We start from the raw sequence: 115,343 nt of genomic DNA, 5'->3' as shown, positions 1-115,343 counted from the left end.
CGCAGAGACCACCGGCAATCGCCGAGCCCAGCAGGGCCTGTCGTTGGCTGATAAAGCGCGGAATGGCGAAGACGCCGACCAGGTAGCCCACCACCATAAACGCCATGGTGTAGGAGGTCAGCGACGCAAAGTTGGCCAGCCCAAGCCGCTCGCCGTAGAGGCCGATGGTATCGCCGGCGATCACCTCGACGCCCATGTAGGCAAACAGCGCCAGAGCGCCCAACACCAGCTGCGGAAACTGCCAAATCCCGGACTTGGGTTCTCCGTCCACCGGCGCTTCGTCTTCGATATCCGGCAACCGGGAAAATTTCACCAGCCCCACCAGCAGAAACAGCAGTACCGCCATAGCGGTATAGGGCGCAACCAGCCGGTTGGCCACCTCTTCCATTTTTGCCGTGCGATCGACTTCCGCCAGTTGCGCGACCGCCTCGGCGTTGAATTCCGTAAGACCAGACAATACCAGGGCGGTGAATACCAACGGCGCCAGCACGCCGGCACTCTTGTTGATAATTCCCATCACGGCAATGCGGGTGGCCGCACTCTCCGTTGGACCGACTTTCACCACATAGGGGTTTGCCGCAGTCTGCAGTATCGTCAGACCGGCCCCCAGACCGAACAGGCCCAACAGGAAAATCGCATAGCTGCCGGTCTGCGCCGCGGGAATAAACACCAGCGCCGCCACCGCCATGATGGCGAGACCTATGGCCATGCCATCACGGTAGCCGGTGCGGCGCAGGATAAAGGACATGGGCAGCGCCATAACCGTGTAGGCGATATAAAAGACAAAGGTCACGAAGAGCGCCTGGAAGTCGTTCAGGTCGCAGAGGATTTTCAGGAATGGAATCAGCGAACCATTCAGCCAGGTGACAAAGCCGAAGATAAAGAACAGCAGGCCGATAATCGCCATCGGCAGGAGGCTGTCCTTCGACTCGCTGGAGATATTTTCGAGAGAAACAGGGGTACTCATTGGCGCTCCCGCCTATATTTTTTTTGTAACCAGCCCCGGCTGCCGGAAAAGAATACAAAAGCCGGACGCGAAGGCCCCGATGGCGCGGGAAGTATGCGGCATATTTTACGGCCACGGATGTATTCACAGCGTGTCCCGCAAACTTCCAGCGTTAGCAGGGGTGCCCGGGCCTCCCTTACGGGCGCAGGGGGCGAAAAGTGCCCCATTTCAAGGGGCTTCTGATAGTCCCGGCGGCCCGGGACCTGAATCAGAAATTAGCGCTTACACCCAGGTTGACCAGGCGCCCGTAGCGCGCCAGGTGGCTGACCTGATCCGGGCGCAGTATGTAGCCCCAGTTGCGCTCATTGGTGATGTTGTTCACGCTGAGACTCACGTTGATGCTGTCGGTCCAGTCGTAGTCGGTGCTAAAGTCGAACTGGCCGTAGTCCGCATCCCAACTGGGGCCACCCCAGGCGTCGGGATTGGTCATCACCTTGCCGCGCCAGTTGTAGGCCAGCCGCGCCTGGAGGGCGTCGCCCTCGTAGTAGATTACGGCGTTGTAGGAGTTTTTCGGCATGCCCCGGAAAGGCAGGCCCGCGGCGCGGCGCTCGCGGTCATCGTACTCGCTGTCCACATAGGTGTAGTTCAGCTGTGTGCCGAAGCCGCCGAAAACACCCGGCAGAATGCCGGCGAAGGACTGTTGATAGGCCAGCTCGGTACCGCGTATCTCCGCGCCCTCTTCTCCGTTGATGGCGCTGTAGACGGCGAAGTTGCGGCCGTCGATGGTGCGTGTACCGTTGCGTCCCGACTCGATAAAAGACTCGATATCCTTGAGGAAGAAGGTACCGGTCACCGCGCCGTAGTCGGAGAAATACCATTCGAGGCCGGTATCGAACTGTGTCGCGCGCATCGGCTCCAGCCCGGGGTTGGAGCTGTACAGCTCGAACTCGCGCAGGTTCAAATAGCTGTAGGCCGTGAGGGAATCTATCTGCGGCCGGGTGATCACCTTGGCCGCGCTGAAACGGTAGATCAGGTTGTCGCGCAGGTTCCACTTGAAGTTCAGGCTCGGCAGCACATCCGTATAGGAATCCTCAAAGTCCTTCTGGCGCTGGTAATCGGAGACATCACCGACATACTGCAGCTCGCCGGGTTCATCCCCCGCCTCGAAGCGCACCGCGTCCACGTCCAGCGAGTAGCCGGAGCTGGTCACTGTGGTCTCTATGGCCCGCAGTCCCAGGTTCAGGGTGAAGGGTCGCTGCAACAGCTCGCTCTGCAGGTCGGCCTGCACATAGGCCGCCAGGGTGGATTCGCCTACGGTGAAGGAATCGTTGGGGCGGAACTGGGCCTTGACCAGATCGTTGGCGGCATCGGCGCTGATCGACTCATAGAAGGCGAACAGTTTATCGTAATCAAAGCTGGCCCAGGGCGCCGGGTGAGAGCCAGCTTCACCGTCGAGGAAATTGTCGAAACGCGGGGCCACCAGAACATCCGCCGGCAGGCGGAACAGATCGAAGCCGGCGATATTCTCCGCCGCCGACATATCCGGAGAATACTGCGGGTAGTTTTCGAACTGCTCGCCGGCATTGCTGAAGATGGATGCATTGACCGAACTGTAGGAATCCCGTTCCTTGGCCTGGTCGCCATAGTTGATGCCGAACTGCACCGAGGAGACGATGGAGTCCAGCGGCGCCCAGTCGCCGTCGAACTTGAACTCGGTCACCTTGTCCCGGATCTCGTTGCCGTAGTTGTAGCTGTAGTGGGCACCGAACGGAGAGTTGTGAGACAGGGCCGGGGTCATGGTGATATCCGGCAGCAGGTTGCCGCCGGACTGGTCGATGCGGATCTCGTCCACGAAGCCGCGCGCGACTACATAGCGGTTGTCGCCGTTGTTGGTGTTCGCCGATTCAGAGTGGGAGACATCCACGGCCAGGGTCAGGTTATCGCGGACATGCCAGGCCACATTGTTGCCGATCTGGAAGGTTTCGGTCCTGCGCGGGACCGAGGTATTCAGCAGCTCGGCCATGGCACCGTCGCTCAGGGTCAGCGCATTAACCAGGCCATCATCATCGAAGCCCAGGTCGGTGACATTGGGAATGCCCGGCGTCCAGCTCTCGTCATAGGTGACGAAGGAGATTTCGTACTGCTCGCCGTTGGTGTCGTAGGCGGAGTAGATACTGTCGAAAATCACTTCGACATCGCCCCGCGGTTGCCACTGCAATGCCAGGCTGGCGCCGATCCGCTCGCGGGTATCCTGCCAGTTGGTGTAGCGCACATAGCCGGGAATAATGGAGCCGTATTCGTTGTCCACCGCCGGATCGAATTCGCCGTTGCCGTCCACATCCTGGCGCACGGTGATCGAGTCCTCGCTGCCCCGGTTGTAGAAACCCTGGCCCTGGTAGGCGTCGGTGCGCAATGTGCGCTCCGAGTAGACCGCAGTCAGCAGCGCACCGAAGGTGCCGTCGGCAAAGGTGTTGCTAACCAGGAAGGAAGCCTGGGGATTCATCTCCTGGGTGCGATCTTCGTAGATGCCCTTGACCGACCCGGACACGGTCAGGCCGGAGAAATCCAGCGGGCGCCGGGTCTGGATATTGACCACTGAACCGATGCCGCCCTCCTGGGTTTTGGCCATCGGCGACTTGTATACCTCGACACCTTTCAAGAGTTCTGCGGCGATCAGGTCGTAGTTGAAATCGCGGCTGCTGTGCTCGGAGGCCATGCGGCGGCCGTTGATGGTAGTCACGTTGTAGTCGCCGCCCAGGCCGCGCACGGTGATATTCTGCCCCTCGCCGGCATTGCGGGTGATAGTGACACCGCTCATGCGCTGCAGCGCCTCGGCGATATTCTGGTCCGGGAACTTGCCGATATCCTCGGCCATAATGGCGTCCACCACATTGACCGAGTTTTTCTTGATATCCAGCGACGATTTGATGCTGCTGCGGATACCGTAGACCTGTACCTCTTCCACCACTTTATCCGATACCGGCTTCAGGTCGTCGGTTGTCAGCTCCGCTTCCGCCTCCTGCGCCATACCCTGCGATGCCAAGCCCAGAGCGCCGATTGCCAGGCTGAGGACGTGCTTTTTACTTTTAATCATGGTTCACCTTCCCTTTTATAGTTTTTAGGCGTGGTTTGGAAACTCGGCGGCCTTGTACGACCTGATGCATCGGGCGGGCGTGGGGCCCGCCGCGGTCAGCTGACAACGCCCAGCGGTATTCCCGTTTTCCAGGCGCCACGGGTAAAGTCAGGGAAGTCCACGCTGTCGCCGCGGTTTTTCACTGAGGCCTCGGACAGCGGGGTCACCGCGGACCAGGCGGCCGCATCGTAGACATCCTGGTCCAGAGGCAGGCCGTTGCGCAGGCAGTAGACCAGTCGCCAGAACATCAGGAAGTCCATGCCGCCGTGGCCGCCGTTGCGCTCGGCCACCTCACCCATACGGCGCCACAGCGGGTGGTCGTAGCGCTGGTACCAGTAATCCATGTCGTAGTCCCACTCGTGGAAGCTCTTGCGACCGCCCTCCTCCAAGGCGATGCGGTTGGGGAAGCCGGCAAAGACGCCGTTGGTACCCTGGATATGGTTGTGGCGGCTGTAGGGCCGCGGCGTGGTGGTGTCGTGCTGGACCATGATGGTCCTGCCCTTCACCGTCTTGATCAGACTGGTATTGATGTCACCGGCGATATAGTTGAGCCGGTTGCGCTGGTGATCCGCGGGAAACTCGCGCTCGGCATAGGCGGCGCGCCCCAGCGCCGGGCTGCTCATGGAGTTCATGTAATCGAAGCGGTCGCCGCGGTTGATGTTCATGTACTGGGCGATGGGCCCCAGGCCGTGGGTCGGATAGAGGTTGGCGTTGCGCAGTGCATGCCAGCGGGTGCGCCAGGAGCCGGTCTTGCGGTCGATCTCCTTCATCTGCCAACGCAGCTCGTGGATATAGGCGGCCTCGCCGTGCAGCAGGTCTCCGAGCAGGCCCTTGCGCACCATATTCAGGGCCATCAGCTCGTCGCGGCCGTAGCAGACATTCTCCAGCATCATGCAGTTTTTCTGGGTCTGCTCGGCGGTGTCTACCAGTAGCCAGGCCTCGTCGATGGTCAGCGCCGCCGGCACCTCCACCATGGCGTGCTTGCCGGCCAGCATGGTTTCCACGGCCATCGGCGTGTGCCAGCGCCAGGGGGTGGAGATGATGACGATATCGATATCGTCGCGTTCCAGCAGATCGCGGTAGGCGTGCTCATTCTCCCCGTAGGCCGCCGGGCGCGGCATTCCCCTGGCCGTGACTATATTGACGGCGCGATCCAGCACCTGCTGGTCGATATCACAGATACCCCTAATCTCAACTCCGTCGAGATTGCAGAAGTGCTTGACCGCACCGACGCCGCGCTGGCCAACGCCGATAAAACCGACCCGGACTGTCTCCATCGGCGGCACCACCAACCCCATCACCGACTTCTGGCCGGTCAGCGGAGACCCACCTATCACCCCTCCTCTATTAGTAGTAGTTGCGCAGCCGGCGGTGGCAGCGACGGTGGCCGCTGCCAGGCTCGCCTTGAGGAATTTGCGACGATCGATCGAACTCATTTTTATATTCACCCTTTGTCCAGACAGTCGGAATTCGCAGGCTTCCGACAATAACCAAGCGAAATCCGCCGTTCAACCAAAAAGTGCTTCAAAAACTTTCACTTTGCAGCTGAAAGAAATTAATCCGACACCTAAATTTTCTTGTAACTTCTTGAATAATAGTTATTTTCAAGAAATGAAAGTATCTGAAAAATAAAATGTAATTGAAAGAAAACAAAAGTTTCGTAGAATAACGACAGATTCCCCGTGAGAAAGAGCCGTGCCCACGAACACGATTGAGAGAAGACTCGACATCATCCAGACCGCCGCCGATGCCGGGCGCGTGCAGGTCTCGGAACTGGTAGAGAAGTACAGCGTCTCCGCGGTGACCATCCGCGGCGACCTCAACTACCTGCACAAGAAGGGACTGCTGGTGCGTACCCACGGCGGCGCCGTGGCCAGCAATCGGGTCACCCAGGAGCTGTCGGTGCAGGAAAAGGTCACCGAGCACCTGGACATCAAGCGCCGGCTGGCCGCGGCCGCGGCCAAGGAGATCCGCGAGCAGGACACCATCATCCTGGACTCGGGCACCACCACTGCCGAAATAGCCCGGCAACTGCGGGGTTTCGAGCGCCTGCTGGTCATGACCAATGGCCTCAATGTGGCCCAGCAGCTGCTCGACGCCGAGGGGATAGAGGTGCTGATGACCGGCGGCACCCTGCGCAAGAAGTCCCTCTCTTTCTACGGCCGCCCGGCCGAGGAGATGCTGCGCTGCTACCACTTCGACAAGGTATTTCTGGGAGTCGACGGCATCGACTTCCAGGGCGGCATCACCACCCACTTCGAGTACGAGGCCAACCTGAACCGGCTGATGTGCAAGGTGGCCCGCCAGGTAATCGCGGTCACCGACTCCTCCAAGTTCAACCGCTCCGGCGTGCACAAGATCTGCGATTTTGCCGACATCGACATACTGATCACCGACGCCGGCATACCCGACGCCTTTCACCAGGCAATCTCCGAGGCCGGTGTGAAGGTGGTGATGGCCGACTGAGTGCATTCAGAAAAAGTAACAACAAGGGATTCCCATGCTGCAAGATTTGATCACCGCCAATCTCAGCGGACAGCCGCGGGGCATCTACTCCGTCTGCTCCGCCCACGGCCTGGTGCTGGAGGCGGCCATGGAGCAGGCACTGGCGGACGACACGCCCCTACTGATCGAAGCCACCGCCAACCAGGTGAACCAGTTCGGCGGCTATACCGGCATGCGGCCGATGGACTTCTTCGACTATGTGATGACGCTGGCCGACGGGGTCGGGCTGGATTCTGCACGGCTACTGCTCGGCGGCGATCACCTGGGGCCCGTGTGCTGGCAGTCTGAGCCCGCCGGGACGGCCATGCAGAAGGCCCGCGACCTGATCGACGCCTATGTGGCCGCCGGCTTCAGCAAGATTCACCTGGACTGCAGCATGCCCTGCGCCGACGACCAGCTGCCGCTGGCGGACAAGCTTATCGCCGCCCGCGCCGCCGACCTGTGCCGCGTCGCCGAAGAGGCTGCCAGGCGCCGCGGCGACAAGAGCGAAATCGTCTATATCATCGGCACCGAAGTGCCGCCGCCCGGTGGCGCCAAAGAGGCCATTGTCGAGCTGGAAGTGACGGCCCCGTCCCAGGCGCGCAACACCATAGCGCTGCACCGCGCCGCCTTCGAAAAGCTGGAGCTGACGGAAGCCTGGCAGCGCGTGGTCGGTCTTGTGGTGCAGCCGGGGGTGGAGTTCGATCACACATCCGTCGTCGACTACCAGCCGGCCAGGGCGGAAAAGCTCAAGGCGCTGGCCGAAGAGGCGGGCGGCATCGCCTTCGAGGCCCACTCCACCGACTACCAGACCCTGCAAAGCTACCGGCAACTGGTGCGCGACCACTTCGCGATACTGAAAGTGGGCCCCCAACTGACTTTCGCCCTGCGCGAAGCCCTGTTTGCCCTCAGCCATATCGAGGAGGAGCTGCCCGGCATCGCGCAGAAATCCAACCTGCGCCATGTCTGCGAACAGCGTATGCGGGACCAACCCAAATACTGGCAGGCCTTCTACGAAGTGGCAGCGGAGCAGTTGCCGCTATACCGCCGCTACAGTTACAGCGACCGCATTCGCTATTACTGGCCCGACGAAGAAGTACAGCAAGCCAGCGCCCGACTGCTCCACAACCTGTCGGACAAACCGATTCCACTGCCGCTGGCCAGCCAGTACTTCCCGGAGGAATACCGGGAGATTCGCGAGGGCCGGCTCTCTAACGAACCGCGCGCGCTGGTGAAAGCGCGCATCCGCAAGGTCACCGCCACTTACGCCGAAGCCTGCTGGAAGCAGTAACAAAGGACCCGGACGATGTACGAGAATTTAGCGATCAACAAGGCCAAACTGCGCACACAAAACGGCGAGCACACAGCGCGGGAAATTGCTCAGCAACCGGATGTGTGGCTGGGCACGGCGGAACTGGTTCAGCAGCAGCGGGGGCAACTCGACAGCTGGCTCAAGCCCCTGCTCGAGCGGCGCGACCTGCGCATTATCCTTACCGGTGCGGGCACTTCCGCCTATGTGGGCGAAACCCTGGCGCCCTACCTGACCCGGGTTATGGAGCGCCGCGTCGAGGCGATCAGCACCACTGACCTGGTCAGCAACCCGCAGGGCTACCTGCTGCGGCAGCAGCCCACATTGCTGATCTCCTACGCCCGCTCCGGCAACAGCCCGGAGAGTGTCGGCGCCTACGACCTGGCCGATCGGTGTGTCGACGAATGCTATCACCTGGTCATCACCTGCAACCGCGACGGCAAGCTCGCCGCGCGCGCGCGCAGCGGACACAACAGCTATTCGCTGATGATGCTCGCAGAGACGCTCGACCAGAGTTTCGCCATGACCAGCAGTTTTACCGCCATGCTGGTCGGCACACTGGAAGTATTTGCTCCCGGCACGGGACAGGTGGAAACCCTGGCCGGAAACACCCGCACGCTTCTCGAAACCCGGCTCGACATGGTGCGCACACTGGCACAGCGGGACTTCCGGCGCGTGGTATTCCTCGGTTCCGGCGGCCTGAAGGGCATAGCAACGGAGGCCGCACTGAAGATGCTGGAACTGACGGCGGGCCAGGTGGACTGCAACGCGGAGAGCCCGCTCGGCTTCCGCCACGGCCCCAAGTCGATGCTCAACGAATCCACCCTGGTGCTGCTGCTGCAGAGCAACGACAGCTACTGCCGCGGCTACGACGACGACCTGCTCGAAGAACTGCGCCGCGATGGCACTACCGAGTGGATTTCCTGCCCGGCGGACCTGGTCGACACCCGCGGCCTCGAGGACGCTTGGCTGGCCCTCTACTACATCGTCTTCGCGCAGCTGCTGGCCTTCTACAAATCTCTCGCGCTGGGCATCACGCCGGACAACCCCTGCCCCACCGGCGAGGTCAACCGGGTAGTCCAGGGCGTAACCATATATCCATTTACCACGGGGAATAGGCGTTGATTTACGGCGTAGATATCGGCGGCACCAAGATAGAGTTTGCCTGCTTCGACGCAGACCTGAACAAACTCGAAAGCGAGCGGCTGGCCACACCTGTCGATGACTACGAGATGTTTATCGACACACTCGCCGGGCTGGTGGAGAACGCGGATCGCCGCCACCGCTGCAAGGGCAAAGTCGGCATCGGCATGCCGGGCCTGATCGACGCCGAGGGGCGCTCGCTGTCCGCCAATATCGCCTGCGCCAATGGCAAAAAAGTGGCGGAATCGCTGGCGGCGCGACTCGGGCACACGATAGTCATAGAGAACGACTGCCGCCTGTTCGCCCTGTCCGAATCCCGCGGCGGCGCGGGCCAGGGTTCCCGCCATGTGTACGGCGCCGTGCTCGGCACCGGCGCCGCCGGAGGCCTGGTGATCGAAGGCAGACTTTACCGAGGCCGCCAGGGTATCGCCGGCGAATACGGACACCATCCACTGCCGGCCGACCTGCGGAAAAAGTACCAGCTGCCGCTGCTTCGCTGCGGCTGCGGGTTGCTTGGATGTCTGGAAACCTATATCACCGGCCCGGGCCTGGCGACGCTGCACCGGCAGCTGTGGGGCGAGGAAATCGAAATACCGGCGCTGGTGCAGCGCTGGCGCGACGGAGATCCGCGGGCGCTGAATACCAAAGCTGTGCACCTGGACCTGTTGGGCGCGGCCTTCGCCAATCTGGTAATGGCGCACGACCCGGATATCTTCGTTCTCGGCGGCGGCCTGTCCCGCATACAGGAATTCTACCGGGATCTGCCCGGCGCCATAGAAAATCAACTCTTCCCCGGCTTCAGCGCCCCGCCAGTGGTGCCGCCTAAATTCGGTGATGCCAGCGGCGCCCGCGGCGCGGCCCTGCTCGCCCTTACCAGTGCTCCAGAACAAAAAATAGCTACGGATGAAAACTGACAACTTTTACCTCAGGGCCGCGCGCGCAATCACCGAGTCAGAGGACCTGGCCGATCACTGCCTGCGCATAGAGGACGGCCGTATCGCCGACATTACCGACACGCCCGGCGGCGAACTGCCGTTAATAGAACTGCCGGGCGCGACCCTGGCTCCCGGCATGATCGACCTGCATATCCACGGCCGCGAGGGCTGCGATGTGATGGATGCGGCTCCGGAAGCGCTGGATAGCATCTCCCGCTCCCTGGCCCGCCACGGCGTCACTGGCTTTCTCGCCACCACCGTGACCAGCAGCTGGGAAGAGACCCTGGCCGCGATGGACAACCTGGGCCGCGCCGCACTCACCACCCAGCCCGGTGCCCAGGTACTGGGCGGCTACAGTGAAGGCCTTTTCTTTGCCCCCAAACACAAGGGCGCACACAACGAGCACTACTTCCTAACCCCAAGCCGCGAGCGTATCGACACGCTGCTGAAGGCCGCCCACGGACAACTGAAAGTGCTGGCCCTGGCGCCCGAAGTCGAAGGGGCCATAGAGATAATCCCCTACCTGACAGAAAAAGGCGTAAAGGTGATGCTGGGCCACACAGACGCAGATTACGAGCAGACCGCCGCGGCACTGAGCACCGGCGCCTGCGGCGGCGTGCACGTATTCAACGGTATGCGCGGCATCCACCACCGCGACCCAGGATGCACCGGCGCCGTGCTGATGGAAGATGTCAATGTGGAGGTGATCGCCGACGGTGTGCACCTGCACCCGGCGATACTGCAGATGATCTGCAAATTAAAGGAACCGGGGAAAATCACTCTGATCAGCGACTGTATCAATGCCGGTGGCCTGGCAGACGGGCGTTACATGTTGGGGAAAATGGAGGTGGATCTGAAACAGGGTATCGCCAGGACCGACAGCGGCTCACTGGCCGGCAGCACCCTGACCCTGGAGAGGGCGGTGGCCAACCTGCACAGGCTGGCGGGTATCGACTTTCGCGATGCGGTGCATATGGCTAGCCTGTCACCGGCAAAGTTTCTGGGTATTGACGACCGCACCGGATCGATTGCCCGCGGTAAGGATGCGGATATCGCCGTGCTCGACAGTAACGGGAATGTGCGGGCGACGCTATATCGTGGCGAATTGATCTATGGCGACGAAAATATGCGAGGCCGGTTTACCAATCGGTTAAATACCCTGTAGGAGCGGCCCTTGGCCGGGATCGATGTCCGGGATATCGCTATTCAAGATCTCAGTGGCACCAGCGACGAATATCAGTGCCTGCACTGGGGTCATCTGGATTCCGTTGAAAAATTACTGACCAGGAAGACGCGGAGATTCCCAGCACCGCTTTCGGCGCCGATGGCAGTTGCCGCCAGAAAGCCTGGAGCGGCGACCGGACCCAGCAGCAGCTAGAAGATCTGCTCGCCGCACAGGGCCTCACCGCCCGACGCGACTAGGCCAGCCATGAGCATTTGGACAGAAGCGGCCTGACCCGTATGAGCGGGCGAATCTACGACCCAGCCCTGGGAAGGGTCCTGAGTCCGGACCCGATTGTGCAAGCGCTTACATACAAGCAGAGCTGGAGCTATGTTCTCGCGGGGATCTATGTTCGAGCGATGCACCAGTCAGCCCTCGGGCTGGTTTTTAGGCTGCGAAGAAATAGCTGTCTTCAAAGAGTATTTCCGCGTGTATACAGTTGGTACCAACGAGGAAGGCTTGGGCTTCAGTCATTAATTAGCGATGTCGGCTTCCCTTCAGGAATGACTTCACGCCGACGACATCGGCAGCAGAATTGAATCCACGGGGCTACGTGTCCCCGCCCGGCGCTGGCCGACCACGTGAGTGTATATCTCTGTAGTACGAAGATCGGCGTGTCCGAGTAACTCCTGTACTGTCCGGATATCACTGCCACTTTGCAGCAGGTTGGTGGCAAACGAATGCCCGAAAGTATGGGCTGTGACCCGCTTGGCTATTTGACTGGTGCCTACGGCGCGCCGCAGCTGCTTGGCGTAGGCAGTCCCGTGCAGGTGATGCCGGTAGACGTAACCATCCACCGGGTGGACGCAGCGTGTGCTGGAGGGGAACAAATACTGCCCGGCGAAATCTTTTAGAGCGCGGCCGTACTTCCGATTAAGCGCACTGTCCACGGAGGACCGGCCATAGCCTTCAGCAAGGTCTGCATCATGGCTGTCACGAACGACTGCAATCTGATTGCGCAATGGGGCAACCAATGAGGCAGGTAATAGCGTATAGCGGTCCTTACCACCTTTGCCCCGGAAGATGAAAATGGCGCGGTTCGCAAGGTCGATATCCTTGACCCTGGGCGTCAGTGCTTCCTGGATTCGAAAACCACACCCATACAACAGGGCAGTGAGTAGCCAATACTTTCCGCTAAGCTGTGCGAGAATCGCTTGTATCTCCTCAGGCGACAATACCGTGGGGAGATTTCTGGGCCGGCGCGCCTATCCGAACTTCAAGCCCTCAATCTCCCGCCCGATCACGTTACGGTACATGAAGACCAGGGTACAGAGAGCTTGGTTTTGCGTTGACGAACTTACCTCTCGGATGACGGCCAGGTGCGACAGAAAACGCTCGATTTCTGTATTGTGAAGGGTGTCAGGGTGCTGTTTGTCGTGAAAGTAAATGAACTGGCGAATCCAGTAGAGGTAGGTTTTTTCGGTTAGCAGACTGTAGTGGCGCGAGCGAAGCTCACAGCGGACTGACTCAAGAAATGGAGATCGGGACACGAGTTCATCTCATTGAATACTGTATTTATAGCCAGTTATAACGCAAGTTAACGCCATATCCCAGTAGCGGGTCTCATGAATACCGATATACCCGAGGCTCGAAAAGCCCGATTTATATTGGCTATCTGACTGATTTTATAGGATATTTGCAGAGATAACGGATGCTATAGAAGACCCCCCGGAGGTTTCATGAGTACCGAGGCTTGCTATTCGCGGCAGGCCGCGGCCACTACCAAGGTGTAACCTTATGATTTTTATAGGTTTTTCATTCGAGCAACACCGGCGAACTGGACGGTATAGACGGAATTCCGCCCAATAAACTGTTAACTGTCATGAGAATCATGAGCAATAGATCACTAATAATAATTCTTACATGTTTTATGTTGGCCGGTTGTCCTCCTGCATCCTGGCATATTCAGTCAGACGCTGATCCAACCTTTGCAGTATCGGATACCTGCATTAGGTCGGCCACTAATTTTGAAGGCGTAATGGGTATCGTAAAACTAGATTTTGATCGAGCTGATGATAACTTTGAGCGGTTTCTCATAGAGACCGAATATGGCGTTGCAAATCTCGATCTCGAATTCAAGAACAATGGCATTCCAGTTGTACACTTATACCTTCATGGCGGTGGTGTTAATCCACGCTCAAAAGCACAAGAAGGTGGCAAACAATTTCTAAACAAACTAATTCAACATATACAGCAGTCATGCGCGAGTCACAGTTAACAAGGCCAAGCAGCATCGCCCCTTCGGGGCTGGACAGCTTTTCCGCAGCTTCGCTGCTCCAAATCTGCCGCTGTTTGCGGCGTTAGAGCAACTATGAAGTTTGTCGCACTGTTCATAATTACAATGCTGCCAGGAATATCAATGGCACTGTCTATTGCCAGTCCATGTACCAAACACTGGCCGAAAGATACGCCTACAGGAAAGATTCAGTTGAAATACAGAATCTCTGAATCCTGTGAGCCAAAGGATGTAAAGTTTATTGTAAGTGAGCCCAATGGTGAGTTTAATGACTTCGCCATGTGCCATATAAAAAGAGTGTTTCCATATTGGGACCCTAGTGAGCTGATGGAAACTATCACCATGGAAGAGTATGAGAAACGTATCGAAGAGGCACGGCGTGCAGAGCCCGACAAATACCATCATAGAACTATTCATGTAGTAGATTCCTCGGGAAGCCAAGTCGCTTTAACCTGTTACTTTAACAAAGAGTGGTCGGTTACCGGTCATTCCGCCAGGTATGGAGAAACTGTAAAGTCAGTAAATTCTAATTATGTCGAGTCATTGCCAGAGCAAAGTTTTGAATCTACTTTCGAGTCCGAGCTCTAACAAGTCAATCAATGTCGCCCCTACGGGGCTGGACCTCCGCACTGCGTGCTCCAGCCCATTATTGAGGCGTTAGGCATTTAGAGGAGATCACAGCATCAAGCTAATAATCATCATCGCTCTAGTTCTTTTAACTTCTTGCTCTTCGACTCTGATACAGCATGACTACCAGTCTACGGACGATGTAGATAGAGACGCTTATCTTCAAGAATCGAAAGAAAAAGGTGTCGTATTAGTATCGACAAGCGGTAGTCGTGCGTGGGGCTGCGGAACTTATGAGAATGCAGAACTACGGAGCATAGGATTCGATCTAGAACCATCGTCCAAAGCTGAGGGTAGCCCTCCGGACTTAGTAATAAATAGCACGCCAGATGAGCATTTAAACTATGCCTTTCTATTAGAGCCTGGTACGTATGGTTTAAGTTACATCAGCATTAAAGCAGCGCGCTCCATATCTGACGTAGGTTATATCAACGCCAAGAGATCTGAACTCATGGATGGTCCTAATTCCAAGGGTGGTACATTCACTGTAAACGCAGGCGAATCTGTATATATTGGCCACTTTGCCCTTGATTGTGCCTACGGCCCAACATTATGGCGCTTCTATCTCGAAGACAAAGAATCTTTCGAGAGCTATGTAAGCGAGTATGAAGCGGCTTATCCATACCTGGATCTAGATAATGCTGAGCATCGTCTTTTTACAACCAAGGAATTTGGGCATGATTTTACGCTACCGTAAGCAATACCTAACAAGGCGCTCAAGCGGGACAAAGTGCTGCGCACTTCGCCCCTTAGCTGAGCGTTAACTGTCATGAGAATCATGAGCAATAGATCACTAATAATAATTCTTACATGTTTTATGTTGGCCGGTTGTCCTCCTGCATCCTGGCATATTCAGTCAGACGCTGATCCAACCTTTGCAGTATCGGATACCTGCATTAGGTCGGCCACTAATTTTGAAGGCGTAATGGGTATCGTAAAACTAGATTTTGATCGAGCTGATGATAACTTTGAGCGGTTTCTCATAGAGACCGAATATGGCGTTGCAAATCTCGATCTCGAATTCAAGAACAATGGCATTCCAGTTGTACACTTATACCTTCATGGCGGTGGTGTTAATCCACGCTCAAAAGCACAAGAAGGTGGCAAACAATTTCTAAACAAACTAATTCAACATATACAGCAGTCATGCGCGAGTCACAGTTAACAAGGTCAAGCAGCATCGCCCCTTCGGGGCTGGACAGCTTTTCCGCAGCTTCGCTGCTCCAAATCTGCCGCTGTTTGCGGCGTTATGAGCACTAGCATGGCAAGACGAATAAAACTTTCAGCGCTAATGACACTACTCGCAATAGTGTTAAGTGGTTGCCCTCGAATAGCAGAGATAGATATCTATAACAATACTGGTGTATCAATATCTTTAAATAGCGGGGGAAGTATCACTCATATTTCCCCTGGCGAAGTAAAAGTTATTTCATTTGCCTCAAATAGTTTGGTTGTTAGTTCCGAAATCGGAGAATGGAAATACAGCCGAGATTTGATTCCCTATGGCGGCGAAGATGGCGAGTACTTCGACGGCACTGTATATTTGCAAATCAATGAAAGTGGCCAAGTCTTTGCTACTAGAGAACAAGATAAAAGGCCACAATCTGAATTTGGGGCACAGCCAGAGGGTTTTCCAATTGAACCAAGCTCATAACAAGAAAAGGCAGCATCGCCCTACGGGCTCGACGCGCTAACGCGCGCCGCTGCTTTGGGCGTTATGCGTAGGACTAATGGAACGACTAGATAAACCGTCAAGTTTCTTTGGGTGGACTGCAATTCTCGTTGGTGTATTGTTTCTATCATTGAGTATTTATTAGCTGGCGGATTTTCCTTCATCTCGCTGGCAGTCGGTTTGAAATCACTGTTAAGCACCTGAATCTTCAGACACGATACGTGCCAACTTTTGAGTTTCCCCCTCATTAAACGTAACGTAACCAACAGGAATATCTGTGTCTAGTTGTGAAATTATGTACTCTGCACTTTCTGAACCAAAACCACCACAAAGCTCAATGACCTGCATACCACGCTCAATCATTCCTCTAGCAGCTAAAACAGCGTCATCATCATTGCTTACACCGATAATTTCTGTGAAAAAATCTGCTGTATCCATAACCGTTTTGGGGTGATGATAATCATAGCTTTTAGCCTTGACAATGAACCCGTACTGTCTAATCACGATACCTCCCGATAAACCAGCCCTTGTTTGATATTGATCGCCCACAACGAGGAAAGGGACCGGACTTTAGCAGCAAAGCCGCGGAGCGAAGACCCTGCTCCCAGAGGCGCCTTTGCATGTACTGTTACAAGACTGTTAATTTTCATGCCAACCAACAAAGAATAGCAACACCACAAAGCCCAATCCAACCAGGATGCCTGGCTTTGGTTGCTATAAAAACCAGCAAACCCGAAGCGAACATTGATGCTGAAATATACTGAACAAACAGTGCTGAGCCCGAAAAATCGTTGTTTGCGATACTGATAAGCATGGCGCCAGCAACCCATCCAAAAATGCTTGCAATATGCCACGTGGCCCACAATATACGAATATTTCCTTCACCAAGTAGTCCGCTTGTGACAGCGGGAACAATGCCCCCATCTCTGACTTTTTTGAAAATTAGAAGCTCACCAAAAATTGAATGGATTAGGCCTACGAAAATGGAAAGCAACCCTGCTGCAAGCAACAGTATATTCACACAGCTCTCTCCGTGATACACAGTATTTATCTAGTAATCAGCATTATCCCAGTTACCACTTTCAGAACAATACTGCGTCAACTTGTGACTATCCTTATTAAGCCATGCAGCTACCCGTTTTGGGCACATATCAGTAAGGCAGGAGGGGGCATTCTTTCCTTCCGACCCGCTATTAATACACAAGCTTTCCACTTGCCAAGCAAATAAAAATAAGACGCGTTACCATCTGGCAATTGCCGCTCGCTCAGCCCCCACCAACAGCAGTAAATCAACTACGCTGAACATCGGAAGCCAATATCCGGGCACTGGTGCAGTATCTCCATAACTCCCTGAGGGATTGTCATTCAAGTCTCGATACAAATGGAGTCTGTACAATCGCCGGAGACCCAATTGGCTCCCCCCATTTCCGCAGACGAGGCCTTGAACCAATGAATCGATATGCAAGCAAAATCCCCCGGCGCAAATTCTTAAAGCTCACCGGTTGCTCCCTGGCCCTGCTCCCAGTCGCCATTATCGCCAGCAGCCGCGACACGCTCGCGCAGGGCAAGGCCAGTAAAGAGGCAGTGCAGTACCAGGAAACTCCCAAAAACGGGCAAAAATGCAAAGACTGCCAGTTCTGGACAGAGCCGAATGGCTGTCAGGTGGTCGAGGGTGAAATCTCCCCGGAGGGCTGGTGCAGTTTGTTTGTGGTCAAACAGGGGTGACTGTCACCATAATCCTCCGATCCAGGACTACACGCGGATTGGGCCACGCCAGGGCGGGTTGCAGCTCTGAGGTGTTCGCAATGGCCACCGCCGGGGAGAAGACCCCAGTTGGATGTAGTGCGGCAACTTATTCAGCTGCCCAATTAAGAGCGGCTACTTCAGCGGCTCAGCAGGAGTCTCCGGCGGTAGCTCCACCACTTCCGCGTAGGTATAGCCCTGCATGCACCATTCGCCATTGTCCAGTTGATAGCAAATGGCGTCAGCCAGGGCGTCGCAGTCAGCAAAATCCACTGCCAGTATGTCGCTGCCAATACACTGGCGTGGAAATGCCGGCTGCAATTCCCAAGGCAGATCGCGGTTGCTGTAGGTGTAGTATTGGGGCGTACCGCGAATGTCGTCCCAAACGCCGTCAGGACCTGCGCACCCCGCCACTGCGACCGCAGCCGTCAACAGTCGCAGACAGCTGGCCCTACTCTGCATAGATAATGCACCGGCGGCCACCGGACACCTCGAAGCACTGGGCAGTCGGCGGACAAATAGAACCCGGTGCCAGCTCTTCCGCATTACTGGGGCAGCCGGCGGCACTGCTTCGCCCTCCCCGGGTCGACTGTACCCGGGGTGGTGGCGGTGCCTCATTGCGATAGCTGGCACTGCGCGGCAGCGGCTTGCTGTAAGGATAAATCACATCATCGCGGGTATCTGCCACGCCGCAACCGGCCAGAATTATCGCGGTCGCCAATGCGGCAGCTATCGGTATCAATTTCAACATCTTGCACCTGTCGCCGTATCGTGGAGAAGTATCAGTAAAAACGGATTACCGGGAAAAACCAGCAGGGTCCACTTTTGCCGGGCGCCACCCCAGCGGGGCAGTGGCGCTCTGACGAAGCTGCCAGACCTTGCGCCTGCCGGTAATAACCGGCCTCGACAAAATTTGCATTCGGTGCGGCCTGGTCTGGATTAAAGAAAAAAGGGTCATTGTCATCGTCGTTGTCGACGGGAAGGAGGATACACCCCTGCAGTGCCGCTGCGGCAGCGATGGGCACCGCAAGTTTCCCTGTACGCCTCATATCCGAATACCTCCGACTGTCAGAGTCGCACCTGCTCTGGTCACCTCCTCAGTGTAGCTGGCGGCAGTTTTCACCGCCGGGTCAGCGAGCCAGATATGCGCCTAAATCAACATAACCGTAATAGCACCCAGATCAACGCCCTTATGGAAGAACCCACAAGGCAGTAGTCATACCTCACAAAGAACACAGTGGTTAGGGCCAGCTGGCACCAACTGAATTGACCATGCCGTGACAGGAAAAGCGCCAATAGAAGCACAAGGAGAGTGGTTTGATTGTTTCAGGTAAACGACGGGCAACGAATAGTACCGCCTTTTTCGCCACAACCCGAAGGGCTGCTATACACTCGTTGGGCGTAAAAATACCCGGGCAGAATAATGGCCACAGGAACAGGGTCGGGGAAAAAGAGAGGGAAGGACGACCAGCGCTGAGACTGGCCGCCCCCGGGTTACAGCATCAGTCTGCGCACGTCGCTCAGCACTGTCACCAGATAAGTCATGAAGCGGCCGGCATCCCCGCCGTTCACTGCGCGGTGGTCGTAGGACAAAGCCAGCGGCAGCATCTGCCGCGGCACGAATTCCTCGCCGTTCCACACTGGTCGCACACTCAGTCTGGAAACCCCCAGGATGCCGACCTCGGGTGAATTGACAATGGGCGTGAAGCCAGTGCCACCAATAGCGCCCAGGCTGGAAATGGAAAAGCAGGCACCCTGCATATCCCGGGGCTTGAGCTTGCCTTCGCGGGCGGCGGTCGCCATGGCTGTGGCCTCTTCCGCCAATGTGTACAAACCCTTTTTATCCACATCGCGAATCACCGGCACCATCAGGCCCTTGGGCGTATCCACCGCCATGCCCACATGCACATAGTCCTTGCGCACCAGGTGCTCGCCGTCGTTGTGCAGGGACACATTGAAGCTGGGCTCGGCGCGCAGGGCAGCCGCCACCGCCTTGAGCAGGAAGGGCACAGGGGTGAGCTTTACACCGCGCTTTTCCGCCTCCGCCTTCATGGACTTGCGGAATTTCTCCAGCTCAGTGATATCCGCATCGTCGAACTGGGTGACATGGGGCACATTGAGCCAGTTGCGCGACATATTGGCGGCGGTGATTTTGTGGATCTTGCTCATGGGCTCCACATTCACCGGGCCGAACTGGCTGAAGTCGATATCCGGCATCTTGGCGATACCGAGACCGCCGCCGACGGCACCACTCTCGGCTCTCTTCACCTGCTCGCGAATATAGAGGTGCAGGTCATCCTTGGTCACGCGGTTGCGCGGACCGGTAGGCTTCACCTTGTTCAGGGTGACACCCAATTCCCGCGCCAGCTTGCGCACTGCAGGGCCGGCGTACACCTGGGCGGCTGCGGTGAGATCCCGCTCCAAATGGTGATCTTTCTGTGGCGCTTCCGGCGGTTCAACGGATTGGGGTACCGGTTGCACTTCGCTTTGGACCGGTGCCGGGGTTGCCGGCGCCGCCGCTGGAGCTGCGGCATCAGATTCAGCAACCACGTTCAAAACACCCAGTGTGTCGCCGGTGGAAACCTTGTCGCCCTCTTTGACGGCGATGGAAACCACAGTGCCCGCGCTGGGGGAAGGTACATCCATAGACGCCTTGTCACCCTCCACCACAATCAGCGAGTCGCCCTCGGCCACAGTATCGCCGGGCTGCACGCTGATCTCGATCACATCGACCGCATCGGCACCGCCCAGGTCCGGGACCTGTACAGTTTCCTCCTTGGGCTCTGCACCAGCCGCCGCAGGAGCTTCGGTAATGGCTTCAGGAGCCGGGGCAGCTTCCTCCGGGGCAGCTTCCTCCGGGGCAGCTTCTTCCGGGGCAGCTTCTTCCGGGGCAGGAGTTTCAGCAGGCTGCTCCGCAGAGGCTTGCGCCGCATCGGTTTCCATTTCCCCGATCACATCCCCTTCCGAAACTTTGTCCCCCTCCTTCACCGCAATGCTGAGGATTTTACCCGCCACCGGGGCCGGCACGTCCATGGAGGCCTTGTCGCCCTCCACCACGATCAGTGAATCCTCCTGCGCGACGGTATCACCGACCGCAACGGTGATTTCGATCACATCAACCTGATCGGCACCACCGAGGTCAGGCACTTTAATGACTTGTTTTGCCATAGGAATTCTGCCTTCTCCTAGCTGATGCGCGGGTTAACTTTGTCGGCATCGATATTGAGCTTCACAATAGCCTCGGAAACTTCCTGGGCGTCGATGACACCCTGTCTGGCCAGGCCGTTGAGGGCGGCAATGACCACATAGTTGCGGTCCACCTCAAAGAAGCGGCGCAGCTGTTCACGGCTGTCACTGCGACCAAAACCATCGGTACCCAGGGTGGTGAGTTCACCGTCAATAAACTCGCGCAACGGCTCCACATAAGAGCGGATATAGTCTGTGGAGGCAATAACCGGGGAACTATTGCCTTCAAACTGCTGGGTGATCCAGGCTTTGCGCGGTTCGGCTTGCGGGTGCAACATATTCCAGCGCGCCACATCCTGGCCCTCCCGCGCTGCTTCCACAGCGGAGGTGAGGCTCCAGATATCGGAGGTCACGCCAAACTGGTCGGCGAGAATATCCGCCGCCGCCAGCACCTCCCGCAGAATGGTACCGCCGCCGATCAGCTGCACATGTTTCTTCGCAGCCTTGCCCTTGGCGCCCTTCTTAGCATTGGACCTGAGCTTGTAGATACCGCGGATGATGCCCTCTTCAACGCCCCGAGGCATTTCCGGCTGGATGTAGTTTTCGTTCTCGATGGTGATGTAGTAGAAGAGATTCTTCTGCTCCTGGTACATCTCCACGAGGCCGCGCTGGATTATCACCGCCAGCTCGTAGCCGTAAGCCGGATCGTAGCTGCGGCAGTTGGGGATGGTGGAGGACAGCACATGGCTGTGGCCGTCCTGGTGCTGCAAGCCCTCCCCGTTCAAAGTGGTGCGGCCGGCAGTGGCGCCGATCAGGAAACCCCGTGCCTGCATGTCGCCGGCGGCCCAGGCCAGGTCGCCCACGCGCTGGAAACCGAACATGGAGTAGTAGATATAGAAAGGCACCATGGCCAGGCCGTGGTTGCTGTAGGCGGTCGCCAGCGCCATCCAGGCGGACATGGCGCCAGCCTCGTTGATACCCTCTTCCAGTACCTGGCCTTTCTTGTCTTCCTTGTAATACATGATCTGGCCGTGATCCACCGGGGTGTAGCGCTGCCCCTGGGAGGAGTAGATGCCCAGCTGGCGGAAGAGCCCCTCCATACCAAAGGTGCGCGCTTCGTCCGGCACTATCGGCGCTATGTTCTTGCCGATGTGCTTGTCTTTCACCAGTGCGGCGATGGCGCGTACAAACGCCATTGTGGTGGAAATCTCCCGCTCGCCGGAGCCCTTGGTCAATGCGCTTAAAGCGTCCAGGCCCGGCACTTCCAGTTTGGGGCACTCAATGGGACGGCGCGGCACCGGGCCACCCAGGGCCCTGCGGCGCTCGGCCATGTATTTCATTTCCGGACTGTCCGGGGCCGGGCGGTAGTAGGGTACCTCCTCCAGCTCCTTGTCGGACAGGGGTATGGCAAAACGGTCGCGGAAGCGCTTGAGGGCGTCCAGGTCCAGCTTCTTCACCGAGTGGGTATCCATCGCCGCTTCTCCGGCGGCACCCAGGCCATAACCCTTGACGGTCTGGGCCAGGATCACGGTGGGCTGGCCCTTGTTGGCCATGGCTGCGGCATAAGCCGCATACACCTTATAGGGATCGTGGCCGCCGCGATTCAACTTCATAATCTCGTCGTCGGTCATATCCTTGACCAGCTCCAGCAGCTCCGGGTACTTGCCGAAGAAATGCTCACGGGTATAGGCGCCGCCATTGGCCTTGAAGTTCTGCATCTCTCCATCGACCACTTCGTCCATGACCTTCTGCAGCAGGCCCTTGTCGTCCTTTTCCAGCAGCGGGTCCCACAGGCGCCCCCACAAAACCTTGATCACGTTCCAGCCGGCACCGCGGAAAACCCCTTCCAGCTCCTGCACGATTTTGCCATTGCCGCGCACCGGACCGTCCAGGCGCTGCAGGTTGCAGTTGACCACGAACACCAGATTCTCCAGCTGCTCGCGCCCCGCCAGGGAAATCGCACCCAGGGTTTCCGGCTCGTCGCACTCGCCATCCCCCAGAAAGGCCCATACCTTGCGGTCGCCACGGGGGGACAGGCCGCGGGCGGACAGGTAACGCATAATATGCGCCTGGTAGATGGCCTGGATGGGCCCGAGCCCCATGGAAACAGTGGGAAACTGCCAGTAGTCCGGCATCAGCCAGGGATGCGGATAGGAGGACAGGCCGTTGCCGTTCACTTCGCGGCGGAAGTTGTCCAGCTGTTCTTCGTCGAAACGCCCCTCCAGATAAGAGCGGGCATAGATACCCGGGGCGCTGTGGCCCTGGAAGAAAATCAGGTCACCGCGCTCCTCGCCTTCATTGCCGCGAAAGAAATAGTTAAAACCCACGTCGTAGAGAGTCGCCGCGGAGGAGAAACTGGAAATATGACCACCCAGGCCATCATGGTTCTGGTTAGCGCGCACCACCATCGCCAGGGCATTCCAGCGGATCAGGGAGCGGATGCGGCGCTCCATGAACAGGTCCCCCGGCATACGCTTTTCCGCATTGGTGGGAATGGTGTTGCGATAGGGGGTGGTAATGGCGGCGGGAAGCTTTACGCCAACATCCGTGGCGCGGTCGGAGAGCTGTTTCAGCAGGAAGGCGGCGCGTTCCTTGCCACTGTGGCGGATTACCGCCTGCAGCGCATCCAGCCACTCCTGTGTTTCCAGGTTGTCAGTTTCTTCGTGCATCAAGTACTCCTCGGCGAATCCTGCGACCCGAACCGGATCTGATTGATCCGGCCCGTCCATACCCACCCGGCGCGGCGCGCCGGGCACTCTGCTCCGCCTGTCGCGAATTGGAGGCGACGCCTGTGGCTGGCTGTTGGGCAAAATACAGTGCGGGCAGAAAATGTCTTCCCGAATTATCCCGGCCGCGCCAATTCACCCCTTCACATGGCAGAAATGCAAAGTGAGCAGCCTCCCGGTGTTACCGGAAGGCCAGTGGAGCAATCGCTCCCCCCTGCCAGGTCTATCTGTATAAAAAATGGCTGGCGGCCGGCCTGAGAGAGCAGTTGCGTTGGCACCATCCTCTCCCGAATCCCGGGCGGAGGCGATTGTAGTATTACTACAGCGTATTTTCCAGGCGACACCTTTGGTAACAACTAAAACCATTTTCAAAGACAAAAATCTTTATGAAACTCCAATTCATAAAATTTGCTACCGCAAACGGGGGAAATACAGCTACAAACTGCAATCGGAGATAGCTGTTCTGGTCACAGTCTCATTCCGCCCGGGGCTTCTGCTATTCAGCCTAGCCCAGGTAATGCCAATTCCTCCCGGCTCGGCGGGCGAAAGGAGGGACGGCCAATTCAGGGAAGAGGGGTACAGCCGCCAGTCTTTTTCCCGGGACTGGGAAGGCGCAGCGGCTGTCCCTACCCATGGGAGGGCCGGCTAGAAAGAGATTAGCGTCCTGCTTCCTGTGACCTCGATTACACTGCAAGCTCAGCCCGGACCCAAAACCGGACTGAATACCCGGTGCCCTGTTGTTCCATTCCGATGCCACTGCCGCTCCGCTCTGTGTAAACGCCAGACATGCAGATGCAGGGCGGGGAGAGCGCACGCGCTGCGACAAAAACTCCGCTCAAAAGCGTGCCCAGCCCTCTTATTTATACTGTTTTCGTCTCTCCCATATGGTCTAAACCGTATCATTTTGGAGATATTTGCTATTACCGCTCAGTGAATGGGGGAATTCCTAGCAGGTTGTTGAGGAAGCCCTCCCCGGCTTTCCTCAACCCGGGTTTGCGGCGTATATCCGCAAACCTTCCACGACAAATCCAGCGGTTACATGCTTGATTTGCGGCCCGAACATCCCTGTTCGAGACAGCAGGCTGCTGAAAAACACTTTTTCAACAGCCTGCTAGTGACCGGGCCTTTAGTTAAGGTATCCAAAAGAAGAGCTCTTACCCATTAAACTGCCACCCATAAAAAACCTGTGCTATGACATGGAATCGCCAGCCCCCAAGTGACTGTGCCAAGCTCCGCCCGACGGCGTTACACCCTGGTGACACATCAACAATAAGTGCCTTTTCGTTCTCATTACCCTGAAGCAACGCTGTCTCAGCTATGGACAGACACTGTTGATACCAGAAATAAAATCTCAGGATATAAAAGAAGCCTGAAGACTCTATAGACGTTAATTCCTGGCTAGCTTGCTATTCAGCACTTTGTATTCTGCTTCTCATCCTATTGCAGTTGCACCCCGTATGGTCCCCTTGCGCAAAGTTTCTCCACACTGGATCTTTTCAGTGCCCGTGTAATAGCGTGTCATTGACCGTTTTTGCCTGATGATGATAAAAAAGGCGCCATATTGCGATCTGGTTTTATTAAAAGAGATAGAAGCTGATGATGCAGTTTGCTGACTCGAAAAGTGCCCACTTCGAAACACCTCGAGCCCATCCATTTTATTAACACGGCACTTTTGCTTTTTTGGAAAGGGCCTTGAGCCCGCGATTGAAAATCAATAATTATAAAAACAGTGTATGCAGCCTTGTTGTCCACCCGCAGCTTTGTGTTTTTTCAGCCATCTACCAAATGCTACCAATAGTCCAGTTGAGGCAGGGCCGGTAGTCGTGTCTGCAATGTTCTAATTTCGGGAGCAGTTTCGATGTTCGATGAAGGCCACCTGTCCGCCAAGCCCGGGGGCGACGACTGGACAACACCGCATGCGGAGCCGACGATGCCGGGGTCCGGGGCAGGGCTGAGAGATATCACGGAAAACTTCTCGGTCGGCCCGTCGACGGGGCTTGGGTCCTCCAGCATTGACATAGCGGCAAGCCGGGGGCGTTCCGGGATTGATCCGTCGCTCAGCCTTTCCTACAGCAGCGGCAGCGGCAACAGTCCCTTCGGGCTTGGCTGGTCACTGAATCTCGCACAAATAAGCCGCAAGACTTCCAGCGGTGTGCCGCGTTACGCGGACAGTTTCGACACCTTTGTGCTGGGGGGAGAGGACCTGGTGCCGCTGGCAGCGCTGGATGATGACGGCGAACCGTTGCGCGATGATTCCGGTGATCTTCTTGCTGAGGAGGTTGTGATCGATGAATTTCGCGTGCGTCGCTACCGGCAGAGACTGGAAGGGGCCTTTGCAAGAATTGAACGCTGGACCCGTATAGAGGATGCCTCCGATACTCACTGGCGTTTGCTCACGCCAGACAATGTTCTCAGTATCTTCGGCCCAAACCCGGAATCGCGCATCGCCGATCCGGCCAATCCGCACCGCGCTGCCACTTGGTTGCTGCGCGAGGTGCGCGATCCGCTGGGTAATCTCACACTGTACCGCTACAAGGCGGAGGACGGCGCGGGTGTGGATATCGCCTGCCCGGAAGAGCGCAACCGCGGCCCTCGCAATGACACTAGGCGCACCGCCGCACGCTACCTCAAACGTGTGCACTACGGCAATCAATCGAGTTATCTCGACCCCCAGGGAGAACGGCCCCGCTTTCTTGACGAGGCCCTGCTTGCACAGCGCCTGGAAGCGGGCGATTTTCTCTTCGAGCTGGTCTTCGACTATGGAGAGCACGACGATGCTGGGCCGCTTCCGGCAGAGGCGCGTGACTGGTCCCTGAGGTCCGACCCATTTTCGTCACACACCTTTGGTTTCGAGGTGCGGACCTGCCGCCTGTGTCGGCGGGTATTGATGTTTCACCATTTCCCCGACGAACCTGGCATCGGTGCAAACTGCCTCGTTTCTTCCACTAACTTCACTCACTCCGCAATGGGCCATGCGGGGCTTTCCGGCCTCACCGGCGTGTGGCAGCAGGGGTACATCCGCGAGGGAATTGGCTATACCAGCGAAGCCACGCCGACAGCTCTGTTTCATTACAGTGAGGCCGAGATAGATGTCGAACTGAGAACACTCGATGAGCGGAGCAGTGAACATCTGCCCACTGGATTTCGCGATGGCAGGTTGATCTGGCAGGACTTGCATGGCACAGGCCTGCCCGGTGCGTTACTTGTCGAAGAGGGGGCATGGCGTTACAAGGCGAACCGCAGCCCGCTGGCCGAAGATGGTGCGGAGCTGGCGCCGGCAGAATTGGTCCAGATGCGCCCCAACCCCCGCCTTCTCAGCACGGATGGTGCCCTGTTGGACATCGCGGCTTCCGGTGCACCGGATGTCCTGGCCCTGGATGCGTCCACCCCGGGTATTTTTTCCCAATCGGAGGACGGGGCCTGGGAAGCGTTCGCGCCTTTTCAACTGGCCCCGACCGAGCGCCTCGACAGAGCACCCATGCGGCTTTTCGACGTGGATGGTGACGGGGTGATGGACGGGCTGGTCCTGACCGGCGATGCAGTTCTCTACTGGAGATTCGATCGCCAAAAGAAAGGGTTTGACGATCCGGTGCGAGTGCCACTGCCACAGGACGAGGAGGCGGGGCCGCGGGCGGTCTTTACGGATAGGACACGGGCAATTTTTCTCGCCGATATGTGTGGTGATGGCCTGACCGACATTGTCCGCATCCAGAACGGCGAAGTGTGTTACTGGCCAAATCTGGGGCACGGTCAGTTCGGGCGGCGGGTAGTGATGGGCGATTCGCCACAGTTCGACAGTCCGGGATTGTTCGATCCTGCACGTGTCCGGCTCGGCGATATCGATGGCACAGGTACCACAGACCTTGTCTATTTGCACCGCGAAGGCGTACAGCTGCACCTCAATTGCAGTGGTAATCACTTCGCACCGGCCCGGCTGATCGACATAGTGCCTCAAATCGACAGCCTTGCGGATGTGCAGATTGTGGATCTGTTGGGCACGGGGCTTGCGTGTCTCGTTTGGTCCAGTGCAGGCCGCGCAAAAGCGGGGGGCGCGCTGCGCTATCTGCGCCTCATGGGCACCACCAAGCCGCACCTGATGGTACGGACCGAGAATGGTATCGGTGCCGAAACCCGGGTCAGTTACACACCCTCGACCCAGCTCTATCTGCGTGACCTCGAAGCCGGACGGCCATGGAAGTCGCGTCTCCCATTTCCCGTCCATGTGGTTACCAGGGTCGAACATTTCGACCACATTTCCCGCCACCGTTCGGCGATGTTGTTCGATTACCGGCACGGCTGCTACGACCCGAAAGAGCGGTCGTTTCGCGGCTTCGGGATGGTCGAGCAGCGCGACTGCGAAGAATTTGGGCTCTACGCGGAAGCGATCGGTGATTTTGGCGGGCATCAGGAAACAGATCCCGAGTTGTTGCAACCGCCGGTCACCACACGTACCTGGTATCACCTCGGGGTCCCTCTTCTCGAAAACCCTGTAACCCACCCCTTTGAGGAGGAGTTTTATACGGGGCATTCTCTGCTCGCATCGAGCACGATCCCGGAGGGGCTTTCGGTGCGGGAGTGGGAGCAAACCGCGCAGGCGCTCAAGGGCCGTGTGATCCGCCAGGAGCTATACAGCTTCGACGGCAGTGATAGTGAGGCGGTACCTTATTCTGTCGCGGAACGACGCTATGAAGTGCGCAGGCTTCAGCCCGCTGGTGTGCACTGCCCAGCAGTGCTGGTTGCATTCGATACCGAGACGCTGACAGCGAGCTACGACCGTGTTGCGGAGGACCCGCGCATAAGCCACAGTCTGGCACTCGAAGTGGGGCCATACGGCGAGACCGCGCGTGTGGCGAATGTGGTTTACGGGCGCAGTTTCGATGACCCGGATTTACCGGAAACCGTGCAATCGGCTCAGCGGCGGCGCTCCATCACTATTGCCCGTCACCGCCATACGACCATAGTCGGCGATGCGACCGGTGCCGATCACTATCGCCTGCCCATACCCTGGGAGATGGAAGAAGCCGAGCTGACCGGGGTCACTCCCTCCGGTGATTTTTTTACCCCGGCGGAACTGCGCACCGCCGACGATGCCGCCGGCAGCCTGCCATTTACCGCCGAGCCGAGTGGCGGCGCGCCCGAGCGAAGGCTGCTCGGCAGGTCGCAAATACAGTTCCGGGGTGCGGATTTGCAGCCGCTGCCCTTTGGCCAACAGGGCTGGCGCGGCCTGGCGTACCGCAGCTTTCGCCTCGCCTTTACAGATGATGTGCTGGCGCGCTTCGATGGCGAGGTGAGCATTGCGGACCTCACCGCGGCCGGCTATGTGCAGCTCGCCGGGGAGGATGGCTGGTGGGCGCCCTCGGGGCTGGCGGTTTATCCCGTCGACCCGCGTGCGCACTTCTATATCCGACAGGGAAACCTGGATGCTTTCGGGTTGGAGAACCGGGTCAAGCGCGACCCTTACAATTTATTGGTGACCGAGGTTTCTGTTCCATCGGCAGACTGGACCCGATCCACCAGTGTCAATGATTACCGCATCCTCGGCGCGGTGGAAACCACTGACCCCAACGGCAACCGAGCCGCCACCGCCTTTGATGCGCTGGGCCGGGTAGTGCGAACCGCGGTGATGGGCAAACAGGGTGATAGCGATGGCGACACGCTCGACGATCCCACGGCGACAGTAAGTTACGACAGTTTCGCCTGGCAAGACCGGCAAGAGCCTACACACACTGTAAGCCGAACCCGCGAGCAGCACGGCGACCCGCAAGCCCGCTGGCAGGAGAGCCACAGCTATTTCGACGGCTCCGGGCGCACCGTATTGACAAAATCCCAGGCCCCCGCGGGTCCAGCTCTGCACTTGGGCGCAGATGGCGCGGTCGCCGAAATTCATGCCGATCCGCGCTGGATCGGGACCGGGCGCGTGGTCCTCAATAACAAGGGAATGCCGGTGCGCGGCTATGAACCCTATTTCTCGACCACCGAGGCGTACGAGGACGAGAGAGCCTTGCGTGAGCGGGGCGCGCCGACTACCACTTTTTACGACCCCATCGGCCGCGCGCTGCGCGCTGTAGCTGCGGATGGCACCTTGTCGCGAACCGAATACGGTGCCTGGCGGACACGGACCTTCGACGCCAATGACACCGTGCTTGAAAGCGAATGGTATCAGGAGCGCGGCCAGCCGGACCCGGCTGGAACAGAGCCTGCCGATCCCGATGCGCGCGCTGCCTTTCTCGCCGCGCGCCACGCCGAAACGCCAACGGTGCGCCACTTTGACAGCCATGGCGGCGCGGCCATGCTCCGTGCCGATCTCGGCGGCGGCACCACTGCAGATGTGGTGACCGAGGCCGATATCACACACCGGGTTACCCGGATTCGCGACCAGTTGGACCGGGTAACGGTAGAAGCGGAACTGGGCCTGGGCGGCCAGCCCATCAGGGGCTGGAGTGCCGAGCGGGGATGGCGGTTCACCTTTTCCGATGCGCTCGGTCGCCTGGTGCGAACCTGGGATGAGCAGGGCCGGGTGTACCGGCCACTCTACGACTCTCTGCGCCGGATGACCGGTGTTCGCGTCAGCGATGGGACTGGGCCGGAGACGCTGTTGAGTTTTGTCGTCTACGGTGACCGGCTGCCCGACGCACGCGCGCGTAACCTGCTCGGTGTGCCCTGCCAGATTTATGACCAGTCGGGCCGGGTACGGGTTGAGCAGGCAGACTTCAAAGCCCGCACTCTCAATGGCGAACGCCGCCTTGCAGCCGGTACCCCGGGCGAGGTGGACTGGAGCCCCCTGGCAGCGGCCACAACGGTCGCCGACCTGGAGGCCGCGGCCGAACCACTGCTCGACCCCGAGGTTTTTACCACTGCGGCGCAGCAGGATGCCCTCGGCCGGATGACTTCCATGACCCTGGCGGACGGCACTGTCATTACACAAACCTACGACGAGGCGAACTCGATAGACACTCTGGCGGCACAGTTGGCAGGTGCCGGTGTGCCAGTCGAAATTCTGCGCGGACAAACCTACGATGCCCTGGGGCGACGACTGACCGCACGGCATGGCAATGGCTGTATTACGCGCCACAGTTACGATCCGCACTCGCTGCGCCCGACGCGCCTGCTGACTGAACGCGAAGCCGGTGGTGCAGGGCCAATGCAGGACCTCCGCTATCACTATGATGCCATTGGCAACGTCACCACCATTCGCGATCTGGCTCAACAGGACCTTTTTTTCGCCAATGCCGTGGTGAGCGCACAGCAGGATTTCGAATACGATGCCCTCTATCAATTGATCCGCGCTGAAGGCCGGGAGCACGCCAACACGGCCACCGGCACTGTGGCGGGTTCCGGAGAAGGTCCACCGATGGTGGGACTGCCCCACCCCAACGACGCCAGTGCCGTGCGCCGATACCGGCAGAGTTACACCTACGACCTCGCCGGTAACCTGATCAACCTCAATCACCGGTTCCTCACCGGCCCGGGAGCGGGCAGTGGATGGAACAGGGGCTACCGCTACGCCCGCGATACCGACCCCGCCGACCGCACCAATCGCCTGGTGGCCACCAATGGTCCCGGGGACCTGGAGGGTGCGCCACCGTCCGACCCCTACAGTTACGATGTCAGGGGCAATATGGTTTCAATGCCACACCTGCAATCGCTCACCTGGGATCGGATGGACCGCCTGCAGGTGGTGGACCTGGGGGGCGGTGGTGAGGCCCGTTACGCCTACGGTGCGGACGGCCAGCGTATTCGCAAGGTGATCGACCGCCTTGGCAATACCCGCGAAGAATGGATTTGGCTCGGACCGCTGATGATCTACCGCCGCAGGCGCCGCGATACCGGTGAACTGCGATTCGAGCGGCGCACGCTGACCATCGGCGATCCCGCCGGCGGGGTAGCGGCGGAGATCTACATCAAGACTGTGGATGAGGACGACGCAGATACCGATAACGCCATCGGTGTTCCCCTAGTGACCTTTCAGTACACCGATGCCAAGGGATCGGCCACCTTCGAAACCGACCGCACGGGTGCAATCCTGAGTAGCGAGAACTTTCACCCCTTCGGCACTACCGCTTACCGGGTGCGAGCGCCGAACCGCGATCTCAGCCTTAAACGACTGCGTTTTGCGGGCAAGGAAAGGGATGATGAGACGGGGCTACAACCGATGGGCGCCCGGTTTTACGCACCCTGGCTCGGGCGCTGGATCAGCGCTGATCCGGCCGGCCTAGCTGGTGGCCTCAACCTGTTCCAGTACTGCGCCAACAACCCGGTGATGCATAAAGACCCGAATGGCACCGAGTGGGAACCGGTGGGTGCGGGCAACCCCAGCCCGCCCGATGCCGCCTATACGGATGATGAAACAGATGATGGCACGGCTGCACGGGCCCATTACCTCCGCCACGGGCTGCACACCACCGTGACCTTCCGCAATACCGAAACCGGGCAGGTCATCACCCTCGGTGTGCATATCAAATTAGCCTCAGTGGAGATGTCACGACAAACACAGGTCGGAGGCCCCCATAAAGGTCAGCAGTTCTGGCAGATAACCTCATTCGAGGAGGAAAGCCGCAGCTATTACCCGCTTGAAGAGGCGACTGAAGAAGGTGCCGGGGGCGCTGCAGCAGCCGCGCCAGAGGAGGAAGCAACTGCAGAAGCGGCACCGCCGGAGAGCGGTGGCGGTAATGGCGGAGCGACTGAAGGTGGGGGCGAAAGCGGCTCCACCCCAAGCGATGCACTTAGAAATGGCGGCACAGCGGCCGCGGGTGCAGGGCCCGGACTGGAACGCGGTATCTGGAATCGCAGTTTTCGCGACCGCGGCTTCACCCTGGAACACCTTTATAACGACAACCTTGTGGACGCCTGGCGCGCCACTGGCGACAACCGTCCCCATTACGACGTGGAAACGGATACCCACGTCCAACAGATCAAATCCACCAACGCCCAGCCCAAAGGGGTCAAAGCGCATGCCAGCAAGGCGACCCGAGACGCCGCCAAAGCGATCAGGAGGAATCCTGGAATGCGCGGCAAAAGCCCCCAGGCCGTCATTATCACACCCACCGATGGCCGCGCTTCCATGGCTGCGGAAATTGAGGCGGGGTACCAGGGGATCCGCAAACCACCAGCCAATGCGGTGCCCCCGGAACATGTCCGCGGCTTGCCGGGACGTCTTGGCACCGTCACGCGCGGACTGACGGTGGCGGGGGCGGGTCTTTCCGGCCTGGCGCTCGGAGCAGATTTAGCCGCCGAGGACTATACCATGGCGGCCGCCGACGCCATCTCGACCGCCGGTGGCAGCCTGGAGGTCTATGCGCTGGCGTCTCCCGGCGCAACTGTAGCGGGGGTCAGTGCCATGACTGCGGGCCTGGCCGTCGGCGGTGTCGGGATTATGGCCGGGTCCGCCATTTCCGGCTATCGGGCCTATCAGAGTGATGACTATGTGGGCGTCGGCCTGGGTGCCGCCGGCTTCCTTGCCGGCGCGGCTATTTTAGCTGGCGTGATCTTTAGCGCCCCGGCCTGGATTATTGGCGGACTCGTTGCCGCCGCAGTTGTCGGCCTCGCCCACCTCGGGCGCTGGCTGTTCCAGTAAATCAATTTCAGTGTGCTCTCAAGAGGCGAGCTATGATCAAGAATTTCAATTTTCCCGCCCGTTTGGAGACTGACCTCCCGGCGCTTCCGGCTCACGGCAAGCTGATCGGTGAAATCCAGTATCGGCTTGTGCAACTCGGATATGAGATTTCAGCGAGTGACCGCGCGCGCAAGGAACTGGCCGAGTCGACAGCCAAGGCACTGGGCACTTTTATCGACGAGACGCGAACTCCCGTTGAGAAAGGGGATGCCGCAATGATCGTCAGCAGCGTCGATGCCGAATTCATCGATCATTTTGTCAGGCAAAGTAAAAAACGCACACGCATAGTGCAGGATCTGATCACCGCCACCGGATGGGAAAAGATTGCAGACGAAGAGCGTGCGTCGGGCCAGTTTGGCCCCACAACCGAAAATGCCTGGGTAGAGTTCATCCGTTCAGTCGATCAGATCGAAGATCATAAGATTTCGCGCGAGCGTTTCGAGCTATTGCGGGAACGTGTCAGGGAACAATGGCTGGCAACGCCCGCCGGCATCCGCAGGATGCATAAGATACTGATCCAGGCATTGCGGGTGGCCGGACTGTCCGACCATCGCATTGCCGATGAGGAGTTGCGTGGTGCCAAGATCGGATCGACCACGGGTGAGGTCCTGAACGCTTTTCAAAAAAAGTACAATCTTGTCGCCGACGGCAAGCCGAACCTGGTGACTTTGGAGCGGCTTGAAACGGTCGCGGTCAGCACCGGTAAGCCTGCAAAAACGCTGAAGTCACAAACAGCGGGGGAACTCGCGCCCGTCCGCCGCACGGTCCGACTCAACATGCAGGGTGCGGCGGTAGTACCGGTGCAGCGGGCGCTGGCCTATTTTGGTTACAGCATCGCATCCACCGAGGCCGCCGCGGCCAGCTTCGGCAAGACTACGCAGGCGGCGGTGCGGGCCTTCCAGGCAGACCGCGGGCTCGAGGTTTCGGGTCACCTGGATACAGCCTCGCGAAAAGTGCTCAACGCCGAGCTGCTGGCTCAGGAATCCGGTGATCGCAAGCTGGTGCGTCACCGGGTGCGCGGCAGTGTCCGCGATGATGTCTGGGTCGGAATGGCCGATGCGACGGTGCGCCTGTCACACCAGGTTGCCGGGCGGAATCCACAACTTTTGGCTGAGAAACCGACCGGCAAGAACGGTTTCTTTGACCTGCCCTATACACCGCCCCAGGATAAAAGCTCGGGGCGGGCAATTCGTCCCTTTCACCTCCTCGTAGAAGCCCTCGATAGCAGCGGCAAAGAAATCGGCCGCACTACCATCTTCAATCCCCTGCCGATTGTCTGGGCCAACTTCACTGCCGGCGACCGACCCTATCGCGGCCCTTCGGGCTACGAAATACTGGCCAAGGCGATGCAGGCTGCCCTTGGCATTGGCGCCACTATTGCGAGTCTGCGGGAAACCGATGACGACGCTCAAATCAGCCGTGCAGCCGAGACTGCCGGAGTGGCACCGGAGCAGGCAATGCGGATGGTTCTGGCCCACCTTGTCGCCACCCAGATCGGCGACGGGCAGATCACCCCTCCGGTGGTCTTCGCCCTGCTGGGTGTTGGCCAGCCCACGGTCCTGCCGAGCGACTTGCTCACCAGTACCGATGGGTGGGAGCTCATCGATCAACTGGTGCTGACCGCGGCCAACGGCCTGATTTTCACGGAAGCCGACGTGATTGCCGAGGCACTGGATGACGCCACTGAGGCACATCTGTTTCCTATTGGCGACCAGCGCCGCAAGGCGGAGATCCTTGAGGCCTTCGAAGCACTCCGCACAAGCCGCGTCCGCACTGAACCACTGCTGTCCGGCAACGCCTCGCTGGAAATGCTGATGGCGGTGGCCGACCTGTCTGAGAGCGCCCGGCAAATCCTCGCGGAGTTTTACCTGCAACACGGCAGCTTCGAACCCGAATTCTGGACTGCCGCGCAGGAGCGCGTGGATGATATCGGCGGCGCTGAGGCGTTAAACCGATTTCGCACCATCGTTTTGTTTGGAGAGGTTACCCGCAACTTCCGCCCTTTGATCCAGCAGCTACTGACAATCCTTAACAATAGTGCCGACAACACTCTGACGAAGCCGTCGGATGTGGCGAAATTGACGCGGGGAGACTGGCGCGACTTGCTGGTGACGCTGGGGTCCCTGCCCCAAAATGCCGATGGTGAAACCGAGTCTGAACGACGCGAAACCTATGCGCTGTCTCTTTTTAACAATTCCCACACCGTCTTTCCCGAGCAGGCGCTTTTTGCGGAGCTGCAGGCGGAGCCCAACACCGGGCTCAAGCGGATTGGCGACGTGGCCCAGGTGTTCGATAGTGCTCCCGGTGTTACGCTGGCTTCCGACAACCTCGAACTCGCCTTTAAGCGGGAAGGGGTTTCGGTGGAAGACGCCGTGTTGATCGAAGCGAAGGTAATTCAGCGGGTCCACCGTATCGCATCCAAAGCCCCGGCAGCGCGATTGCTGCTCACCAATCGCCTCCATGATTCCGCGCAAATCGTCGGTCTCGGCAAGCAGCGTTTTATTGAGCTGCTGACTGCCGACGAGTCGATGGATGCCCGTGAGGCGAGGGTGATATTTGCCCGCGCTGAATGGCAGCACGCCAAAGTGTTGCAAACATTGAGTGAATATCACCCCGGCTTCCACCGTTTCTGGCCCTCGGCCATGCCGAGCCAGGAAATTGCGGCGACCGAACTACCCCCCGAAACCGAAGGACTTGCCAATCTCGATACACTTTTTGGTTCTCTCGACTTCTGTGCCTGCCACCATTGTCGCAGCGTCTATGGCCCGGCCGCTTACCTTGCCGATGTTTTTCGCTACCTTGGTGCCCAAAAAAGTACAACACCGGACCAGTCTGTGCTGGACCTGCTGATCGGGCGTGACGGCGGACCGGTCGGGCGGCGACCGGACTTAGCGCGGATAAAGCTCGACTGCGACAACGCCGAAACGCCGCTGCCCTATATCGACCTGGTGCTGGAGGTACTTGAGTCCCGCGTGGATGCTCCCGACCAGGACATCGCTTTCACACACCAAACAACCTGGCGCGCGGAGGTGCTTCTCGCTGCACAGGAGCACCAGCGCTCTGCGGCCTACGAACGCTTGCGGGAGGTGGTATTTCCTTTTTACCGGAGTCTCGACCTCTGGAACGCGGAGGTCCGGACCTTCCTCGCTCATTTTGGCGTATCCCGGCCCGAACTGATCGAAGTGGTCCATGCACCGCTCGACGCAGGCGCAATGGGCGGGCAGGCGCAAACGGATTATGCCGCCGAGATTTGGGGGCTGCCCCCCCACGAATACGACCTCATTATCTCGAGTGACGAATCCAGTGCGCGGCAGAGCGAAATCTGGGGTTTTGACGGCGCACCCCCAGCGGAGCTTTCCGTAGCGGAGTTTATGCGCCGTGCAGACTTAACCTACGATGAAGTACTCACTCTGCTGGCGACAGCCTGGCCCGGTGAAGCCGGCACCGGCGCAGGTATAGAACTCGTGCGCCCGGAGGGTACCTGCGACCTCAACAGCCAGCGCCTGATAAACTTCACCAGTGCCCGTTACGATCGCCTGCACCGCTTTCTGCGGTTTGCGAAAAAGACGAAACTATCTCTACACGATGTCGACCGCATGATCCGCCACCCGGGGTTGGGTGCCGGGGTACTCGACGCGGCGGCGCTGAGCAATTTCGCCGCCGGCGCGCGGCTGATGCACCGGTTGGATATTGGCATCGACGAAATCCTGCTATTTTTCGCACCGCTCGATACAGAGGCTCCCGTTAATCTCCGTGAGCCCGATGAGCCGGAGTTGTCCCCTTACGCCAAGCTTTTCCTCAATCCGGAGAGCCTGGCGGCGATAAACCCGGCCTTCGAGCTGGACGCTCTGGGTGTCGAGCCGGTGGCACAACACAAGGCGTCACTGGCCGCGGCCCTGGCCATCAGCGTCGACGATGTCAGTCTGATAACCGCGATACTGGATGATGCCACACTCAATTTGGACAGCATTTCGGAGATTGCCCGCCATGCCGTCCTCGCCCGGGCGCTGGATCGGGGAGTCGGGGAACTCCTGAATTTGATGACTGCGACGGGAACCGTTGATCCTTTTGCCTCTCCCCGGGCATTAGGCCGTTTCATCCAGAAGGTAGATGCAATAAAAACCAGCCGTTTCGATATCGATACGCTGTCCTACCTGATCTCCGGCGATGAATCCTCCGTGCTCGCCCTGCGTGACGAAACCATTGCCGATCGGTTGCGCTTGCTGCGCGAGGCCCTGATCGGTACTGCGCCCGAAAACCTGGAAGAGACGGTGGTGGCCTGGGCTGCTTCTGCCTTCGGAATCGCGGCGGAGGCTGTGCGCCCGCTACTGCAGACCCTGGAGCAAGCCGGAACCCCCTACGCCGACCACCTGCGCACCGACGCGCTGACAGCCCGGGGGGCGGATGGTATTTTCGTCAACGAGATCACGCCGGAATCAATGGCGGACCTCTTTACGGTGGCAGCCCGGTTGCACCGGATCAGTCTCTACACCGATCATTTTTATCTGTCGTCCACTGAACTCACCTGGCTCGCAACGGGCGACGGCACGGAGGAACTCTTGCGGCCGCAGGATGTGGCTGCGCCCAATGACCCGGACACTGTCTTCACCCGCTGGCACGCGCTGACCAAATGGAAGCTGTTTGCCGACAGCTACCCCGCGCCGGAGGAAACCTCGCTACCGGGTATCTTTGCCCTGGCGTCGACCGCAGCTACTCCCGAAGGGGAGATCCACGCAGCTATCGCACAGCTCACCCAGTGGCCGCTCGAAACAGTCGCTGCACTGGCACAAACCCTGGGCGCCAGCCACAGCAGTGACTCCGACTATCTTCGCACGGAGACCTACCTGCGCATGGATACACTGTACGGCCTCGCCCGACGTATCGGTGTTGAAATTGATGTGGCCGGCAATCTCACCACCCGCGAATCGGGCCAGGAGCGGGTCAACTCCGAGTCGCTGCGCCAGGCATTGCGCGGTAAATACGATGAACCTGTCTGGCTGCAGAAACTGGCGGGTCTTGAAGACGAGCTGCGTCATACCAAACGGGATGCACTGTTGGCCTACCTGATCGCCCGCTCCCAGCGCGACGAGGATCCGGACATGGAAGTCGCGGGTGAGCGGTACCGCAATCCGGCCTATTGGCGCGATGCCGGTGATGCCCTGGGCTATTTGCTGATTGATGTCGAGATGAGCGCATGCCAGCTTACCTCGCGACTCAAGCAGGCCACCAGTTCCGTTCAAATGTACGTCCAGCGCTGTCTGCTAGGACTCGAAGAACCCTTTGTCGAGGTGGGCCGCGAGGAGCTCGAAGATGAAGTCTCAGATAACAGTTGGCGCCAGTGGCGCTGGATGCAAAGCTACCGCGTCTGGGAGGCTAACCGGAAAATATTCCTCTATCCCGAGAACTGGATAGAGCCGGAGCTGAGGGACGACAAATCCCCGTTTTTTGAGGAATTCGAGCGGGATATCCTGCAGACGGAGCTGACCGAGGAAACAGCAGAAGCCGGTCTGCGTCGTTATCTCGAACGAGTTGAGGAGGTCGCCGACCTCGAGGTGGTGGGCGAGTTTCGCGAACTGGATAACACCCGGCCGGAGGATGGGCTGCCAGCCGACGTGAGCCTGGTGCATGTTGTCGCGCGTACTCGCGAGCAGCCGCATCGATACTTCTACCGCGCTTTCGACCAAAACCTGTTGGTTTGGTCCGCCTGGGAGCGGATTGACGCGGAGATCGAAGGCGATCAGGCGGTGCCGGTTGTCTATAACCGCAGGCTCCACCTGTTGTGGCTCAGTATCGAGCAGAAACCGATCAAGCAGGCCAAGCTGCCGGCGGCGAAACCAACCGATCAGCCAAGCGATGCCCCGGAACTGCCCGAGCAGCTGGAAATTCGCTTGGCTTGGAGTGTACGAACCAAGGATGGTTGGAGCGCCAAGCGGCAATCGGCGCAAAAACTGATTCACCCCTGGCCCCGCCCGCGCCACGCCTACACCATCAAGCCGCGCTACCGTTCGCAGCTTAACGAATTGTGGGTCGACCTGTTTATCACCCAGTCACCGGAGTTTAACAGCAGCCGGTTCTGGGATTCCTTTACGAGCAAGCAGAGTTTTATGACCAGCCGGGTGCCCTATTCCGCAACTGCCTGGCCCTGGCATTCATCCAGCTTCGTCTTTGATGGTTCCGTCAAGGATGTGCGGCTAAAGCCCCTGCGGGGGGCCTACCGCCTGTTGCGGCAGGATGAGGTGGGCGGCTACAAACTGACCGCGACCAACTCGCATTACTATCTGCAACGGAATTTTGGTGAAGAAGGCCGGGAGATACAGTCCCTTGATCAGGCCGATATGGTGGCGCCGCGCATGCCGGTGCCCCAGGGCATGCACTTTCGCAACGGGCGTCTGCGCAACCGCGGTCGCGCAGGGGCGCGCGGTTCCGTGAACGTGCTCGAAAACCGCGCCACACACACTTTGATGTACGGCGGCATCAGCCCCTTTGAAGTGGTGGGCTCACTGCACCAGACCGCCTTCGATACTGCCCGGTTTGGCCCGGTGCCCTTCTTTTACCAGGACCCCAAAAGGGCTTTTTTCGTGCGGCCTCTCTGGCGTTCGCGCCAACTTGGCTACAACCACTATATACAGACGTATCAATATGATTTTTACCCTTTCTACCACCCCTATGCGTCACTGTTCCTGCGCGAGCTGGACCGGGATGGGGTACGCGGCCTTCTGCAACACCGTATCCAGACGGTGCCGCAACTCTACCATCCGCAGAACAACTACGAATTCGAACAGTACAGTCCGAGCAGCCGCAGTCAGCCACACCAGACCGCTGCCGAGGACCGGCTCGATTTTACCCGCGAGGGCGCCTATTCGATTTACAACTGGGAAACCTTTGTTCACATTCCTTTTACAGTCGCCTGCCGGCTGAGTGAGAACCAGCGGTTCGAAGAGGCGATGCGGTGGTTCCACACCATATTCGATCCCACCGGCATAGGACCGGGGACAGTTCCACAACGCTATTGGGTATCGAAGCCCTTCCACGAAATGGGCGCGGATGAGTATCGAAAGCAGCGCATCACTAACCTGCTGGAAGATATCGAGCAACATGTAGGTGAGCTTCGCGCATGGAAAAACGACCCGTTCAAACCCTACGTCATTGCCCGTTTCCGCCCAGTCGCCTTGCAAAAGGCGATCGTGATGAAGTATCTCGACAATCTCATTGCCTGGGCCGACCAGCTATTTCGGCGCGACAGTATCGAATCGATCAACCAGGCGACGACACTCTATCTGCTCGCCCACGAAATTCTCGGCCGCAAGCCGGAGGAAACTCCCCACATCGGCCGCACGGAGCGGACCTGGCTCGAACTCACCGAGGCTGGCGAATTGGACCCATTCGGCAATGCCAAAGTGGAAACCTTGCTGGAAAATCTCGCGGGTTCGCCGGCACCGGAACTGCGACCCCGCGGTGAGGCGGAACCCTTACCGCTGATGGACACCTTCTATTTCTGTATTCCAAATAACGATCGGCTGGCACGTTATTGGGCCCTGGTAGAAGACCGGCTGTGGAAAATCAGGCACTGCCAGAATATAGAGGGCGTCACCCGGCAACTGACACTTTTCCAGCCGCCCATCGACCCCGCACTGCTTGTCAAGGCCAGCGCGGCGGGCATCGATCTCTCGGCATTGGCGGCGCCTTCGGCCGCTGCGCTCGGCCCCTACCGCTTTCGGGCACTTCTGGCTGTCGCCGAACGATTTATAGGATCGGTCAACGCTCTTGGTACCGCACTCCTGAATGCGCTCGAGCGACGGGACGCCGAGGAACTGAGTGTGTTGCGTGCCGTGCACGAAACGCAGCTTCGCGATGCCATGCACGATATTCGCAAATTGGCCATCGACGAGTCGGAAGCGCAGCTAAAAGTACTCGACAAGCGCCTGGACGCCGCCGAGCACCGCAAGACTTATTATCAAGAGCGCTCATTTATGAATATTTGGGAGGGGACGGCAATGACCCTTTCAGGTTTTTCCGCTGTAGCCGAGAGCAGTATTGCCCTTGGCTATACACTTGCCGGGGGCCTATCGGTGATTCCGGGTTTTGTGGCGGGCGCTTCCGGGTTTGGCGGCTCGCCACACACTGTGGTCGAAACACCGGCTGGCGAGGCGCTGGCAAAAGCGGCGGAAAGTGCCGTCGCCACAATTCAGGCTTATGCGCGATCCTTCGACAAACTCGCCGCACTCGCATCCACCATGGGCAGCTACCAGCGTCGCAAGGAAGAATGGGATTTCCAGGCCGGGCAGTCCGGCCGCGAAGCGGATCGTTTGGAAGTGGAAATTGCCGCAGCACAAATCCGCCGGGCAATGGCAGAGGAGGAGCTGCGGATCAACGATCGCGAGCGGGAACAGGCGGCACAGGCGGAGGAGTACTTTAAGGTTAAGTACACCAACGCTCAGCTTTACGACTGGATGCTCGCTCAAGTCTCCACCACCTATTTCCAGGCCTACCAGCTCGCCTTCGACATAGCCAAGTCCGCAGAGATGGCGTTACAACAGGAACTCTGTGAACCCACCGCGTCCTTTGTCCAGTTCGGCCATTGGGACACGCTCCGCAAGGGACTGCTCTCAGGCGAACGATTGGGGCAGGACCTGCGGCGTATGGAAGCGCATTACCTGACCTTGAACCGGCGCGAGTTGGAGATTCAGAAGCACATTTCCCTCGCCGAATTGGCACCGCTCAAACTACTCGAACTCAAGACCAGCGGTTCCTGTACCTTTGCATTGCCGGAGTGGCTATTCGATATGGACTATCCCGGTCACTACCGGCGTCGTCTAAAAGCAGTGAGTGTCACCGTACCGGCAGTGGTTGGGCCCTACACCAATGTCAACGCAACGCTGACTCTCGTCCGCAACAGCATCCGGGTCAGCAGTGATGTTGCAGGTGGTTACGGCGATGCGCTGGTCGGAGGGGATGAGCGGTTTCTTGCACGCCCCGTGGCGCAAAGTGCCATCGCCACCAGCCATGGTCGCAGTGATTCCGGCATGTTTATATTCGATTTCACCGGCGATCGATTCCTGCCATTCGAAGGCGCTGGCGCTGTGAGTGAGTGGACTTTGGAGTTGCCGCAGGCGAATAACCGGTTCGATATGGCGACTGTGTCGGATATCGTATTACACCTCCATTACACGGCGCAGCGGAGCGGCGAAACCGCGCTGGCGGACGCTGCCCGAGCCAATATCGAGGCGTCATTGCCCCAGGCGGGAGTACAACTTCTGGATTTGCACAGCAGCTTCGGTTCCGCCTGGCGGCGATTCCTGGTGTCCAACGGTGATGAAGATCAGGAATTATTGCTCGATATCACCGAGGCACACCTGCCGTACTTCCTGGCCCGCCGCGGCGAGGTGGCAATCAGTGGACTCGATCTTGTACTCGACACGCCGCATTCGGAAAACTTTATTGTGGAGGTGACGCCACCCGGCGGTGCACCATCCGAGCAGGTGGCTGCGCCTGAGGCAGATTTTGAAGGGCGGCCACACATGGCCGTGTCTGATTTCGCCCCCGGTACCGCGGCCACTGGCACCTGGCGATTCCGTATCCGGCGCAGTGCCACAACCGACTTCCATTCATTGACCGAAGGAGACCTGAAAGGTGCCTATCTTGTGCTGGGATTGGGACTTGCATGAGCGTACCGCGTTTTATCCAGAAGGTGGCCGGTCGGATCAGGGAAAGGACTGATCCCGACCTGATTGTACTGTTCGGCTCCTATGCGAAGGGGGAAGCCAATATCAGGTCCGATGTGGACCTGCTGATTCTGGGCCGCTTCCCTTCGCAGGGCCGTCGTGAGGATGAATTAACGGGTATTGCCTACGGGTTTCCGGTCGGGTTCGATTTCCACTGTGTAACCGAAAAAGAGATTGCCCGGGACTTACGTGACCCCGGCACTTTTTATCATTCAGTATTTAGCGCTGGAATCGTACTTTTTTGTAAATCCGGTTTGACATTTCCCATAAATTGAGAGACTATAACGGCGTTGAAGATACTTAAAGTTGCAGTATTAGGGTTGAAGAGTCTCAAAGAGAAAAGCAGCGACAAAAAAGGTTTTCGGCAAATAACAGGTCACCCTCGGCTACCCAGTACCCGAGGGTTTCTCTTTTTTGGGATACAGTGATCTATCCGTTGCAATCACCTTATTGAAATAGTCTGTTATTACTTCACGCATTCTTTTGCGGCAAAAGGCTGCGGGGCCTGAATCCGCGCCCCCGTATAACCGTTTTGCGCACTTGCCTGAAACCATCCTGTAGCTGATAAAAGCTAAAGCTCGATAGGCTCAGCCTTAAACGCACAAACTCCAGCGATAAAGAGCCGAAACCCTGCATTTCCTGCCTAACTTGACATTCCGGGAATAGACTTCAAGTGTCAAAAGTAGCGGCTAATACCGTAACAGACACCCGCGGTGAAGCTTTTAGTCCCGATAGTGCCTTTTAACCCCTCCAGATATACGTCATATGCTCCAAACAACTGACACCCATAGGCCAGCGGAGTAGCAGTCTTTGGCTCAGTTCCAGGCAGATCATTGGAGACGCATCAAAACACAAGTGTCATTCATTACAGGGGTGATGCGTCCCCCGGCCAAGCCGGCGGAGGCCAGTCGTAAAAAGCGCAGGCCATGCCTGCGCTGACCGTGGAATATAAACCACTAAACTCTGTCAGTCACACGCCGGTGCGGACCAGAAGGATGCCTGGGTAAAACCCGTCGCAGTGGCACTCGAAGCGGGAAGCACCGAGGAGGTGCAGCCATACCCCATCAAACTGAAAGTGGCACTGCTGGTTGCATCGATATTGTCACAGTTCAGGGTGTTATAGGCGGAGCCGATAACCACATTGGTAAACGAAGCATTAGTGCCCTCCTTCAATTTAAACGGTACATCAGGCAGTGAGCTGGAGCCCACATAACTGATACTGACGTTGGTCACAGTACCGGAGGCTTGTGGCAAAGCAGCGGGATTGTTGGGGTTGCTGGCCAGTTCAAAGGCGTGATCAGCACCGAGACCCGCCCCGCCGTCATCCTGAACGAGATTGATGTCGGTGAGGGAACCCCGATAACCCTCATCCCAATCCACGCTGTCGTCCTCATTGCAGGTCAGCCAAAGCCGGTTCACCCCAACATTTCCGCCAAAGAACTCGACACCGTCGTCCTGGTTGTTGTGCACATGAATATTATTGACGGTGGTGGCACTGCTGACCGCATAGAAGGTAATGCCATTGATCTCACTGTCGGGCGCCACCGTACTGCCACCTTCAGCCACCACCACATATTCCAGAGTGCCACTGCTGGCGGTATTCAGGAATTTGCCACCGCCATAGTAGAAATTGGCATTCACGCCTTCCTGGACACAAGTGTCCTGGCCAGCGGCACTGGGGCACTGGTTACTCTCGGCGAAACCGGCCAGGACCAGGCCGCCCCATTCACCGGAGCCATTGAAATTATTATCCAGGGAGGAAAATACAATTGGATCAGAAGCAGTGCCCTGCGCCCTGATGGTGGACCCACGAGAGATAACCAGTGCCGATTGGCTTACCACCGCACCGGCAATTTGGGTGCCCGCCTCGATACTCAGCTCCGTATTGTCCACAGTGGCTGGATCGGAATTTTGCGCATTGCCATTGCCCACCTCTACAATGCCCGGCAGGGTCCAGACAATAGGAAGCCCCAGGGTTGCGCTGTTCTTTGCCAGCACTACTGTGTCGTTGACGGCGATGGGCGTGGGCAGGTCACACCGGACATAAGTGCCGCCATTAAATGCCACCAAGCCAAGAAAGGTGCCATTGGAATTACAGTCTGCATCCAGACCAAGGGTAGTGACCGCCTGGGTACCGGAAGACATGATGGCCATGCCAATGGCTAATACAAGCTTTTTCATTAGATTGAATCTCCGTTGAAAAAATAACAGGCAAACTATTTTTATTTGCCCTGACAGGATAAATTTACCGCGTTTTGTCCGGCCTTTTATGCCTGGACAAAATCAGGATAAGGATGTCATATGTCAGTATGTTTGCGCATAGATAATCTTTGCATATAACAGCAGAGGAAAAACAAAAAAGCCGGCAATATGCCGGCTTACATCCAAATGAATAGACTTAATCAGCTCTTATTTCGCCACCGGAATCGGTAACAATAAAGTAATCCAGGGCTCCAAAATAATCGCTGTTGACAAAAAATTGATTACCCTGATCCTGGGAGCCGGAAACCTGCATAACCGCTTTACCAAGATTAATCAGGTCCGGACTGGGATAGGGCAAACCCTCCCATTGTTTGAAAACCTCTAATTGGTCAATGCTATTGTGATCGTTTAACTTACCTCGACCCACCACCCAGTCAAAATTGTAGATTTCCGCATCGGCCAAACTGGGGTTAGCAATGGTTGAACGATTACTCACAGTACCTGGCACATTGGCAAGCGTTTTGGCAACAAAGGCACTGTTAATGGCCCGGTTTACCGCGGTGTTACCAGACAGAGATTTGCATCCGAAGGCAACCTGGTCGAAAACAATGGCCTCACCCAACAGTGGCAGCACAGTGCTATCCGCCCGAATACACCGGTCTGCAATGGTATTGCCAAAAAACGGGGAATCATCCGCCTTGGCGGAACCGACAATGCTATTGTACAGGTAGAGACCAGAGCCCCGTGATAATTCTATGGCAGTACTCTCCACTTCCGGCCGACTGGAATTGAAGTCCCGGCCATCCGCCGCATAGAGAGTAAGATTGGCCAGGGTGGGGGCAGAGCGCGGCAGAGCATCCTCAGAGCCAACCTCACCATTGCTCCCGCGAATTACCGGATAATACTGCCAGTTGCCGCTCTCATCCCGATAGAGCGTATCGAAGAAGCTGGGGTCGGTACTGCTAAAAGCCCCGACTAAAGGGAGACCATTAATATGCACAGTCTGCATACTGCCGCGGTAGCCGTGGTTCCAGCGAATGGCACTGCCCGCCCCCACCTTGGCGATGTTGACGTTGCGCAGGTTCACGCTGCCCCCCTGGATATCGATCGCCGCACGGCCATTGTTGTCGGCACCCCAGGCATCCAGCCCCAATCTTACAGTTCTACCAAGGCTGAAGTAGAAGTTTTCCAGCCGCCCCCCCTGGCCAACACTGTTCAATCGCAGGGAACCTCTCTGCATATGCAGGTTTTCAATCCAAAGGTTGTTATGCGCATCGTCGTAGCCGCCGTAGAAACCAAATTCCCCCTCTATATTGCACACGCCATTGGCTGGACCTGTGGTGGCGTCCGGGCACTGGTTGTTGCGAGCGAAGCCGTCCACAATCAGGCCAACCCAATTGGCCACGTCGAGCCTCAGTGGCTCCCCAGTGTCAAAAATAGGCTGATTACTGACTAATTGACCCACCAGATTTACCGGGCCTGCAGCGTCGTCATCCTCCGGGTTCGCCAGGCTCCTGTCACCCATAATCACCAGTGCGCCCCCGCGGGTAATATGCAGGCCTGCACCCTCGGAGGCCATTATGATAGTGGAGGCCTCGATACCGAGAGTTACCGGATTAGCCTTCATGGCCTCCACCTGGGCGCTCTCGGTGAGCGGGAAATGCCCCTCGCCAATCCGCACCAGTCCGTTCAGTAGCCACAGGGTCAGGGCCGGGTCCCGCTCTACGGTATAGCCCGGATACAGCTCTTCAACCACCTTGCTACCACTGGCGATCGCTTCCGCATCCACGCCGGTATAGGCAGTCAGCAGGAAATCCTCGGTAATAGTGCCGCGCAGCCCGCATACCTTGTATTTGGAAAAATAAGTTTGGTTGCCGACGGTTACGCCCGGCACAGTTCGGTTGCGGTACACATAATCGTCTTCCAAAACGCCTTTGAAATCGCATTCTTCCGCCAACAGGACACCCACAGAATCGCTCCAACCCAGATACCAGTCGTCCCTGGAGTCCACCACCGCGCCCATATACAGGGGCGATTTATCCAGGTAAGCGGCAGTGCTCCCCGCGAGAGTGAAATCAATCGGTGAGGAAATTCCAGGTATACCCGCGCCACTGGGCACGAAGCTGCTATCCAGCACCGCCGAAACCTGATAGACACCGCTGAGATCCCGCGTTTTTTCCGCGAAATCACCACCAGTGGAAGACTCCTCGTCGGAAGTTACTGTGGCATCGCAGTCGAGTACCACATTGTCAAAATAAATCTGCAGCGGGTCCGAATACTGAAGATTGTTGGTGGACAGGTCATCAATATCCAGGCAGTTGCTGAAATCGGTCACCACCGAGTTGTATAACAGCAGTCCGGAACCCTGCTCCAACAGGATAGCGCTGGCCGCTGCTTCGGCGCCCTTGATGGTGACATTGGCCAGCACCGGGCGGGAGCGGGGATTAGCGTCGTGGTCCGTCGCATCGTTGCGCCCCAGCAGTGCGTGTCCCCTGCCCCGCTCCCCGGTGTTTAAAATCGCATACTGTAGGCTTCCCCGATAACCGTCGCTCCACTGTACCTGGTTGCCGGCCACATTGGAGACCAGCAAGTGCTTTATATTGACCACGCCGCCGATCAACTCCAGTCCGTCGCTGTCCGAATCGGAAATATCCAGGTAATCGACCTGCCCGGCTTCGCTAACCTCCCGCATCGCCAGTGCTGGTTGATCCCCGCCCACCCCCAACAAGCGCAGGTAGCTGATGTCCACAAACTGTTCTCGGGCCAGACGGCACAGATCCTGACCACTGCAGTTTTGCGCCAGGCCCTGAATCGCCACCCCTCCCCAGCTACCCCGGTGCTCCTGCGGCTCCAGTTGCACCGGTGACTCGGGGGTACCCTGCACACGCAACACCACATCGGGGCTGAACGCCAGGGAGGACTGTTCCCCCAGCAGCAGCTTGGAATTTCCATCCAGAACCACCTGCTGTGGCTGCATTAATGCCGCCTGCTGCTGCTGCTGATCAAGAAGGCCAAAGTCACTGCCGAACGTGAGCCTTCCCACTATGCGCCAGGCCACCAATTCATCGTTAATATCGTCGTCAAAGTAAAAATTGTCGTTTACCCTGCCGCTCAACTCACAGACGCTGTAGCTGGAGGTGCCGATGTTCAGGGTATCCCCGGTCTGGGTCCCCACACCGTAGCAGGGCGCATAATAGAGCCCCAACTCATAACCAGATTGGAACTCCAGGGCAGTATTGAGAACTATGGACGCAACACCGATGATAGCGGGGTTTCCAAAACCCAGGGTGGGCGTCAGATCCGGATTCAACTGGTAGACATTGGTCCCGCTGGCGAGCACCTGATCGGCGAAGTCAACGCCCCCCCCGCTCTCTTCAGTGGGGGAGGCGCAATAGAAGACGCTGTTTGTGGTCTTCAGCTGCGTACTGGCGTCGTCCACTTTGAGACAGTGACCAAAGCCCTGCACCGCCACATTGTTCATTGAGACGCTGCCGCCCCCGGAAAACTCTATGGCTCCGCCACCGGTCAAAGCCTTGTCCACCAACACCAGTCTATCCAGGACAACCCCCTCCTGCCCCTCCGATTCGCCGACCGCTGCGGCGCTGTTCTCTCCCCTAAGGGCGGCGGTCTCGGCCTGATGGTAAATCAGTGAATTCCTCACGAAACCGCCAAAACCCCCCAGCCAGTGGATGGCATGCCCCCTATTGCCCATGGCATAGGTGCCTATTTCCATAGCACCACCGCGCAACTGCAGCCCTCCCCTGCCGCTATAAAAAACACCGCTGGGAGCTGGATTCTGGCCCAGGTGCGGCGCATTGACTGTTATCGCCGCTTCCAACTGCGGACCCTGGATAGTTTCACCCCCGGCTTCGGCTATCCAGCCGGTAAAGCCGGTGACGCTGGGGTTGGAAAACGCACTGGAGTCTTTCAACAGTATGTCTGCCTCCCTGGACTCCTGCAGCGACAGGCCGCCGAAAAACCCCCAGTCGCCCTCCACATTGCAGAAGTTATCCGCGCTCACGCCTGAGCCACAGTCCGGATGGTAGCCGATACCATTGACCACCAATCCCCCCCACTCCCCACCCCCGATGTTGTCGTCATCGATGGATACGATATTCGCTCTCAACAGGCCATTCCGGTGCACCACCACCAGGCTGCCGGCGCGAGCGTACAACTTGTCCTTAGTTTGCGGCATCTCCAGCTCGTGCAGATCATCCCCCTGCAGTTCCGCCAAGGTCCGGTAGGGCTTGCTGGTTCCCACCTCATAGACACCATCCAGCACCCACACCAGCGGTGCGTAGTTGTGGGAATTCTTCAGCTTGACCCTGGTGAGCCGGCTCAACTCTGTACTCAGCAGACACGCCTGTGTCATCACACCATCCACAAGAACAGGCTCCAGCGGAGTTCCCACCATACCGCCGTGTACCACTTCGCACTGGGCCAAAGCCACATCCAGTGGCTCCTCCTGCGCCAACTCGTCGGACCTGTCCGCGGAGCAGGCGGCCAGCACCAGGGTCAACCCTGACAGCAACAGACTTCGCGCCACCCAGTTTGACATGGCGGAACAGTAATTTTTTTGCGCTATTGGTAAAATTCGCCGTAGCAGCTTCATATTCTTACCCCGGTAGTCTTGCGTTAAAGGAGCGCCGTTATCAAACGGACCAGCAGTGGCCGCGCTGGAAAATACACTAACCACATCTAAACTGCTGGATTCAGTTCCAGCCTGTTTGGTATTTCAAACTCAACTTTCAGCCGTGCCTGCCCAGCACCCGGCAAGCTCTGTACCTGCCTGCGTCCAGGTATACTGGAACACCGGGCCGGCAAGCCGGTGAAAACGATTAAAAATCGTAACCTGCCTGAAGTTTAAGGCTACGACCGGAAGCGTAATTCAGGTATGGGGTATCGTAATTCTCATACCGGAGGTCATGCTCCTCGTCGAGAATATTTCCCAGAGAGGCAGAAAGGGACAGGCCATTAAAAAATTTTTTCTTATAAATCAGTTTCAGGTCATCGTAAGGCTGGGCGTAAACGTCGGATGGAATCGATACCAGACCGGGGTTCGCCACCGCCAGTTCTCTGCCCCTTGAGTTCAGTACCAGGGTCAATTCCTGGCCGCTATCGATATGGTCATACCCCAGCTGCAGGTTGCCGACATAATCCGGCTGCCCCTGCAGCGGTCTTTCCAACTCCCGCGCAAAAACACCGCTTCCCTCGACAACCTTTACCGAAGAGGTGATGTCCGCATAATTGAATTGCACAAAAATCGCGTGATCATCGTTGTGGCCAAAAACAAACTCCCGACGCACATCCAGCTCTGCGCCATAAACCTCCGCCGTCTCTGCATTGTCAAAGGTATAGTAGTCAAACTTATCGCCAATCCTGTCAAACCGGTTTTCGATGGCGTTGAACAGTTCTTTGGAAAATATTGCGAAAGTGACAGATTCTGTTTCCGAGGGGTACCATTCGATACGCACGTCGTAGTTTTTGATCCGCGTCGGCTTGAGCAGAGGATTTCCCGTATAGCGTTCAAGCGTTTCAATATCTGTAAATGTCCTGGGCACCATCTCGTAGATCTCCGGCCAGCTGACGGTTTCAGACCAGGCCGCCCTGAGTTGCAGATTATCGCTGATGCTATAGGTCAGGTTGGTGGAGGGTAGTTCATAGCTTTCATCCAGCAGCGGTGTCATCGGCTCTATGGTGTAGGCATACTGCTCCGCAGCCAGGTCAAAGGTTTCCTTTCTGATTCCGAGGTTGACCCTGAACTTGTCGAATATCTCCAGATCCGCGAGCAGATAGCTGGCACTTAAGTCCTGCCGCACTATATAGCTGTTCCCAGAGAGTCCCTCATCCCGCGTCGGCAACAATTCGCCCACACTCAAATAGAATCCATCCAGCCCCGGTCTGCCGAGGATATATTCCGGCAGATAGATTTCCCTGGGATCCACATTCTGTTGATTGGACCCCGAAGCAAAGCCCTTTAACCTGTAGTAATAGTAGTAGCCGTCTCGGTCTCGGCGCAGCTCATGCAGACCGCCCTGCAGCTGCCCGGAAATTCCGTACAGATCTGTAAACGGGAAACCGATATCCAGACGGTGACCGTTGTTTTTCTCCTGCATTTCCTCCCACAAGTGGTAGTCGTGGGCACCACTGTAGCTGTCATCCGGACCCTGGCTTTTGTAGGCGTACTGGGTGGCATTGGGGCGGAGGTATTCCGTATTGGCCTTCATCAACTGCCAGTCGATATCCACCGAATCCAGATAGGCCAGTGGCTCCAATACCCCAACCTCAAAACTGTGGTTTCCCCACAGCTGGTGGCTAAGCAGCTCTTCCTCTATCCAGTCCACCCGCTGATACTTGAATCGCTGTATATCCTCCGCCTTTACCGCTTCAATATCTTCGCCCAATGCCAATATTAATTCTCTCCTTTCAGCTCTATCGGGCAAGTCGTAACTGGTTTCGATCTCAGCGGAGTTGGTGGTATGACGGAGTAAGACATTGTTGATGCCAAAGCTGTGACGCTCGCCAGGATCCCACTGGAGGTTGAGCATGGCGCTTGCATCGATCACATTGTTGCTATCGTCCGTTTCACCCACCCGCTCCAGAGACAACCCCTTTTCTCCCGTTCTATCCAGTTGGAAACTGGAATAGCGAAAGTTGGTCTTTCTATTGCTGCTCCACTTATTGGAATAGCGCAGGGCGCCGATAAGGCCGAGGCGTTGCTCTGACAGGTCCCAGGAACGGCCTCCATTGAGACTGATGGCCGAATCCATCGGTGCGCGGCCCGAATAGATGGCGTTATGTTGCAGGCTTTGTCCCATGGCCTTGATCGCTTCCTGGTCGAAACCGCCGTAACCCTGTTCGCCATCCTCGATATTGATCCAGTCCCCCAGGGTGAGTTGCAGGGCGTCCGGCAATGCCCGGCTGCCATCGTCCATTCCCAACCAGTCTTTATCCCCCTCGGTGGCAGACATCTGCATTTCCTGGCCATGCATCTCACTCCTGCTGGCGGAATAGGACACTTTCAGAAAGGGTTCATCGGGAATTTCCCGCGTGCGCATACTGATATGACCGGCAGTGGCGCTGGCGGGAATATCGGCTGTGGCACTTTTCTGCAGGTTCAGGCTGCGAAGAATTCCGGCGGGGAAAATATCCAGCGGGAGATCCCGCCGCGCCGGGTCCGTGCTGGGAAGTGTGGCACCGTCGAAATCAGTTGATTGGTAGCGGCTTTTCATGCCCCTGACTACGGCATAGCGGTCGTCCTGCAGGGAGACGCCCACAACGCGCTTTATAGCGCTGCTGACCATAGAATCATCAAAGCGGGAAATCTGTGAGAAATCTATGCCATCCGTCACCGCTGAAGCGTTGCGCTCAAGTTCGATAGGATTGTCCCGCTGGTAGCGGCCAACCACCTGAACCTCCTCGATGGCCTGGACGCCGGATTCGTTGAGGTCATCCACCGGGTCCATTTCGACATCGGTCAGAAGGTTGAGTTTTGCCAATACTTGCAGGCTGGCCAGGCGCAATGTGCGGTAGTCCGGGTGCGTCACCTCCAGTTGGTAAACCCCCGCCGGCAGCTCCAGGCGGAAGCTTCCGTCCCGGTCTGTTACCGTCTCCTGACTTCCGCCCAATACCTGCAGGGTTACATTCCGCAAGGGGCGGCCAGTGTCCGAGGACACCACGGCGCCCTCAATGCTACCATTGTTGAATTCAGCGCCTCCGGCACCCTGTTTCAGTGTGCCATCTCCGTCCAGCTCAGCTAAATCCACTTTGCGGATTGACTTAATGGCGCGCCCGCTGCGGGAATCCATATGCACGGTAACAAAGGCCGCCTGCTGGTCCAGAACTGAAAACTCATAGGGCACCCACAACTCCGATATCCCGACCCGCAGACGATAGCGTCCTGCATCAATATCCGGCAGAAATAGGCTGGCTTCGGCCTCTCCCATCTCCACTGCGGAGCCATTGATTTGCACTGTGGGCCGCTCCGCCGGCGCGCCGTCCAGGTAAACATCCAACCTGAGTGCTGCGGACTCTGCTTTACAGGCAATCGCCATAGTCACAGCAACACACAAACACGACCGGGAAAATTTGTCTTTGACGCGATTTTTCATAAAGTGAACCTTCCCCTTTGGAAAATGACACGAATTAAGACAACTTATGAGATCACAACCGGTTGCGACATTACCTGGCGGTGGCCACTGACGGATAGGAGGAATTATCGAAATACTGAAAAGCCGCTCCTGAGCAACTCGTCAGCAGAAAATCAAGTCGTCTGATTGGGAGTATTGAAGTTGATGAGGGTTAAACTTTTATGAAGAACCCATTGCAGCAAAACAAATTTTAAAGAGAATAGTGCGCCAATGGATATTTGGCCTTTATTGTTATAAGAGAAAATTTAACTTTAATGGAATTAATTTTATCGTCGCAATAATCCACAGCATTGGTTAATATTTTTATTATGGCGCAAATTACAACTTTAACCGGAAATCAATTTAATGCTTATTTTCTGTGCAACTATAGACGTTTGTATCACCATGCCCTCTATAAAGGGGGATTCGGCGGGCATGAATTCGACTTACCAGCCGCCAACAGCCAAGACGATAAAACTCGATAACACCTATTATTAACCTGACACTTCAACCGATACTCAGCCATCAGCGGAAGGCAAGAATGATCCAGGGACGAATTCCACCGACCTGCCTAGGGCCCTTACGGTTAGCGCTTCTGGTAATTTTTCTGTCAACACTTAGTAGCTGTTCCGGGGTCCAGTTGGCCTACAACCAGTTGGATCACTGGATAGGCTGGCAGCTGGATGATTATGTCGATCTGTCCCGCGACCAGAAAGAAAACCTGAAAACCACATTGGCACGCTTCCACCACTGGCATCGACAGACTCAGTTACCCCACTATGCCGAGTATTTAACCCAGCTTGCGATCGGATTGGAGGCCGACAATACGCAGCAAATATCCCTACCGGCTGTGGAAACAAAGGCGCTGGAATTCTGGCGACAAACTTGGGATCGGCTCTGCGATGACCTGTTGCCTCTGATTGCCAGCCTCAATGATGATCAGATCGAGCAACTGGATCGAGAGCTGGGCAGGCAACGGGAAAAATGGCTGAAAAGGTGGCGAAAGCCCCCGGAGGAAATGGTGCTTTACCGCGACCGCCAGGTGCGCAAGCAGAGCAAGCGCTGGCTGGGACCGTTGAACCACGGGCAGGAGGCATCGATAGCAATCTGGGCAGAGGTCTCATACGAGCCTTTACACCATTATCGTCAGCGACAGTTGTGGCAAAACCGGTTTGTAGAACTTTTACGCGACAAACCCAAAGGCTATCAACAGCAACTAAGGGCGATGATGATGAACCCCGCACAGCTTTGGCCGCAGGAGTACCGTCTCCGACAGGAACAACGCCGTATCAGTACGCGCCGCCTGGCTGAAGCGATCCTCGCCGATACCAGCCCCCGGCAGCGCCGGTATCTGGCAGACAAACTGCGGGATTACGCGGAGGATTTCCGCGCTCTTTCCGCACAATGACAACGATCACAGGTCATTGCGCCACTTGGCACAAGTTCCTTCACAACGGATGACGCCACCGGGCACGACTGCTAAGCTCCGGGCTTTCGGGGGCCGAGGGAGAAATAGTGTGTATATCGACTCCGCCAGTCGTGAACAACTCGTGGAATGGGAAGAAGCTCTGAGCGCGCAGTATCGCCGTGTCTGTGACCACCAACTCAGCCTGGACCTCACCCGGGGCAAACCCTCGGCGGCTCAGCTGCACCTGGCCGACAGTCTCGACGGTATTCTGAATGATGACTACCGGGCATCTGACGGCACGGATACCCGCAACTATGGTGGTCTGACCGGGTTGGCCTGCGCGCGCGAACTGGGCGCAGATATTCTCCAGGTGCCCAGTGCAGAGGTCATAGCTGCGGGCAACAGCTCACTCACTCTGATGTATCACGCCGTTCTGACCGGCTACCTGTTCGGTTTTGCCGGCCACACACCCTGGCGCAAATTGACGGCACCCAAGTTTTTGTGTCCGGTACCCGGCTATGACCGCCACTTCGCTATTTGTGCACAACTCGGGATCGGCATGGTGACTATCCCGATGACAGCCACAGGGCCGGACATGGCTGCCGTTGAGGCTGCCATCAAAGACGACCGGGAAATCGTCGGTATCTGGTGTGTGCCCAAGTTTTCCAACCCCACCGGCGTCACTTACAGTATGGAGACGGTAGAGCGCATGGCCCGCCTGGGGCAGTCCAGCCACCCCGGCTTCCGGATTTTCTGGGACAATGCCTACGCCATCCACGACCTGGGGCGCCAGGTCAACCTGCCCAACATCCGCACAGCAGCACTGGAGTACGATACTCTCGATTCAGTGCTGCAGTTCGCCTCCACCTCCAAAATCACTCATGCGGGTTCAGGGGTGGCGTTTGTCAGCGCCAGTCCCGCCAATCTCGCTTCCCTTAAAAAACAGATGGAAGTGATGACCATTGGGCCGGACAAGGTAAACCAGTTGCGCCACTCGCGCCTGTTCCCGGAATTCACCCGCTTGAAAGAGCATATGAAGAGGCATGCGGAAATACTGAAGCCCAAGTTTGAGTGTGTGCTGCAGCAACTCGAAAGCCATCTGGGCGATTCGGATCTGGGGGCATGGGAAGCGCCCGAGGGCGGCTACTTCGTTTCTTTTAACACCCGGCCCGGCTGTGCCGCCGCTGTGGTGGAGCTGGCCGCCGACGCCGGGGTAAAACTGACCCCGGCCGGAGCCACTTTCCCCTATGGCGAAGACCCCCAAGACCGCAATATCCGCATAGCCCCCAGCTTCCCGCCCCTGGAGGAACTGGATACCGCCATGTCCGTACTGGTGTTGTGCATCAAGCTTGCCAGTGTGCGCCGCCAGCTCACGGCATCCGGATGACCGCGGGACGTCAACCCGACAGGTAGCGCCGGGCAAATTTGAGCTCTGCCTGCTCCAGATCCACCACCAGACCACCGACCGCGTAGCAAGAGGATAGCACCGCCTCACTGCCAAAATAGTCCGGCTTTGCCAAAGCAATTCCCAGCATATGGAATGGAAGAAAAGACCTCTGTCGAATTTGCGAGTAATTACAGACACACTCTCTATCAAGCCACATCAACAGAGTGCTCGATGCTCAGACGCCGGAGTGGAGGATAAGGCTCTATCGCAACAATATTTATCCGGCAACTTGCTTAGTTGCCGGATAAATCGGCATAGATTGTTCTCTTTTACGGCCTCCCTGCCTGCGAAAAATTACAGGCAATTACTAGATGCCGATCAAGCCTGTAACTACTTTATTTATCGCTAAGGATTTCTGGGTTTAGACCGCAAACCCGAACAGAGAAAAGCCAGGCGATGCTGTCCGCTACACTGCCAGCCAGCGATCGGCAGGTGAAAATCGTGCGTAAATTTACAAAAGTCCCCGGTGAATCACCGGTTTGATCTCGGTATTGGGGCCCCAAAAGGGGTATGGCTATGGCCTACTCTGTGTCCGCCGGGGGCCTCATGGGCGCTGGGAACGGGAACTGCGCCACCTTCTCACCCTTTACCTCGACAATCTTGCCGGTGCCCTCTTTCTCCACCTCATCGATACGCACAATACTGTGCATGGGGATATAGGAACGCGTGACCGAGGCGAACTCGGTTTTGAGTTTCTCCTCGCTGGGGTCCACCACCAACTGGGACTTCTCCCCAAACACAAACTCCTCCACCTCGATAAATCCATACATATCACTTTGATAGATGGCACGGGCGTAGAGTTCATACACCTGATTCTGATTGTGAAAAATCACTTTGTAGATTGGGTTCGCCATAGATGTCTCTGTTGAGGGCCTGCCCCTGGGAATACTAGCCTCTGCGCAGCGATTCTGGCCAATGCAGGAAAAAGCGCGCAAGAATAGCACAGGATAGCGGGTGCTAACTACAGTTGCCCTGAACACCGTCTAGGCAGCCTGCTGGCGGGTCGCTATAATGCCGCCCCTCTCCAACTGAACAGTTTTTAGCCAGGCCAGACATGTCCGAATCAGCGCCCCGCGACCGGGTGAAAAAGCTCTATATCAAGACCCACGGCTGTCAGATGAACGAGTATGACTCGGGGCGCATGCGCGACCTGCTGGGCGAGTCGCACGCCATGGTAGCCACAGACGATCCGGACGAGGCGGACGTACTGCTGATCAACACCTGTTCTATCCGTGAAAAGGCACAGGAAAAATTATTCCACCAACTGGGCCGCTGGAAGCACCTGAAGGAAAAGAATCCGCACCTGATCATCGGCGTCGGTGGCTGTGTCGCCAGCCAGGAAGGCGAGGCCATCTCCAAGCGCGCCCCCTATGTGGACCTGATCTTTGGCCCCCAAACCCTGCACCGCCTGCCGGAAATGATGGAGACCCGGGAGCACAACAGTGGCGCGGTAGTGGTGGATGTATCCTTCCCCGAAATCGAGAAGTTTGACCGCCTGCCGCAACCGGAAGCCGACGGTGCCACCGCGTTTGTCTCGATTATGGAAGGCTGCTCCAAGTACTGTACCTTCTGCGTGGTCCCCTATACCCGGGGGGAGGAAGTCAGCCGCCCTCTCGCAGATGTCCTGGAGGAGATCGCCCACCTGGCCGCTCAGGGTGTCCGCGAGGTGAACCTGCTGGGACAGAATGTCAACGCTTACCGGGCACCGGGCGAAGATGGACAAGTGGTCGACTTTGCCGAACTGATCACCTATGTGGCCGCCATCGACGGTGTCGACCGCATCCGCTACACCACCTCCCACCCGGTGGAGTTCTCCGATGCACTCATCGACGTCTATGCCGAAGTACCGGAACTGGTGAGCCATCTGCACCTGCCGGTTCAGAGCGGCTCTGACCCGATTCTTATGGCCATGAAGCGCGGCCATACAGCCCTTGAATACAAGTCCAAGATCCGCCGCCTGCGGAAGATACGCCCGGACATCTGCCTGTCCTCCGACTTTATCGTCGGTTTTCCGGGGGAGACCGAAAAAGATTTCGCGGCCACATTGAATCTGATCCGGGAAATGGACTTCGACATTTCCTTCAGCTTTATCTATTCGCCACGCCCGGGCACCCCGGCAGCGGATTTGCCCGACGATACGCCGGGGGAAGTCAAGAAACAGCGCCTGCAGCAGTTGCAGGGCCTTATCAACCGGCAGGCTGCGGCCATTGCCCGGCGCATGGTAGGCAATAAAGAGCGCGTACTGGTTACCGGCGTGTCGAAAAAGGATCCCGGCCAACTGCAGGGCCGGACCGAAAACAACCGTGTGGTCAACTTCCGCTGCGACAACCTGGCACTGATCGGTAACTTTGCGGATCTGCTGATCGAAGAGGCGCTGCCAAACTCGCTGCGCGGTACCCTGGTGACCTCTGAACTGGATGGCCCACTGTTCTGAGTGGGCATCCCACAAGGGGTCCAGAGGCGGTGAAATCTATATTAATAGCAAAATATTATATAAAAATTCCTTTCTATACCCTATTTGTCAGAGGCAAAGCTTTCCCCTGGCCGGAAAATCGGTATACCCTAGAGACTAAATGTCAGATAAAGGTGCACGGAAACCAATTTGGAAACACATACTCTCGCTCACAGTATCACCCTTGAACCCAACGATGCCCGCCGCCTGGCCAATCTCTGTGGCCAATTCGATCAGCACCTGCGCCAGATTGAACACCGTCTCGATGTGGAAATCCGCAACCGCGGCAACCGGTTTGCCTTTTATGGCGAACCCAGCTCGGCCCGCGCCGCCGGAGAGCTATTGAGCTTCCTCTATGCAGAAACCGGCGAGCGCGATGTCCTCACCCCGGACGAGATCCACCTGGCACTGCAGCAGTCGGGGGTTGAAGAACTGCTGGAACAGGAGAGCCCGGAGGGTAAGCCGGAAGACGGGCAGGTGGTGTTGATCCGCACCAAGAAGTGTTCGGTGCGGCCCCGCGGTGTCAATCAGCGCAAGTATGTGCACGCGGTGCAGACCAATGACATCAATTTTGGAATCGGTCCAGCCGGGACTGGCAAGACTTACCTGGCGGTGGCCTGTGCCGTAGAGGCACTGCTCAAGGATGAGGTGGAGCGCATCCTGCTGGTCCGCCCGGCAGTGGAGGCCGGCGAGAAGCTGGGCTTCCTGCCCGGGGACCTGAGTCAGAAAGTAGACCCCTACCTGCGACCTCTATACGACGCCCTGTATGAAATGCTGGGCTTCGAAACCGTTGGCAAACTGATCGAACGCAATGTGATCGAGGTGGCACCGCTGGCTTACATGCGGGGCCGCACGCTCAACAATGCCTTCGTGATTCTCGACGAAAGCCAGAACACCACCCGCGAGCAGATGAAAATGTTCCTGACCCGCATTGGTTTTGGCTCCACTGCGGTGATCACTGGCGATCCCAGCCAGATAGACCTGCCCCGCGGCCAGGCCTCGGGCCTGCGCCACGCCGCCGAGGTCCTGCGCCGGGTCAACGACATCAGCTTTACCCACTTCGGGGCCAAGGATGTGGTTCGCCACCCCCTGGTACAGCGCATTGTGGAAGCCTACGATTTCCACGAAGCCGCGCAGGAAGCCCCTGCCGGCCGGCAGGACGAAGACGCGGCCTGAAGCCGCGACCCCAGCCGATCGCCATGAACCAAGTGCACCTCGACGTACAGCGAGCCAGCCAGTCCCCCGGCCTGCCCAGCGATGACCAGCTTCGCACCTGGGCCACCGCTGCGCTGGCCAATACCCGCGGAGACGCCGAACTCACGGTGCGCATTGTCGATGAAGAAGAGAGCCGGCAACTGAACCGTCGGTACCGGCAACGGGACAAACCCACCAATGTCCTGTCCTTTCCGGCGGCGTTGCCCGAGGACCTGGACCTGCCACTGCTGGGCGATCTCGTTATCTGCGCCCCGGTGGTCGCCCGGGAGGCCCGGCAGCAGCAGAAGCCGCTGTCTGCGCACTGGGCTCACATGGTAGTCCATGGCACACTCCACCTGCTGGGTTACGACCATATCGAGGACACCGACGCAGAGATCATGGAGAGCCTGGAGACCCGCCTGCTGGCCGGACTCGACATCCCCGACCCTTACTGCGGCGACTCTGCCGCAAACCACACCGGCACCGGCGGCCGGTGACAAACTAGACTAGCAACGAGAGAATACGGAGCATGGCAACTTCCATGACCACCGACGAACCCCCAAGTAGTCACTCTTCCAGCAAGCCCCGGTCCGGGGAGAAAAACTGGCTGGAAAAACTCTTCAGGGCCTTTTCGGCCGAGCCCAAGTCCCGCGATGAGCTGCTTGAAATCATCAAGGATGCGGCGGAAAACCAGGTAGTGGATGCGGAGGCGCTGTCCATCATCGAAGGCGCACTGGACGTGTCCACCCAACAGGTGCGGGAGATAATGATCCCGCGTTCGCAGATGGTGGTTGTGAGCCTGCAGGACAAGCCGGAGGCGTTCCTGCCGAAAATCATCGAATCCGGCCACTCCCGCTTTCCCGTCACCGGTGACGGTATAGACGATATCCGCGGCATTTTGCTCGCCAAGGATCTGCTGCCGCTGATTCTGAAAGGCGCGACGGGCTTCAGCCTCGAAGAAATCATACGCCCCGCCAATATCATCCCGGAGAGTAAACGCCTCAATATACTGCTGCGGGAGTTTCGCGAGAACCGCTATCATATGGCAGTGGTAATCGACGAGTACGGCGGCGTATCCGGGGTGGTCACTATCGAGGATATTCTGGAGGAAATCGTCGGCGAGATTGAAGATGAGACCGATGAGGAAGAGGAGGATAGTTTTATCCGCAAGGTGGGCGAGAATGATTACATCGTCAAAGCCCTCACCCCCATCGAGGATTTTAACCAGTTCTTCGACAGCGAACTCAGTGACGAAGAGTTCGATACCGTCGGCGGACTGGTGATGCAGTCGTTCGGCCACCTGCCGGGGCGCGACGAGGTGACGCAGATGGGCGATTTCACCTGCCGCGTGCTCTACGCCGACAACCGGCAGGTGCACCTGCTGCGCATACACCGCGAGGGCCACCCGGGTAAAATTCCGGCCTAGCCCCGAGCTGACCCGGGGTTGGAATTCCGCACAGCCATTTGACCTGAACAGACCGACAAGATGCCCAGACTCTACATCTCCCTCGCCAGCCTTGTCGCAGGTAGCCTGCTCACCCTGTCATTCGCTCCCTTCGACTTCTGGCCGCTGGGACTGCTGTCCCTCGCCCTGTTCGCGTGGCTGAACCTGTACGCCGCCGGCCGCCGCCAACTGCCGGGACGCAGTACTCTCTGGCTGGCATTCTGTTTCGGTCTGGGGCTTTTCGTCAGCGGCGCCTCCTGGGTCTATGTGTCCATCACCCAGTTCGGTGGCTCCTCGGTGGTTTTGGGTGTTGCACTGACCGGTGCCTTTGCAGCCATTATGGCATTGCTGTTCGCCCTGCCATTTTTCTTCCTCGGCCATTTTACCGACCATAGGTTGAGCTTCGCACTGGCTTTTGCCGCCCTGTGGTTCCTGAGCGAATGGCTGCGCAGCTGGCTGTTCACCGGCTTTCCCTGGTTGTTCTCCGGCTATGGGCATGTTCACACCTGGCTGTCCGGGTGGGCGCCGGTGGTGAGTGTTTATGGCATGGGCCTGTTGCTGGCGCTGACCGCCGCAACTGCAGCTCTGCTGGTCTCCGGCCGCTTGCGACCGCTGCGGTACAGAGCCGATGCCGCGCTGCTGACCGCAGTGCTGGCCATCTGGCCGCTCGGGGCACTGCTGTCCCAGGTACCCTGGACCCAGGCCGCCGGCAAGCCGCTTTCGGTGGGCTTGGTGCAGGCAAATATCCCCCAGGAGAAAAAGTGGCTGCCCGCTTTCCGCGGCGAGACAATCGACCGCTATCAGGAGGCCACCCGCAACCTCTCGGGACAGGGAGTGGACGTTATTGTCTGGCCTGAGGCGGCGCTGCCGCTGTTGTACCACCAGGCGCCGAACCTGATGCAGGCACTGCAGCGCAACGCCGAACAGAGCGGTATCGACCTGATCAGCGGCCTGCTGTATGACCGCGAGGCCAGCAGTGAGGAAAGCCGCGCTCACCGCGTCGTGTACAATTCGGCCGCTGTGTTCGGCCGCACCCCGCAGGTCTACCACAAGCGGCACCTGGTGCCGTTCGGGGAATATGTACCGCTGGAAAACTGGATCCGCGGCACCATAGAGTTTTTCGACCTGCCCACTTCTTTCATCCGCTCCGGCCCCGACAAACAGCAGCCCCTGAATGCCGGCGACGCCACCTGGGCACCGCTTATCTGCTATGAGATCGTCTACCCAAGCCTGGTGGCGGACTCCGCCCTGAATGCCCAGGTATTGCTCACCATTAGCAATGACGCCTGGTTTGGGGATTCCATTGGCCCGCTGCAACATATGCAAATGGCCCAGATGCGCGCGCTGGAAACCGGCCGCTATCTGGTGCGCGGCACCAACACCGGCGTGACCGCAATCGTGGATCCGCACGGGAGGATTACCCAGCGCCTGCCACAGTTCGAACGCGCCACTCTGGTGGGCCGGGTCACTGCCATGCAGGGCGTCACCCCCTTTATGCTGGCCGGTATTACTCTGCCGTTTGCACTGGCGCTGCCGATGCTCGCCATTGGCCTCGCCCTGCGCCACAAACCGACTCCGGACCAAGATACCAAGCTGACGGCCAAGCGCTGACAAGACGCGCAAATCGCCCCCAAAATGACTGATTTATCCTACACTGGCTCCAGATAAATCACGGGCCGCACAAAAATAATGCCAACCGGCAAGGATGCCATCACTATGCACAGTTTGATTACCGGCGGCACCGGCCTTATTGGCCGTTTGTTTTGCCAGCACTGGCTGGCCCGCGGCAACACGCTAACGGTATTGAGCCGGCGGCCGGACAAGGTGCGGCAGCTGTGTGGAGAAACCGCCACAGGCTGCCGCGAACTGCAGCAGGTACAGGAACCGGTCGACATTGTGGTGAACCTGGCGGGGGAACCCATTTCCCGCCGCTGGACGGAACACTCCCGCCAGCAAATCCGCACTTCGCGGATAGGTACCACGGAAGAACTGGTGCGCTGGTGCCTGTCGCTCAAGCAACCCCCAAGATATTTGTTGTCCGGTTCAGCAGTAGGCTACTACGGCGACCGCGGCGGCGATCTGCTGCGGGAAAACAGCCCTCCGGGGGGCGGCTTCGCGGCACAGCTGTGCCGCGACTGGGAAGCGGCCACCCTGCCGCTGCAGCAGGCCGGTATCTGTGTCGGCATCATGCGCACCTCCATCGTAATGTCCACCCGCGGCGGCGCCCTCAGCCAGATGCTGCCGGCTTTCCGTTTGGGTCTGGGCGGCCCCATGAGTTCCGGCGAGCAGTGGATGAGCTGGATTCACGAAGAGGATATCGTCGGGCTGATGCTACACGCGATTGACCACCAACTCTGTAAGCCGTTTAACGCCTGCGCCCCGGAAGCGGTTACCAACAACAGCTTTGCCCGGCTGCTGGGCAAGCAACTGCAGCGCCCGGCGGTGATGCGCACTCCCGCATGGCTGCTAAAACTGTTGTTTGGGGAAATGGCTGAGGAATTGCTGCTGGCCAGCCAGAGAATGGAACCACGCGTCGCACTCGACAGCGGCTACAGCTTCAGGTATCCGACTCTCGAAGGGGCGCTGGCCGACCTGCTGGGAAACGGCATCAAGCGACAAGTGGCCTGATCCGGCCCCGCGAGGCCAAGCTCAACAGAGAACTACTGATCTGGGGTAAATCAGGCCGCCACCGTATCGCCGTGCAGTGCCTGGTCGAGGTAGCGTCGGCGGGATTCACCGGTCACCGCTTCAGCCCGGCACTCCATGGGCGCTGACCCCACCCACTGGGCATGCCATCGATACCAGTGCCGCCGCTCGTCTTCGTCCCGCAACTCGACGAAATCCACATCCGCAGGATTGATATCAAATTCACGTACTATCTGCCCGGCAAAAGTCTCGAAATTCTTGCCGATCTGGACCGAGCCGCTGCCGGAAGTCAAAAACAGCAGTTCGCGGCCATCCACCGGGACCCGCTTGAAGCCGAGCCATACCGGGCGATTCAGGCGGTCGTGCAGCTGAATCGGGGAAAACGATGCAGGAATAGCCTCCATCTCAGTATTACCTCTTTTATTTTTTTCTGCGCCGGCCCCAATCCCCGCCGCAAAAAGGGTAGTTCAGGCAGGGAAATCGACGACAGACTAGACACTGCGGGCACTTATCATATGCCCCACGCCACCACCTCTCAAGGCCCAGGCGTGACCCGCAAATAAGAACCGCTCCCTAGCCGGAAGTTCCCCAGGGCCTAGCATTTGTGCACCGGCGGCATGGGCCGCCAGTGGTACCAGAACTGACCCAGCAGCTCCCGCCAGTAGGTTTGCGTGCGCAGCATCGCGGCGGCACTGGGTATCCACATCAGTAGAGCGCCCCGCGTGCGGGGCGGAAGCTCATCGACCACACCCACCGGCAGTGGCTGTACCTGCAGTCCGGCACGGGCAAAGACACGCGCTGCCCGGGGCATGTGCCACCAGTGGGTCACAAGGACAATACGCTCAATACCCGAGTCATGCAGTATGGCCGCACTATTGACCGCATTTTCCGCCGTGGTGCGGCTGCAGCCGTCGCGCCAGGTCACCGGTCTCCGCAGCAGTTGCTGCAGCACAGCGACCATCATATCCGCCTCAGAGTCCTGATCCCGCTGCAAAACCCGCCCACCGGCAACCAGTATCGGCAGCTGCGCCGGCGCTCCCTGTGCGGCGCCGACCACCCGCTCCAGGCTGGTGGCGGAAAGTCGCTCACTGCCGCTGCTCAAACTGCGGTAACGCCCCCCACCCAAAACCACCACTGCCTGTGGCGGCCCGGGACTGTCGAGCTGGAGCTCACCGAGCTGCTTACCCAGCCAGACGGAAAATGCTGGCGTTGCACAAATCCACAGAGCCGCAAAAGAAACCATGGCCAAGGGCAGGGACAGTTTGAACAGCCAGGAGGAGGACGGAAAGAGACAGAGTATAAAGGCCGCCAGCAGACCCAGCAGGGGCGCCAGCGGCGGCAGCAGCAGTGAAGTCAGGCTGGTGTGCAGTTCCATTAGGCTTCGAGACCGCCTTCCATCTGCCTAAAGCACCCGTAACCGCAGCGGTGGCAAGGGGTGATCTGGGTGTGCGGCGCCGGCAGGACCCGATATCCACAACCGAGACACTGCAACTCCTCCCCCTCTCCCACCGTCTCGCCCGCCAGTGCCCAGGGCTGCCCGCCACTGATGCAACGGAGTAAGTTGGGCCAGGCGGTTTCCGTTGGATCAGCGGCATTCAGCAGCCAGTCGCCGGTGCGTTCCTCTAGTGTCTGCAGCTCGCCCCCCAGGCCCCGCAGATAGTCGCCGGTACGGTGCAGGTCATCCTTGAGCCAGGCGCGCAGAAAGGCCAGCTTGTTGGCAGTTAAATTTTCAACCGACAACTCCCCTTCCACCAGGTTCTCGAGGCTGCGGCGCAATTCTTCAGCCAAATCACCCTCCGGCGGCAACTTCGGTTCCTTCGTCATGGCATCCCTCATATAATCCGGCGTTTGTCAGTGTACCGGTTATTCCGGATGTGCCACTGAGCGTTGAATCACAGAGTATAGGTTCCCTACCGATGCAAGAGCAGTACAACCCGTCTACAGTCGAAGCGTCCGCCCAGCAGTTTTGGGAGGAACAGAAAAGCTTTGAGGTCACGGAGGACGCCGGCCGGGAAAAATTCTACTGTCTGTCCATGTTCCCCTATCCCAGTGGCAAGCTGCATATGGGACATGTGCGCAATTACACTATTACCGACGTTATCTCCCGTTTCCAGCGCATGCAAGGCAAGAATGTCCTGCACCCTATGGGTTGGGACGCCTTCGGCCTGCCAGCTGAAAATGCCGCCATTCAAAACAAAACCGCACCGGCCAAGTGGACCTACGCCAACATCGACTACATGAAAGACCAGTTAAAAGTGTTGGGCTTCGGCTTTGACTGGTCCCGCGAGCTGGCCACCTGCCGCCCTGCCTATTATCGCTGGGAGCAGTGGTTCTTTACCCGCCTGTATGAGAAGGGCCTGGTCTATAAGAAAAACTCTGCCGTGAACTGGTGCCCCCACGACCAGACGGTGCTGGCCAATGAGCAGGTGGAGGACGGCCGCTGCTGGCGCTGTGGCACCACTGTGGAGCGCCGGGAGCTGGCACAGTGGTTTATACGGATCACCGCTTACGCCAACGAACTCGTCAACGACCTGGACAAGCTGCCCCACTGGCCGGAGCAGGTGCGCACCATGCAGCGCAACTGGATCGGCAAAAGCAGGGGGCTGGAACTGAGTTTCGCCCTGCCCCAGACCATCGCCGGTGTGAATCATCTGGATGTATACACCACCCGCCCGGATACCCTGATGGGCGTTACCTATGTGTCTCTCGCAGCGGAGCACCCGATTTCCATGGCACTGGCGGAAGACAACCCCGAGTTGATGGCTTTCATCGCCGAGTGCAAACAGCAATCCCTGTCCGAAGCCGATATGGCCACCATGGAAAAACGCGGTATGGATACCGGCCTCAGGGCAATTCACCCCATCTCCGGCGAGGAGGTGCCGCTGTGGGTCGCCAACTATGTGTTGATGGATTACGGCTCCGGTGCAGTGATGGCGGTGCCCGCCCACGACCAGCGCGACTGGGAATTTGCGCGCAAGTACCAGCTTCCCATCACCCAGGTAATAGCGCCGGCCGACGGCGAACAGATAGACCTGGACAGTGCCGCCTTTGTCGACCGGGGCCTGCTGGTCAATTCCGGCGATTTCGACGGCCTCGACTTCGACGCCGCCTTCGCTGCCATTGCCGACACCCTCACGGCCGCCGGCAGGGGGCGGGTCACAACCCATTACCGGCTGCGCGACTGGGGTGTGTCGCGCCAGCGCTACTGGGGCGCCCCTATCCCTATGTTCAACCTGCCGGACGGCGGCGAAATTCCGGTACCGGCGGACAGACTGCCCATCCTGCTGCCGGAAGAAGTGGAACTGGACGGTGTGCGATCCCCCCTCAAGGCGGACCCCCAGTGGCGTCAGGACACCCTCGACGGCAAACCGGTGGAGCGCGAAACCGATACCTTCGACACCTTTATGGAATCCAGCTGGTATTACGCCCGCTACACCTGCCCCGACTTTGAGGAGGGTATGCTGGACCCGGCCCGCGCGGACTACTGGCTGCCGGTGGACCAGTATGTGGGCGGTATCGAACACGCCATACTGCACCTGCTCTACGCGCGCTTCTTCCACAAGCTGATGCGCGACGAGGGCCTGCTCTCCAGTGACGAGCCCTTCAAGCGGCTCTTGTGCCAGGGCATGGTGCTGGCGGAATCCTTTTACAAGCAGGACAATGGCCACAAGACTTGGCTCAACCCCGCAGAGGTTGACGTCGAGCGCGACGACAAAGGCAAGCCGGTTCGCGCGATTGAAATAGCCACCGGTGAAGAGGTCATTGCCGGCGGTGTGGTGAAAATGTCCAAGTCCAAGAACAACGGTATAGATCCCCACGCCGCCGTAGAGCAATACGGGGCTGACACAGTGCGGCTGTTCACCGTATTCGCCGCGCCGCCGGAACAGACCCTGGAGTGGCACGATGCCGGCGTCGAGGGAGCCAGCCGCTTCCTGCGCAAACTTTGGAAAACCGTATACGGCCATATCGCCGCCGGTGGCGGCAGCGCACCACCTGTCGACAGCGGCAACCTCAATGACAGCCAGCGGCAGTTGCGCCGCAAGACCCACGAGACCATCCGCAAGGTCAGCGACGACTATGGCCGCCGCCAGACTTTCAACACCGCCGTAGCCGCCGTGATGGAGCTGCTCAACGAAATAATCAGACTGGCCGAGCGCGACAGCGAGCAGGGGCTGGCGACAGAGGCGGAGGCATTGCGCACCGCAGTGCTGCTGCTGGCCCCGGTCACCCCACATATCTGCCACGCACTCTGGCGGGAACTGGGCCACGACACCCCACTGGTGGACGCGCCCTGGCCGCAGGTGGATGAAGAGGCACTGGTCCGCTCCACCATCACCCTGGTGGTACAGGTCAACGGCAAAGTGCGGGCAAAGCTGGACGCACCCGCAGACGCGGACAGGGAAGCCCTGGAGCAGTTGGCGGTGACCCACGAAAATGTGCTGAAGTTCATCGGCGATGCCCAGATCCGCAAAGTGATCGTGGTACCGGGTAAACTGGTCAACATCGTCGCCCGGTAACGGAGCAGCGCCAGCCTCACTTTTTTGCAAGGGATCAAGACGCCGGACGGCCCCGCGACTGGACACACTGCCATGAAAAAAACACTGACTATTGCGCTGATAACACTCTCCATCGCCACCGGTGGCTGTGGCTGGCATCTCCGCGGGGCACCCAAAAACTTTCCCCCGGGCAGCAAGCTGTACATCACCGCCCAGAATCCCCGCGCCGACACCGCCGAAAGCCTCACCCGGCTGCTGCAAAACGCCGGCGTGCCCATGGCGGAGTCGGCGATAGAGGCGGACTATGTGCTGATCATCCACGCGGAAAATGAGCGCAGGCGCACCGTCTCCGTCGACGCCAAGGGACGCGCATCGGAATACGAACTGACCACCAGTGCACTCTACAGCGTGCGCGACAGCAGCGGCCGGACTCTGCTCGACAACGCCGAGGCAGTCGTATACCGCACTCTGGTTTGGGACGACAACGAAGTTGTCAGCAAGGGTGAGGAGGAGCGCTCATTGCGCGTGGAAATGCGGCGCGACCTGATCAGCCGCATCATCGACCGGCTGCGCCGCATCGACATCGATGCAGCGCCGTCAGACAGAAGCTAAGCGGTCGGATGCGCATCAATCCCCGCCAGTTGTCCCAGAACCTGAATCGGGGGCTGACCCCGATTTACGTCGTTTCCGGGGATGAACCGCTGCTGGTACAGGAATGTTGCGATAGTATCCGTGCGGCCGCCAGGCAAAAGGGATACGACGAGCGCGAACTGCTGCACGGCGAGCACAATTTCGACTGGGGCACCCTGCTGGCCGCCGCCGGCAGCCTGTCGCTGTTCGCGAAAAAAAAACTCATTGAACTGCGGCTGCCCGGTGGCAAACCCGGGGACAAGGGCAGCCGGGCGCTGCAGGAGTTCGCCGGCATCCACTGCGACGACCTTGTACTGTTGCTGGTGCTGCCCAAGCTCGAGCGCACGCAGCTGAACAGCAAGTGGATTAAGGCCCTCGAACAACGGGGTACCCTTATTCAGGTTTGGCCGGTGGAGGCGCGGGAAATGCCGCGCTGGATCCACCAGCGCCTGCGCACCCTGGGATTAGAGGCGGAACCGGATGCCATTCAGATATTGGCCGAGCGCGTCGAAGGCAACCTGCTGGCGGCAAATCAGGAAATAGAAAAACTCAAGCTGCTTTGCGCAGGTCAGGTCATCACCGCCGAGCTGATGGACGCGGCCGTGGCCAGCTCGGCTCGCTACGATGTGTTTGGCCTGATCGACCGGGCGCTCGCCGGCGACGCGGACAGGGCGGTAAAAACCCTGCACGGCTTGCGAGCCGAGGGCGTCGAGGCACCGGTGGTACTCTGGGCTCTGGCGCGGGAGATACGCAGCCTGATAGAAGTGGGCCAGCAACTGGACCAGGGCCAGCCCATCGGCCGGCTGGTCCGTATCCAAAAACGCCAGCCGCTGGTGCAATCCGCACTGTCGCGGCTTGAACGGCGCCAGCTCGAAGAACTGTTGTTGCGGGCCAGGGCCGTGGATAGCGCAATCAAGGGCGACCGCGGCCGGGACCCCTGGAGCGGGCTGCTGGAACTCACCCTCAACCTAGCCGGCAAACGCAGTGTCTGATTTGCGGCCCGAACATCCCTGTTCGGAACAGCAGACTGCTGAAAAACACTTTTTCAACAGCCTGCTAGGCTTTGACGTCCTCGTCCGCTATCTTGCTATAGCGCCCACAGCTGCTGCCAGCGAGGACAACGATGAGTGAAGCTGAGTCCCTCTCCAGCCAGACCAGTACCCACACGGTTTTCAACCAGACGCCGCCGTTGACGGGGCACAATCTTTACGCCGGCGACGGCGCTCTGCGCGATGCAGTGACAATGTATGGCGGCCACTGGGCAGAGGAGGATTTGCAGCGCTATGGCGAAATCTGCGGTCGTCCGGAAATGATCGAGCGCGGCTTTCTCGCCAATGCCTTCCCGCCCGAATTCGACAGCCACGACCGCAACGGCAACCGCATCGATCTGGTGCGCTACCACCCCGCCTACCATCAATTGATGCAACTGGCCCTGAGCGAAGGATTGCACAGTGCGCCATGGGTCGACCCGAAACCCGGTGCGCACCTGGTGCGCGCAGCCAAATACTACCTTCACAGCCAGTTGGAATCGGGCCACGGATGCCCCGTCACCATGACCTTCGCCGCGGTGCCAACACTGCGACTCAACCCCCACCTGGCGGCCGAGTGGCTGCCCAAGGTTACCGCCCGGGGCTACGATGCCAGTAACCGACCCTATGGGGACAAGGCCGCGCTCACCATCGGTATGGGCATGACGGAAAAGCAGGGGGGCTCGGATGTGCGCGCGAACACCAGCAGTGCCATTCCGCTGCCGGACAACAGCGGCAATAGGGTATTCGAACTGGTGGGACACAAGTGGTTTATGTCCGCCCCCATGTGTGACGCCTTCCTGATGCTGGCCCAGGCCCCCGGGGGGCTGTCCTGTTTTCTGGTGCCGCGCTGGCGCGCTGATGGGAGCAAAAATGCGCTGCAGATCCAGCGGCTGAAAAACAAGTCCGGCAATCGTTCCAACGCCTCGTCGGAAGTGGAGATGCACGGCGCCCTCGGCTGGCTGATCGGCGATGAGGGCCGCGGTGTCAACGCCATTATCGAGATGGTAGCCACCACCCGCTTCGACTGTATGGTTGGCTCCTCCGCCGCCCAGCGACAGGCGGTGATTCAGGCGATTCACCACGCCGCCCACCGCCGGGCTTTCGGCCGCCAGCTTATCGACCAGCCGCTGATGCAGAATGTCCTCGCCGATCTGCAGCTGGAAGTGGAGGGCTCCGTGGCCCTAACCATGCGTATGGCGCACGCACTGGACCACCGCGACCAGGAGAGTCAGCGGCTACTGCTGCGCCTGGGCGCCGCCGTGGGGAAATACTGGATCTGCAAACGCACACCCCACCATGCCTACGAGGCCATGGAATGCCTCGGAGGCAATGGTGTGGTGGAGGACTTTATCACCGCCCGCCTGTACCGGGACGCCCCTATCAATGCCATCTGGGAAGGCTCAGGCAATATTCAGGCACTGGACCTGCTGCGAGCCATTGGCAAGACACCCTCCGCACTGGTGGCCTGGTACGACGAGCTGGACAACAGCGCCGGCGCCGACCCGCGCCTGGACCGGGCCGTGGCAGACCTGAAAAACCAGTTTGCGGATCTACAGGAAATGGAATACCGCGCCAGATATCTGGTAGAGCGCATGGCGCTGACCATGCAGGCGCATCTGCTGGTGCAAAGCGGCAACAGCGCAGTGGCGGAAGCCTTTATTGCCGCCCGGCTGGACGCCGGCGGCGCTCACGGCACCGGCTGCCTGCCCAGGGGTCTGGACCTGGCCACACTGATCGAGCGCGGCAACCCGCACAGTACCTGACCGATGGGAACGCCGCTTACAGGCCCCGGTGGTGACGGCAAACTGCTACCAGGGAATCACCTGCCCATCCCAAAACAACAGGCGTCCACTGTCACTGGGTTTTAGCCCCTGTAACACTTCCAGGATACGTTCGGCACTGAGCTGTGGCGAGTAGAGCTTACCGGGGGCGATACGTTTCTGGAACGGTTTTGACAAGTCGGTATCGGTGGTTCCGGGATGAACTGCCACCACACAACTGGAATCCAGCCGGCGCCCCCACTCAATAGCCAGGTTCTTTACCAGCATATTCAGCGCCGCCTTGCTTATGCGGTAGCTGTACCAGCCACCCAGTTGGTTGTCGCCGATGCTGCCGACTTTGGCCGACAGGGAGGCCCACAACAATGGATTTCCGCGGGACAGCAAAGGGCCCAGTGCCTGAGCCAGGTGTAGGTGCGTCAGCAGGTTGCCGCGCATCGATGTCAGCAGCCATTCGTCACTGCACTGGTCCAGCGACTTCTCCGGCACATGGTCCCCGTCATGCAGAATACCGCAACAGTTGATCACCCATTCCGGCAACTGCGCCTGGCGGCGCAAAAACTCCCGTACCTGCTGAACCGCTTCCGGTCTGCCCAGCTGTACGCAGAGATGCCGGTTCGCCGCCGCCTGCAATAATTGCGACGGCGGTTGGCTGCGGCTTATGGTCAGCAGCCGGGCCTGCGGACAGCGCCGCCCCACTTCAGCTACCAGCGCCTGCCCCAGGCCACCACCAGCCCCGGCGATCAATACGGAGTTCGGCTGCTCAAACACACTGTGATTCCTTTTCGTGACCGGGCAATGGAATGGCTGGGGCCCGGCTTGATTTACCCTGCAGAATTTGCGGACCTGTGCCGTAAATCCAGGCTGCGCAAGCCGGGAAAAGCTGTTTCCACAAACCGCCAGCCTCCCACGGGTTTGATCGTGGCCCTGGATTCCCGTGCAATTAGACGCAAGAACTTGTGCCTCACTGACTCGAGTCGGCGCGGGGCATTCACCGGGCGCCTGACGCAGTATTGAGTTCCCTGAGCACTTCCTCCCGGACCACCCGCAGCATCGGCTCATCGGATCGAAACATCAAACCGTGAATTTCCTCAGCAGTCTGCCCCTGCAGCAGCTGCCGCAGGAATTGCACTATCTCCACCGATATCTCCTGCCCCGGCACCAGTACCGGAATGCCCGGCGGATAGGGCACAATTTCATCGGCGCTGGTACGACCCACCAGTTGCCTGTCCGCCCGGACGCCGTTGTCCATCAGCGGAAGTTCCTCCGTTTCGGCAAAGTAGGCATCGGCGGGCAAACAGGTAAGACGGGTAAATGCAGGCAGGCAACGGGATACCACCCCCAGAGCCCTTGTGCGGCGGTTGACTGCCAATTGTTTCAACGCATGGATCAAACGCAGCAGTTTGCTCTCTGTGCTGCCCAGAGTCACTAGCACTGTCACTGTGTTGTAAGTGGTCTTTTCCACCTGGATACCGTACCGGTCAAACAGCTTTATCTGCATTTCCCGCCCGGAAAAACCACTGGCGGAAAGATCGATGGTGACCTTGGTGGGGTCCAGCCGGATATTGTCGCCCCTGAGCGGATCCGGTATCAGGTCTGCACAGGTCAGCGTCCGAAAGACGCCGGTATCATCCACTGCCTGACGCAAGGTCCGCACCATCTGCATGCATTGCTGAAGCCGGCCGAAACCCTCCATCGCCATCTGTTTGCGGGCCACGTCGAGACTGGCAATCATTACATACTGGGGGCTGGTGGAGGCGTGCATGTTGAGGTTTTCACGGAAGCGGAATTCATCGAACTCAGCGTCCTGCACATGAATCATGCTGGCCTGGGAAAAAGCGGACAACATCTTGTGAGTACTCTGAGTCACATAGTCTGCGCCGCTTTCCAGCGCCGTGGGCCGCAGCTCGGGGTGAAAATAACCGTGGGCGTACCAGGCTTCATCCACCAATACCCTGACGCCGCACTTATGGGCGCGATCGATGATGGGTTTTAGGTCGTAGCGCAGGCCGTCGTAACTGCAGGAAGTCAACACCAGCAGGCGCGCATCGCCATGCTCCTCCAGCGCCCGAAAAATATCCTCGCGGCGCACCGGACCGTAGATGCCAAACTTCGGGTGCAGGGTGGATTTCAGATAGACAGGCTCGCAACGGTTCATGACGATGGCGTGGTGCACCGACTTGTGGCAGGCCTGGTCCACAATAATCTTGCCCCCGCCCCCGAGAATCTGCTGAATCACCACCTTGTTGGCGGTGGAGGTGCCGTTGGTAAGAAAGAATGTATGGCGTGCGCCAAAGGTGTGGGCGGCCAGTTCCTGCGCCTCCTGAATCACCGAATGGGGCTCCAGCAGGCTGTCCAGCACCTGTACCGATACAGACAGGTCCGTATTGAATACATGCTCGCCCATAAAACGGTAAAAGTCCCCTACCCAGGGGCTGTTGCGCAGGCTGTCACCGCCCGAATGCCCCGGCGTGTGCCAGGCGTCGCGGGCGTTGAATACATAGGCTTTCAGGGTGTCGGCAAAGGGCGTAGAAGCGCGCCGGGCGATAAACGCCTGTACCAGGCGAAACACCTGATTGAAATTGCCCTCGCGACGATCGAAGAGTTCATCAAAGCGCTGGCGCACAGACACGGAAACAGCGCAGCCCTGCACTACCAGAAAAACATTCAACTGTGTGCGGACCCCGTGCAGGTGATCGACCAGCTCTTCCGCCGCACTCAGGCTGTGCTGGTCGCAACCCCCATCGACAATCAGCGCCTGCACCTTTGGCTCGCGCAACAGCAGCTTCTCTACGGCGCTGCGGGCCACTGATTCGAAGCGCAGGCCCAGTGGGTTTTCATGTTGGGCGGCGGTACTGTTGAGCGCCCCCACCCAATGACTCGCCAACCGGCGGTCGCCCCCAACCAGGGCGACCCGGCACTCCAGTAACTGGCGGCTTCCGGTGGGGCTGCCCAGATCAGGCATCTCGAGGTCCACGGCAATACAACTCTATTCAGCATAGCCCCGGGGTGCGGGGAAATGCCGCCACAGGACCACTGCAGGCGTGCCGGAGCCGGCCTTACTCAATTCGGTGGTTCGACCCGGGCCCGCCTGGCCGGGCAAGGGGCTGAGGAGCCAGCCGCCATCGCAGACAGTCCAGCGGCGCTCTCCAACACTGCCCTGTCCCGTAAACCCCGCCAGCCTGGCTCCGTTGAAGGGCTCACTGATTAACCCGACAAGAGGCCGACGGGCTGCCCCTGGTTTAGCGCCGAAGGGCGCTAAACCAGGGGCAGCTGGGCTATCTCAGTTAGTGTGAAGAGGCCCTACTAGAATCTGGCGCTGCGCACCCGGCCATCGAAGTTGAGACACTCCTCCACCCGCTGTCTCTGTACGGAGGAAAGCTCCTCGAGTGGAAAGAAGCGCAATTCCGAGTGCTCATCGGACAGACATATCCGCCGCTCATCGCAAAAACCGGCGCGGAAGATAAAAGCGTGGGAGTGGTAGGCCCGGTGGTAATAGACTCCACTCAGATAGCCGATACTGACCTCCCGGCCCAGTTCCTCGCGACATTCCCGCAACAGCGCCTCGTGCACTGTTTCCCCCGGCTCCAGCGCTCCCCCCGGCAGGCCCCAGCTTCTGTCCGCATAAGTGGCGCGCAACTGCAATACTTCGCCGGCGCTGTTGGTGATTACCGCGTGAGCGCTCAACCGATACCTGTCCTCAAATCCCATCGCCCTTCCCCACCAGCCGGATTGTCCCCCGTGTGGCAATGGCATAGCGCTTCCGCCAATTGCCGGCCTCGTCTCCTCGCAGTAGCCTTGAGCCCCAGCGGCATGAGGCGACCGAGGGATATTCAGCCCGGTTGCGAAGTGTCACCACTGCGGATTACTGGAAGCCCCGTGCCAGCTCAAAGCCCACCCCCAGTGTCTGAACCGCCTCGTCGTAATCGATCAGGCTTTCACCGTAACCGTTGAAATACTTTACGTAGCCGCGCACCCGGTTGCCCATGGGAAAGCTCCAGCGCAGCTCCAGGGCACCGTGGTTATCGGATCGTAAATTGTTACGCAGCATCAACCCGAAGGTGTGCTCCCCGCGATAATAGGTGCCGGTCAGCTCAAAGTGGCCGAGGTACTTCTCTATGTCCGGGTTGTCATCTTCCTCGCGGTCCTCCTTGATCCGGTACCAGGGCTTGAAGCCCAGTAGAAAACTGCCGCGCTGGAAAAAGAGGTGGGCGTAAACCCGGTTCCAACTGCGGGACAGGGCTTCGCTGCGACCATTGGACTGATGGTTGATAACCAGCTGGTTGGCGATATTTTCGAACCCAAACAGATGCCAGTCGTTGAGCCAGGTCATTAGCAGCTCGGGCTCGTGATTGGTTTCCCTGAAGGGTGCCGAGTCGTCGGAATTGTATGCCTGCCAAAAGCTCCGGTTGGTGTAGGCGACGCTGAGAAAAGAAGCCTTGCCCAAAAAGCCCCGCCATACGGGTACCTGTACCGACAGCTGAAACTGCACTTCGATATGGTCGAGATTCACCGGCTGGTCCAGCGCCTGCTCAAACACCCTCTCGTTGGGAGAGGGGTTGTAAACTACCGGCAACAGGTAATTTGTCCGGTGGGATGCCAGAGTAAAGGGGTTGTTGGCGGCGTTCCGAATCGCCGTGGCCGGCTCCAGCGCAAGGGATTCCGGCGTCGTTTCCGCTCCCTGCAACGACTCGGGCACCCCAGCGGTCGACTCCAAGGGTTTTGGCGGCTCGGGGCCGGCACCCACCTGCTCGGCGCAGTAGCGGCGAATCTCATCCATACTGACATCGGCCGGCGCCACCACTATCTGCTCCCGCAGGCAGGCTTGCCGGCGCTGCTCCGGATCCGGCTCCGGGAAAACCACCTGGTCCCACCTGATATCCGTATCGCCGGCCTGCGCCACCGGCACCCGGGTATCAGCGAACAGGTTGTCCGACACACTCGACAAAATACACAGGGAAATAAGGCGGGCAGAAATTCGGCGCAGCAATTCGGTACCTCTCAGAAAAGCGGTCGGAAACGAGCCCTGGGACCAACTCAGTTAGTGTGAACAGGCCCCAGCTTACACCGCCGGGGTTGGAAATATGTCCGACTGGAAATCAAAAACAGCATCCACTGCAAATCAGGCCGATCACTGCGCCAAAGCTGATCCCGCAATCGCCGGCTGGTAGGCACATCCCGGTACCGCTGTAACCCGGCAACCTGTTGAGTTGCCGGGTCAATCGTTTATGCCAGTGCATCCAATTGCGGCGACCACTCCAAATCCCGCAGGCGCACCTGCCACAAGCGGCCGGTGCTGGAAGGCCAGTCGTAGCCCACCAGAAGTCCGCGGCTGTCCACATAGCAGTTCGCATCCCGCTCGGCATCGTCACCCTGGTAAATAAAGGCGGAAATATCGCCACCCATCTCTTCGGTACTGCGGCTCGCGGCATCCCGGGGCATAGGCCGCGCCTGGCGGTGGCTGATTCGCGGTGCCAGCAGCTTGCCCCTTTGGGAGGGATCCACTATATCCGGCGTTACCACATCCAAACCCTCGCGGAACTGCTCCAGCTTGCGCAGCAGGGGCCCCATAAAAATACGCATCAGTGGAAACAGCAGGCGGTTGCCGCCCTCCACCAGCGCCCTTTGCGGACCGTTGGGGCCGCGCCACTGAGCTTCGATGGCATCGCCGACCCTGGGTTCCGCCCCCCTGGCCTTGACGCTATAGTGCGCACTCACTTCCGCCACCTGATCGCGCCAGCTCATCTGACAATCGCTCACCAGACCGGCGGATAAAATGGCGCGGACCTGCATACCGTAACCCGCCGCACCCACCAGGCGCTGACTGATCAGAAGTCGCTGCCCCTGGTCGCCCTCACCCAACTGCCAAGTGTCCTGAACCGGCATCTCACGACCGTCGCAACTGTAGTAATAACGTCCCTGCGCCAACTTGGCACTCAACTGCATGGTTCATTCCTCCCTGTATCGACCCGCAGCGGCAAAACTGCCCGGAGCAAACTCGCCTGCCAGGGAAAGTATTGCACAGGGGGGAACTCCGCTCGGGAATAGGCGCGAAAATCAATGGCGGAGTGGCTGGGGCAAACTCAGGCGGTGAACATTATTGGCTTCGACCCGTTTACCGGCAGTGAGCCTGGCAATAGGGCTTAGAGATACCGCTGCCAGAAATACGCCTGCCCCATCTCTTCGTCCAGCACATAGGGCTTGAAGCCGGACTTTCGATAGGCGACCTGTGCGGGAATATTCTTCTCCAGTACCTCCATCGTCAACTTGACACAGCCCCGACGCCGGGCCTCCCGCGCCACCAGCTCCAGCATAGCGCCACAGATACCCTCGCCGCGCACCCCACGCCTGACGATTACATCGTGAATATTCACCAGCGGCCGACACATAAATGTGGAGAATCCCATAAAGCAGTTGATCAGGCCCACGGCACTGCCAGCGCGATAAGCGAGTACACTGAAAGCACCGGGAAACTCCGCCAGCCTGACCGCCAGCTCGGATCGACAGGATTCCGGTAGCGGATCGCCACCGCCGTATGGATCCCGGGCATACTCATCCATCAAGGCCACCAGATCCTCCCCATGGCGGGCATCGCCATAATCCGCCAGCACAACTTCCAGTGGTCCATTGTCCATAGTTACTCCTGCATGTCGCCGTTGGAATCCGGGGTCTCGGTAGCGGAGCTCAACCTGCTGCGCAGGCTGCGCAAGTAATTCCGAAACCGGGTGCGGCGCGCGCATAGCTTCACGCGAATCCGGCGTCGGCACAGCGGAACCCCGCGAGCGGGTCGCCGGCGCCACTTCAGCGTTGCGCGCGTTCTTCTGATCACCATTGGCTTCTCCTCCGGTGCCGACCTGAATCCGGTTTCGCGGCAGCCTAGCAGATAGACAGAGTAAAATCAGGTCGCCGGGGCAAACTTGGCCGTGGGGGTAAAAGTCGTTACCATTCACGCCCTGGCATCCACCGACACCAGCGGAAACGACTTTGCACCCTCTCCAGCAACTGATCAAGAACAACCGCCTCTGGTCCCAGTCAACCAGGGATGAGAAGCCCGGTTTTTTCCTCCAGCTCTCGGAGCAGCAATCCCCGGACTACCTCTGGATCGGTTGCGCTGACAGCCGCGTGCCCGCCAACGAAATCGTCGGACTTCTGCCGGGCGAACTGTTTGTACATCGCAATGTCGCCAACCTAGTGGTGCACACCGACCTCAACTGCCTGTCAGTGCTCCAGTATGCGGTGGAGGTTCTCAAGGTCAGGCATGTGATCGTCTGTGGACACTATGGTTGTGGCGGGGTTCAGGCGGCACTGGAGAATAGCCAGCTGGGACTGATTGACAACTGGTTGCGCCATATCCAGGACGTGCGCGACAAACACCAGTCGCTGATCGAACTGGTTCCCGAACCGGACAGGGTCGACCTGCTGTGCAAACTGAATGTGCTGGAGCAGGTCACCCACGTCTGCCGGACCACCATAGTCCGCGACGCCTGGCACGCCGGACAGGAACTGACTGTCACCGGTTGGGTATACGGACTCAAGGACGGCCTGATTCACGACCTGGGGCTCTCCATCAGCACACCGGACAAGCTCGCCGAGACCTACCACAGCGCTCTGGCCAATATCGCCCAGGACGACGACCTGGAGTAACCGGGCAGACTTCCGCGCTTAATTTTCTTACACTCCCGATCAAAATTATCGCCGCCCGGTGGGTACCGGGCAGGCCGTCCACCTGTCGGGGAGAATCATGTCCGAATACCGCGTTTGGGAGTGTCAGATTTGTGGCTGGATCTACGATGAGGCCAAAGGCTGGCCCGAGGATGGCATAGCCCCCGGTACCCGCTGGGAAGACATTCCCGAAGACTGGAGTTGCCCCCAGTGCGGCGCCGCCAAGCAAGACTTCCGGATGATACAGCTGAGCGGCAGTTCCGCACCTGAGCCTTTGCGCGACAGCCCCGCGCCTGGACCTTCGGCACCGGTGGCCCCATCCACAATCGCCGCCACCGGCTACCGCATCTGGGAGTGTATGGTATGCGGCTGGGTTTACGATGAATCCAAGGGCTGGCCCGAGGATGGCATAGCCCCCGGTACCCGCTGGGAGGACATTCCCGAAGACTGGAGTTGCCCCCAGTGCGGCGTCAGCAAAGACGAATTCGATATGGTGCTGGTGTCCGGGGAAACCACCGGGGAACAGCCGGCGCCAGCCATCGACAGCTCCGCCGAACCGCTCGTCATTGTCGGTACCGGCCTGGCCGGCTACAACCTGGCGCGAGAGTTCCGCAAGCTGGATAAGTCCAGGCCCCTGGTTCTGATCACTGCAGATGACGGCAGCTGCTATTCCAAACCACTGCTATCGGCATCATTGGCTCACGGCAAGACAAGCCGGCAACTGGCCGATGCCTCGGCAGAGGAAATGGCCCGGGAGCTGAATGCGGAAATACTGGTCCACACCCGGGTCAGGCGCATTCACCGGGAGGCGCGAAGGCTGGAGCTGACACCGCAAAATAACGGCCAGCCAGCCTTCCTGCGATACGCCCAACTGGTGCTGGCCACAGGGGCCAGCCCCACCAAACTGCCCACCATCGAAGGAGATGGCCTGGCGCGCCTGTTCCGCATCAATAACCTAGGCGACTACCACCGCTTCCGCACCGCCCTCATCAACCGCCGTCGGGTGCTGCTGATCGGGGCCGGACTCATCGGCTGTGAATTTGCCAACGATCTGGTCCAGGCCGGATTCGAGGTGGCCATGGTGGACCCATTGGACTGGCCCCTGGCAAGCCTGCTGCCGGAGGCCGCCGGTCGCGATCTTCAGCAGGCACTGGAAACGGCCGGTGTGACTTTCCACAGCAATCGCAAAGTGTGCCACTTGGAGAGCAGCGGCAGCGGCCTGCGGGCAACGCTGGACCGGGGGGAAGTGCTGGAAGCCGATATCGCCCTCGCAGCCCTGGGCCTGCAAGCCAACACGCTACTGGCCAAGGACGCCGGCCTGGGCATCGGGCGCGCTGTTCGGGTGAACCGGCAGCTGCGCACCGACGACGCCAATATCTTCGCCCTGGGGGATTGCGCCGAAGTGGATGGTCACCAACTTTGTTTCGTCGCACCGCTGATCAGCTGTGCCCGGGCGCTGGCCAAAACCCTGGCCGGATCGCCGACCCCGGTGTGCTACGGTACTCTGCCAGTGGCGGTTAAAACCACTTTACACCCGGTAACCCTGTGCCCGCCGCAGGAGAGCGCGGAGGGCAGCTGGCAGTGGCAACCTCATGCGACCGGCGGTGTCCGGGCGGAGTTTCGCGGCTCCGGCGGCCAGCTGCTGGGTTTCGCCCTGACGGGCAATGCCATCACCCTGCGGGAATCGCTGGCCAGTGAGTGCGAGCCCCTGATGGCGGACTGACACGGCAAAATGGCTAATGGCAGCCGTTTTGCCGTAAAATGGCCGCCAGCACAAATTTTATGCAGAAAACAAGCCAGAGTATGACGACAGACGGGTCCCCTGCTATCTCCCTGACACCCCAGAGAAGCCGCGCCCTGCGGGACACTCTGGGCCATTTCGCCACCGGCGTGGCCGTGGTCACCACCCGCGACGCCAAAGGCGAGCCCATGGGCATGACCGTCAACAGCTTCAACTCAGTCTCTCTGGACCCGGCCCTGGTGCTCTGGAGCGTCGACAAGCAGTCCCTGGGTTATCAGGCCTTTACCAGCCGGGGGCACTTCACGGTGCATGTGCTGAAAACCGACCAGCAGAACCTGGCCAACCTGTTCGCCGGGCGCGGCGTGGATAAATTTGGCCGCACAAAATGGCACTGGGGCCCAGACCGGGTGCCGCGGCTGGAAGACTGCGCCGCCCTCTTCCACTGCCGGTTGGCCCAGTGTATCGACGGTGGCGACCACACCATCCTCCTGGGTGAAGTCCTGGAATTTTCGGCACAAGGCGGCGAGCCGTTGGTATTCCATCGCGGCCGGTACCGCGCCCTCGCTGGCGACTAAGGTCCCCCGTGACCAGCTCCATCACTTTTGCCCGCGCCCAGCAACCATAGCGTGGCCTCATGTTAACTGAAGTATCATACTTCACAGGCACAATGAGGCTGGCATTCCCTGAGGGTCAGTAGATCATGCAAACGCCGGGTACCCTGTTCTGTTTTGCGCACCGGGGCTATCGTCGCCAGGCCACGGAGAATACCCTGCAGGCTATTCAGCACGCACTGGAAGTGGATGTGGATGGCATCGAGATCGATGTCTGGAATATCGGCGGCCAGTTGCTGGTGAAGCACGACCGCCGCCTGGGACGCCTGATTGCCGGCAGTGAACTGCTCACGGACCTGTGCCCGGAAGCCCTGCGTGAAAAGCTGCTGCCCTGCGGTGGCCGGGTACCGGCGCTGCGGGAGGTACTGGAACTGGTGGGCAACAATCTTCAGCTCAACATCGAACTCAAGGGCCCCAATTGTGCGGCACTGCTGGCGCGGGAACTGGAATCTTTTGTGCAAGACAGCGGCGGGGGCTTCGAATCCTACCTGGTTTCGTCCTATGACCACCGCCAGGTGTACCAGTGCCTGCAGCTGATTCCCCAGGTCCGCCGCGGTGTGATTATCGACGGTATCCCCCTGGGCCTGGCAGCCTGTGCGGAGCCTTTGCAAGCCTATTCCCTGCACATGAACCTGGACTTTGTCGATGCAGAGCTTATCGCCGACTGCACGCAAAGGGGCCTCAGAACCTATGTATTTACGGTGAACGACCCGGCTGATCTCGCCCTGTTAGGCAAAATGGGGGTGGATGGCGTCTTTACCGATGAGCCCGAACTGGTCATGGAGTACAACGCCGGCAAGATGGCGGAGATATTGATTCAGCAGCAGCGGCTGCTCCAGGCTGGGGGACCGGAACCCCGGGACACGGAATAAGCTCCAGGGACATTGCCAAATGCCACAAAAAAACCGGCGCAAGCGCCGGCTTTTTTGTCGTCTCGCGAAACAACCGCGATCAGAACTCCGCGCTCGCACGCAAATACCAAAAGCCCCCATTGAAGCCAAACGGCGACGTGAGTGCGTGTTGCACTCCCAGGGACTGCAAGATCGGGCTCTGCTCATCGTCGGGCAGCACATCGAAGATATTCTCACCACCCAGGGCCAGGGTATAGCTGTCCTGGAAGGTAAACTTCGCCTCCAGGTCCACCAGCACCTCGCCACCATAGCTGCTGGCATCGGAGGCATCGCCAGGGCCTAGCTGGCCAAAAGTGGATTCCCAGCTGCTGTAACGGTTAAAGCGCAGATAGCCGCTGAATACCTCACCGGTATCGTAGTCGAAGGTCAGCACTGTGCGGTCGCTGGGCACCTGATTTTCCAGGTCAAACACCCGCGATGCATTGATGGTGTTGGGAGCCACGCTAGTGACCTCCTGCTGGTTGTGGTTGTGGCGCAGGTCCACGGTGAGCAGATTCCCCCCCACCTCGAAGTCACTGGTTATGGCGACGTCGACACCGCTCACTTCCGAATCGTAGGCGTTGACAAAGAAATTGGCATTACCTTCGTCCAGTAACTCCGCATTTTCCACCCCCGCTGCTGTCAGTAGGGCCACTTCCTGCGCGCCAATGGCAAAGTTGCGCAATGCCAACCGATCTTCGATATCGATACGATAGTAATCGACGGTGACACTGGTGTTGTCAAACGGATTCACCACTACACCCAGGGTAAAGCTGGTGGACTCTTCGGGGGTCAGCGGCTTGGCGCCCAGCGCCAGTGCCACCGGATTGTCCACCGGATAGGTTCCGGAGGGAATCAGCCTGCCGCTCGGATCGGCGGTGGTGGTCACGTTGAGGGTATTCACCTGCCCCGGCGTGGGCGCGCGGAAACCGGTGTTGACGGTTCCCCGCAGGGCAAAGCTCTCGCTAAAGTCGTAGCGGGCAGACAGTTTCCAGTCCGACGTCGAACCAAATTCGTCATAGTCCTCAAAACGCAGCGCCGCGCCCAGGGTCAGGCTGTCGCTGACGTCCGCTTCCAGGTCAATGTAGGCGGCCATACTTTCACTGCTAAAGCTGCCGGCAGCTTCTGCAGGAAAGCCCTGGAATCCATCCGAACCCACACCAAATTCCTCGCCGGTGGGACCCACCTCGGTGGAAGCCGCATCGCCCGCGCCGATCTTATAGGTCTCATCGCGCCACTCAGCACCAAAGGCAATGTTGAGCGGCGACGCCAGCCAGGCCAGGTCTACCGGCTGGACGAAGTCCACATTCAGGCTGGTCTCTTCCTGGGTCAGGGTTCCCGGATTAAAGGAGGTGGGTGACAAAATACCCAGGCTGGGGTTAATGGAATCCCGCAGCACATAGGACACCTCGTTTTCCGCCGTGCGCGCGCGGACATCCCAGCTCATGCCGGAAGCCAGTTCGCCGCGGGCACCGAACACTGCCGACAGGTCAGTGATATCGGCGCCGAACTGCGGATTGTAACCACCGGGGAACTGGGTATAGATGGGGTTGCGCAGCACATAGCCACTGGGGCTGTCGCTGTCGGCCACCAGGTAGTCCGACGGGCTCAGTCCCTGGGCCTGAATACTGTCGATCAGCGACTGGGGCGCTGGATCCGGCAGAAAATCGCCATCTCTGTCTCTCTGCAGGGTTTCACGCGCACCAAACTCGAACTGCGGATCCAGTACCGGGCCGCGGTAAAAGAAGTCGGAAATGGTTTCGTTGTCGGAATAGCCGACGTTACCGTACAGCTCCACGCTGTCGCTGATATCGTAACCTGTATTGATAAACAGTTTCATGACCTCGACATCCGGGTCCCCCCAGCGCTGGCCGAGTCCATCCAGTGGCACCTGTTCTGTACCGACTGCGCTGGCTACAGTTGCTGTGGCGGCATGTGGAACACCGCGGGAGGTTTTATCGGAGGTGGAGTGTTCAATGGTGGCGTTTAGAAAGCCGCGCTCACCCAGCCCAAAACCCCCATTGGCGGCCACAATGGTGCGGGCGCCGTCCCCCTCGAAATATTCGCCAGTCTGGGCCGACAGACTGATGCCCTCGGCGTCGTCCTTGAGAATCACATTCACGACACCGGCGATAGCGTCGGAGCCGTATTGGGCCGAAGCGCCGTCACGCAGTACCTCCACACGCTCAATCGCCGCTGCGGGAATCGCCGCGAAGTCCACCGCCTGCGCTCCCTGGTTCACAGTCCCCAGTGGGGCCAGTTGCAGGTTGACCAGTGCGGAGCGGTGTCGGCGGGTGCCGTTTACCAGCACCAGCGTCTGATCCGGTGACAAATTGCGCAGAGTGACCGGGCGAATAAATGCCGTGCCATCGGAGATGGGAAACCTCTGAGTGTTAAAAGAGGGCGCTACCTTGGCCAGGGATTCCGTCAGGTCGAAGCTGGCCTGATCAGACAGGCTGGCACCGCCGAGCACATCCACCGGGGAAAGGGTTTCCGTGGGGGCAACACCCTCCCTCCGGGTCCCCGTGATAATCACCTCTTCTATGACACTGTTATCAGCGCTGGGCTGTTGCTGTTCCTGGGCGAGAGCGCCACAAACTGGCATCGACAGTGCCGTGGCGATGGCCAGGGACAGCGGTTTGAATCTATTGGGTTGCATAAAGTGCCCGTCCTCTCTGTTATGGTTATACCTCAGATCACCACACTGTCCGATTTCTCGGGGCCGGATGCATGAGGCGTTCATGCAAAAAAATCTGGTTGCGCGACCGCACAATCAGGTGGGCCAGGGTATTCAATTCACTCTTGTGGGGCAATGCTCCACCCGTAATCACAAAGAATCAGAGGGAAAGCACGACAAATCGTTACGCACCAAGGCAAATTACGGGATAAGTGCAAAATTCATTACCCCTAAACTGTTTTTACGAGATAAACATTTTTTTATCTCTTTCTTATCTGGCCATTAAATCTATCAAAATCTGTTTGATTATCACCCCGGCCCTTTGGCTCCCGGAAAATTTACCGGAAGCGACCTCTTCAGCAGCCAGCACAACACTTGTGGCAGTAGCGCCGGCCAACGGTTTGACCAGCGTTTTGCTCGAGCCAAATTGATCAAAAAAAGTACAAGCGCTCCCAGGGCAATCACTGATGGCCCTGACTGGGCAGCGTCATATCTGAACCCAGGACACTGATCCAAAGCGCAACATCTTCGGGCTTAGGGAGGCTAAAAACGCCATTTCACTTCCCCCACAACAACGACCCCAAAATCATCCGGTAATCGAGAACTAAATCTCGTTTGGTCCGCTCGCGCATGTTTTCAGCCGGTTAGCAGATGTTATACAGTATCAAATGATGAAAGATTTATAGCTTTTTTTGTCATATCTGCATCAATCTCAAAAGCTTCATCTTAATTAATAGATTTTCATTAGTATGGATTACCTAAGCCTGCTGGCCCGGTTTGTCACTGGCAAGCCCGGCCCGGCACCCAGGCTGTCCACTCTCGATCCAGTAACTGGAGGACAAAATGAAATCGACCATTCAAGAAAGCCTTAAAGCTGGCCTGACCATATCCGCGGTGACATTGGGCCTGCTGTCATTGAGCGCAACTGCCGTAGTTCGTGATGCCAGCAGCGATTTTTCCAATATGCCGCAACGTATTATCGTGCAATACAAAGACACTACAGCCCGCGACTGGCCAACCCAGGCTGCTGCACATGCGCGGCGGAGTGGCCAGGCAATGACGCATGTGCGCGGCATGGCACTGGCGGATCGCCATGTATACCAGCTGGACAAGCGCATGACCCCGGGCCAGCTGAAAAGACTCGAACTGACGCTGGAGGCGGATCCGAATATTCTCTCTGTGGAAGAAGACGCGCTGATGCAACCGCAGTTTGTGCCCAATGACACCTTCTACAGCGCCCAGTGGCACTACTTCGAGCCCGCTGGCGGTATCAACCTGCCCCTGGCCTGGGATCAGCAGACCGGTTCCGGCGTGACAGTGGCGGTGGTGGATACCGGCTATGTGTTCCACTCGGACCTGAACGCCAACATGCTGCGTGGCTACGACTTTATCAGCACCCTCGCGGTGGCCAATGACGGCGACGGACGCGATCCAGATGCCAGCGACCCTGGGGACTGGGTCAATGCCAACGAGTGTGGCCCCGGGAATCCACCGAGTTTCCGCTCAAGCACTTGGCATGGCACCCATGTATCCGGCACCGTAGCCGCCGTCACCAACAATAACCTGGGCGTGGCCGGTGTTGCCTTCAATGCGAAAGTGGTACCGGTTCGGGTTCTGGGCAAGTGCGGTGGCTTTATTTCCGATATCGCCGACGGGGTTATCTGGGCCTCGGGCGGCAGCGTGCCTGGCGTCCCCGCCAATGCCAACCCAGCCCAGGTGATCAATATGAGCCTCGGCGGGGTCGGCGCTTGTGGTTCCACCTACCAAAACGCCATTAACATCGCTGTCGCCAACGGCGCCACTGTAGTGGTCAGTGCCGGAAACAGCAACGCGGACGCTTCCGGTTTCCGTCCTGCCAACTGCTTTAACGTGGTCACCGTCGCCGCCACCGAACGCTTTGGCGCCCGCTCCTATTACTCCAACTTTGGCTCCATCGTGGACGTCAGCGCACCGGGGGGAGACGTACTCTTCGATCCAACCCACGGCGTCGCCTCGACCCTTAACAGTGGCTCAACCTCCCCTAGCACGGAAAATTATGTGTACTACCAGGGCACTTCCATGTCCGCACCCCACGTGTCCGGCACCGCGGCTCTCATGTACTCTAAGAACAGCAGCCTGACACCCGCCCAGGTGGAGAACATTCTCAAGGCCACAACCCGTCCCCTTCCTGTTCCCGGCTCCTGCCCCGGCGGCTGTGGTACCGGTATCATCGACGCCAATGCGGCCCTTAATGCGGTGCCATAGGCCAGTGCTGAACCCGTGATTGATAAGGGAAAGGGAGGATCCAGGTGATCGATACCAGGGCACTGGCTCCGGTGGCGGCAGCTATAAGCGGCCACCGGGTGTTAGGGCCTGTTTACACTAGGGCCTGTTGACACTAACTGAACGAAAACTGGATTGGACTTTTCCAGTCGCTGAAGGGGCGCCCGGCGCCCCTTTATTACTGCTCTCCCCCACTGATATAAATTCCACTTAACAGGCCAGCTGTAGCAGCCAGCGCAAGGCTGGCGCTATTCTCCTAGCTTTTAGTGGTTCTGCTTCAGCTTGGGTACAGCTTCGGAGGACTAGCCTGTCCATCACTGCTGCGGGAGCAAAACATGACAATACCAATACGCCTGCTGTCCCTCACCACTCTCCTGATACTGCTCAACGGCTGCGCCACTATGAGTGAGGAGGAGTGTCTCCTGGCCGACTGGCATTCAATCGGCTACGAGGACGGTGCCCGCGGGCGCGATCTCGGCCGGCTAAGCAGGCACCGCCAGGCCTGTGCGGACCACGGCGTCCGCCCTGACACCGCCGCCTATCGCTCCGGCCGCGCCCAGGGACTTGAACTCTACTGTACCGAATTGCGGGGCTTCCGCCTGGGTCGTTCCGGCGGCACCTATAACGGCGTTTGCCCGGCGGAACTGGAAGGGTTATTTGTGCAAGGTTACGAGGTAGGTCGCGGACTTTACCAGGCCCGCAATGCAGCCACTGCCGTAGCCGATGCCCTTGACAGTGCACACAGTGAACGCGAGCAGATTCTCGACGATATCACCGCAATGAGCGCCCGGCTGGTGAGCGATGAATCCACCCGTGAAGAGAGAGTGACCCTGCTTGCCGATATCGCCCGCCTGAAAGGACGTCACACTGAACTTGGACTGGATATCCGGGATCTGGAACACGAACTGGCACTGCGGGAAGCTGACTACCGGGAAGCCCAATTGCACTCCCCCTACCACTGACCCGCCGAGCCTGCGGGCAGCAGGCCACAAGCGGGGCCAGGCGACAAATGCCAGTTCCACTATGCCTTTGCGACCGGCACAGGTACCTGCAGCCTGGCCGCCCAGGGAGCGAGATCCTCCATAATTGACGGGTATAGTTCCACCCCCTGGGCCAGCTGCCGGGTCCGGGCTTCCCAGGCCCGCCGGCCCGGGACGCGCACCGGTCCTGTGTCGTCACTGCGGCAGTTTTCCCACAGACTGCACAGTGCAATCGTCTGGCGTAGAAAATCAGCCGGCGATCCGAATGCCTGGGGATCGATAATCTGCAAGAAGATGGAATTGGCCTCACCGTCAGCGGCCGCCTCGACATTGCCCCGGCCATAGCCCCCCAACGCCATTGACAACACCTCCAGCATGGCGCTCAGGGCCGCCCCCTTGTAACCGTGATCGGCACCACCCACCGGCAATATGCTGCCACCATGCCCCAGTGCGGCCGGGTCGTCGGACAGCTGCCCGGCGCTGTCCTTCAGCCAGCGCTGTGGCAATTCCCTGCCCTCGCGTTTGGCTCTTTTTACATGTCCCCCCGCGGTCACCGACATGCTGATATCGAACAGGAAAGGGTAATCGCCGGCGGGCGCAGCGAACGCCAGTGGGTTGGCGGAAAAAAGCGGATCGCGGCCACCCTGTGGAGCCACAGTGTTTTCAGCCGGTGTGGAGCAGGTCAGAATAGCGACATAACCCGCCTCCACCACCGGCGGCAGATAGGCAGCCAGACAGGCGATATGATGGCTGCGGCGGATGGTGGCACTCACGACACCGTATTCCGGCAAACGCTGCAAAGCGCAGTGGATTGCGCGGGTCAACACCCAGGGCCCCGGTAGAAAATCCGCGTCCCAGTTAAAACAATTGCCCCTATCGGACAATATTTTCGCTTCGCCTTCCCGACGCATTTTACCGCTTTCCAACCACTCCAGATTGTGCGCCACCCGATGCAGACCGTGGGTGGTAAACCCCAATAGATCCGCCTGCAGAAACGTCTCCGTCATCACCTCCGCCCGTCCCCGGGCCAGCCCAACCCGTTCGAACAGGCAGGCGACAAAATGCCGCAGGTCCTCAGCAAAATAACGGGGGGTCATAGTTTCTCCTACCAGTTTCATCGCCCTCCAGGTGTCATTTCACCGGACAGCTCAAGGATCACTCACCCTGCCCCGCAGGGTTTTGACCTGCCCGCGGAGGGTTTTACTCTTCAGGCGACGCTCCTTCGATGCCTTTGTAGGCTTGGTAAGGAAACGCTTTTTGCGCGTCCGCGCGGCACCGGCGAGCAGTTCCCGCAGACGCTCCAGCGCATCGGCCCGGTTCTTTTCCTGGGTGCGAAAGCGCTGCGCCTTGATGACGATAACGCCATCCCGGGAAACACGCCTGTCCCTCAATGCCAGCAGACCCGCCTTCAGGCTGTCCGGCAAAGACGATGCAGCGATATCAAAACGCAGGTGAACAGCCGTGGCCACCTTGTTGACGTTCTGGCCACCGGCCCCCTGGGCACGCACCGCAGACATCTCGATTTCGTCCATTGGAATGGCCAGATTTGCGGCAATTCTCAGCATCGGTAAATATACCCGCAGCAACTGTGTTCATAATTTTGTGCCATTTCCCGACTATTGGCAAAAAGAAGTGTCCCGGAAGACCTGAGTCCAATATAGAGGGCTCTATCAGCTCCGATGCCGGGACTGGGGTTGCAGCGACCATGCCAACCGCTCCGCCGATTGCAATATCAGGCAAATTAATCAATGTGCAGGATTCACTCAAGATTTATCTAAGTGATCAGCGATTGAGCAGCAGCATTTTTTAGGTGGGAGAATTATAGGCAACTGGGCTGAAGCCACACCAAAAAAACTAACTGGCTTCGGCGTGGTCTCTTCTCGGCATTAGCTCTTTTATGAAACTTATCACCCATGCCATACCACCGAGGTGAACGTCTCGAATAAAGAGCAAAAAACTGCTGACAGCACACATGGAAGACTGCCCACACCAAATCAGGAATCGGGCCTCGGCGCTGCTCCCTAAAAGCAAATCGATCGAAGGTGTATCTATGGTTCTTTGATCACCAGGCCACAGCAGCTTTTCAACCAACATTGCGCATAAGATACCAGCGAAAGCGACGCAGATACCCTACCAGCCACATCAAGCTCAAGCTCTGGTGGTTATCCGGAGGATAGCTTCCATAGATACCGATGCAATCGCACCAAAGTAAAAGATGGCCGACATACCCATTTCATTTGAAGAGTTAACTCCGGCCCGGTACCCCTAACAGTATAAAAGGAGAGACTACTTCGAGTAACGAACCACTTCCTGCCGCTGCTCACCAAGATTGTCGATACCCAATCGCATTACGTCGCCTTCTTTCAGGTATTTTGGCGGATTCATACCCAGACCCACTCCCGGCGGCGTGCCCGTACTGATAATGTCACCCGGCTGCAGACTCATAAACTGACTGATGTAGTGCACCAGAAAAGGAACCTTGTATACCATCGTATTGGTATTGCCATTCTGTACACGCTCGCCATTGAGTTCCAGCCAGATACTCAGGTTATTGAAGTCTCCCACCTCCTCCGGTGTCACCAGATAGGGACCCGTGGGCCCAAAGGTGTCACAGCCTTTGCCCTTCATCCACTGGCCCTGCTTTTCGATCTGGAACTCGCGCTCTGAGAGGTCGTTGATCAGGCAGAAACCGGCCACATAATCCATGGCCTCGGCCTCGGACACGTATTTGGCCTCCTTCCCGATCACTACACCCAACTCCACTTCCCAGTCACTCTTCTCAGACCGGGGAGGCAGCTCCACCTGGTCAAAGGGACCGCTAATGGCAGAAGTGGCCTTCATAAACAACACCGGCTCAGGCGGAACCTCCATTCCGGACTCCCGGGCGTGATCCGCGTAATTCAGGCCCACGCATATAAATTTGCCGACCCGGGAAACCGGCCCAGCGATGCGGGGGTTTCCAGTTACCCTTGGCAAACTTTCGGGATTCAGGTCCCGTACTTTGGCAAAATCGTCACTAGAGAGAAATTCTCCATCGATCTCGTTGATATGGGCGGACAAATCGCGGATATTGCCCTCCGCATCCATCAAGCCAGGCTTTTCGTGACCCGCATCACCAAAGCGTAATAATTTCATTGTCATCAACCTCTTAACACACACTCGAAAGCTAAGCACAAATGTTCTACCCACCAACTGGGGGTAAACTACAGTGAAAAAATAGTTTCCATCAGCAGCCACTTCTCGCCACTCTGGCCCCAGGGCAACTTTTCCTGGAAGCTATCCATCAACTCTTCCCATTCCCGAACCCTGGCATTATCCCGATCGGCTGCGGCCTTGGCCTCAAAGGAAAAGTTCTCATCGACTTCCATCACCATACACAAACGATTTCCCAGCAGGTATATTTCCATCTTTAAGACACCTGCGTCCCTGATACTTTGTGTCACCTCGGGCCAGACATTCCCCGGCCGATGATAATCCTTGTAACATTCGATTAAGGCAGGGTCATCTTTCAGGTCCAGAGTCAGGCAGTAGCGCCTGACCCCTTGAGAAGCCGTCTCAGACATCATGGATTCTCTCAGTCCGGTACCCGTAGAAAGCAATTACCACGAAGCACAACAAGGGAAGCGCAAATGATGCCTGTACGGCACTCACAAGGTCTCGGGACCAACTGTCGATAACCGCCGCCTGCAGCAAAGGCAAAAAGGTTCCACCGACAATCGCCATGATCAAACCTGCCGCGGCAAATTTTGCATCCTCACCCCCGATTCCCTTCAGGGCGATACCGTAGATAGTGGGAAACATCAACGACATACAGGCAGAAATAAGTACCAGGCAGTAAAGTCCCGTGATACCACCGATGGCAATGGTACCCAGGGACAGGGTTATACCGCCGCAGGCCAGGGTCATCAACAAGGTTCCCGGGCGAATAAACTTCATCAGGAAGGTACAAATAAATCGACTGACACAAAAAATCACCATGGCGGCAATATTGTACTGTTGAGACAACACCTGTGCCTCTTTTTCCGCCATCCCCTGCCCCATGAAGACCTCGGTTCCATAGTGAATAATGAAGGTCCAACACATAATTTGTGCGCCCACATAAAACATCTGCGCTACAACACCCTCAACGTATTTTTTGGACTGGCGTAGGCGCCGGAATGTGGCCCCGAGGCTGCCATCCAATGACTGGGATACCCCGCTATCGGGCATTTTCATCAGCGCAATCAACAGGAAAATCACCGCAATTACGATACCGATCATGACATAGGGTTGACTGACAATAGCGAGATCGGACGCTTTTAGCGACTCAAAATCCGCAGCAGACATCAGCTCCCGCGCCTCTTTACCCCGAGCATCCAGCTTTGCCAGAATAAATTGCGAAGCCGTATACATGCCTATCAGTGAGCCGATGGGATTAAACGCCTGCGCTAAATTCAGGCGGCGAGTGGCCGTCTCCGTGGGCCCCATAGAGAGAATATAGGGATTGGCGGTGGTCTCCAGAAACGACAAGCCGCAGGTAATCACAAAGTAGGCCAGCAAAAACGGATAGAACTCCCCCATAGCGCTGGCGGGGATGAACAGCAGCCCGCCCAGGGCGTAGAGCCCCAGCCCCACCAAAATGCCCGCTTTATAGGAAAACTTGCGGATAAACAGGGCCGCCGGAAAGGCCATGGCTCCGTAACCACCATAAAATGCGACCTGCACCCAGGTTGCCTCTGTGGCCCCAGTAAGGAATATCTTCTGGAAGGCTGCCACCATGGGATTGGTAATGTCGTTGGCAAATCCCCACAGGGCGAAACAACAGGTGATCAACACAAATGGAACAAGAACGGCGCTGGGGACCAATACCGCTTTTTTGTCGGCGTGTGGCTGTTGGGCGTCGGCAGTTTGGAGTACAGTCATCACTTCAACCTTTGTTATACTCTATAGTGCTTTACTTTTCAGTGATCGTGTTGTGAATACCTGGCGAGGTAAATTCCTGTCAAACCTTTTGCTCTCTGATTCAGCAAACCCTCATTCCAACTAACTATTGAGAGTGACAAAGCCACCATCAATGGGAAAATTGGAACCGGTAATAAAGGCGGCTTCATCAGAGCACAGGTAGGCTATCAGTGCTGCGACTTCATCAGGTCGCCCCATGCGGCCAATGGGCTGGCTCTTTGATAGACTTTCAAACATCTGGTCTCTGGTATCCGGATAATTTTTTTGCAGAAAGTTATCTACAAATGGTGTATGCACCCGACCAGGGGCGACACAGTTACAGCGGATACCGTCATTGATATAATCTTTCGCCACCGAATAGGTCATAGTTAAAACAGCGCCTTTGGTCATCGAATACGCAAAGCGATCGGCAATCCCCACCGATGAGGCGACAGAGGCGAGATTAATGATTACTCCACTTTGGCGTTCCTTCATACGACCAATACTGGCCTGCATAGCGTTGTACACACCCTTTACATTCACACTGTACAGCCGGTCCAGGTCCGTTTCGGTGGCATTCTCCAGATTACCCACATGGGCGATACCGGCGTTATTGATCAGTATGTCTATATCCGCACTCTGCAATATCGCCGCAAAAATTTCCTTCACCTGCGCACTATTGGAGATATCGCATTCATAGGCAGTCGCCTCACCGCCCGCCCCCTCAATACGTTCAACAGTACGGTCAGCACTCTCGCCGTCCAGATCCACCACCCGAATGCGGGCGCCCTCAGCGGCCAATTTTAGACACACACTTTCACCGATGCCGCTTCCGCCTCCGGTGACCAGTGCTGTTTTGCCAATCAATTTTTGTTGCACAACCAGTTCCTCACTCGAATTCAACAGGCCCGGGTTTTAGGCCGGCCTCCAGGCCGTAGAAAGCAGCCGCTGTTTTGCCCCAGATCGCCGCCTGCTCAGTTTTATCGAATCGGGCGATAAACCTCTCGCTGGCACTGACCCACGCATCATAGCTGGCCGCCGTAGTGACAACGGGCCAGTCACTCCCCCACATCAATCGGTCGGCGCCAAAGCAATCCCGCAAATGCTCCATATAGGGGAGCAGGCAATCCATTGCAGCCCCCTCCTCCGCCTCAGTAATAAGGCCGGACAACTTGCAATAGGCTTGCGTCTCCGCCGCTATTCGACCAATATTTTCGAACCAATTTGTTTTGCTGCCAGTCGCAATATCCGGCTTGGCGCCGTGATCAATTACAGCCTTGAGATCGGGATAGCGCTCCAGAAGCAGGCACAACACCTCCAGGTGTTGCGGTTTGACCAGGGCATCAAACGTCAAACCCAGTTCGATAAGGGCCAAGAACACCGTCTCGAGTTCCGGCTTCAGCATCCACTGGGTATCGGCAATATCCTGGATCATGGGGCGGATACCTTTAAAAGCCGGGTGCCTGCCCAGGCTTACGAGCGTCTCCACTGCGGTGGGCTGTTCCATGTCAATCCAGCCAACCACGCCGGCGATAAAATCCGTTTCATCTGCCAGACGCAACATAAAGGCAGTCTCCTCCTCACTGGCCGCCGCCTGCACCAGCACGGTCTTGCTGACTCCAGCCCCGGCCAATAGTGGCCGCAAGTCTGCCGGCAAAAAATCCCTGTATATTTCTTTCAAGTCAGGTGTTAACCAGTGGTAGTCACCCCGTGAGAGCTGCCAGCAGTGTTGATGCGCATCAATACGTAACACTGGCATTAACCCTCTCGCGATGCTGGAACAGGTGCCTGCGGGTGCAATAGCTCCGCAGCCTGTAGCGCGCGCCAAAATGCATCGGGAATCCTGAATTGCATTTGTTCCACAGTTGTCTCGACTCGGTGGGGACTGCTCAAACCGGGAATAACACTGACCACTGCAGGGTGTGCCAGCGGAAATTGTAGCGCCGCAGAAGCTAAGGGAACCCCGAACTCTTCACACAGGGCTTCGATATGGGCGACCTTTTCAATGATTTGCTTAGGTGCGGGTGCATAGTTGTAATTGGGGACCATATCATCACGCTTAACGCCCGTCGCGAGAATACCCGAATTATAGGGCCCACCCAACACTATGGAGGTTTGACGTTCCACGCAGCGGGGTAAAAAGGTTTCCAGTGCCCGCTGCTCCAATAAAGTGTAGCGGCCCGCCAACAGGAAGCAGTCAAAATCGCCATAATCCATGGCCTGCTCACAGACTTCCCATTCGTTGACACCCAGCCCAATCGCACTCACCAATCCCTGGGAACGCAGAGCATCCATGGCTTTGTAACCACCTTCCATGGCGATGCGGAACAGCCGCTCATGATTGTCGCCGTGGGTGACCCGACCGATATCGTGCATATACAAAATATCTATTTTGGGCAAGCCCAGCCGCTGAATACTGTGCTCATAGGAACGCAAAATGCCGTCATAGGAATAGTCGTATACCGGCTCGAACGGCATAGGCGAACAAAAGCCGTATTTATCCGTTGCCTTTTCGCAGCTGTTCAGAATTCGGCCCACTTTGGTGGACAGAACATAGGTGGAGCTGGGGACATTTCGCAGGGCGTCCCCCACCCTGCGCTCGCTCAAACCAAAACCATAGTAGGGGGCCGTATCAAACTGGTTGAGCCCCTTTTCCAGCGCCTTGTCGATGGCCCCTCTGGCATTCTCATCGGACATCGGGTGGTAGAGATTACCCAAAGTGGCTGCGCCAAAGCCCAGTTCGGAAACCGCAAGTGAAGTCCTGCCAATTTGTCTCTTGTTCACCATCATTGCGCCCAGCCCCCCAAGGTTCGCTACTGGTATCAGCTGCCGCTGCAGCCGGGACCCACTTTAATTACACCAGGCAAGCAGGAAGGTCCAATGGGCTCAAACTGCTTGTATGTCAAGACAAACTCCTGGTGGCCCAACGTTTCAGATTTGGTTGGTTCACCTGCGGCCACCTTGCACACCAGACGATAGATTTCCTCCCCCACACTGTCGACAGAGGCTTCACCTTCAATCACCTTGCCGGCATTTATATCCATATCGTCCGCGAGCTTTCTAAAAGTCTCCGGGTTTGCACATATTTTAACCACCGGAGCAATGGCTGACCCCACCACTGAGCCGCGGCCTGTGGTAAATAAGACAAGATGAGAGCCGGAGGCAATGAGTTCGACGATTTCTGCATTATCGACGATATTGGGGAAGCCAAACCGGGGCTCGCCATCAGGCACTACATCCAGCAGGTACAAGCCTCCCTGGGGTACCAGATCACCGGGCTTGATCAGGCCCTGAATCTGAGAAGCACCGGATTTGGCATAGGCCCCCAGGGACTTTTCCTCCTGTGTGGTCAAACCCCCTTCGGCATTACCCGGGGCGAAGCTGCCGTAGCCCATCGCCCGATAATAGTCCTCAGCCTTGCGCACCGCTGCCAGAATTTCCTGCCCAAGTTCGGGAGTCGCGGCACGCTCGGCCATCACCTGCTCACAGCCGATCAGTTCACCGGTCTCTTCGAAGATACAGGCGGCTCCCCGCTCAACCAACATATCAAAACTGCGACCCACTGCGGGATTGGCAGTGATGCCACTGGTGCCGTCCGAGCCACCACAAATGGTGCCTATAACCAGGTCTTCCACGGTCATATCCACCACTGGTGTAGCGGCGATCTGATCCAGGGTACGGTGAACCGCAGCCACGCCCGCATCAATGGTACCCTTGGTACCACCGGACTCCTGGATCACCAGGGTGCTCACCGGGCGACCGCTTTCCTGAATGGTCCGATGCAACTGCTCGCGATTAAAACCTTCGCAGCCCAGAGAAACGACAACCACGCCACCCACATTGGGGTGCGTACACAAGCGCTCCATCATCCTGAGAGAGTAATCATTGGGGTAACAGCCGGGGAAGCCAATTAACTGCACAGCATTGGAGTCAGCCCGGGTAACTACCGCCCTGGCCACATGGTGGGCACATTCAACAAGGTAGGCGACCAGCACAACATTGCGGATACCTTTGCGCCCGTCCGCACGCAAATAGCCCTTCACCCTTCAACCCCCATTTTCTTCTCCCGGGTATGACCGGGAATATAATCGCTTTTCATGTTATGGAAATGTACATGTTGACCGAAAGCGATGTCAGCGACGGCAGAACCTATTGCTGCGCCATAGCGAATGATCTTTTCCCCTTGTTCAATCTTTCTGCGGGCAACTTTATGACCAATATTGATTTCGTCTAAAACAGTAACGTTCTTGCCGTCCAGAAGCACCGAATCTCCTGCCGCGACATATCCACAACATATCAACACATTATCGCTGTCATTCAATAAAATAAACCGCTTGTCATTCATTTCAATACTATCTATCGCCTTCACACTCAGTAGCACTCTGCGTGGCACTCCCGATGTCTCAAATTTTTCACACTGCATCTCTGTCAACCACTCAATTTGGCACAAGAGTAGCCAATACTAAAACGAGCACTGGATGGTTAGACGTATGCCAAATACTATCAATCGAGCAAATTGATTTTAAGTTCCTGCTCATTTTGGTTGCGAAAAATTACCACTTCAATAAATCCACGCCATTTTCGCGCCTTATAAGATGACAGAAAATCACTAACACCTTTAACTTGATCACTACCGCCAAATTCGCTGTCAAATACCCGTAAAATTACATCCCCTTTTCTTAATCCGGCTTGCGCAAATTTACTATCCTGTTCGATGTTCACCACAAATGCACCGGAAATATCCGGCAATCCCAAAGCAGACTGCTCACCCAGAGTCGTTACACTTTTAAATGTTGCGCCTAATACTTCAAGGGTTCCATGACCATCAAATGCATCTCCGCGATCGAAGATCTTGGGAAATTCCGGGACCCTCGCTTTGGCTTTTAGCCGTGGACTTTTAACCCCAAAATTGTCCATGGGAAAATTTTCATAACCAATATCAAGCGCGCCAGAAGTAGAGCTTACGGTATAGTCTCCATGTTCCGGATCAATAAAATCAACTTCACCAAACATGGAATGCGAATCAGTTCCAAACGCCTGGGACGAAGACAAGTCATCCTTATTGGTATAGAAATTCTTATCTACCTCATCTCCCCAATAATCATTCAGTATGGGCTTGTGAGCTGAGAATAGAATATTCCTCTTAACAACATCACCACTTTTCTCAAACCACACATGAGGGTGGATTGCATTATTGATAACGACATTATTCTCTACTACTCTATCGAACCCTTCACGTAATTTAATTCCCCCGCTCAATGCTACGTTGTTATATATTCGGTAGTTGGAAGAACCATCATCAAGATCAATGTCCCAGCCATGATCACATTGAAATCTATTGTTCCTGATAATTATAGGCTTCAATGCATCCAATTTATAAAGGCCTGGATGCATTCTCGCCAATCTATTCATTTCCTGTCTATCCGGATGCCAGAACCTGTCTCTACCCCAGGAATTGAAGGCTCCGTGATCACTGGTTTCAAGGACTGTATCAAATACGTCATTGTATTCAATAATGTGACCGCCCCAGGTCCCCTCGCTGACGTTAATGCCCGCTCTAGGCACATGGTAGATAGAATTATGGCTTACAGTAATTTCAGAGCTCATGGACAACTGCACTCCGGCAACCTGCTTCTCTACCTTGCCAATATCGTGAATCAGGTTGTCAGTAACCGTAGAGAGCGCCGGGTAATTATCTGACTTGGGACCTGGCTCCAAATCCATCTCTTTGTATGGAACATATTCATTGTATTCAAAGCTAGGTGATCTAACTGCATCCGCATCGCCGACGAAGCTGATGGCCGAAGCACCTATATCAAAGATTTCATTAGTGGAGATTATTGCGTTACGGTTGTAATTGCTTACAAAAATTGCATTGCCACCCAGATCATGGAATCTATTCTCTTTCACTTCACAGTTCTCAGTTCCCTCCAACGTAACTGCTGCCCCCCTATAGATAGTCCAATCACTTCTCAGCAGGGGTTCTTTGGTTTGCATAAACGTATAGTTTGTGTGTACAAATTCCAAACCTTGAATAACTATATTTTCAACGGGCTTTTCCTCACTGCCACTTAATTCAACCAAACGGTCAAGACGTGGAACCTCTACAGTTGCCGAATTGATGTCGACATTATCAGCCGGGTAGTAATATAAAACACCCTCCTGATGATCATAAAACCATTCTCCAGGCGCATCCAATTCTTCAAATATATTTTCAACGAAGCGGTACTTAGGGTGCATTTGTGAATGTCGATTATTTTGAAATCCCCCACGCAGCTCTAATTCTTCGTTTTCTTTTACGCCAACAATTTCATAGTGCATTCCACCCCAACGACCTTCATGCAGGGCGTGAACATACCCGCCAACAGGATTTTTCCAGGTCTTGACCCGTTCAGGAGATATGGCATCTTCGGCATATCCGTTAAAAACTGAAACTGAATCATTAAAATTCGGATAACGCGCTCTGATCTGCTTTTTTCCATTTATATACAGCTGATCAAATGGGCGCGTGGAAATTCTTGCTTTCAATACGTGTTTATTGAAGGTCTTCCATTTCAGGTCCAGACGTTCCCCGCCGCTCAGCACTACCTCCCCATCTTTTTCAGCCTTGATAACAAAGGGGATAGAGCTGTTACCTGAAAATTCTGGCCCAAGCTTAATAGTGTTTTTCAGATAATAGGTTCCGCTTTGCAACTCTATAGAAGTTCCGCGCCCACCTGCCAATAACTTCCGCGCCTTGGATAGAGCACCCTCCAGGCTATAAGTCTCACTGGATTTGTTATAGTCCGGAGAGACCCGGATGGTCACAATCTCTTCGGAAGCCACCGGATTATTGTTTTTCTCGATGGAATCATTCGAACAACCAACCAACAAGGCGACCAACAACAAGATCCTGAAAGCCATGATTCTAAATACTCTTAAATAGCTTCAATAAAAAATCATTTTTTAACGGTGCTCAAAAAGGGGCAATCGCTCGCCCCTTTTGTATTGGATAGTAGCAATTAAAATTTTACGCGAGCTCCCATTGTTATTCTACGACCAACATCCTCTACCCCACGATTTACCCCCAGACTATTGACCTGTACAAGAACTTCGTTGGTAAGGTTCAGCGCTTCGAAAATGACGCTGACATTTTCACTGACTTCGATGCTGGATGAGAAATCAAGTTGTTTATACTCCTCAGTAAAGGAGCCATCCCCAAAATAATTGGTTCCACTGTTTACGAATTCGTCACGATAGTTGTAGGCTAACCGAGCACCAAATATATCATTCTCGTAGTACCCAACCAGGTTGTAGTTGATTTCCGACAGCCCATCCAAAGGCAACAGCGGACCGCCTTCCGCAGTTTGCACGTCATCCGCATCCACAACAGTAAAATTAGCTATCAACCCGAATCCATCGGCGATAAAGTCCAGTGGTTGTTGATAATTAATCTCGAGGCCATACAAATCTGATCCCCTGCCGTTGTCCGGCAAGAATCGCGTAAAGGATGCGGTTTGGGGGTTTGCACCTTCCAAGTCGGTAAAGGTCACCTGCTCCTGCTTTGTCGCGCTGACTACAAAGGAATCAATGAATTTTGCAAAGGGAGCAACAGAAATCATTCCCCCATCGGCAAAGTACCATTCCAGGGACAAATCTAATTGATCCGCCAGGAAGGGATCGACGTTGGGGTTACTTGAAGAAATTGTTCTAACGTTGACATTGATGGAAGTTGCAGGAGACAGGACTGAGAGTGATGGTCGCGACATAACCCGAGCCGCGCCAAAGCGCACCAATACATCATCAGTGATGTTATAGCGCAAATTAAAACTGGGCAGCACTTCGGTATAAGAGCGACTCGTGGAACTGGGACTGGTATCAACAAATGTAGCCGCACCACCCTGATCAAAGCGCACTGTGCTGAAGTCAGCAATATTGCCTCTAGACTCCTGATCTGTAGAGGCAATACGCACGCCAAAATTACCCGAAAGGCGTCCGTCTAGCCCTTCAAAGTTTAACTTAGCGTAACCCGCAAGTACTTCCTCCTCAACATTAATTTCATCCGAACCACCTTCAGTAATAGTACCGTTTTCCACCAAGGTAGATAGAGGCACGATATTCAAAAGTGTATCAACGTCAGCAGAAAGCCAGGTTTGAGGGAATGCTGTAGAACCACTCACCCCATCGAGAAAATCATCAGGCGCATAAACAGTCAGATAATTACTGGCATCAAAGCTTCCGCCTTCGACATTCGGATCATATGCCTCACCCAACAGTCCAGCCAGAGTTTCTGCATCAACGCCCAGAAGACGGTAACCATTGAATTTTTTACGCGCGCTATATTTAACACCAAATTCCAGCTTATTGAACGACAGTGCATCAAACAACTGCAAGTCGATATCCCGATCAAGATCCAATCTAACATCCAGGTTCTCATCTTCCGTCGGCTGATCCAGGTTACCATTGAAGCCAAGGGACCTGAAATTGGCTCTATTCATAGGATCGAAGCCATCAGCATATTCAACCCGAGGAATTCCGCCCGGATTATTCCTAATATCATAGGAAGCGCGCGCACGGCCAATCACTTCATGGGAAAGGGAAGTTATGGAGTTCTCTGACTTACCATAGGCTATTTCACCTTCCGCCACCCAATCACCCAAGAAATATTTGGCTCCCAAGGAGAATGCCGTCAATTTGTCATTACTATTGGTAGTTCTGGCATTGTTGCGGTTATCCACTCCGTCTATTGAAAGAAAGTCAATCAAGCCATCGGAGCCCAGCGGATCAGGAGCGATATTACTGTCAGTTACGCTACCGAGCACATTGGTCCAGCGAAACGAATTCAGTGGTAATGCGCCAACGATATCAAATTCTGAATAAAGTGATTCGAACCAGATATCCAAATCATCTGTCGGCTGCCACTGCAAAGTCGCCAATAACGTTGTTCTCTCCCGATCTTCCTGCAACTGCGAAAAATTGGATGCGTGATTAAACCGGAAACTGTCATCTGAATCACTATCAAGATTGTAATCCAATGTTGGGGTTGGCGCGCGTGCACCCTCCGACCCCGGCTCCAGACCAAACGCCTCGAATATATGGGACTCAACCGAACGCTTATCATAATGAGCGCCTAAGGTAATACCGAATTCGCCATCGGCGAATACATCAGAATACAGCGCAGATATATCTCCGGTTGTTTCACCAGAGTTATCTTCTCGAACTGCTTTCACGCTAGTTACCACAGATCGCTCACCGATATCCAGTGGGCGCGGAGTTTTCACGTTTACTGTTGCCGACAGGGCGCCTTCTTCCATATCTGCCGAAGGGGTTTTGTAAACTTCCAGGGCACTGACAAAGTCGGAAGGCAGAATAGTAAAATCAAAACTCCGCCCACCTGTTGCCGATGGCAGAGTCCGACCGTTAAACTGGACCCGGGTAAAATCAGGGCTGAGTCCCCGTACACTCACATCCTGGCCTTCGCCCCGATTTCTGGAAATCTGGACTCCACTTATCCGCTGCAAGGATTCCGCCAGATTTTGGTCGGGAAACTTGCCAATGTCCTCAGCAGATATCACATCAGCAACAACATCCAGGTCCCGCTTGATTTCGGATGCACTTTCCAGACTGCCTCTAATACCTACTACTTGAACTTCCTCAATAGTTGTATCCGCTCCGTTCTGGGCAAGCACAGGTTGAGTCAAAGGTACAATTGTAGCTGCCAAAGCAAGAGTTCTAACCGATTGAGCTACAGCTACAGACATTCTATTTCTTGGGAAAAACTCATCACTGCCATTATATTTTTTCATCTCTACTCCGGTCCTGTTTAAGGTAGAACAGCCTTCTTCAGGCAAAGCATCCACTGTTGCCAGTGATTACAAGCCAACCTATCTATTAAATTCGTTCTTCCTTGAGGTCACAGTGCCTGTTCCCGCTTGGGTGGATTCACATCAGGCTGTTTTTTATTAATAGATAACAGCAAGGATGCATGACCCCTCTGATGTTGTCAACCTTGTATGGGACCTTCTCAATCCAGTCGGTGACCCTTGAGTTATTACCCCAATCTGGTCATTTTTCAGCCAATATCTTCTTAGAGGATTAGCTGAAAAGAGAAAAAGTCATTTAAAACTATAAAGACACGAGACGGGATTGAACACAGAGTGGTCTAGCCTGCAGTCGCCCCTGGCCCGGTCGGCCGGGAAGCTCCGGATCAACCATCACAGCCTGTAGGCGTCGCCCAATCAGGGCCCTAAGCTGGGTCCTCGATGAGCCCGGGAAATTGACCTTTTAATGACATGATTGATGGTCCACTGTTGCAGCAAAGGGGCCGGCGTGGGGCAGATCAGTTCTCGTTGACAATGGCTAGGATGAGTCCCAGCCCCTACCGTCGTAGTATCTGTGCGCTGCCGAAAGTCGCTCTGGTGCTCTTGGGGGCGGGCAAAGCCAGTAACAACAAAACGGTATACTCAAGACCTGGACCCGGTTGCAAGGGAGAAGAACCCTGTAAATGGGGCATGACCGAAGGCGTGGAAAAGGTTTCAGGCGGTTTTTCCGGCAAAATCTAAGACCGGAACATGGCTCGGCATGACAACTGTGCTGACGAGCTCCACAGCCATGCCACCGCTTCGTTCAAACCCTATCAAAGGAATGTTTATTTTCTATAATATTCAATCTGTCACTGAACTTTTTTCAACTCTCAAATATTTGTACAAATTTACCTTTGGCGAGTCGGCAGTCACTTTATATACATAAATATTGCCTACCCCAGCCCATGGAAACAAATTCGGCCGGACGCTCAGCGGTACCGGCCTACGGGCGTGGCGTAGTGGCGTACTTGCCGTTCATCCGCTATGTGACACCGAATCAACGTCACAGTGGCGAAGAGACATCAGCGCTACAGCGGCGGCCGGCTGTGTACAAGGAGGCCCGGCAGCCCACACCAGAGCGCTGGGCACGCGAAACCCGGAATTGGAACCAGGTTGGCGAAATATGGCTCAACCCGCCAAAGGAAAATCAGGCTACTGCGGAGTGCAAATCCATGGCCGCTTGACCAGTGAACGCGGCAACTTCGTTGACATACATCGGGGTGTAGTCACCACAAGTTTGTCGAACTGCATATAGGAACCATTGAGCTTGACCAGTTTGATAGTATGTCTGCCAGCCGCCAGGCCACCAGTTTCATATACCTTCTGCTGCGAGTTAGCACTAGATCCTGTTTCAGAGGCATAAGCGCTAAATATGCCCTGACTGACGTCATCGATAAAAACTTCGATATCGCCGCCCGCGTTATACACCGGCATATAGACACTTATACGGGTGCCGGTAAAAACGTATTGAAAATAATCACCGTTCTGCTGGGTATAGTGAACGTCGTCCTGGTAATCGCCAACACCCCGATTGCTGCTGAGGCTCCAGTTCCCATTGTATCCAATATCCGGATCGGTATTATTCAATACTTTGAAATTACCAATTACTTCGAGCTTGTCCAGTTGCATATAGGGCCCGTTAAGCTTAACCAGCTTAATTGTATGAGGACCTGCCGATAAATCGGATTTTTCAAATACTTTCATTTGCGAATTGCTATTGGATCCCACTTCCGGTGCATAGACATTAACTGTGCCCTGGCTAACGCCGTCTATAAACACTTCAATATCACCTCCCGCATTATAGACCGGCATATAGACTCTGATACCGCTACCAGTAAAACTATACTCAAAATAGTCGCCATTTTGCCGGGTATATTGAACATCGTCCTGGTAATCGCCAACGCCTCGGTTACTACTTAGGCGCCAGTTACCATTGTAGGTAATTTCTGGCTCGGAGTTATTAATCGCAATGCAGTTGTCGACACAGGCGTCGTCTAAAGCGGTTTTCATTCCGACAAGTACATCAACCGATGCCTGGGACATTGTGCCATCTTCGTACATCATTAAATTAAACGATGTCGGTACTTTTCGGCTGGAGTCGCTCTGAACTTTAGCTGTTGCAGAGGCCACCGTGTAATTGGGTGACCCTATCGATTGATTAGCCGAGCGAATTCCCCAATCATTTTCCATTCTCCACATACAGTGGCCATACAAGCCCGAATCTCCTGTCGATGTGTATAGCCCACTACCACCTACGGGAGCCCCTGAGGATTTACAATGCTCACCAAAAGATACATCTTCAAAGTCGGTATAGTGTGCGACGATCCAGGGGTTATAAGAAATCAGCCGGTCCGGATTCCCCGCTTTAGCGGCGGCACCTAATGACTCGAAGGGTGCGGGATAATACACCAGTCCGTCATCAAAAAACCAGCCATCAAGCAGGTTACCATAGCGATTACCAATTGCCGAAATAACTGTTTTCCAGTTATTAAAAAAGGTGGTTCGATCACCGGCTCCTGTAGCTCTAAATTCCGAAGGCCAGTTTTGTAACTGCCACCAGTCCGTGGAATTATAGCCGAGATGACTGTCTTGCCCTGTGTGGTAGTAGAGATAAAAATCAATCCCCTCCGCGTCCAATGCTGTCGCTATATCATTAATAAGATCGCGACCGGAAGTTCGATTAGAATGCCCTAATAAACTATCCACAGCTGATATAGGTGCATTGAATTCATAGGTCCACCAGGTGGCGGACCAAATAACATATTCCGCACCCATATTTTTTACCTGCTGAACAAAGGCAGGAACATTGAAATCTGCCGCCTGATCATCAATACTTTTAGCCGAACCGGATTGTGGATATCCCCAGGCTCCATACTGAAACATCAGGCCATATCTGGCATTGCTTAGTTTGCTCGTATCGGATTTAAATGCAGTTACCCGATTCAAGTAATCCTGCATATCTGCCTGAGCAATCAGTTCCAGTGACTTGATATGGATGTCACCGTTGTTGGAAGTGCGGGTAAAACGCAGAGTGTTGGTACCCGCCGGTATGTATATAGTGCCGCTATCATGTCGTTGCCAACCAGCGGAAGTCAGCGTATAGGAAAGACTATTGGAAGTTCCCAGAATTTCAAGCTTGAAGGATTCACCCGCTGATGCCGATACAAGCGTTGTCACATGGAAGTTTTCACCATTACCTGTTTGTATCGTCCAATCCAGGTATTCGGTATTATCGACTGACTGAAGCCACGCATGCTTTGGCTGTCCATAGGATTGAACGCTTGTGGTATCCGGCCTCGCAGCAGCCGCTGCCATCAAGTAAGTAACGTTATCTGTAGTTTTTAACTGGTCTATGACAATGGGATTGGTCCCGGCTTGGGGGATTTCTACCCCACTCACATTGCTTGAACAAAATATGGCGATTAGTACAAATAATTGCTTTGCCGCCTTACTAAAACAGCTGATTTTCATTTTATTTTCCTCTTTTTTTAAATTCGGTCCTATTTTTATGCGTACTATTGACCCATAAAAGACCATTACGGGAAGCAAGTAATCGTTGTAGCACAAATCCGGCCCCATTTGGCTGCCCTAAAATAGTAGTTGCTCAACGTAGGCCTTTTGGGGCGACGACGGCCGGCCGTCATCAATCTTTCACTTTGTACCGCAATCTCTATCGCCACAGCTTCGTATTTCCCTCTTTCACTTAGACGGCTTCCTTAGTGGTTTCGCCCCGCTGTCGGACCCAACTGTGTCACCTGATCCAGGTTTACTCATAGGTTCCGTTCGACCTACCCGCCTGAATTATCGCCATGGAGTTGGGCGGTATCGCTATGTGCTCGGTAGTTTCTGTGAACTCTTTGCCGCAACACCCTATTCTCTATTCGCTGCCCTACCGCTGACTGAAAAGGCAGCCACGCAACTACGTCGACACAGGTGCGCCATCACAGCCAGTCGTTCCAATCCTGCTTAGTATATTATTAATAATAGTACAGCCTGAACTTATCCAAGTTTTGTCGTGAAGTCAATACCACTTTACCGGCAAGCAAAGAATATAAATTGCCCGGGGGTTTTGGATGGAAAACCATGCACACTGCGCACCCTGCTTAGGGCCACAACTCATGGGGGTTCACAGGAGGCAAGCACAACGAAGTGGGGGCTTTAAAAGTAGCGAAATAGAATGCAGCTGGAACTTATAGAAGCCGCGCGATCGGCCCCTAAAAGCAAGGGGCAGCCAGATAAGAGGTGGTTAGCGCTGGGGGTTTCGCTCAAATCCCGGGCTAGGCTGCCCGGCGGTTTACGTTGGTGGAACACTCCAGCAGGGTGCGCTCGGCGGAGTCCAAATGCACCTCCAACGCCTTGACCGCTGCAGCTACGTCGTGAGCCAGAATTGCAATCAACAAATCAATATGTTCATTCAGTGCCACCCACAATCGCTCTTTTTCACCTGTCTTTTCCCACTGGTAGTGGTAGTGGCACACAAAAGAGACCACCTCAAAAAACTGGTTGATAAAACGATTATTGGCACCCGTCTGAATTGCCAAGTGCAACCTCGCATCCAGATCCGGCACTTCCCTAAAACGCCTGTCAAAATCCTTTTTCACCGCCTGGTGCGCGTCCAGTACTTCGCGCAGTTCTTGCCAGGTTGGATGGTCATCATCCTGATCCAGGAGTTTCACCAAGGCCCGCATTTCCAACACTTTGCGAAACTCGATCAGTTCTTCAGCAAACTGATCATCAAATTTCACCATTTGCCACTGAGAACGGGGCTTTTTTTCAATCAAGCCAAAACGAGAAAATTTGACTAAAAACTCTCTTACAGTCACAGTATTGCAGCCGGACTGTTTCGCCAGTTCCAGCTCTGAGAAACGGTCTCCGGGCAACAGCTGCCCACCGTTAATCAAAGATAGAAAATAGCGCTGAATCACTTCCTCCTTGGAGGAAGGCGCACTACCGATATCGTAGTAATCAGCTTTCTTCGGCTTGCGCAGTACACGCTTGCCAGCACTTTCACGCTTTATCAGGCCATTTTTTTCCAAGTTCTCAATGACGGTGCGAATCGTGGTACGGCTGACGTCCAGCTCCGATGCAAGCGCCAAGTCACTGGGCAGGTAAGGGTGGGATGATTTGGCAATTTTTTGCATCTGATCCAGCAGGATATTGCTGGTTTTTTGCACCAAATAGCTTTTTTTCACACTTAAGCCCTTATTGAGGGGTCAATCAGTCCATAGCTGCCATATTAACACAGCCGGCTACTCGGATGTACTTTACAAAAACATAGACACCCGCTACCACGGCTTTCCATTGGCACACTAAGAAGTTAGCCGGGTACAGCCTGCTACCGAAACATGGATGTTCCGGCAAAATCGGCGACGCCTAAGTCGTTGATTTTGGGAGAACAGTGAAAATCACATTTTTCGCTTTTCTTGTTTTGAAACAGACAGGCTGCCTTTTTCAACAACCTATTATGGAACCTCTGATTAATTCATTTCTGCTTCAGCGGAGCCTGCGGCATCGCCTGGCAGGGCACTGCGCGAAGGTAAGTCTGGTTGTCCTTGACGAGCGGAGCGCCGTCCAAGTGGCGTCACGGGTCCGCCTTGCAGGGAGCCTGTAGCTGTTGATTGACTAACCAGTTCACACAACCCCAGAAGGTACATTACCCAATTGAGCAGGTACTGGCGGAACTGCAGTTGTCAGGCCCCAGATTGTGTGTACTCGCTGGTTATTCTACCAGTAGCACCACCAGTTCCCGGGGGCCATGGGCACCATAAGCCAGTGTCTGTTGAATATCCGCGGTTTTGGATGGCCCTGAAATAAGCACTACGTTGGAGGGCAGTTGCCTGCTCCAGCACTGGCTTTTGATTAAATCGCCAAAATCATTGTAAATCGCGTTTTGCTCCACCACCACGATATGTAGGGGCGGCACCAGCGATAGGCTCCGCGGCTCTGCGGCATCCGGCCATAGTACAATGGAACCTGTGGAGGCTATGCCGCAGTGAGAACCGGTTATGGCAGCGGGGACCGAGTTGAACAGCGCCTCTTTGTGACCGTCGATAGTAGAGTAAAAAGTACTAAACGCGATCTCGTCCTCAAGTTCCTCAAGGCTTACCAGCCAATGCCCTGCACCCATCAGTTGGCCTACACCGCGTTGTTGCAACTGGTTTTTGACAACTCTGGCAATGTCATCGCGTTTGATGGGTACCACATGGGCACGGTTTTCACGAAGCAGTCTTATAAATCTGTCCACATTTTGTGCACGATCCAACTTTTGCGGAACTGCCGCGGGTTCGGCAGAAAAGGGGACTTTACCTGCATCCCCCAGGTGTTTTTTTAACCTGGCAAGAATAGTGGCCTTAGCGCTTCTCATCCCACTCTCCTCTTTTTTCGCGCTGTTTAACCAATTCACGCAGCGGACGTGGCGCCGGCCTGGGCAGGGTTCTGTAGCGGGTCCAGGCCCCCGCCTTTTTCGGCATCAACCAGCGGCCGCGGCTCGCCAGCCACAGGACAGCGCGGTAAATGGCGGGAGATGTATTCAGCCGACGCCACAGGCTCCAGATCCCCGCTTCCAGTGATTTTCGACTACTACCCTGGCCTTTGACTACTGCGGATTCCGCTTTGGGCTTAACCGATTCCTTGCGCAAGCGCAGCAGGATTTTCGGGATGGGTATCTTCACAGGGCAAACTTCACCACAGGCACCACACAGGGATGATGCCGTCGGCAGGTCTCTGGTGGCATCCAGCCCCAGCATATGGGGTGAAATAATTTTACCGATGGGCCCCGGATACACTGTGCCATAGGCGTGGCCACCGATACGGGTATACACCGGGCAGTGATTCATACAGGCCCCGCAGCGAATGCATTGCAGGGTTTGGCGCAATTCCTCATCGGCGAAGGCCTGACTACGGCCATTGTCCAGCAACACCAGATGCACTTCCTTAGGGCCGTCTTTTTCACCCCTTCGGCGCGGGTGAGTGATCATATTGAAATAGGTGGAAATGATCTGCCCGGTGGCGCTGCGGGTCAAAAGGCTGAGTAGCGGTGGCACATCCTCCAGAAACTCCACCACCTTCTCGATGCCTGTAATGGCGATATGCATGTCCGGGACAGTAGTCACCATACGCCCGTTGCCCTCATTTTCCACCAGACAGAGAGTGCCAGTTTCCGCCACCGCGAAGTTTACCCCGGTCACCCCCACATCGGCGTGACAGAACTTGGTACGCAGTGTCTCTCGGCCCGTTTGGATCAGGGTATCCACGTCGGTGCTGTAGTCAAAGCCGGGAACCTGTTTCGTAAACAGTTCGGCCACCTGGCGTTTGTTTTGATGAATCGCCGGCATGATGATATGGGACGGATGTTCACCGGCCATCTGAACAATAAACTCGCCCATATCGGTTTCCAGGCATTGGATACCCTTGGCCAGCAGGTGGTCATTGAGCGCGGTCTCTTCCGATACCATGGATTTGCCCTTCACCACCTGTTTGCCGTTCCTACCCTGTATCAGCGCCGCAATAATATCGTTGGCTTCCGCAGCGGTTTCCGCCCAGTGCACCCTAATACCATTCTGCTCCAGTTTGCTTTCCAATTGCTCCAATAACTCCGGCAACTTCCGCAAGCAGCGCTGTTTGATCAACTGGCACTTGCGGCGCAGGGTTTCCAGTTCATCTTCAGAGGAAAACGCCTGTCGTCGTTTGTCCACCAGGTAATCCATTGCCATGCGAAAGTTGTTTCGCAGCTCGGGATTCGCCAGATCCCGGACAACATTGTGGCGAAACCGCCTGGCACTGAGGGCATATTTGCTGCCATCGGTGGCGATGGTGTCGGCTTTCACGCTCATAGCTTGTCTCCCCGGGTGCGACGCAGCAGGTAGCTGGCGATATGCTCGCCCCGAAGTACGCTTTTTTTGTACTCCAGTGCACCATTGATATTCATCATGCACCCCCAGTCGGCACTGACATAACGCACCGCATCCGTTGCTAACAAGTGCTTGACCTTGTCCTGCACCATCGCGCCAGAAATATCCCCGTGTTTGACCGCAAAGGTGCCCCCAAATCCGCAACACTCGCTGGCATAAGCGTGCTCTACCATGTCTACATGGCCTAGTTGATCCAATAGGGCTTTAGCGGTGATATGCACATCCATCTCGCGGCGGGCTGCACAGGAAGTATGCAGGGCGACTTTCTCTGGTACCCCCCGATCCTCCAGTTTCACCTCAAGCACACAATTCAGGAACTCAGTAAATTCAAAAATACGCTCACAAAAAGCCTCGACTTCCAGATCAGTTTCATCCTTTAACAGGTCCAGATAATGGTGCCGCAACATGCCGCCGCAGGAACCAGAGATCACCACTATGGGAATATCCAGCGGAAACTGTTCGATCTGCTGCCTGGCCACCGCCCTGGCCTCTTCCTGGTAGCCGGAGTTATACGCCGGTTGCCCGCAACATGTCTGTCCACTGGGAAAGAGCACCTCCAGCCCCTGGTGCTCCAAAAACGCTATTGCATCCAGGCCGGATTGGGGAAATAAGGTATCCGCCAGGCAGGTGCCATACAGGTACACTCGGTCCGGTTTGGGTGGATAGACGCGCCTGGGGGTATGGCGCTTGGCAGCGGGTAATGGGAGGGCAGACATTCCGGGTATCCTTCACAGGCCAGGACTCACGGGAGCTAAAATAGCGCATTGTCTATTGATAATAAATTAGCAACAGATAAACTTACTATTTCCAAAAGCGATGTAATCGAGCGGTGCTCGGAGGTTTCATGGCTGGTGCCACTGAACTTGCCTTATTTGCCCTGGTGGTGGAGACCCACTCCTTTAAAGAGGCCGGCCTCCAGGCGGGGCTGAGTACCGCGGTGGTCAGTAAACGGATCAGTAAACTGGAGCGGGAACTCGGTGCCCAATTGCTTTATCGCACCACTCGCCGCCTGAGCCTCACCGAAGAGGGCCGAACCCTTTACCAGCATTGCAAAGGTATCAATCAGCAGGTGCAGGATGCGCTTGGCGCCGTAAGCCAATTGTCGGACAGCCTGGGCGGTACCATTCGTATGTCGGTACCTACCATATCCGGCGAACTGTTACTGGCGAAGGTGGTGGCTGAGTTTTGCCAGCAACACCCCCATCTGAATGTGGATATGCAGCTCGACAATTCATTGGTGGACCTGATCCAGGAAGGGGTCGACCTGGCGATTCGCACCGCGGTCATGGACGATTCCAGCCTGGTGGCCAAAAAACTGATTCAATCCCATTGGGTAGTCTGCTGCGCCCCGGGATATATCCGGCAATTTGGTCAGCCACAAACCCCGGCGGAACTGCTTGAACACAATTGCCTGGCCTACACCTATCAGGCCCAGGGGGCTCATGACTGGCGGTTTACACACCGGGGGCAATCCCTGTCGATAAAAGTGGCTGGCAACTTTTCCACCAACAACGCCCAGGGCTTACGCAAGGCGGCCCTGGCTGGCTGCGGAATTGTCTATGTCCCGCGTTGCAGTGTGCATGAGGATATCCAGCGCGGGGACCTCACGCCCCTGCTGCACGATTATCAGCCCCGCTCCCTGGGGGTCTATGCGGTGTACCCCTTCACCCGCTACCAGCCGAAGAAGGTAGGATTGTTAATTGAGCATATTCGCACTGCCTACCAGGAGCTGTCTGCTTACTTTGAATAGAGATCCAGCCTCATAAACCCGAGCAGTACAGTCCTGGCTCAGGGCAAACCTGACACCGGGAGCCCCCAGAGCGGGAAAATCACGCTCCCCGGCGGTCACTCACTGTTTATGCCTTCAGTTATTTCGATCCTGAGGGAGTTTTCCCACATCAGTGCTGCTGCCGGGGTTACAGTGCAAACCAGGGCAGCCGCGATCGCTTGCGGTAACTTGGGCCCCATCGGGGAGGCCAAGGCCGAAAATGGCAAAGTTATCCCAGTAATAGGTATCGCCACTGTAACTGTCGGGAGCAAACAGGATTACCAGGCTGTCCACCGCATTGTCGGCAGTACCGCCGTCAATACGATCATCCAACTCGAATTTCAGCCTTTGCCAGCCGCCCTCCCCGCCAGTGTAAGCCGCGTACTTTGAATGTCGGCCAGTGGGGTAATTGCCGGCAGTGGCGACAGCGCTATCCTCCAGTTGCACCAGTATCTGGGTACCCGGTGCCGCGCTGGTGAACAGATCCATGTAGAAAGCCTTGGCGCCCGACAGGAAAGGGGCTGCGTCCTGGATAGCGCTGGTTGCCGCTATGATAACGTCGTACTGTGCAGCGGAAGAGCGGATGTATTTGGCCACGGTTGGGGAGCTGTTGGTTGCATCCGGCTGCGGATTCGCTGCATCCTGCACAAAAGTACCATCAAAAAATGTGTAGGCCAGTTCGCCACTGGTTTCAAAATCATCCAGTGTGATTTCCGGTATGAGTTTTGGAGCCACATACACGGGCAGGTTGAGGTCACGGCTACCGCAGCTGTCGGTGACATTAACGGACACTGTGCCACTACTTTCCCAGCTGACGACGATGCGATCAGTGCCGCTACCAGAAACCAGAGTCGCACCGGAGGGAATATTCCAGCTAAAATCTGGGTTGTCACCAGTCGCACCGGTGACAGAGTAGGCGGTGGTTTCACCAGCATCGACTATGCGATCGCCGACAAGGCTCGGCTGTCCCCTATCGTAGACGCGCACATAATCCACAAGCATGGTCTGCGGCAGCAGAGCATCATTCACTGTTCCGCCGAGAGTACCGCCGACGGCCAGATTCAGTAAAAAGTGATACTGGTGGTCCTCGAAGGTCCAGTAGGAAGCATCCCCGATGTCACCCGGGTTGAGCCTGGCGTAAAGCTGGTCGCCCACATACCAGCGCATCTCGTAGGGCTCCCACTCCAACCCATAGATATGAAAATCCGCGGACCAGGGCTCTGGTTGGCTCAATAAGCGGTTGCTGGTAAAGAGGTTGTTCGGATAGGGAGGACCATAGTGGATGGTGCCGGAGACATATTCGTCCGCCTGCCCGGTGGACTCCATAATGTCGATTTCTCCACTAACCGGCCAACCCTGATCCGGGTCCGTGGGCAGCATCCAAAAGGCCGGCCACATGCCCTCACCATCAGGGATTCGGATCCGCGCCTCGAAGCGTCCATTGGTCCACTGGCCGCCGTTAGGCAAGCTGGCAGTACGCAGACGCGCGGACGTGTAATTCTGGCCCCCTACACGCTCCTTGTTTGCACTTATGGTCAATAGTCCGTTGGCGACGCTGGCATTCTCCGCGCGGTAGTATTGCAGCTCATTATTCCCCCAGCCACAGATTCCATAGCTGCAGCCGTTACCAATCATCGGCTCCCATTTGGACAGGTCCAGCTCAGTGCCATCGAAATTATCCTCCCAAACCGGCTCTGGATTTTGGCAGGGCTGCGCCCAGGCAGCGGTATCAAATAGTATCAAACTGGTGACTAGTACTCCCAGTTTCCTCATATTAATATTCATGGCTCCCCCCGGTTTTACCCTCCGCTTGGCGTAAATTCTCCCATTGATAGAGATAGAGCGACTAACAATAACAGAGTATTTATCTGAGAGTGAGGAGTCCCAATCCAGGCGAGATAGAAGGGGATATAAATACGCTAGACTGGAGCAGCGATACCAACAAATGCTGCACTAAAAAGTTAATAGCGCCAAACTTGAGTTACACTTGCGTGTCAAATCCCGATATTCCCGGCGCATAAATCCATTCATGGCACAATAAGTATATTGAGGCTATCGCGCCAAAATTATGAATTTGTTATTTTTTCTACTTCAATCGTCAACTTGACTCTGCCTGTATCCATAAAAATTTATAGTTTTGATTTTTTGAAATAAATTCTTGCATTTTGTTTGTATGCGGGCCACACCATGTACACCACTCAGCCCAATATTGAATCAGAACCAAGTCGAAGCCTGAAGAATCAAACTTGTAGGGATCTCCATTATTCGTATAGAATTTTTTCATTTCCTTTATCAAACTTTTCTGTTTTCCCCCAGAATATTCCTCTAATTTTTCATTTAATTTACTAATTAAATTTTCACCATCTGACGTTAATGCGGCTATATTCACACCACTCCTGGCGTCGAATAATTTAAGGAACCTCTGAAAAACTGCTTCAGTCTGGCATAATTTACCCCATTTCCAACATACACAGATTCAATCATGAGCCAACTGACCTTCGCCGAAGCCGAATACACTATCAAGAA

Annotated in this window: 76 protein-coding genes and 1 pseudogene (1 of these 77 running past the window's edge); 31 read left to right on the top strand and 46 right to left on the bottom strand. The window is 56.8% G+C overall.

What is annotated here, in order from left to right; translation table 11 throughout:
- The 3 genes from ABVT36_RS00385 to ABVT36_RS00375 all read right to left on the bottom strand — a co-directional run.
- On the bottom strand, nucleotides 1-967 hold the 5' portion of the coding sequence (locus ABVT36_RS00385; protein ID WP_368454766.1) for a sugar MFS transporter. The gene continues 359 nt to the left of window position 1, outside the view; only the first 967 of its 1,326 coding nucleotides appear in the window; it begins with the start codon at nucleotides 965-967; the stop codon falls past the left edge of the window.
- A 247-nt stretch (nucleotides 968-1,214) separates the two neighbouring features.
- Nucleotides 1,215-4,040, bottom strand: a complete 2,826-nt coding sequence (locus tag ABVT36_RS00380) for a TonB-dependent receptor (protein WP_368454765.1) — start codon at nucleotides 4,038-4,040, stop codon at nucleotides 1,215-1,217.
- A 95-nt stretch (nucleotides 4,041-4,135) separates the two neighbouring features.
- Nucleotides 4,136-5,515, bottom strand: a complete 1,380-nt coding sequence (locus tag ABVT36_RS00375) for a Gfo/Idh/MocA family protein (protein ID WP_368454763.1) — start codon at nucleotides 5,513-5,515, stop codon at nucleotides 4,136-4,138.
- 259 nt (nucleotides 5,516-5,774) lie between these two features.
- On the opposite strand from ABVT36_RS00375, the gene agaR reads away from it, so the two are divergent.
- From agaR to nagA, 5 genes are read left to right on the top strand one after another with little or no spacing between them, the layout of a single operon-like run.
- A complete protein-coding gene (gene agaR / locus ABVT36_RS00370; protein WP_368454762.1) occupies nucleotides 5,775-6,545 on the top strand; it encodes a transcriptional repressor AgaR in 771 nt (256 codons plus the stop codon).
- Nucleotides 6,546-6,579: 34 nt separating this feature from the next.
- Nucleotides 6,580-7,854 carry a D-tagatose-bisphosphate aldolase, class II, non-catalytic subunit gene (locus ABVT36_RS00365; RefSeq protein WP_368454761.1) on the top strand — a complete coding sequence of 425 codons (1,275 nt, stop codon included), beginning with the start codon at nucleotides 6,580-6,582 and terminating at the stop codon, nucleotides 7,852-7,854.
- Between the two features lie 15 nt (nucleotides 7,855-7,869).
- Nucleotides 7,870-8,997 carry an SIS domain-containing protein gene (locus tag ABVT36_RS00360; protein WP_368454760.1) on the top strand — a complete coding sequence of 376 codons (1,128 nt, stop codon included), beginning with the start codon at nucleotides 7,870-7,872 and terminating at the stop codon, nucleotides 8,995-8,997.
- Complete coding sequence (locus ABVT36_RS00355; protein WP_368454759.1) at nucleotides 8,994-9,929, top strand: ROK family protein; 936 nt, start codon at nucleotides 8,994-8,996, stop codon at nucleotides 9,927-9,929. The genes ABVT36_RS00360 and ABVT36_RS00355 overlap by 4 nt, the downstream gene beginning before the upstream one ends.
- Nucleotides 9,919-11,115 (top strand): N-acetylglucosamine-6-phosphate deacetylase, encoded by a 1,197-nt coding sequence (nagA, locus tag ABVT36_RS00350; RefSeq protein ID WP_368454758.1) that lies wholly within the window; start codon nucleotides 9,919-9,921, stop codon nucleotides 11,113-11,115. The genes ABVT36_RS00355 and nagA overlap by 11 nt, the downstream gene beginning before the upstream one ends.
- A gap of 566 nt (nucleotides 11,116-11,681) precedes the next feature.
- Here nagA and ABVT36_RS00345 read toward each other — a convergent pair.
- Both ABVT36_RS00345 and ABVT36_RS00340 read right to left on the bottom strand, forming a co-directional pair.
- Nucleotides 11,682-12,365 (bottom strand): annotated as a pseudogene (locus ABVT36_RS00345) (integron integrase); the annotation flags it as partial.
- A 12-nt stretch (nucleotides 12,366-12,377) separates the two neighbouring features.
- Nucleotides 12,378-12,662, bottom strand: a complete 285-nt coding sequence (locus ABVT36_RS00340) for a phage integrase N-terminal SAM-like domain-containing protein (RefSeq protein WP_368454757.1) — start codon at nucleotides 12,660-12,662, stop codon at nucleotides 12,378-12,380.
- Between the two features lie 821 nt (nucleotides 12,663-13,483).
- Between ABVT36_RS00340 and ABVT36_RS00335 the strand changes: the two genes are divergently transcribed.
- From ABVT36_RS00335 to ABVT36_RS00325, 3 genes are all read left to right on the top strand, one after another.
- A complete protein-coding gene (locus tag ABVT36_RS00335) occupies nucleotides 13,484-13,996 on the top strand; it encodes a hypothetical protein (RefSeq protein ID WP_368454756.1) in 513 nt (170 codons plus the stop codon).
- 490 nt (nucleotides 13,997-14,486) lie between these two features.
- The gene (locus ABVT36_RS00330) at nucleotides 14,487-14,732 is read left to right on the top strand and encodes a hypothetical protein (RefSeq protein ID WP_368454755.1); all 246 of its coding nucleotides are present in this window, start codon (nucleotides 14,487-14,489) and stop codon (nucleotides 14,730-14,732) included.
- Nucleotides 14,733-15,296: 564 nt separating this feature from the next.
- Nucleotides 15,297-15,689 carry a hypothetical protein gene (locus ABVT36_RS00325; protein ID WP_368454754.1) on the top strand — a complete coding sequence of 131 codons (393 nt, stop codon included), beginning with the start codon at nucleotides 15,297-15,299 and terminating at the stop codon, nucleotides 15,687-15,689.
- Between the two features lie 210 nt (nucleotides 15,690-15,899).
- Here the strand turns inward: ABVT36_RS00325 and ABVT36_RS00320 are convergent, their stop codons facing one another.
- Nucleotides 15,900-16,211 carry a DUF6506 family protein gene (locus ABVT36_RS00320; protein WP_368454753.1) on the bottom strand — a complete coding sequence of 104 codons (312 nt, stop codon included), beginning with the start codon at nucleotides 16,209-16,211 and terminating at the stop codon, nucleotides 15,900-15,902.
- A 142-nt stretch (nucleotides 16,212-16,353) separates the two neighbouring features.
- The gene (locus ABVT36_RS00315; protein ID WP_368454752.1) at nucleotides 16,354-16,728 is read right to left on the bottom strand and encodes a hypothetical protein; all 375 of its coding nucleotides are present in this window, start codon (nucleotides 16,726-16,728) and stop codon (nucleotides 16,354-16,356) included.
- 428 nt (nucleotides 16,729-17,156) lie between these two features.
- Between ABVT36_RS00315 and ABVT36_RS00310 the strand changes: the two genes are divergently transcribed.
- Nucleotides 17,157-17,432 carry a high-potential iron-sulfur protein gene (locus tag ABVT36_RS00310; RefSeq protein ID WP_368454751.1) on the top strand — a complete coding sequence of 92 codons (276 nt, stop codon included), beginning with the start codon at nucleotides 17,157-17,159 and terminating at the stop codon, nucleotides 17,430-17,432.
- A 153-nt stretch (nucleotides 17,433-17,585) separates the two neighbouring features.
- Here the strand turns inward: ABVT36_RS00310 and ABVT36_RS00305 are convergent, their stop codons facing one another.
- From ABVT36_RS00305 to aceE, 5 genes are all read right to left on the bottom strand, one after another.
- Nucleotides 17,586-17,912, bottom strand: a complete 327-nt coding sequence (locus ABVT36_RS00305; RefSeq protein WP_368454750.1) for a hypothetical protein — start codon at nucleotides 17,910-17,912, stop codon at nucleotides 17,586-17,588.
- Nucleotides 17,902-18,201, bottom strand: coding sequence for a hypothetical protein (locus tag ABVT36_RS00300; protein WP_367152206.1), 300 nt, complete (start codon nucleotides 18,199-18,201; stop codon nucleotides 17,902-17,904). The genes ABVT36_RS00305 and ABVT36_RS00300 overlap by 11 nt, the downstream gene beginning before the upstream one ends.
- 31 nt (nucleotides 18,202-18,232) lie before the next feature.
- A complete protein-coding gene (locus ABVT36_RS00295) occupies nucleotides 18,233-18,499 on the bottom strand; it encodes a hypothetical protein (RefSeq protein WP_368454749.1) in 267 nt (88 codons plus the stop codon).
- Nucleotides 18,500-18,944: 445 nt separating this feature from the next.
- A complete protein-coding gene (aceF, locus tag ABVT36_RS00290; RefSeq protein WP_368454748.1) occupies nucleotides 18,945-20,618 on the bottom strand; it encodes a dihydrolipoyllysine-residue acetyltransferase in 1,674 nt (557 codons plus the stop codon).
- Nucleotides 20,619-20,635: 17 nt separating this feature from the next.
- A complete protein-coding gene (gene aceE / locus ABVT36_RS00285) occupies nucleotides 20,636-23,305 on the bottom strand; it encodes a pyruvate dehydrogenase (acetyl-transferring), homodimeric type (protein WP_368454747.1) in 2,670 nt (889 codons plus the stop codon).
- 1,915 nt (nucleotides 23,306-25,220) lie between these two features.
- Between aceE and ABVT36_RS00280 the strand changes: the two genes are divergently transcribed.
- From ABVT36_RS00280 to ABVT36_RS00270, 3 genes are read left to right on the top strand one after another with little or no spacing between them, the layout of a single operon-like run.
- Nucleotides 25,221-32,936, top strand: a complete 7,716-nt coding sequence (locus ABVT36_RS00280; protein WP_368454746.1) for a SpvB/TcaC N-terminal domain-containing protein — start codon at nucleotides 25,221-25,223, stop codon at nucleotides 32,934-32,936.
- 32 nt (nucleotides 32,937-32,968) lie between these two features.
- Nucleotides 32,969-42,640, top strand: a complete 9,672-nt coding sequence (locus ABVT36_RS00275; RefSeq protein ID WP_368454745.1) for a neuraminidase-like domain-containing protein — start codon at nucleotides 32,969-32,971, stop codon at nucleotides 42,638-42,640.
- A complete protein-coding gene (locus ABVT36_RS00270; protein WP_368454744.1) occupies nucleotides 42,637-42,972 on the top strand; it encodes a nucleotidyltransferase domain-containing protein in 336 nt (111 codons plus the stop codon). The genes ABVT36_RS00275 and ABVT36_RS00270 overlap by 4 nt, the downstream gene beginning before the upstream one ends.
- A gap of 691 nt (nucleotides 42,973-43,663) precedes the next feature.
- On the opposite strand, the gene ABVT36_RS00265 is transcribed toward ABVT36_RS00270, so the two are convergent.
- The 3 genes from ABVT36_RS00265 to ABVT36_RS00255 form a co-directional block, all read right to left on the bottom strand.
- Nucleotides 43,664-44,878 carry a hypothetical protein gene (locus ABVT36_RS00265; protein ID WP_368454743.1) on the bottom strand — a complete coding sequence of 405 codons (1,215 nt, stop codon included), beginning with the start codon at nucleotides 44,876-44,878 and terminating at the stop codon, nucleotides 43,664-43,666.
- A 217-nt stretch (nucleotides 44,879-45,095) separates the two neighbouring features.
- Nucleotides 45,096-49,457: a hypothetical protein gene (locus tag ABVT36_RS00260; protein WP_368454742.1), complete on the bottom strand. Its 4,362-nt coding sequence runs from the start codon at nucleotides 49,455-49,457 to the stop codon at nucleotides 45,096-45,098.
- Nucleotides 49,458-49,737: 280 nt separating this feature from the next.
- Entirely contained in the window at nucleotides 49,738-52,953 is a 3,216-nt protein-coding gene (locus ABVT36_RS00255) for a TonB-dependent receptor (protein WP_368454741.1), read from the bottom strand.
- A gap of 715 nt (nucleotides 52,954-53,668) precedes the next feature.
- Between ABVT36_RS00255 and ABVT36_RS00250 the strand changes: the two genes are divergently transcribed.
- The gene (locus ABVT36_RS00250; RefSeq protein ID WP_368454740.1) at nucleotides 53,669-54,436 is read left to right on the top strand and encodes a DUF6279 family lipoprotein; all 768 of its coding nucleotides are present in this window, start codon (nucleotides 53,669-53,671) and stop codon (nucleotides 54,434-54,436) included.
- A gap of 109 nt (nucleotides 54,437-54,545) precedes the next feature.
- On the top strand, nucleotides 54,546-55,823 hold the full coding sequence (locus tag ABVT36_RS00245) for an aminotransferase class I/II-fold pyridoxal phosphate-dependent enzyme (protein WP_368454739.1): 1,278 nt from the start codon (nucleotides 54,546-54,548) through the stop codon (nucleotides 55,821-55,823).
- A gap of 10 nt (nucleotides 55,824-55,833) precedes the next feature.
- Here the strand turns inward: ABVT36_RS00245 and ABVT36_RS00240 are convergent, their stop codons facing one another.
- Nucleotides 55,834-55,956 carry a hypothetical protein gene (locus tag ABVT36_RS00240; RefSeq protein ID WP_368454738.1) on the bottom strand — a complete coding sequence of 41 codons (123 nt, stop codon included), beginning with the start codon at nucleotides 55,954-55,956 and terminating at the stop codon, nucleotides 55,834-55,836.
- Nucleotides 55,957-56,404: 448 nt separating this feature from the next.
- On the bottom strand, nucleotides 56,405-56,737 hold the full coding sequence (locus ABVT36_RS00235) for a DUF1820 family protein (RefSeq protein WP_367150634.1): 333 nt from the start codon (nucleotides 56,735-56,737) through the stop codon (nucleotides 56,405-56,407).
- A 200-nt stretch (nucleotides 56,738-56,937) separates the two neighbouring features.
- Between ABVT36_RS00235 and miaB the strand changes: the two genes are divergently transcribed.
- The 6 genes from miaB to ABVT36_RS00205 all read left to right on the top strand — a co-directional run bounded on the left by miaB (nucleotide 56,938) and on the right by ABVT36_RS00205 (nucleotide 63,601).
- Nucleotides 56,938-58,317 (top strand): tRNA (N6-isopentenyl adenosine(37)-C2)-methylthiotransferase MiaB, encoded by a 1,380-nt coding sequence (gene miaB, locus ABVT36_RS00230; RefSeq protein ID WP_368454737.1) that lies wholly within the window; start codon nucleotides 56,938-56,940, stop codon nucleotides 58,315-58,317.
- A 168-nt stretch (nucleotides 58,318-58,485) separates the two neighbouring features.
- Entirely contained in the window at nucleotides 58,486-59,511 is a 1,026-nt protein-coding gene (locus tag ABVT36_RS00225) for a PhoH family protein (protein WP_368454736.1), read from the top strand.
- Between the two features lie 23 nt (nucleotides 59,512-59,534).
- A complete protein-coding gene (gene ybeY / locus ABVT36_RS00220) occupies nucleotides 59,535-60,026 on the top strand; it encodes an rRNA maturation RNase YbeY (protein ID WP_368454735.1) in 492 nt (163 codons plus the stop codon).
- A 32-nt stretch (nucleotides 60,027-60,058) separates the two neighbouring features.
- The gene (locus tag ABVT36_RS00215; protein WP_367150630.1) at nucleotides 60,059-60,955 is read left to right on the top strand and encodes an HlyC/CorC family transporter; all 897 of its coding nucleotides are present in this window, start codon (nucleotides 60,059-60,061) and stop codon (nucleotides 60,953-60,955) included.
- A 60-nt stretch (nucleotides 60,956-61,015) separates the two neighbouring features.
- Nucleotides 61,016-62,584: an apolipoprotein N-acyltransferase gene (gene lnt, locus ABVT36_RS00210; protein ID WP_368454734.1), complete on the top strand. Its 1,569-nt coding sequence runs from the start codon at nucleotides 61,016-61,018 to the stop codon at nucleotides 62,582-62,584.
- A gap of 105 nt (nucleotides 62,585-62,689) precedes the next feature.
- Nucleotides 62,690-63,601: a TIGR01777 family oxidoreductase gene (locus ABVT36_RS00205; RefSeq protein ID WP_368454733.1), complete on the top strand. Its 912-nt coding sequence runs from the start codon at nucleotides 62,690-62,692 to the stop codon at nucleotides 63,599-63,601.
- A gap of 50 nt (nucleotides 63,602-63,651) precedes the next feature.
- Here the strand turns inward: ABVT36_RS00205 and ABVT36_RS00200 are convergent, their stop codons facing one another.
- The 3 genes from ABVT36_RS00200 to ABVT36_RS00190 form a co-directional block, all read right to left on the bottom strand.
- Complete coding sequence (locus tag ABVT36_RS00200) at nucleotides 63,652-64,023, bottom strand: hypothetical protein (protein WP_368454732.1); 372 nt, start codon at nucleotides 64,021-64,023, stop codon at nucleotides 63,652-63,654.
- Nucleotides 64,024-64,214: 191 nt separating this feature from the next.
- Nucleotides 64,215-64,994 (bottom strand): YdcF family protein, encoded by a 780-nt coding sequence (locus ABVT36_RS00195; protein ID WP_368454731.1) that lies wholly within the window; start codon nucleotides 64,992-64,994, stop codon nucleotides 64,215-64,217.
- Nucleotides 64,994-65,443 carry a hypothetical protein gene (locus tag ABVT36_RS00190; protein WP_368454730.1) on the bottom strand — a complete coding sequence of 150 codons (450 nt, stop codon included), beginning with the start codon at nucleotides 65,441-65,443 and terminating at the stop codon, nucleotides 64,994-64,996. The genes ABVT36_RS00195 and ABVT36_RS00190 overlap by 1 nt, the downstream gene beginning before the upstream one ends.
- Nucleotides 65,444-65,535: 92 nt before the next feature.
- Here ABVT36_RS00190 and leuS point away from each other — a divergent pair, with 92 nt between their 5' ends.
- The 4 genes from leuS to ABVT36_RS00170 all read left to right on the top strand — a co-directional run bounded on the left by leuS (nucleotide 65,536) and on the right by ABVT36_RS00170 (nucleotide 71,539).
- On the top strand, nucleotides 65,536-68,136 hold the full coding sequence (gene leuS / locus ABVT36_RS00185; protein WP_368454729.1) for a leucine--tRNA ligase: 2,601 nt from the start codon (nucleotides 65,536-65,538) through the stop codon (nucleotides 68,134-68,136).
- Between the two features lie 72 nt (nucleotides 68,137-68,208).
- Nucleotides 68,209-68,727 carry an LPS assembly lipoprotein LptE gene (gene lptE / locus ABVT36_RS00180; RefSeq protein ID WP_368454728.1) on the top strand — a complete coding sequence of 173 codons (519 nt, stop codon included), beginning with the start codon at nucleotides 68,209-68,211 and terminating at the stop codon, nucleotides 68,725-68,727.
- Nucleotides 68,728-68,735: 8 nt separating this feature from the next.
- Nucleotides 68,736-69,737: a DNA polymerase III subunit delta gene (gene holA, locus ABVT36_RS00175; protein WP_368454727.1), complete on the top strand. Its 1,002-nt coding sequence runs from the start codon at nucleotides 68,736-68,738 to the stop codon at nucleotides 69,735-69,737.
- Nucleotides 69,738-69,868: 131 nt separating this feature from the next.
- Nucleotides 69,869-71,539: an acyl-CoA dehydrogenase family protein gene (locus ABVT36_RS00170; protein ID WP_368454726.1), complete on the top strand. Its 1,671-nt coding sequence runs from the start codon at nucleotides 69,869-69,871 to the stop codon at nucleotides 71,537-71,539.
- Between the two features lie 45 nt (nucleotides 71,540-71,584).
- Here the strand turns inward: ABVT36_RS00170 and ABVT36_RS00165 are convergent, their stop codons facing one another.
- The 6 genes from ABVT36_RS00165 to ABVT36_RS00140 form a co-directional block, all read right to left on the bottom strand.
- The gene (locus ABVT36_RS00165) at nucleotides 71,585-72,325 is read right to left on the bottom strand and encodes an SDR family NAD(P)-dependent oxidoreductase (RefSeq protein ID WP_368454725.1); all 741 of its coding nucleotides are present in this window, start codon (nucleotides 72,323-72,325) and stop codon (nucleotides 71,585-71,587) included.
- A gap of 220 nt (nucleotides 72,326-72,545) precedes the next feature.
- Nucleotides 72,546-74,519, bottom strand: a complete 1,974-nt coding sequence (locus ABVT36_RS00160) for an aminotransferase class I/II-fold pyridoxal phosphate-dependent enzyme (RefSeq protein WP_368454724.1) — start codon at nucleotides 74,517-74,519, stop codon at nucleotides 72,546-72,548.
- Nucleotides 74,520-74,860: 341 nt separating this feature from the next.
- A complete protein-coding gene (locus tag ABVT36_RS00155; protein ID WP_368454723.1) occupies nucleotides 74,861-75,265 on the bottom strand; it encodes an NUDIX hydrolase in 405 nt (134 codons plus the stop codon).
- Between the two features lie 154 nt (nucleotides 75,266-75,419).
- Complete coding sequence (locus ABVT36_RS00150) at nucleotides 75,420-76,544, bottom strand: phospholipase A (RefSeq protein WP_368454722.1); 1,125 nt, start codon at nucleotides 76,542-76,544, stop codon at nucleotides 75,420-75,422.
- 236 nt (nucleotides 76,545-76,780) lie between these two features.
- A complete protein-coding gene (locus tag ABVT36_RS00145; protein WP_368454721.1) occupies nucleotides 76,781-77,500 on the bottom strand; it encodes a hypothetical protein in 720 nt (239 codons plus the stop codon).
- 197 nt (nucleotides 77,501-77,697) lie between these two features.
- The gene (locus ABVT36_RS00140) at nucleotides 77,698-78,504 is read right to left on the bottom strand and encodes a GNAT family N-acetyltransferase (protein WP_368454720.1); all 807 of its coding nucleotides are present in this window, start codon (nucleotides 78,502-78,504) and stop codon (nucleotides 77,698-77,700) included.
- 34 nt (nucleotides 78,505-78,538) lie between these two features.
- Between ABVT36_RS00140 and can the strand changes: the two genes are divergently transcribed.
- The 4 genes from can (at nucleotide 78,539) to ABVT36_RS00120 (ending at nucleotide 82,440) form a co-directional block, all read left to right on the top strand.
- A complete protein-coding gene (can, locus tag ABVT36_RS00135) occupies nucleotides 78,539-79,198 on the top strand; it encodes a carbonate dehydratase (RefSeq protein WP_368454719.1) in 660 nt (219 codons plus the stop codon).
- A gap of 97 nt (nucleotides 79,199-79,295) precedes the next feature.
- On the top strand, nucleotides 79,296-80,939 hold the full coding sequence (locus tag ABVT36_RS00130) for an FAD-dependent oxidoreductase (RefSeq protein ID WP_368454718.1): 1,644 nt from the start codon (nucleotides 79,296-79,298) through the stop codon (nucleotides 80,937-80,939).
- Nucleotides 80,940-81,019: 80 nt separating this feature from the next.
- A complete protein-coding gene (locus ABVT36_RS00125; protein WP_368454717.1) occupies nucleotides 81,020-81,532 on the top strand; it encodes a flavin reductase family protein in 513 nt (170 codons plus the stop codon).
- 125 nt (nucleotides 81,533-81,657) lie between these two features.
- A complete protein-coding gene (locus tag ABVT36_RS00120; protein ID WP_368454716.1) occupies nucleotides 81,658-82,440 on the top strand; it encodes a glycerophosphodiester phosphodiesterase in 783 nt (260 codons plus the stop codon).
- A 79-nt stretch (nucleotides 82,441-82,519) separates the two neighbouring features.
- On the opposite strand, the gene ABVT36_RS00115 is transcribed toward ABVT36_RS00120, so the two are convergent.
- Nucleotides 82,520-85,117, bottom strand: a complete 2,598-nt coding sequence (locus ABVT36_RS00115; RefSeq protein WP_368454715.1) for a TonB-dependent receptor plug domain-containing protein — start codon at nucleotides 85,115-85,117, stop codon at nucleotides 82,520-82,522.
- A gap of 861 nt (nucleotides 85,118-85,978) precedes the next feature.
- On the opposite strand from ABVT36_RS00115, the gene ABVT36_RS00110 reads away from it, so the two are divergent.
- Both ABVT36_RS00110 and ABVT36_RS00105 read left to right on the top strand, forming a co-directional pair.
- On the top strand, nucleotides 85,979-87,379 hold the full coding sequence (locus tag ABVT36_RS00110; RefSeq protein ID WP_368454714.1) for a S8 family peptidase: 1,401 nt from the start codon (nucleotides 85,979-85,981) through the stop codon (nucleotides 87,377-87,379).
- A 353-nt stretch (nucleotides 87,380-87,732) separates the two neighbouring features.
- Entirely contained in the window at nucleotides 87,733-88,359 is a 627-nt protein-coding gene (locus ABVT36_RS00105; RefSeq protein WP_368454713.1) for a DUF2799 domain-containing protein, read from the top strand.
- A 59-nt stretch (nucleotides 88,360-88,418) separates the two neighbouring features.
- Here the strand turns inward: ABVT36_RS00105 and ABVT36_RS00100 are convergent, their stop codons facing one another.
- From ABVT36_RS00100 to ABVT36_RS00020, 17 genes are all read right to left on the bottom strand, one after another.
- On the bottom strand, nucleotides 88,419-89,474 hold the full coding sequence (locus tag ABVT36_RS00100) for an Ldh family oxidoreductase (protein ID WP_368454712.1): 1,056 nt from the start codon (nucleotides 89,472-89,474) through the stop codon (nucleotides 88,419-88,421).
- Between the two features lie 51 nt (nucleotides 89,475-89,525).
- The gene (gene arfB / locus ABVT36_RS00095; protein WP_368454711.1) at nucleotides 89,526-89,942 is read right to left on the bottom strand and encodes an alternative ribosome rescue aminoacyl-tRNA hydrolase ArfB; all 417 of its coding nucleotides are present in this window, start codon (nucleotides 89,940-89,942) and stop codon (nucleotides 89,526-89,528) included.
- Between the two features lie 721 nt (nucleotides 89,943-90,663).
- The gene (locus ABVT36_RS00090) at nucleotides 90,664-91,512 is read right to left on the bottom strand and encodes a fumarylacetoacetate hydrolase family protein (RefSeq protein ID WP_368454710.1); all 849 of its coding nucleotides are present in this window, start codon (nucleotides 91,510-91,512) and stop codon (nucleotides 90,664-90,666) included.
- Between the two features lie 68 nt (nucleotides 91,513-91,580).
- Nucleotides 91,581-91,940, bottom strand: a complete 360-nt coding sequence (locus ABVT36_RS00085; RefSeq protein ID WP_368455055.1) for an L-rhamnose mutarotase — start codon at nucleotides 91,938-91,940, stop codon at nucleotides 91,581-91,583.
- Nucleotides 91,933-93,279, bottom strand: coding sequence for an L-fucose:H+ symporter permease (gene fucP / locus ABVT36_RS00080; RefSeq protein WP_368454709.1), 1,347 nt, complete (start codon nucleotides 93,277-93,279; stop codon nucleotides 91,933-91,935). The genes ABVT36_RS00085 and fucP overlap by 8 nt, the downstream gene beginning before the upstream one ends.
- Nucleotides 93,280-93,399: 120 nt before the next feature.
- Nucleotides 93,400-94,176, bottom strand: a complete 777-nt coding sequence (locus ABVT36_RS00075) for an SDR family NAD(P)-dependent oxidoreductase (RefSeq protein ID WP_368454708.1) — start codon at nucleotides 94,174-94,176, stop codon at nucleotides 93,400-93,402.
- A 10-nt stretch (nucleotides 94,177-94,186) separates the two neighbouring features.
- A complete protein-coding gene (locus ABVT36_RS00070) occupies nucleotides 94,187-95,056 on the bottom strand; it encodes an amidohydrolase (RefSeq protein ID WP_368454707.1) in 870 nt (289 codons plus the stop codon).
- The gene (locus ABVT36_RS00065; protein ID WP_368454706.1) at nucleotides 95,056-96,087 is read right to left on the bottom strand and encodes an aldo/keto reductase; all 1,032 of its coding nucleotides are present in this window, start codon (nucleotides 96,085-96,087) and stop codon (nucleotides 95,056-95,058) included. The genes ABVT36_RS00070 and ABVT36_RS00065 overlap by 1 nt, the downstream gene beginning before the upstream one ends.
- Before the next feature lie 32 nt (nucleotides 96,088-96,119).
- Nucleotides 96,120-97,340 (bottom strand): UxaA family hydrolase, encoded by a 1,221-nt coding sequence (locus ABVT36_RS00060; RefSeq protein WP_368454705.1) that lies wholly within the window; start codon nucleotides 97,338-97,340, stop codon nucleotides 96,120-96,122.
- The gene (locus tag ABVT36_RS00055; RefSeq protein WP_368454704.1) at nucleotides 97,337-97,666 is read right to left on the bottom strand and encodes a UxaA family hydrolase; all 330 of its coding nucleotides are present in this window, start codon (nucleotides 97,664-97,666) and stop codon (nucleotides 97,337-97,339) included. The genes ABVT36_RS00060 and ABVT36_RS00055 overlap by 4 nt, the downstream gene beginning before the upstream one ends.
- A gap of 134 nt (nucleotides 97,667-97,800) precedes the next feature.
- The gene (locus ABVT36_RS00050) at nucleotides 97,801-100,200 is read right to left on the bottom strand and encodes a right-handed parallel beta-helix repeat-containing protein (RefSeq protein ID WP_368454703.1); all 2,400 of its coding nucleotides are present in this window, start codon (nucleotides 100,198-100,200) and stop codon (nucleotides 97,801-97,803) included.
- 98 nt (nucleotides 100,201-100,298) lie between these two features.
- Entirely contained in the window at nucleotides 100,299-103,082 is a 2,784-nt protein-coding gene (locus tag ABVT36_RS00045) for a TonB-dependent receptor (protein ID WP_368454702.1), read from the bottom strand.
- Nucleotides 103,083-104,291: 1,209 nt separating this feature from the next.
- On the bottom strand, nucleotides 104,292-106,610 hold the full coding sequence (locus ABVT36_RS00040) for an alpha-L-fucosidase (protein ID WP_368454701.1): 2,319 nt from the start codon (nucleotides 106,608-106,610) through the stop codon (nucleotides 104,292-104,294).
- An 806-nt stretch (nucleotides 106,611-107,416) separates the two neighbouring features.
- Nucleotides 107,417-108,331, bottom strand: a complete 915-nt coding sequence (locus ABVT36_RS00035; protein ID WP_368454700.1) for an FCD domain-containing protein — start codon at nucleotides 108,329-108,331, stop codon at nucleotides 107,417-107,419.
- A gap of 527 nt (nucleotides 108,332-108,858) precedes the next feature.
- The gene (locus ABVT36_RS00030; RefSeq protein ID WP_368454699.1) at nucleotides 108,859-109,503 is read right to left on the bottom strand and encodes a lactate utilization protein C; all 645 of its coding nucleotides are present in this window, start codon (nucleotides 109,501-109,503) and stop codon (nucleotides 108,859-108,861) included.
- Nucleotides 109,490-110,971, bottom strand: coding sequence for a LutB/LldF family L-lactate oxidation iron-sulfur protein (locus ABVT36_RS00025; protein WP_368454698.1), 1,482 nt, complete (start codon nucleotides 110,969-110,971; stop codon nucleotides 109,490-109,492). Before ABVT36_RS00025 ends, ABVT36_RS00030 begins: the two co-directional genes overlap by 14 nt.
- Nucleotides 110,968-111,765, bottom strand: coding sequence for a (Fe-S)-binding protein (locus ABVT36_RS00020; protein ID WP_367150575.1), 798 nt, complete (start codon nucleotides 111,763-111,765; stop codon nucleotides 110,968-110,970). Before ABVT36_RS00020 ends, ABVT36_RS00025 begins: the two co-directional genes overlap by 4 nt.
- 128 nt (nucleotides 111,766-111,893) lie before the next feature.
- Between ABVT36_RS00020 and ABVT36_RS00015 the strand changes: the two genes are divergently transcribed.
- On the top strand, nucleotides 111,894-112,799 hold the full coding sequence (locus ABVT36_RS00015) for a LysR family transcriptional regulator (protein ID WP_368454697.1): 906 nt from the start codon (nucleotides 111,894-111,896) through the stop codon (nucleotides 112,797-112,799).
- 114 nt (nucleotides 112,800-112,913) lie between these two features.
- Here the strand turns inward: ABVT36_RS00015 and ABVT36_RS00010 are convergent, their stop codons facing one another.
- Together ABVT36_RS00010 and ABVT36_RS00005 are read right to left on the bottom strand one after the other, a co-directional pair.
- Nucleotides 112,914-114,602: a family 16 glycosylhydrolase gene (locus ABVT36_RS00010; protein ID WP_368454696.1), complete on the bottom strand. Its 1,689-nt coding sequence runs from the start codon at nucleotides 114,600-114,602 to the stop codon at nucleotides 112,914-112,916.
- A gap of 313 nt (nucleotides 114,603-114,915) precedes the next feature.
- Complete coding sequence (locus ABVT36_RS00005) at nucleotides 114,916-115,206, bottom strand: hypothetical protein (protein WP_368454695.1); 291 nt, start codon at nucleotides 115,204-115,206, stop codon at nucleotides 114,916-114,918.
- Nucleotides 115,207-115,343 lie beyond the last annotated feature (137 nt).

Source organism: Microbulbifer sp. TYP-18, from assembly GCF_040932045.1.
Classification (GTDB): Bacteria; Pseudomonadota; Gammaproteobacteria; order Pseudomonadales; family Cellvibrionaceae; genus Microbulbifer.
The sequence above is the reverse complement of the archived record's forward strand: the minus strand, read 5'-3'. Positions and strand labels throughout refer to the sequence as shown.

What these genes read in the sequence shown, in the direction of transcription:
- ABVT36_RS00380 (WP_368454765.1), bottom strand. Translation starts at nt 4,040, where the DNA reads ATGATTAAAAGTAAAAAGCACGTCCTCAGCCTGGCAATCGGCGCTCTG.
- ABVT36_RS00375 (WP_368454763.1), bottom strand. Translation starts at nt 5,515, where the DNA reads ATGAGTTCGATCGATCGTCGCAAATTCCTCAAGGCGAGCCTGGCAGCG.
- ABVT36_RS00365 (WP_368454761.1), top strand. Translation starts at nt 6,580, where the DNA reads ATGCTGCAAGATTTGATCACCGCCAATCTCAGCGGACAGCCGCGGGGC.
- ABVT36_RS00360 (WP_368454760.1), top strand. Translation starts at nt 7,870, where the DNA reads ATGTACGAGAATTTAGCGATCAACAAGGCCAAACTGCGCACACAAAAC.
- nagA (WP_368454758.1), top strand. Translation starts at nt 9,919, where the DNA reads ATGAAAACTGACAACTTTTACCTCAGGGCCGCGCGCGCAATCACCGAG.
- ABVT36_RS00335 (WP_368454756.1), top strand. Translation starts at nt 13,484, where the DNA reads ATGAAGTTTGTCGCACTGTTCATAATTACAATGCTGCCAGGAATATCA.
- ABVT36_RS00330 (WP_368454755.1), top strand. Translation starts at nt 14,487, where the DNA reads ATGGATGGTCCTAATTCCAAGGGTGGTACATTCACTGTAAACGCAGGC.
- ABVT36_RS00325 (WP_368454754.1), top strand. Translation starts at nt 15,297, where the DNA reads ATGGCAAGACGAATAAAACTTTCAGCGCTAATGACACTACTCGCAATA.
- ABVT36_RS00310 (WP_368454751.1), top strand. Translation starts at nt 17,157, where the DNA reads ATGAATCGATATGCAAGCAAAATCCCCCGGCGCAAATTCTTAAAGCTC.
- ABVT36_RS00305 (WP_368454750.1), bottom strand. Translation starts at nt 17,912, where the DNA reads ATGCAGAGTAGGGCCAGCTGTCTGCGACTGTTGACGGCTGCGGTCGCA.
- ABVT36_RS00300 (WP_367152206.1), bottom strand. Translation starts at nt 18,201, where the DNA reads ATGTTGAAATTGATACCGATAGCTGCCGCATTGGCGACCGCGATAATT.
- ABVT36_RS00295 (WP_368454749.1), bottom strand. Translation starts at nt 18,499, where the DNA reads ATGAGGCGTACAGGGAAACTTGCGGTGCCCATCGCTGCCGCAGCGGCA.
- aceF (WP_368454748.1), bottom strand. Translation starts at nt 20,618, where the DNA reads ATGGCAAAACAAGTCATTAAAGTGCCTGACCTCGGTGGTGCCGATCAG.
- aceE (WP_368454747.1), bottom strand. Translation starts at nt 23,305, where the DNA reads ATGCACGAAGAAACTGACAACCTGGAAACACAGGAGTGGCTGGATGCG.
- ABVT36_RS00280 (WP_368454746.1), top strand. Translation starts at nt 25,221, where the DNA reads ATGTTCGATGAAGGCCACCTGTCCGCCAAGCCCGGGGGCGACGACTGG.
- ABVT36_RS00275 (WP_368454745.1), top strand. Translation starts at nt 32,969, where the DNA reads ATGATCAAGAATTTCAATTTTCCCGCCCGTTTGGAGACTGACCTCCCG.
- ABVT36_RS00270 (WP_368454744.1), top strand. Translation starts at nt 42,637, where the DNA reads ATGAGCGTACCGCGTTTTATCCAGAAGGTGGCCGGTCGGATCAGGGAA.
- ABVT36_RS00265 (WP_368454743.1), bottom strand. Translation starts at nt 44,878, where the DNA reads ATGAAAAAGCTTGTATTAGCCATTGGCATGGCCATCATGTCTTCCGGT.
- ABVT36_RS00260 (WP_368454742.1), bottom strand. Translation starts at nt 49,457, where the DNA reads ATGTCAAACTGGGTGGCGCGAAGTCTGTTGCTGTCAGGGTTGACCCTG.
- ABVT36_RS00255 (WP_368454741.1), bottom strand. Translation starts at nt 52,953, where the DNA reads ATGGCGATTGCCTGTAAAGCAGAGTCCGCAGCACTCAGGTTGGATGTT.
- ABVT36_RS00235 (WP_367150634.1), bottom strand. Translation starts at nt 56,737, where the DNA reads ATGGCGAACCCAATCTACAAAGTGATTTTTCACAATCAGAATCAGGTG.
- miaB (WP_368454737.1), top strand. Translation starts at nt 56,938, where the DNA reads ATGTCCGAATCAGCGCCCCGCGACCGGGTGAAAAAGCTCTATATCAAG.
- ybeY (WP_368454735.1), top strand. Translation starts at nt 59,535, where the DNA reads ATGAACCAAGTGCACCTCGACGTACAGCGAGCCAGCCAGTCCCCCGGC.
- ABVT36_RS00215 (WP_367150630.1), top strand. Translation starts at nt 60,059, where the DNA reads ATGGCAACTTCCATGACCACCGACGAACCCCCAAGTAGTCACTCTTCC.
- lnt (WP_368454734.1), top strand. Translation starts at nt 61,016, where the DNA reads ATGCCCAGACTCTACATCTCCCTCGCCAGCCTTGTCGCAGGTAGCCTG.
- ABVT36_RS00205 (WP_368454733.1), top strand. Translation starts at nt 62,690, where the DNA reads ATGCACAGTTTGATTACCGGCGGCACCGGCCTTATTGGCCGTTTGTTT.
- ABVT36_RS00200 (WP_368454732.1), bottom strand. Translation starts at nt 64,023, where the DNA reads ATGGAGGCTATTCCTGCATCGTTTTCCCCGATTCAGCTGCACGACCGC.
- ABVT36_RS00195 (WP_368454731.1), bottom strand. Translation starts at nt 64,994, where the DNA reads ATGGAACTGCACACCAGCCTGACTTCACTGCTGCTGCCGCCGCTGGCG.
- ABVT36_RS00190 (WP_368454730.1), bottom strand. Translation starts at nt 65,443, where the DNA reads ATGACGAAGGAACCGAAGTTGCCGCCGGAGGGTGATTTGGCTGAAGAA.
- leuS (WP_368454729.1), top strand. Translation starts at nt 65,536, where the DNA reads ATGCAAGAGCAGTACAACCCGTCTACAGTCGAAGCGTCCGCCCAGCAG.
- lptE (WP_368454728.1), top strand. Translation starts at nt 68,209, where the DNA reads ATGAAAAAAACACTGACTATTGCGCTGATAACACTCTCCATCGCCACC.
- holA (WP_368454727.1), top strand. Translation starts at nt 68,736, where the DNA reads ATGCGCATCAATCCCCGCCAGTTGTCCCAGAACCTGAATCGGGGGCTG.
- ABVT36_RS00170 (WP_368454726.1), top strand. Translation starts at nt 69,869, where the DNA reads ATGAGTGAAGCTGAGTCCCTCTCCAGCCAGACCAGTACCCACACGGTT.
- ABVT36_RS00160 (WP_368454724.1), bottom strand. Translation starts at nt 74,519, where the DNA reads ATGCCTGATCTGGGCAGCCCCACCGGAAGCCGCCAGTTACTGGAGTGC.
- ABVT36_RS00155 (WP_368454723.1), bottom strand. Translation starts at nt 75,265, where the DNA reads ATGGGATTTGAGGACAGGTATCGGTTGAGCGCTCACGCGGTAATCACC.
- ABVT36_RS00145 (WP_368454721.1), bottom strand. Translation starts at nt 77,500, where the DNA reads ATGCAGTTGAGTGCCAAGTTGGCGCAGGGACGTTATTACTACAGTTGC.
- ABVT36_RS00130 (WP_368454718.1), top strand. Translation starts at nt 79,296, where the DNA reads ATGTCCGAATACCGCGTTTGGGAGTGTCAGATTTGTGGCTGGATCTAC.
- ABVT36_RS00125 (WP_368454717.1), top strand. Translation starts at nt 81,020, where the DNA reads ATGACGACAGACGGGTCCCCTGCTATCTCCCTGACACCCCAGAGAAGC.
- ABVT36_RS00120 (WP_368454716.1), top strand. Translation starts at nt 81,658, where the DNA reads ATGCAAACGCCGGGTACCCTGTTCTGTTTTGCGCACCGGGGCTATCGT.
- ABVT36_RS00115 (WP_368454715.1), bottom strand. Translation starts at nt 85,117, where the DNA reads ATGCAACCCAATAGATTCAAACCGCTGTCCCTGGCCATCGCCACGGCA.
- ABVT36_RS00110 (WP_368454714.1), top strand. Translation starts at nt 85,979, where the DNA reads ATGAAATCGACCATTCAAGAAAGCCTTAAAGCTGGCCTGACCATATCC.
- ABVT36_RS00105 (WP_368454713.1), top strand. Translation starts at nt 87,733, where the DNA reads ATGACAATACCAATACGCCTGCTGTCCCTCACCACTCTCCTGATACTG.
- ABVT36_RS00100 (WP_368454712.1), bottom strand. Translation starts at nt 89,474, where the DNA reads ATGACCCCCCGTTATTTTGCTGAGGACCTGCGGCATTTTGTCGCCTGC.
- arfB (WP_368454711.1), bottom strand. Translation starts at nt 89,942, where the DNA reads ATGCTGAGAATTGCCGCAAATCTGGCCATTCCAATGGACGAAATCGAG.
- ABVT36_RS00090 (WP_368454710.1), bottom strand. Translation starts at nt 91,512, where the DNA reads ATGAAATTATTACGCTTTGGTGATGCGGGTCACGAAAAGCCTGGCTTG.
- ABVT36_RS00085 (WP_368455055.1), bottom strand. Translation starts at nt 91,940, where the DNA reads ATGTCTGAGACGGCTTCTCAAGGGGTCAGGCGCTACTGCCTGACTCTG.
- fucP (WP_368454709.1), bottom strand. Translation starts at nt 93,279, where the DNA reads ATGACTGTACTCCAAACTGCCGACGCCCAACAGCCACACGCCGACAAA.
- ABVT36_RS00070 (WP_368454707.1), bottom strand. Translation starts at nt 95,056, where the DNA reads ATGCCAGTGTTACGTATTGATGCGCATCAACACTGCTGGCAGCTCTCA.
- ABVT36_RS00065 (WP_368454706.1), bottom strand. Translation starts at nt 96,087, where the DNA reads ATGATGGTGAACAAGAGACAAATTGGCAGGACTTCACTTGCGGTTTCC.
- ABVT36_RS00050 (WP_368454703.1), bottom strand. Translation starts at nt 100,200, where the DNA reads ATGGCTTTCAGGATCTTGTTGTTGGTCGCCTTGTTGGTTGGTTGTTCG.
- ABVT36_RS00045 (WP_368454702.1), bottom strand. Translation starts at nt 103,082, where the DNA reads ATGAAAAAATATAATGGCAGTGATGAGTTTTTCCCAAGAAATAGAATG.
- ABVT36_RS00040 (WP_368454701.1), bottom strand. Translation starts at nt 106,610, where the DNA reads ATGAAAATCAGCTGTTTTAGTAAGGCGGCAAAGCAATTATTTGTACTA.
- ABVT36_RS00030 (WP_368454699.1), bottom strand. Translation starts at nt 109,503, where the DNA reads ATGAGAAGCGCTAAGGCCACTATTCTTGCCAGGTTAAAAAAACACCTG.
- ABVT36_RS00025 (WP_368454698.1), bottom strand. Translation starts at nt 110,971, where the DNA reads ATGAGCGTGAAAGCCGACACCATCGCCACCGATGGCAGCAAATATGCC.
- ABVT36_RS00020 (WP_367150575.1), bottom strand. Translation starts at nt 111,765, where the DNA reads ATGTCTGCCCTCCCATTACCCGCTGCCAAGCGCCATACCCCCAGGCGC.
- ABVT36_RS00015 (WP_368454697.1), top strand. Translation starts at nt 111,894, where the DNA reads ATGGCTGGTGCCACTGAACTTGCCTTATTTGCCCTGGTGGTGGAGACC.
- ABVT36_RS00010 (WP_368454696.1), bottom strand. Translation starts at nt 114,602, where the DNA reads ATGAATATTAATATGAGGAAACTGGGAGTACTAGTCACCAGTTTGATA.